This is a genomic window from Chitinophaga sp. CCNWYY40 (assembly GCF_037483205.1).
In the GTDB taxonomy this organism is placed as follows: domain Bacteria; phylum Bacteroidota; class Bacteroidia; order Chitinophagales; family Chitinophagaceae; genus Chitinophaga; species Chitinophaga ginsengisegetis.
Map to the genome: position 1 here is coordinate 1 of NZ_JBBHLF010000009.1, position 115343 is coordinate 115343.

General features: G+C 46.8%; 86 protein-coding genes (1 of these 86 running past the window's edge). 49 read left to right on the top strand and 37 right to left on the bottom strand.

What is annotated here, in order from left to right; genetic code table 11:
• Positions 1-350: 350 nt before the first annotated feature.
• The 9 genes from V7S65_RS29615 to V7S65_RS29655 all read right to left on the bottom strand — a co-directional run bounded on the left by V7S65_RS29615 (position 351) and on the right by V7S65_RS29655 (position 9478).
• The gene (locus V7S65_RS29615; protein ID WP_079472442.1) at positions 351-812 is read right to left on the bottom strand and encodes a heme-binding domain-containing protein; all 462 of its coding nucleotides are present in this window, start codon (positions 810-812) and stop codon (positions 351-353) included.
• A 3-nt stretch (positions 813-815) separates the two neighbouring features.
• Positions 816-1442, bottom strand: a complete 627-nt coding sequence (locus tag V7S65_RS29620; RefSeq protein ID WP_336389394.1) for a DUF3347 domain-containing protein — start codon at positions 1440-1442, stop codon at positions 816-818.
• Between the two features lie 17 nt (positions 1443-1459).
• Positions 1460-2002 carry a DUF3347 domain-containing protein gene (locus tag V7S65_RS29625; protein ID WP_336389393.1) on the bottom strand — a complete coding sequence of 181 codons (543 nt, stop codon included), beginning with the start codon at positions 2000-2002 and terminating at the stop codon, positions 1460-1462.
• 27 nt (positions 2003-2029) lie between these two features.
• Entirely contained in the window at positions 2030-3253 is a 1224-nt protein-coding gene (locus V7S65_RS29630) for an efflux RND transporter periplasmic adaptor subunit (RefSeq protein ID WP_336389392.1), read from the bottom strand.
• A 6-nt stretch (positions 3254-3259) separates the two neighbouring features.
• The gene (locus V7S65_RS29635) at positions 3260-4459 is read right to left on the bottom strand and encodes an efflux RND transporter periplasmic adaptor subunit (protein WP_336389391.1); all 1200 of its coding nucleotides are present in this window, start codon (positions 4457-4459) and stop codon (positions 3260-3262) included.
• Complete coding sequence (locus V7S65_RS29640; RefSeq protein ID WP_111580239.1) at positions 4437-5690, bottom strand: TolC family protein; 1254 nt, start codon at positions 5688-5690, stop codon at positions 4437-4439. Before V7S65_RS29640 ends, V7S65_RS29635 begins: the two co-directional genes overlap by 23 nt.
• Positions 5674-7608 (bottom strand): efflux RND transporter permease subunit, encoded by a 1935-nt coding sequence (locus V7S65_RS29645; protein ID WP_079472448.1) that lies wholly within the window; start codon positions 7606-7608, stop codon positions 5674-5676. The genes V7S65_RS29640 and V7S65_RS29645 overlap by 17 nt, the downstream gene beginning before the upstream one ends.
• 2 nt (positions 7609-7610) lie before the next feature.
• Positions 7611-8900, bottom strand: a complete 1290-nt coding sequence (locus V7S65_RS29650; protein WP_336389390.1) for an efflux RND transporter permease subunit — start codon at positions 8898-8900, stop codon at positions 7611-7613.
• 179 nt (positions 8901-9079) lie between these two features.
• Positions 9080-9478, bottom strand: coding sequence for an HYC_CC_PP family protein (locus tag V7S65_RS29655; protein ID WP_336389389.1), 399 nt, complete (start codon positions 9476-9478; stop codon positions 9080-9082).
• A 345-nt stretch (positions 9479-9823) separates the two neighbouring features.
• Between V7S65_RS29655 and V7S65_RS29660 the strand changes: the two genes are divergently transcribed.
• Positions 9824-10366 (top strand): hypothetical protein, encoded by a 543-nt coding sequence (locus V7S65_RS29660; protein WP_336389388.1) that lies wholly within the window; start codon positions 9824-9826, stop codon positions 10364-10366.
• Positions 10367-10480: 114 nt separating this feature from the next.
• On the opposite strand, the gene V7S65_RS29665 is transcribed toward V7S65_RS29660, so the two are convergent.
• The 4 genes from V7S65_RS29665 to V7S65_RS29680 form a co-directional block, all read right to left on the bottom strand.
• Positions 10481-11524, bottom strand: a complete 1044-nt coding sequence (locus V7S65_RS29665; protein ID WP_336389387.1) for a ferredoxin--NADP reductase — start codon at positions 11522-11524, stop codon at positions 10481-10483.
• Between the two features lie 18 nt (positions 11525-11542).
• Positions 11543-13810: a heavy metal translocating P-type ATPase gene (locus V7S65_RS29670; RefSeq protein WP_336389386.1), complete on the bottom strand. Its 2268-nt coding sequence runs from the start codon at positions 13808-13810 to the stop codon at positions 11543-11545.
• Positions 13811-13888: 78 nt separating this feature from the next.
• Positions 13889-14476, bottom strand: a complete 588-nt coding sequence (locus V7S65_RS29675) for an AraC family transcriptional regulator (protein ID WP_336389385.1) — start codon at positions 14474-14476, stop codon at positions 13889-13891.
• Positions 14477-14563: 87 nt separating this feature from the next.
• On the bottom strand, positions 14564-15775 hold the full coding sequence (locus tag V7S65_RS29680) for a hypothetical protein (RefSeq protein WP_336389384.1): 1212 nt from the start codon (positions 15773-15775) through the stop codon (positions 14564-14566).
• A gap of 132 nt (positions 15776-15907) precedes the next feature.
• On the opposite strand from V7S65_RS29680, the gene V7S65_RS29685 reads away from it, so the two are divergent.
• Positions 15908-16525, top strand: coding sequence for a class I SAM-dependent methyltransferase (locus tag V7S65_RS29685; RefSeq protein ID WP_336389383.1), 618 nt, complete (start codon positions 15908-15910; stop codon positions 16523-16525).
• On the opposite strand, the gene V7S65_RS29690 is transcribed toward V7S65_RS29685, so the two are convergent.
• A complete protein-coding gene (locus V7S65_RS29690) occupies positions 16522-17520 on the bottom strand; it encodes a GlxA family transcriptional regulator (protein ID WP_336389382.1) in 999 nt (332 codons plus the stop codon). The two genes, V7S65_RS29685 and V7S65_RS29690, sit on opposite strands and share 4 nt — an antisense overlap.
• A gap of 149 nt (positions 17521-17669) precedes the next feature.
• On the opposite strand from V7S65_RS29690, the gene V7S65_RS29695 reads away from it, so the two are divergent.
• Positions 17670-18050 carry a SnoaL-like domain-containing protein gene (locus V7S65_RS29695; protein WP_336389381.1) on the top strand — a complete coding sequence of 127 codons (381 nt, stop codon included), beginning with the start codon at positions 17670-17672 and terminating at the stop codon, positions 18048-18050.
• 11 nt (positions 18051-18061) lie between these two features.
• On the opposite strand, the gene V7S65_RS29700 is transcribed toward V7S65_RS29695, so the two are convergent.
• Positions 18062-18775: an EcsC family protein gene (locus V7S65_RS29700; protein ID WP_336389380.1), complete on the bottom strand. Its 714-nt coding sequence runs from the start codon at positions 18773-18775 to the stop codon at positions 18062-18064.
• A gap of 594 nt (positions 18776-19369) precedes the next feature.
• Between V7S65_RS29700 and V7S65_RS29705 the strand changes: the two genes are divergently transcribed.
• Positions 19370-19636 carry a hypothetical protein gene (locus V7S65_RS29705; protein ID WP_336389379.1) on the top strand — a complete coding sequence of 89 codons (267 nt, stop codon included), beginning with the start codon at positions 19370-19372 and terminating at the stop codon, positions 19634-19636.
• Positions 19637-19773: 137 nt separating this feature from the next.
• On the opposite strand, the gene V7S65_RS29710 is transcribed toward V7S65_RS29705, so the two are convergent.
• On the bottom strand, positions 19774-20820 hold the full coding sequence (locus V7S65_RS29710) for an NAD(P)-dependent alcohol dehydrogenase (RefSeq protein ID WP_079472462.1): 1047 nt from the start codon (positions 20818-20820) through the stop codon (positions 19774-19776).
• A 148-nt stretch (positions 20821-20968) separates the two neighbouring features.
• Between V7S65_RS29710 and budA the strand changes: the two genes are divergently transcribed.
• Positions 20969-21802, top strand: a complete 834-nt coding sequence (gene budA, locus V7S65_RS29715; RefSeq protein ID WP_336389378.1) for an acetolactate decarboxylase — start codon at positions 20969-20971, stop codon at positions 21800-21802.
• A gap of 6 nt (positions 21803-21808) precedes the next feature.
• Here budA and V7S65_RS29720 read toward each other — a convergent pair whose 3' ends face one another.
• Positions 21809-22657 carry a metallophosphoesterase gene (locus V7S65_RS29720; RefSeq protein WP_336389377.1) on the bottom strand — a complete coding sequence of 283 codons (849 nt, stop codon included), beginning with the start codon at positions 22655-22657 and terminating at the stop codon, positions 21809-21811.
• 161 nt (positions 22658-22818) lie between these two features.
• Between V7S65_RS29720 and V7S65_RS29725 the strand changes: the two genes are divergently transcribed.
• The 9 genes from V7S65_RS29725 (at position 22819) to V7S65_RS29765 (ending at position 40393) form a co-directional block, all read left to right on the top strand.
• Positions 22819-23385: a phage tail protein gene (locus V7S65_RS29725; protein ID WP_079472465.1), complete on the top strand. Its 567-nt coding sequence runs from the start codon at positions 22819-22821 to the stop codon at positions 23383-23385.
• A gap of 11 nt (positions 23386-23396) precedes the next feature.
• The gene (locus tag V7S65_RS29730) at positions 23397-23951 is read left to right on the top strand and encodes a phage tail protein (protein WP_336389376.1); all 555 of its coding nucleotides are present in this window, start codon (positions 23397-23399) and stop codon (positions 23949-23951) included.
• A gap of 29 nt (positions 23952-23980) precedes the next feature.
• A complete protein-coding gene (locus tag V7S65_RS29735) occupies positions 23981-24565 on the top strand; it encodes a phage tail protein (RefSeq protein WP_079472467.1) in 585 nt (194 codons plus the stop codon).
• 14 nt (positions 24566-24579) lie between these two features.
• Positions 24580-25722 carry an ABC transporter substrate-binding protein gene (locus V7S65_RS29740; protein ID WP_336389375.1) on the top strand — a complete coding sequence of 381 codons (1143 nt, stop codon included), beginning with the start codon at positions 24580-24582 and terminating at the stop codon, positions 25720-25722.
• Positions 25723-25813: 91 nt separating this feature from the next.
• Positions 25814-35569, top strand: a complete 9756-nt coding sequence (locus tag V7S65_RS29745) for an MBG domain-containing protein (RefSeq protein WP_336389374.1) — start codon at positions 25814-25816, stop codon at positions 35567-35569.
• Positions 35570-35579: 10 nt separating this feature from the next.
• Positions 35580-36497 carry a PorP/SprF family type IX secretion system membrane protein gene (locus tag V7S65_RS29750; RefSeq protein ID WP_159454471.1) on the top strand — a complete coding sequence of 306 codons (918 nt, stop codon included), beginning with the start codon at positions 35580-35582 and terminating at the stop codon, positions 36495-36497.
• 157 nt (positions 36498-36654) lie between these two features.
• On the top strand, positions 36655-37629 hold the full coding sequence (locus V7S65_RS29755; RefSeq protein WP_336389373.1) for a hypothetical protein: 975 nt from the start codon (positions 36655-36657) through the stop codon (positions 37627-37629).
• 95 nt (positions 37630-37724) lie between these two features.
• Complete coding sequence (locus V7S65_RS29760; protein ID WP_336389372.1) at positions 37725-39395, top strand: eCIS core domain-containing protein; 1671 nt, start codon at positions 37725-37727, stop codon at positions 39393-39395.
• Between the two features lie 152 nt (positions 39396-39547).
• A complete protein-coding gene (locus tag V7S65_RS29765; protein WP_111580220.1) occupies positions 39548-40393 on the top strand; it encodes an OmpA family protein in 846 nt (281 codons plus the stop codon).
• A gap of 81 nt (positions 40394-40474) precedes the next feature.
• Here the strand turns inward: V7S65_RS29765 and V7S65_RS29770 are convergent, their stop codons facing one another.
• The gene (locus tag V7S65_RS29770; RefSeq protein ID WP_336389371.1) at positions 40475-41803 is read right to left on the bottom strand and encodes a DUF3108 domain-containing protein; all 1329 of its coding nucleotides are present in this window, start codon (positions 41801-41803) and stop codon (positions 40475-40477) included.
• Positions 41804-42050: 247 nt separating this feature from the next.
• Positions 42051-42731: a hypothetical protein gene (locus V7S65_RS29775; protein ID WP_336389370.1), complete on the bottom strand. Its 681-nt coding sequence runs from the start codon at positions 42729-42731 to the stop codon at positions 42051-42053.
• Positions 42732-42900: 169 nt separating this feature from the next.
• Here V7S65_RS29775 and V7S65_RS29780 point away from each other — a divergent pair, with 169 nt between their 5' ends.
• From V7S65_RS29780 to V7S65_RS29795, 4 genes are all read left to right on the top strand, one after another.
• Complete coding sequence (locus V7S65_RS29780; RefSeq protein ID WP_336389369.1) at positions 42901-43455, top strand: sigma-70 family RNA polymerase sigma factor; 555 nt, start codon at positions 42901-42903, stop codon at positions 43453-43455.
• A 72-nt stretch (positions 43456-43527) separates the two neighbouring features.
• Positions 43528-44565 (top strand): FecR family protein, encoded by a 1038-nt coding sequence (locus V7S65_RS29785; protein ID WP_336389368.1) that lies wholly within the window; start codon positions 43528-43530, stop codon positions 44563-44565.
• Positions 44566-44652: 87 nt separating this feature from the next.
• Positions 44653-47811, top strand: coding sequence for a SusC/RagA family TonB-linked outer membrane protein (locus V7S65_RS29790; protein ID WP_336389367.1), 3159 nt, complete (start codon positions 44653-44655; stop codon positions 47809-47811).
• Between the two features lie 17 nt (positions 47812-47828).
• On the top strand, positions 47829-49430 hold the full coding sequence (locus tag V7S65_RS29795) for a RagB/SusD family nutrient uptake outer membrane protein (protein ID WP_336389366.1): 1602 nt from the start codon (positions 47829-47831) through the stop codon (positions 49428-49430).
• A gap of 113 nt (positions 49431-49543) precedes the next feature.
• Here V7S65_RS29795 and V7S65_RS29800 read toward each other — a convergent pair whose 3' ends face one another.
• Positions 49544-51919: an ABC transporter permease gene (locus tag V7S65_RS29800; RefSeq protein ID WP_336389365.1), complete on the bottom strand. Its 2376-nt coding sequence runs from the start codon at positions 51917-51919 to the stop codon at positions 49544-49546.
• 259 nt (positions 51920-52178) lie between these two features.
• On the opposite strand from V7S65_RS29800, the gene V7S65_RS29805 reads away from it, so the two are divergent.
• From V7S65_RS29805 to V7S65_RS29820, 4 genes are all read left to right on the top strand, one after another.
• Positions 52179-52739 carry an RNA polymerase sigma-70 factor gene (locus tag V7S65_RS29805; RefSeq protein WP_336389364.1) on the top strand — a complete coding sequence of 187 codons (561 nt, stop codon included), beginning with the start codon at positions 52179-52181 and terminating at the stop codon, positions 52737-52739.
• Between the two features lie 80 nt (positions 52740-52819).
• Positions 52820-53884: a FecR family protein gene (locus tag V7S65_RS29810; protein WP_111580213.1), complete on the top strand. Its 1065-nt coding sequence runs from the start codon at positions 52820-52822 to the stop codon at positions 53882-53884.
• A gap of 193 nt (positions 53885-54077) precedes the next feature.
• Positions 54078-57332, top strand: a complete 3255-nt coding sequence (locus V7S65_RS29815; RefSeq protein ID WP_336389363.1) for a SusC/RagA family TonB-linked outer membrane protein — start codon at positions 54078-54080, stop codon at positions 57330-57332.
• A 23-nt stretch (positions 57333-57355) separates the two neighbouring features.
• Positions 57356-58909 (top strand): RagB/SusD family nutrient uptake outer membrane protein, encoded by a 1554-nt coding sequence (locus V7S65_RS29820; RefSeq protein ID WP_336389362.1) that lies wholly within the window; start codon positions 57356-57358, stop codon positions 58907-58909.
• Between the two features lie 62 nt (positions 58910-58971).
• Here V7S65_RS29820 and dnaK read toward each other — a convergent pair whose 3' ends face one another.
• Entirely contained in the window at positions 58972-60861 is a 1890-nt protein-coding gene (dnaK, locus tag V7S65_RS29825) for a molecular chaperone DnaK (protein ID WP_336389361.1), read from the bottom strand.
• 258 nt (positions 60862-61119) lie between these two features.
• Here dnaK and V7S65_RS29830 point away from each other — a divergent pair, with 258 nt between their 5' ends.
• The 5 genes from V7S65_RS29830 to V7S65_RS29850 all read left to right on the top strand — a co-directional run bounded on the left by V7S65_RS29830 (position 61120) and on the right by V7S65_RS29850 (position 64827).
• Positions 61120-62079, top strand: a complete 960-nt coding sequence (locus tag V7S65_RS29830) for a Dyp-type peroxidase (protein ID WP_336389360.1) — start codon at positions 61120-61122, stop codon at positions 62077-62079.
• 32 nt (positions 62080-62111) lie between these two features.
• Complete coding sequence (locus V7S65_RS29835) at positions 62112-63032, top strand: DnaJ C-terminal domain-containing protein (RefSeq protein ID WP_079473081.1); 921 nt, start codon at positions 62112-62114, stop codon at positions 63030-63032.
• Positions 63033-63034: 2 nt separating this feature from the next.
• Positions 63035-63325 carry a chaperone modulator CbpM gene (locus tag V7S65_RS29840; protein WP_111580208.1) on the top strand — a complete coding sequence of 97 codons (291 nt, stop codon included), beginning with the start codon at positions 63035-63037 and terminating at the stop codon, positions 63323-63325.
• Between the two features lie 64 nt (positions 63326-63389).
• Positions 63390-64307 (top strand): bestrophin family protein, encoded by a 918-nt coding sequence (locus tag V7S65_RS29845; RefSeq protein WP_336389359.1) that lies wholly within the window; start codon positions 63390-63392, stop codon positions 64305-64307.
• Positions 64308-64494: 187 nt separating this feature from the next.
• Positions 64495-64827, top strand: a complete 333-nt coding sequence (locus tag V7S65_RS29850) for a YegP family protein (protein ID WP_111580206.1) — start codon at positions 64495-64497, stop codon at positions 64825-64827.
• A gap of 53 nt (positions 64828-64880) precedes the next feature.
• Here V7S65_RS29850 and V7S65_RS29855 read toward each other — a convergent pair whose 3' ends face one another.
• Positions 64881-65639 carry a DUF899 domain-containing protein gene (locus V7S65_RS29855; RefSeq protein ID WP_339546890.1) on the bottom strand — a complete coding sequence of 253 codons (759 nt, stop codon included), beginning with the start codon at positions 65637-65639 and terminating at the stop codon, positions 64881-64883.
• 5 nt (positions 65640-65644) lie between these two features.
• Positions 65645-67957: a hypothetical protein gene (locus V7S65_RS29860; RefSeq protein ID WP_336389357.1), complete on the bottom strand. Its 2313-nt coding sequence runs from the start codon at positions 67955-67957 to the stop codon at positions 65645-65647.
• 189 nt (positions 67958-68146) lie between these two features.
• Between V7S65_RS29860 and V7S65_RS29865 the strand changes: the two genes are divergently transcribed.
• Positions 68147-69040: an AraC family transcriptional regulator gene (locus V7S65_RS29865; protein ID WP_336389356.1), complete on the top strand. Its 894-nt coding sequence runs from the start codon at positions 68147-68149 to the stop codon at positions 69038-69040.
• Here V7S65_RS29865 and V7S65_RS29870 read toward each other — a convergent pair whose 3' ends face one another.
• The 7 genes from V7S65_RS29870 to V7S65_RS29900 all read right to left on the bottom strand — a co-directional run bounded on the left by V7S65_RS29870 (position 69041) and on the right by V7S65_RS29900 (position 80481).
• A complete protein-coding gene (locus tag V7S65_RS29870) occupies positions 69041-69475 on the bottom strand; it encodes an L-rhamnose mutarotase (RefSeq protein ID WP_336389355.1) in 435 nt (144 codons plus the stop codon).
• Positions 69476-69481: 6 nt separating this feature from the next.
• Positions 69482-71041 carry an SLC5 family protein gene (locus V7S65_RS29875; protein ID WP_111580202.1) on the bottom strand — a complete coding sequence of 520 codons (1560 nt, stop codon included), beginning with the start codon at positions 71039-71041 and terminating at the stop codon, positions 69482-69484.
• A gap of 16 nt (positions 71042-71057) precedes the next feature.
• Complete coding sequence (locus tag V7S65_RS29880) at positions 71058-72230, bottom strand: enolase C-terminal domain-like protein (protein ID WP_079473068.1); 1173 nt, start codon at positions 72228-72230, stop codon at positions 71058-71060.
• Between the two features lie 11 nt (positions 72231-72241).
• Complete coding sequence (locus V7S65_RS29885) at positions 72242-73123, bottom strand: aldo/keto reductase (RefSeq protein ID WP_336389354.1); 882 nt, start codon at positions 73121-73123, stop codon at positions 72242-72244.
• 40 nt (positions 73124-73163) lie between these two features.
• Positions 73164-75374, bottom strand: a complete 2211-nt coding sequence (locus V7S65_RS29890) for a hypothetical protein (RefSeq protein ID WP_336389353.1) — start codon at positions 75372-75374, stop codon at positions 73164-73166.
• A gap of 204 nt (positions 75375-75578) precedes the next feature.
• On the bottom strand, positions 75579-77321 hold the full coding sequence (locus V7S65_RS29895) for a RagB/SusD family nutrient uptake outer membrane protein (RefSeq protein ID WP_079473065.1): 1743 nt from the start codon (positions 77319-77321) through the stop codon (positions 75579-75581).
• Between the two features lie 31 nt (positions 77322-77352).
• Complete coding sequence (locus V7S65_RS29900; RefSeq protein WP_336389352.1) at positions 77353-80481, bottom strand: SusC/RagA family TonB-linked outer membrane protein; 3129 nt, start codon at positions 80479-80481, stop codon at positions 77353-77355.
• 631 nt (positions 80482-81112) lie between these two features.
• Here V7S65_RS29900 and V7S65_RS29905 point away from each other — a divergent pair.
• On the top strand, positions 81113-84739 hold the full coding sequence (locus V7S65_RS29905) for an HYR-like domain-containing protein (RefSeq protein ID WP_336389351.1): 3627 nt from the start codon (positions 81113-81115) through the stop codon (positions 84737-84739).
• 209 nt (positions 84740-84948) lie between these two features.
• The gene (locus tag V7S65_RS29910; RefSeq protein WP_336389350.1) at positions 84949-86490 is read left to right on the top strand and encodes a glycoside hydrolase family 43 protein; all 1542 of its coding nucleotides are present in this window, start codon (positions 84949-84951) and stop codon (positions 86488-86490) included.
• 75 nt (positions 86491-86565) lie between these two features.
• On the opposite strand, the gene V7S65_RS29915 is transcribed toward V7S65_RS29910, so the two are convergent.
• The 6 genes from V7S65_RS29915 to V7S65_RS29940 form a co-directional block, all read right to left on the bottom strand.
• Entirely contained in the window at positions 86566-87501 is a 936-nt protein-coding gene (locus V7S65_RS29915) for a 2-dehydro-3-deoxygalactonokinase (RefSeq protein WP_336389349.1), read from the bottom strand.
• A 15-nt stretch (positions 87502-87516) separates the two neighbouring features.
• A complete protein-coding gene (locus V7S65_RS29920; protein ID WP_336389348.1) occupies positions 87517-88821 on the bottom strand; it encodes an MFS transporter in 1305 nt (434 codons plus the stop codon).
• Between the two features lie 21 nt (positions 88822-88842).
• On the bottom strand, positions 88843-89991 hold the full coding sequence (gene dgoD / locus V7S65_RS29925) for a galactonate dehydratase (protein ID WP_336389347.1): 1149 nt from the start codon (positions 89989-89991) through the stop codon (positions 88843-88845).
• 18 nt (positions 89992-90009) lie between these two features.
• Entirely contained in the window at positions 90010-90633 is a 624-nt protein-coding gene (locus V7S65_RS29930) for a bifunctional 4-hydroxy-2-oxoglutarate aldolase/2-dehydro-3-deoxy-phosphogluconate aldolase (RefSeq protein ID WP_336389346.1), read from the bottom strand.
• Positions 90634-90832: 199 nt separating this feature from the next.
• Complete coding sequence (locus V7S65_RS29935; protein ID WP_336389345.1) at positions 90833-91192, bottom strand: nuclear transport factor 2 family protein; 360 nt, start codon at positions 91190-91192, stop codon at positions 90833-90835.
• 530 nt (positions 91193-91722) lie between these two features.
• Positions 91723-92412 (bottom strand): hypothetical protein, encoded by a 690-nt coding sequence (locus V7S65_RS29940; protein ID WP_336389344.1) that lies wholly within the window; start codon positions 92410-92412, stop codon positions 91723-91725.
• A gap of 120 nt (positions 92413-92532) precedes the next feature.
• Here V7S65_RS29940 and V7S65_RS29945 point away from each other — a divergent pair, with 120 nt between their 5' ends.
• The 19 genes from V7S65_RS29945 to V7S65_RS30035 all read left to right on the top strand — a co-directional run bounded on the left by V7S65_RS29945 (position 92533) and on the right by V7S65_RS30035 (position 114788).
• Complete coding sequence (locus tag V7S65_RS29945; RefSeq protein ID WP_133256259.1) at positions 92533-93603, top strand: tellurite resistance/C4-dicarboxylate transporter family protein; 1071 nt, start codon at positions 92533-92535, stop codon at positions 93601-93603.
• A gap of 167 nt (positions 93604-93770) precedes the next feature.
• Positions 93771-94241: a MarR family winged helix-turn-helix transcriptional regulator gene (locus tag V7S65_RS29950; RefSeq protein WP_111579852.1), complete on the top strand. Its 471-nt coding sequence runs from the start codon at positions 93771-93773 to the stop codon at positions 94239-94241.
• A gap of 1 nt (position 94242) precedes the next feature.
• A complete protein-coding gene (locus V7S65_RS29955; protein WP_336389343.1) occupies positions 94243-95439 on the top strand; it encodes an FAD-dependent monooxygenase in 1197 nt (398 codons plus the stop codon).
• A 292-nt stretch (positions 95440-95731) separates the two neighbouring features.
• Positions 95732-96796 carry a hypothetical protein gene (locus V7S65_RS29960; protein ID WP_336389342.1) on the top strand — a complete coding sequence of 355 codons (1065 nt, stop codon included), beginning with the start codon at positions 95732-95734 and terminating at the stop codon, positions 96794-96796.
• Positions 96797-96835: 39 nt separating this feature from the next.
• Positions 96836-99049, top strand: coding sequence for a molybdopterin oxidoreductase family protein (locus V7S65_RS29965; RefSeq protein WP_336389341.1), 2214 nt, complete (start codon positions 96836-96838; stop codon positions 99047-99049).
• 23 nt (positions 99050-99072) lie between these two features.
• Positions 99073-99642, top strand: coding sequence for a 4Fe-4S dicluster domain-containing protein (locus tag V7S65_RS29970; protein ID WP_111579860.1), 570 nt, complete (start codon positions 99073-99075; stop codon positions 99640-99642).
• Positions 99643-99652: 10 nt separating this feature from the next.
• Positions 99653-100180, top strand: a complete 528-nt coding sequence (locus tag V7S65_RS29975; RefSeq protein ID WP_111579848.1) for a Rieske (2Fe-2S) protein — start codon at positions 99653-99655, stop codon at positions 100178-100180.
• Between the two features lie 23 nt (positions 100181-100203).
• Positions 100204-100458 carry a DUF6755 family protein gene (locus tag V7S65_RS29980; protein ID WP_111579847.1) on the top strand — a complete coding sequence of 85 codons (255 nt, stop codon included), beginning with the start codon at positions 100204-100206 and terminating at the stop codon, positions 100456-100458.
• Positions 100459-100706: 248 nt separating this feature from the next.
• Positions 100707-101168 (top strand): MarR family winged helix-turn-helix transcriptional regulator, encoded by a 462-nt coding sequence (locus V7S65_RS29985; protein ID WP_111579845.1) that lies wholly within the window; start codon positions 100707-100709, stop codon positions 101166-101168.
• Positions 101169-101172: 4 nt separating this feature from the next.
• Positions 101173-101604, top strand: a complete 432-nt coding sequence (gene arr / locus V7S65_RS29990; protein ID WP_336389340.1) for an NAD(+)--rifampin ADP-ribosyltransferase — start codon at positions 101173-101175, stop codon at positions 101602-101604.
• A gap of 173 nt (positions 101605-101777) precedes the next feature.
• Positions 101778-102368 (top strand): RNA polymerase sigma factor, encoded by a 591-nt coding sequence (locus tag V7S65_RS29995; RefSeq protein WP_336389339.1) that lies wholly within the window; start codon positions 101778-101780, stop codon positions 102366-102368.
• 124 nt (positions 102369-102492) lie between these two features.
• Positions 102493-103530 carry a FecR family protein gene (locus V7S65_RS30000; protein ID WP_336389338.1) on the top strand — a complete coding sequence of 346 codons (1038 nt, stop codon included), beginning with the start codon at positions 102493-102495 and terminating at the stop codon, positions 103528-103530.
• A gap of 4 nt (positions 103531-103534) precedes the next feature.
• On the top strand, positions 103535-107107 hold the full coding sequence (locus V7S65_RS30005) for a SusC/RagA family TonB-linked outer membrane protein (RefSeq protein ID WP_336389337.1): 3573 nt from the start codon (positions 103535-103537) through the stop codon (positions 107105-107107).
• Between the two features lie 19 nt (positions 107108-107126).
• Positions 107127-108494, top strand: a complete 1368-nt coding sequence (locus tag V7S65_RS30010; RefSeq protein WP_336389336.1) for a RagB/SusD family nutrient uptake outer membrane protein — start codon at positions 107127-107129, stop codon at positions 108492-108494.
• Between the two features lie 10 nt (positions 108495-108504).
• Positions 108505-109977, top strand: coding sequence for a TlpA family protein disulfide reductase (locus V7S65_RS30015; RefSeq protein WP_336389335.1), 1473 nt, complete (start codon positions 108505-108507; stop codon positions 109975-109977).
• A 3-nt stretch (positions 109978-109980) separates the two neighbouring features.
• Positions 109981-111609: a S41 family peptidase gene (locus V7S65_RS30020; RefSeq protein WP_336389334.1), complete on the top strand. Its 1629-nt coding sequence runs from the start codon at positions 109981-109983 to the stop codon at positions 111607-111609.
• Between the two features lie 20 nt (positions 111610-111629).
• The gene (locus V7S65_RS30025) at positions 111630-112769 is read left to right on the top strand and encodes a TlpA disulfide reductase family protein (protein ID WP_336389333.1); all 1140 of its coding nucleotides are present in this window, start codon (positions 111630-111632) and stop codon (positions 112767-112769) included.
• 208 nt (positions 112770-112977) lie between these two features.
• Positions 112978-113841 carry an NmrA family NAD(P)-binding protein gene (locus V7S65_RS30030; RefSeq protein ID WP_079473045.1) on the top strand — a complete coding sequence of 288 codons (864 nt, stop codon included), beginning with the start codon at positions 112978-112980 and terminating at the stop codon, positions 113839-113841.
• Positions 113842-113846: 5 nt separating this feature from the next.
• Positions 113847-114788 (top strand): helix-turn-helix domain-containing protein, encoded by a 942-nt coding sequence (locus tag V7S65_RS30035; RefSeq protein ID WP_111579839.1) that lies wholly within the window; start codon positions 113847-113849, stop codon positions 114786-114788.
• 71 nt (positions 114789-114859) lie between these two features.
• On the opposite strand, the gene rluF is transcribed toward V7S65_RS30035, so the two are convergent.
• On the bottom strand, positions 114860-115343 hold the 3' portion of the coding sequence (rluF, locus tag V7S65_RS30040; RefSeq protein ID WP_111579838.1) for a 23S rRNA pseudouridine(2604) synthase RluF. Its footprint extends 257 nt past the window's final position; 484 of the gene's 741 nt are visible here — the last part of the coding sequence; its start codon lies off the right edge, out of view; the stop codon is at positions 114860-114862.

A 115343-nucleotide genomic window follows, 5' to 3' on the forward strand; every position in this document is an offset into this window, starting at 1 on the left:
TAGGACTAAAAACTTATATTGTAAACTTCAAACAGGATTATCTAACAAAAGTGTAAACCTATACCAGGACTAGACCGGGGGACCTGGTATAATAGATAGTGCATTGATAGTCCATGAGGAGTGCATGAGGAGTGCATGAGGAGTCCATGCGAACAGTATAGATAGTGCATGGATGATCCATGATATACGCAAGTCCGGGGCACCGGAGAAGCATCCGGGAGGCAGGGGGCCTTCAGTCGCAATTTTGTCCTGCCAATGCCTGATCCCTGGCAAAACACTTATGACTTTGCCCACTGACAGCTTATGCACCGGCTGACCTTCCAAATGCAATTACATTTTTACAAAACAATTTAGTGGTCCCCTGTATGCAGCTCAAGGGTACTGTCGATCCAGTTTGCAATCAATTCCTTTTGGCCGGTAGTTAGCCTGGCATCAGCATGTATAAGGGTATATGAACTTAACGGCATTTTACCGGCTGTTACCTGTTCTTTCATTCTCTTCATTTTATTACGCTGTCTTTTGGATGAATAGGCCCCATACTCATCAAAATTCAACTCCTTTTTCCCTTCCCTGATATGAGCAGCCATTAACCAGCCCACAGGCTGAATACCCGCATACCAGGGGTAGCGGGTATTATTACTATGACAATCATAACACGCCTGCTTCAATATCGTTTGTACATTCGCCGGAATGGTGTACAAACCGGTGATTTCATCCGGAGATTTCCTGCCACCGTTTTCATTTTTCTCCGGTTGAAAAAATTGTATCGCAACAATAATGATCAGTAATAAAAATAAAATGATCCTGGTCATACGCTATTGAATCATCTCTTTAACGGAACCGCAGGCTGGCATTTTACTACCCATATAAGGATTCTGTATGTCCTTTGTTTCGCTCAGCCACAGCGCTCCTTTGTTATCATTGTACATAGGGCAATAATCATGATACAAAGTTTGCTTCCCGCCAAATGCCTTTACCAGTGCATATACATCCTCACTCATCTGGGCAAAGTGTTCACGCTGATGTGCTATATTTCCCTCATTCCTGCCAATATGCTCCGCATGTTCTTTCAGATCATCTTCATTTTCATGATACACTTTCTGTTGTTCAGGCGTCATAGCGGCCTTATCTACTTTTTCCAATGCGATTTCCATTGCTTTACCACTGCCGGCAGCTTCAGCTGAATTATCGGCAGCAAGACTATTTTTAAGATGCAGATAATGTCCGAAAACAGGTGTCAGGGAGGCCATTACGTTTGCATCCACATTTGTAAACCGGGGCTTTACCTGCACAATTGAATGATCAGCGGGCGAACTTCCCTGTTTCATAACCATTGCAGCAGTATCATGCTGATGCGCTTCATGAGCGTTATTGTTGCTGTTATTACAGGCAGTAAAGGTAACGGTGGCTGCCACTAAAGCGCCGGTGATGATTGTTTTCATTTTATTTTTTTTAGATATTATTGAATTGTTTCTTTCACTTCGCCGCAGGTCAGCATCTGATCGCCGAAATAGGGATTCTGAATGGCTTTATCGCTGCTCAGCCAGTAAGCGCCTTTATCATTCATCGCCATCGGGCAGAAGTCGACATACAGCTGACCGCTACTCAACCCGGATTTCTTTGCGAGGGAAATAAAATCATTGCTTAACGCCGAAAACGCTATCCGTTGTGTTGCGATGTCTGCGGTAGCGGTGATTTTTGCAGCGCCGGCGCCTATTGCTTCACCACCTGTTATCTCGCTGGCGCCGGTTTCAATAGCGTTGCCGGCAAGGCGCGCTGCTTTCACATCTCCCTTAACCAGGGCAGCAGACAGCAGCACATAATGCTGATACACGGCATGCAGCTTATCATCTTTCAATTGTACAATCGCAGGGGAAGGTGCTATTGTTTCATGTTGACTGGTGGAGTCCTGTTCCTTAGTTACAGAATTGTTGTTGCCGCATGCGGCCAGGAAAATCAGCGCCGCCAGCGGAGCTACCGTAAATTTTACAAATTGTTTCATGGCTGTTTGTTTTTTATACAGATATTTTTAATGTCCCATACCAGGCATTCCCGCCATCGGGTCAGCGCCTTTTTTAAGGATATATTCGGAGTACAATAAATAAGCGCCGGTAATCACCACTGTATCTCCTGCTACCAGGCCATGCGTAATTTCCACGTCGTCGAAATTTTCCATACCGGTGCTTACCATGCGCGGTTCAAATTTTCCGCGGGTTTTCTGAATCCATACATGCGCGCCTTTACCATCGCGGATTACCGCATCTGCCGGCAGGCTTAACACGTTGCCTTTGCTGGTAACCGGTAATAAGATGTTTGCCTGTAAACCTGGCTGCCAGCGGTTATCCGGGTTGGGAACAGTACCCCGCACCTGCATCAGCTGACTGCCGCTTTGCAACGACGGATAGATAAACTGCACCGTCATTGTTTGTGGCTCATTTTCCCAGCCGGCAATGATCACCTTTACCGGTTGTCCTACCTGTACAGCAGCTGCTTCTGCGGGATACAGATCGGCTTCTACCCAAAGCTGGCTATATCCTTCCAGGCGCATCACTTCGCCGCCTTCGTTTACATACTGCCCTTCTGTGGCGGTAAGCCCGGATACCACCCCGCTAACTGTTGCCGGGTAAGTAACATAAGGGTTTACCTTCCTCGATTGTACCAGCCGGCTGATGTCACCAGCTGACTGATCATATAACACCAGCTTTTGCTTTGCAGCCTTTTCTATCTGCTGAAAACGCGCATCATCCGGGAACTGTGTTACCTGTGCTACCGCCAGCAGGTATTCCTGTTGAAGGCTCGCCAGCTGCTCTGAATATATTTTATATAAGGGCTGGCCCTTGCTTACCTTTACGCCCGTTTCCTTTACATACAATGCCTCAATACGGCCTGCTACCCTGCTGGAAATAACGGCCGACTTTTCAGGATCTGTTACCAGTCTGCCGTTCAGCTGCCTGAAGTTGGATAAAGCACCGGCGCCCACCACCATTGTCGTGATGTTGGCCAGCGCCATCTGGCTTTCACCCAGGGTAAGCGATGCTTCTTTATTATTTTTATCAAATGGTACCAGCTCCATACCGCAAACAGGACAGGTACCTGGCTTGTTCTGCACTATTTGCGGATGCATAGGGCAGGTATAGGTTTGCACCTTTTCCTCTCCTGCCTGTTTCTTACCTGCATCCTTACAGGCGGCCAGCAATACTACCGGCGCAAGTGAAACAAACGCCACTGCCTTTAAAAAACTTTTCCTTTCCATATTGCTTTAATGATCAGTTTTAATAAAACTCTCGCTGTCTACCAGGTAAGCTGCATTAGCGGCTACTTTCCAGTTACCGATGTCAGTGATTACCTGGATCATGTCTTTCGTTACCACACCCGTTTTCACGGTAACGGGAACATATACTTCCTTCTCCTTCCGGAAAACACCAGATTGATTACCCAAACGCCACACCGCCTGTTTTGGCAGCCACCATCCTTCGGTATAAACAACAGGAACATTTGCATATAGTAATTGTCCTACCCGGAAATCATTATTTTCCAGGTATACCCTTGCCAGCGTAAAGTTCACGCCATCGCGGAACACGGGCTCTATCAAACCAATACTTCCCGATTGCATGGCCGTATCATTATTGGCGGGAAAAAATAACAACCGCTGGCCGCGTTTGATCCTGACTGCCAGTGGCATCGGAAAAGCAAATTCGGCAACGAGGGCTTTGGCCTGGTAAATGGTAAAAAGCGACTGGCCCGCATTTACATACTGTCCTTCGCGTAACAGTACAGGAGCAGCTACCGGGGCCGCCGGAGCAGGCGCCGCTGTTGCCGTTGCTTCGCCACCCATACCGCCCATACCATCCGGGGAAGCAGCAGGCGAAGACGGCGCAGCCACCGGACCCGCAACCGTTTTTTCCAGTATATAACCATCGCTGTTACTGTAAACAGGAATACGATAAAAGATATTACCGGTTGTAAGCACCTCGTTAATTTGTGCCGGTTGCATACCCAGCAGTTGTAACCGCTGCTTTGCTCCCGCCAGCATCTCCCGGCTGTTATGTGCTACATAGAGTAACTCTCTTTGCGCCGCCGCCAGATCAGGAGAATATACCTCCATGATCAGCTGACCTTTCCGCACCGGCTGATAGTTATATTTTATCAGCAAGCGCTCTATCCGTCCGCCAACCCTGCTGGCTATACTGGTTTGGTTGCGGGTATCATACGTAATGACACCATTTACTTCCGACGCATAAATGCGGGTGCCTCCCTCCGGTTGAATAGCGGGGATAGCCGCAATTACCTGTGCATTCACCGGCTTTGTAAGCCGGGCAATGCTACTATCTATGGCCTGCTCATCATGCACAGCCTGCCTATTGTGAGCTGCTTTATCCGCTTTGCCTTTGCAGGCGGACAATCCGGCGGCCATTGCAAACACAGGGAAGAATATTTTAACGATATAACTGTTTCTCATAATCCACTATCATTTCATAGAGTTTTAATTTCTCATCCAGTACGTTCAACTGCATCATGGTGAGCGCTTCCCAGGAGTCGATCACGTTGGACAATGCCAGCTTGTTTTCCTGGTAATTCAGAAAGTTGGCATCCAGCGTTTGGCGCAGCGCAGGAATGATCTTTTCTTCCATTGCTTCCACGCGCTGCTGCATCGACTGTATTTCAAACTGCATACCATACAGCATTCCCTGTGTTTCCTGGAGCATTGCCGCCCGCTCCTTTTCCATCGCCTCCACATTATACTGCATGGCTTTTACACCTGATTTGTACATCCTGGACGACCACGGCGCTATCGGGATACTGATCATTCCCATCGCGCTGAAAGCCCTGGGCATCATGGCATCCAAAGGACGCATATGATCAAAGCGCACTTTGAAATCGGGTTTCTTCTCCCGCTTCATACTATTAATGTTCAGCTGCATGGAACGGATACTTTCATCCATCTTTACCACATCCTTCCTCGCGGAAGCAAGAGACGCCGTGTCGTAGGAAGCAGCCACTTCAAACACCGGCTGGTAAGTAGTGTCAATATCAAACGCCTGGTTGCCGGGCGCATTCATCAGGCTGTTGAGCCACGACCTTGCCTTGGCAATGGCGCCTTCCTGCATGCGGATCATGTTGTGATTATCCTCGATCTTTGCAGTGGCTTTAAACACCGCGCCGAGCTGCGACTGGTTATACGGATAGCGCACTTCCTCAATCTTTTTCATGGTCACCATGATCTTCTCATTTTCCTGCAATACCCCAATACGCTGTTTGGCAACAATCCAGTTAAAATAAAGACGTTTAGCCTGTGCCTTCAGATCATTCAGCGTAATATCCCTGGTGGCCAGTTCAATATTTCCCTGGGAGGCGATGTATTTTTTCTTTGCATTCAGTTTGGCGGGATTAGGAATATCCTGTTCAAGCTGCAGCATCAGGCTGCCTTTGTCCCTGTCGTCCATCACCTGCTGCCCCGGATAAGGCGTCATAAATGTTCCGACGCCTACCATCGGCGCCATCCAGGCCGTAGCTGCATCAGCGCTGTACTTATAACTTTCTGCTTTCAGACCGTATGACTGTAACAGGATATTGTGCTGATCCACCCTTTGCAGAATGGTATCCAGCCGCAATACAGGCGCCTGCTGCGCGGCCAGTGTTATGGGTGCGCAAAGCGCTGTTATCAGTATATATTTAATGATGTACTTCATGAATTTCTATTTTTCCGTACTTGCGTAATTCATATTCTTTCGACAATAAAAAGATCAGCGGTGTTACCAGCAGGATGTGTGTGGAAGAAGTAAGCACACCGCCAATCATCGGCAACACTATTGGCTTCATCACATCTGTACCTACACCGGAAGCCCAAAGAACGGGCACCAGTCCGAACAGCGATACGCATACCGTCATCAGCTTGGGCCGTAAACGTTTGGCGGCGCCGTGAATCACAGCCAGCCGCAGGTCTTCCGGGGTAATTGTTTCCGAAGAATTACCTTTCTCTTTCACCAGTTGCTGCATGGCGTCATTTAAATAAATAACCATTACAATCCCGGTTTCTACGGCAATACCAAACAAGGCAATGAAACCTACCGCCACTGCCACCGATAAATTCACGCCCCAGAAATAGATCATGTAGGCGCCGCCAATCAGGGCAAACGGCACGGTAATAAGACTAAGAAATGCTTCCCGGATAGAATTAAATGCGAAATACAGGGAAAAGAAAATGATCACTAATACAATGGGGGCAATCCACATCAATGTTTGCTGGCCACGGATCAGGTTTTCATACTGTCCGCTCCACTCCAGGTAATATCCCTGCGGCAGTAGGCCTTTGGCCTTACTCATCTTATCTATCGCCTCACTCACGGTACCTCCGAGATCACGGCCACGCACATTAAATAAAACAGCCCCGCGAAGCATGGCGTTTTCTGAAGAGATCATTGGCGGCCCATCCGCAAATTTCACATCTGCTACAGCGGATAAAGGCACTTCGCCAAAAGATGCGGACATGAGCGGGATGCGTTTAATCCGTTCAACGCTGTTACGATAGTCCTGTGCCAACCGCACGCTGATGGAAAACCGCTGCCGGCCTTCCACCGTATTACCTACGGGAGCGCCGCCCAGCGCAAATTCCACCGTTTGGTTCACCTCATCTACATTCAGTCCATAACGCGCCAGGTCCTGCCGGCGCACATCAATATCCAGGTACTTACCGCCGGTAACCGGTTCTACGTACAGGTCCATGATACCAGGCGTACCTTCCAGGGCCATCTTCACGCGTTCAGATACCACCGCAATACTATCCAGGTGCTGCCCATATACTTTCACGCCTACGTCTGTACGGATACCGGTAGCCAGCATGTTTATGCGGTTAATGATAGGTTGCGTCCAGCCATTCACCACACCGGGGATCTGTAACTTTGTATCCAGCTCATTGATGATGTCCTGCTTCGTTTTACCTTCCCGCCATTTCGCTTTTGGTTTCAGCATGATGATCGTTTCAATCATACTCATAGGAGAATTGTCGGTAGCCGTGCTGGCGCGTCCGGCCTTTCCTAAAACCTTGTCCACTTCCGGAACAGATTTAATGATCTTATCCTGCACCTGTAAAATGCGTTTCACTTCTCCGTTGGAAATATCCGGCAGTGTTACGGGCATAAACAAAATGCTTTGCTCATCCAGCGGTGGCATAAATTCGCTACCAAGACTTTTAAGCAGCGGGATAGTAATCACCAGCGCGATGATATTGATAGCGATGGTCGTTTTCCGCCACTTCAGCACTCCTTTTATGATGGGCTCATAAATTCTTTCCAACACCCGGTTTACCGGGTTATCATGATCCGGCCTGAATTTTCCTTTCATAAAGAAGGAGATCAGCACGGGCGCCAGTGTAATTACCAGCAGCGCATCCACGATCATGATAAAAGTTTTGGTATAAGCCAGCGGGTGAAACAGCTTACCCTCCTGCCCTGTTAGCATAAATACCGGCAGGAACGAAGTAATAATAATGATGGTCGCAAAAAATACCCCACGGGATACCTGCTTACTCGACTTCTCTATTATCTTTAACCGCTCTTCTTCAGATATCCATTGCGGTGATTTTTTAAATATATTCTTCAGCCAGTTCATAGTTACTTGGTTTTTTGTTCGCCCTGCCACTGCGCATACCGTTCTGCCAGGTGTTTATAGGCATTTTCACTCATGATAATTCCATTGTCTACAATAACCCCGATAGCCAGCGCAATACCTGTGAGCGACATGATGTTGGAAGAAATGCCAAAAGCATTCAGCAGGATAAAACTTGCGGCCAGGGTAACCGGGATCTGTATAATGATGCTAAGGGCGCTGCGCCAGTGAAAAAGGAAGATGATCACCACAACAGATACCACCGCCATTTCTTCAATAAGGGTATGTTTAATGGAATCCACGGATTCTTTGATGAGTGCTCCCCGGTCGTACACGATGTCAAACTTCACTCCATCGGGAAAGCCTTTGGCCACCTCCTGCATTTTTATCTTCACTTTATCAATCACCTCTGCAGCGTTTTCACCATAACGCATTACTACGATACCGCCTACACGCTCTCCTTGTCCGTCCTGGTCGAAGACGCCCAGCCTGGTTTCCCCGGTCATCTGAACAGCGGCAACATCTGATATCTTTACAGGAATACTGTTCTGCGTTTTAACGGGTATATTCTCTATTTCAGCCACTGACTTTAAGTAGCCGGATGTTTTAATGATATAGCCAATATCACTTAGCTCAAATTTGCGGCCGCCGGATTCATTGTTATTCGTACGAATGGCATTCATTACTTCTGCCACGGAGAGCTTATAATAAAGGAGCTTATTGGGATCTACGGTAACCTGGTACTGCTTCTGAAAACCGCCGAAAGAGGCAATTTCACTGACGCCTGCTACATTTTGCAGGGCGAATTTCACGTACCAGTCCTGCAATGCGCGTTGCTCACCCAGGTCCATACCCGGCGCATCCAATGTGTACCAGAGTATATGTCCCACGCCGGTACCATCGGGCCCCAGTTGTGGCGTTACGCCTGTTGGCAATGTCCTGGAAACGGTACTTAATCTTTCCAGTACTCTTTCCCTGGCCCAGTAAATATCTACGTCATCATTAAAAATGATATAGATAAAACTCATTCCAAACATAGACGTACCGCGTACATACTTAATTTTGGGAAGACCCTGCAGGTTAGTCACCAGCGGATAAGTGACCTGGTCTTCGATCAGCTGTGGTCCCCGGCCCATCCATTCCGTAAATACAATCACCTGGTTTTCGGATAAATCCGGGATGGCGTCAATAGGGTTCTTTTTCACGGCAAAAATGCCCCAGGCAAACATAGCCGCCGCCATTACCAGCACAATAAAGCGGTTGCGCAATGACCATTCTATAATACGATGTACCATATCTCTTTCTATAAATCTTTATGCAGTTACTTTCCCGGCAGGTATAAAACAGGCCGCTGCAATCGTATGGCAATGGCGCAATTCATAAACCGGTAAGTTTATTTCTCAATAAATTATGTGGTAAGATAAAGGCGTGTGAATGCTGTATGGTATTAGCATACGCCGGAGGAAGCGGGGTATCAGATCAGGAAGCTACAGTTAAATATATGCGTGGGTATTTTATTACTTCGCGGTGGCGCATGGGTAGCCGGATATTCTTCCGCTATGGACAGCACATGCACCGGGTGATGCTCAAAAAAAGACAGGGGAGCCACCAGCATAGCTACCTGGTTAAAATGAAAGGCATGTTCGGCGGCTTTCTGGTCCTTTTCCAGCTTTACCGTTTTGTGTTCATCCCTGCAACATTTTTTGGCGCATGCCTTACTATGACCAATACTACACTGGTTGCAGGGCTTCACTTCTCCATGCCATAACGCCACTTCTACCAGCTTTCCCATGCAGTAGTGCATGTGGAAAGTAGCGCCGGTAGATGAGCCGGCATACAGGAAAGCTAATATGAGTGCAAGCGCCTTTTTCATGCTGTAACAAAAGTAGCGGTAACCGCCCGGTTGATTGTTATATAATTTTGTGTTTGTTTTATATTTTAACCGGAAAGAAGTTTGCTCCGGGAGCGGCAACCTTTTTTTTGCAGTCCGTGATGATCTTAAGCAACGGGATTCTAAGGCCCAGCGGGCTATTTACAATAATTTACAAAGTTTACATTTTAATTTACAATCCTAATCCTTCAAGCGGAAAGGATTAAAGTAGTTTCGCTGTATCAAACTTTTATATGAAAAATAAAAGAGATGCCCTAAGCGGATATGATTTATCAGGAGATAGATTTATCAGGAGATAGATTTATGTTAATTAAAACTACAAAAATTATGAAAAAAGCTATTTATGCGCTGATCTTACCGCTGGTTGTGGTAGGCGGACTAGTATTTGCCAATCGCGAAATCAAAAATGAAAATTCTAAAAAACCAACCCCCAGGCCACCCTCTGCTGCAGAAATGAAAGCCGAATTGAGAAAATGGGAGGCTACCCCTGCTGGTATAATGTTCAAAAAATGGCAAACGTCTCCCGACGGTAAAAAAGTGCTTGCCGGCGCTGCTAAAATAGGGAAGCCTGTAAGTGCTTTTACCAATATGGAGGCTGTTGTAACCTCTCTTTCTCTTCCGCCAGGCTCACGATTAGGTTTTGGAGTGATGGTCAGGATTGACGGGGTCGATTATATTCTTAGTTTTGGGCCGAAACAGCCTGATGAATTTCAGCAATTGCTTAGCCTGAAAGTTAACGACAAAATAATTATAAGAAGCCATAATGTATCGTACGCCCCCAAGTATTCATATCCAATAGTATCGGGCGACTATATAGAACGGGATAGTAAAATAATTTATGAACGTCCTCCCAACAAAGGTGGTTGCTGAGTACTTCATCGGGCCTGAAGGTCTTCGCGGCCTTCAGGCTTTTTTTATTGACAGGCTGAATACAGCGGAAGCAGCAGCAGGGTATTGTTTCCGCGGTGTGAGGCGGTTTCCGCATTATCCTATCTCCACCGTCACATCACCTGTAAGAGGAAAGCTCTGGCAAAGAAGCACCATTCCCTCGTCCACCTCCTGTTGCCTGAGCGCATAATTACCAAGCATCTTCACCTTCCCGGCAGTAACCTTTGCAGCGCAAATACCGCAGGTACCTCCCTTGCAGGAATATGGCAGGGGAATCCTGTCTTCCAGCGCTGCTTCAAGGATCGTTTTACCGGCAGCCACCTCCAGCAGGTTACACTGTTCATAAAAATGCAGCAGTACTTCCTGTGCCGGTACTACTTCTTCCTCTTTAACGGGTTCCGGGGAAAACCACTCCATAAAAATATGCTCCGCCGGTACCTGCAACGCTTCCAGCATTTCATGCTGCATTTTCATTAAGCCTGTGGGTCCGCAGATAAAATAGTGAACCGCATCCAGAGGGTCGCCTACCGCCTGTTGAATAAGCTTCCGCGTTACCAGTTTACCCAGCCGGCCCTTAATAAAATCCGGGGAGGCCGCTTCTTCATAAACTGATATCACATGATGAACGTTGATCCGTTCCCGGTAGTGCTCCTGCCATAGCGCGATATCGTTTCTGAATATAATTTCATCCGGCGTGCGGCTGGCGTAAATGAGGGTAACACGGGTATCGGGAGACTGGCCGATCACGGATCTGGCAATGGCATACAAGGGCGTGATACCACTTCCACCCGCCAGCAGCACAAGATGCTTCGCCTGATGGGTATTGTGTGCAGGAGTAAATGAGCCATAGGGGCCGGATACAGACCAATGCGTGATGGCTGATGCCTTGTCGGCAATATAGTTGCTCATGATCCCCCCTGCTACTCTTTTTACCGTGATGGCAGGTTGTTTGTCCCTGCCATATACCGAGCTTAAAGAATAAGACCTTGTAACAGCGCCGCCATTGATCGTTAAAGTAATATTGATAAACTGTCCTGGCTTATATATAAACGGCTGGCCGCCGGTATCAAATTGTATGGTTACTGTTGATGCAGTTTCCCGGATAATACCGGCGGTGCGCCAGATCTGTACATTATTCATGTTTCCTGATGATTTATTTTAAAGACGCGCCGCTTTCAAACGCAAACTGTTACTCACTACACTTACAGAACTGAGGGCCATAGCCGCGCCTGCAATCATCGGGTCTAACAAAAATCCGTTGACCGGGAACAAAACACCGGCAGCAACCGGGATACCGATGATATTATAGATGAAGGCCCAGAAGAGGTTCTGTTTAATAGTGCTCACGGTTTTGCGCGACAGCTTCAGTGCTTTGGGAATACTGTTCAGATCAGAAGTGATCAGCGTCATTTTAGCCACATCCATCGCAATGTCCGAGCCTTTGCCCATTGCAATACTTACATCTGCCTGGGCCAGCGCCTGTGAGTCGTTGATACCATCGCCCACCATCGCTACTACTTTTCCGGATCGCTGCAGTTCTTTTACAAAGTCAGCTTTGTAGGAAGGAAGCACTTCTGCTTTATAATGTTTCAGTCCTACTTTCCTGGCTACAGCTGCGGCAGTGTGGGTGTTGTCGCCGGTAAGCATATATACTTCAATGCCGTCTTTTTGTAAGGAGGCTATGGCTTCCCTGGAGGTTTCCTTTATTTTATCGGCGATAGCGATTATCGCCAGCAGCTGCCTGCCTGCCGCAAAATAGATCACTGTTTTAGCATCTTCCTGCAATGCGGCGGCCTGTGCTGCCAGCTGTGGCTCAACAGCAATATGGTTTTCATCCATCAGCTTGCGGTTACCTACCAGGTAAACGGTTTGTTCAAAGGTTCCCTGCACCCCTTTACCGGTGAGGCTTTCAAAGCCTGATAACTGAACGGCCGTTGCACCGCCGTCTTTCAGATACGCTACCACGGCTTCTGCCAGCGGGTGTTCGGATTGCTGTTCAAGGGAATACAGTACTGAGCCGGATGTGGTATTGGCGGTTGTATGCCAGATGAGATCGGTTACCACCGGTTTACCTTCTGTGATGGTACCGGTTTTGTCGAGGATGATGGCGTTTACTTTATGCGCCAGCTCCAGGCTTTCCGCATCTTTGATAAGGATATTATTTTCCGCGCCTTTACCTACGCCTACCATGATGGCGGTGGGCGTTGCCAGTCCTAATGCACATGGGCAGGCGATCACCAATACTGTTACCGAAGTAAGCAGCGCATGGGTGAAAGCGTTATCACCGCCCAACACCATCCAGGAAACGAAGGTGAGGATAGCAATACCTATTACCACCGGTACAAAGATACCGGCGATCTTGTCTACCAGCTTCTGAACCGGCGCCTTGCTGCCCTGTGCTTCCTGCACCATTTTGATAATCTGCGCCAGGAGTGTGTCTGCGCCTACTTTCTCGGCCCGGAAGCGGAAGCTTCCTTTCTGGTTAATGGTACCTGCAAATACTGCGTCGCCGGTATGTTTAGCCACTGGTACCGGCTCACCGGTGATCATGCTTTCATCCACATAAGAGGCGCCATCTGCTAACTTTCCATCCACCGGGATTTTTTCGCCCGGCTTTACCAGCAGCAGGTCCTGCACTTTTACCTCAGAAACAGGAATTTCACGGGTGTTGCCGGATTCATCTACCAGCAGCACTGTTTTGGGTTGCAGGCCGATGAGTTTTTTTATAGCAGATGAGGTATTGGATTTAGCTTTTTCTTCCAGCAGTTTACCCAGCGAGATAAACGCTATCACCACAGCAGCGGCTTCAAAATATACATGCGCATGCAATCCGCGCTGATGCCAGAACTCAGGGTATATGGTATTGAAAGCACTGAACAACCAGGCGATACCGGTGCTCAACGCTACCAGTGTATCCATATTGGCTTTGCGGTGCCTGGCCTGTTTCCAGGCATTGATAAAGAAGTTCCGGCCCAGGAAAAATACCACCGGTGTGGCAAGCGCCATCATGATCCAGTTACCATACGGCATATCCATAAAGAACATCCCGATAATAACGATGGGAAGCGATAACACCGACGCCCAGATGGTGCGTTGCTTCACTTCCCGGTAGTGCCGCTGCTGCGCTTCTTCCTTTACTTCATCCTGGTTTTCCTTGTCAATCACCAGGTCGTATCCCACTGACCGGACGCTGCTTTGCAGCATGGCAGGGGTAACAGTGGCATGATCATATTGTACCCAGGCGGTTTGATTGGCGAAGTTAACGCCGGCATCCTGTACGCCAGGCACCGATTTCAGCATGGATTCCACGCTAACAGCGCATGCCGCACAGGTCATTTCCAATACGGGAAAGGTTTCTTTTGTAGTGCCGGCTTTGTGTTTCCTGGTGGCTGTTGATTCCTGTTGTAATGATATAGCTGATGACATATACTGCTGATTTTTTACAAAGCTACGCTGCGGTGTGGGCACGGGCGTTACACTATTCAAGGGGAATTGTATATAATTTTAAGACTGGTGACCGGGGTGATGGGTCAGGGCTTGCTTTGATTTCCTGATTTCTTTAAAATGAGAGGTATTGAGGCCGGTTTGATCTTTAAACTGCCGGGAAAGATGGGCGCCGCTGCTATAACCCAGTTTAAAAGCAATGTCCGACAGGGTTCCATCAGAATAAACCAGTAATTCCTTTACCTTCTCCACTCGATATTCTTTAATATATTTCTCCAGGGTAATTCCTTCTGCTTCTGAAAAAATATTGCTGATGACTGCATAATCCTTATTCAGCGTACGGGATACTATATCTGAAAACTTAAAATTATCCGGGAAATCATAAGATCCGCCATATACTTTATCTACCAGCGATTTAACGTCTCTTACCAGTTTGGTCTTTTTATCTTCCAGCAGGGTGAAACCCAGCGGGGCCAGTTTCTCCCGGATGGCGTCCATATCCGGTTCAGATAATGCAGACACGGTGGTAATTTGTCCCAGCGTAATACCGGTTACCGGTATCTGCAGCTCATGCAGCGCCTCTCTCACCGCGAGAATACACCTGTCGCAAACCATTCCTTTGATAAATATTTTATAGGCACTTAGCATATATCCGGTATTTGAGCTATGCGAAGTTCATCTATTCCATCAGCAATGGCATTATACAATTCAGGGGAATGTTTATATAATTATAATTTACTGTTTATAGATGTATTCCAGTGCTTCATCTTTATTATCAATAAAATTTAAAGAACTATAGGTAATTCCTTTATCAGGCATTAAGGCGCCTTTTTTTCCTTTCCAGTTTTCCCAATACCTTGTTGAATAACCGATCACGATTTTTGTATTTGGCAGTCTGAATCCGCGCACCTCTCCATAATGGTTGATGTTGCCGCTGGTCATTTGCCCAACCAGGATGGCATTGGTATATCTTTTAAATTCAATGGCATTCATTAAAGCGGAAGAAAAGGTTTGCTTCCCGATGAGCACATAAAAATGGTTCTTCTTATTTAAATAGCTATGTTTAATGCTGTCGATGAAAGGTTCCAGCACACCGGAATTACCGCCACTGTTATACCGGAGGTCAATAATAATTTTATCGGGATGCCAGCTGTTTATTTTTGAAAACAGTTCCTCATTAAACTGCGCGAATGGATGCTGCTCATCATCTATGCAATGAACAAAGTTGAAATAGACCGTTTTCTTTGTTGAGTCATACGCATACCAATAGTCTTTTTCGGGTTCCCTGTAGGGCAACATGGCGCCGTATTGGGGGGACAGTGTCAGATTCAGGCTGTCTTTATTAACGGCGTAAAGTGTTACCTGGCGGGTTTCTCCGTTGCGGCTTTGCAATGTAAATTCTGCGCTTTTATCTGAGTTTAGGACGCCCAGTCCTTTGAGAAAAGAAGGGTTATTCAGAAACTGTTGCTCATAGATCTCAAAATAGGATTGATTGTCGGCCTTAATTACTTCCTTAAACTTCCGGTTAATTTCATCGATGGGATGCCCGTTAATGGCGGTTAGTTTAGATAAGAGAGCAGATGATTGCTGAGGATCAATACCGGTAACAAATATGCCGTCGTCGAATGGGGTAAATTTTATGGGCAAAGCCAGCGTAAACTGAGGCTCAATCCGCGTATGCTCGTCGCCGATGGACACGTTTAACCTGAAAAGCTCCACCATGAAGGTTTCCTCATTCAGGGTGTCAATTTTTCCAGCTATCCGGGCAACTTTATTTTCAAATTCTGTTCTGGTGATTTTGTTATACAGATTTTTGTGCTTTACCGGGAGGGTATCCCTGTAGTACATTAAGTCTTCCAGCAGTTGTTTTTTTGACAGATTTTGTGAGAAGGCGTCCTTGGAAATTAAAATCAACAGGCCGGATATGAAGGCAAGGTACTTTTTCATTTAGTGCTTTTTTACGCAGGTATTTGACAATATACGTACAAAGGTTTGTGTTTATTATGCACGGCGGGCTTAAAATACAGGCATCTTGTCTTGTTCCTTAATTACTACATTTGTATTTAAACGATATCCGGCATGGAAGAAAATAAACAGCACTGGGAAAATGTTTACAACACCAAAACGCCTTCGGAAGTAAGCTGGACACAGGATGTACCACAAACTTCCCTCGATTTCATTCTCCCGGGAAACTTTCCGAAAACAGCGGCCATTATTGACATCGGCGGCGGCGACAGTAAACTGGCCGACTTCCTGCTGGAAGCAGGATTTACCAATATTACCGTGTTGGACATTTCGGCTAAGGCATTGGAAAGAGCGCAACAACGGCTGGGTGAAAAAGCGGGTCTTGTTAAATGGATCGCGCAGGATATTACCACCTTTCAGCCAACCACTACTTACGATATATGGCACGACCGGGCCACGTTTCATTTCCTCACTGCGCCGGAACAGATTGACCGGTACTTATATATCGCCCGGCAAAATATCAATGCCGGCGGCTATGCCATTATAGGCACCTTTTCTACTGATGGTCCCGAAAAATGCAGCGGTCTTCCTATAAAACAATATGATGAGGATACCCTGACAGACCGGCTCAGCAACGGCTTTGAGAAGATAAAATGTATCACTGAAAACCATGTAACGCCATTTAATACCACGCAACACTTCCTGTTTTGCTCATTTAAACGGATCCGCTAGGCCTTCAATTTCTGCCGCTCCGACAGCTTGCCATATTTCAGGTGATATTCTTTCGGGCTCATATCCACCTGCCGGCGGAAAACTTTCCGGAAGAAGCTGATATCTTCATAACCGCATTGCAGCGCCACGTTTTCAATACTCTCGCGGGTATTTTCCAACAGCTTTTTTGCTGCTTCAATACGCACCCGCTGCAGGTATTCCAGCGGGGTATTGCCCGTTGCCTGCCGGAAGCGGCGGATGAAATTCCGGACGCTCATGTGATGGTCGCCGGCCAGCTTTTCGAGGATGATTGCTTCCTGGTAGTTGGCCTCAATGAATTGCTGAATCTTTTTTATCGGGTCATCCACATGATCATGCTGGAAACGGAACACGGAAAAGGCCAGCTGTGAATCCTCATGTGTATTGATCATTAATATTTTTGACGCCATCACGGCTTCCTGGTGACCTATTAATTTTTCTACCAGGTAGATCATAAAGGTGGTGAAACTAAACGCGCCTCCGCAGGAATACACCGCCCCTTCGTCTACAATAATCTTATCGTCCTGCACGCTGATAGCCGGATAACGCTGCTGAAACCGGTCTGCGAACAACCAGTTGGTGGTAGCTTTTTTGCCGTCCAGCAAGCCTGTTTCTGCCAGCAGGAAAGCGCCCACGCAGATGCTTGCGAGGTCGGCGCCTTTGTGGCGTTGCTGCTTCAGCCATGCGATCAGCCGGCCTTCGCGGCTAATCACTTCATCGATCTTATCATAGCGCATGGCGGGAATAATAATTAGGCGGTACCGGTCGCGCGGAGTGAGCTGCTGCGCCTCGCTGCTTCCCATCGGCCTCCGGGTGAACTGCCCATCTGCTTCGGTAATAAAATCAATCCCGATATCTTCCTTTAACGGTGTACCGGTTACCAATGGGTACATCCGCTTAAGCCCGCCCCAGATATCAGCGGGGCCGGTCACGCATGTTGGAACGGCGTCTTTATAATCAAGAATAGCGATACGCAAGAGAATTCTTTTGCATTAAAGATATGGCAATATTGCCTTCTTTTTTGTCATTTCCGCCACTTACTTCCTCCCGGAAGGATGACTACTTTTATGATGTAATAAGCAACCGGTGATAGCCGGGTATACATCACCTGATAAATCTCAATATTATGACAACAACCATCAATACCACACTGACAACCCAGGAAGTAGCAACCCGGTTCAACGAGCTGGCCCAACAGGAAAAATGGTTTGAAATCCAGGACGAATTTTTTGCAGATAATGTAAGAAGCGTTGACCCGGCCCATTCGCCCTACTTTGGCTATGCAGAAGGCAAAGCGGCGGTTCACAAAAAAGGGAAGGACTTTGTATCAAAAATCCGGGAAGTTCACGGCGCTTCTACCACTCCACCCGTTGTTGGCGGCAATTATTTTTCCGTAGGCCGGTGTATGGATGTTACCGTAGAAGGATTCGGAAGAATACAACTCGATGAGATCATGTTATATGAAGTGAAAGACGGACAGATTATACTGGAGCAATTCTTCTATTAGAAAATATAATATCAGTCCAGTATCCGCATCCGGTAGGCATTCATAGCGGTAGTGCCGAGCTTTGTAACCAGGCGGTAATTGACCACTATGCCCACAGCCGCGCCCACTACGGGAAGCAGCTGCCCCATCTTGGCGAGGTCTATATGATCACGGTATTCAATCTGAAAACGCTGCCAGTCGAAACCGTGAATGTCTTCCGGCAACTGGCGGCTTTTCTCTTTCCAGTCCACAATATTCTCATACACATTGCGCCGGTGTTCCTGGCTGCTGAAAGCCAGCTGGAAAATATAGAGGATGTACAGCCGTTCCTTATAATCTTTTACATCAAAACCATAAAAGGTGGCAATGTCAAAAAGTAATTTCAGTTTCATGCCAAGCAGTATCGGGAAATCGGCAAGGCCCCATAAAAATCCGCCTGCGCCGGTAAGGCCGCCCTCAGCCGCGGCTGTTTTCCGGTAAAAGTCCACCCGGCGAAGCACCGCTTCTTCCATATCATACAACGAAGCAAAAACAGGCTGGTTGGGTACGGTGTACGTAGAGCCGAACAACACACCCCGCACCATTTGTTTAATGGTAACAGTAATAGCATCATGTATTTTCTGCGGAATAATGCGGTTAATACGGGACTGTACCGATCTGGACAACCGGTCTGCGAGGGAAGGCCGGCCCTGCATTTTATGCTGCCAGATCTCCAGTTCTGCTTTCATCCGTTGTTCATATAACATAACCGAAATTACAAAAAAGAAAACAGCCGGTAGTTACCCATTTTTCCTACTGTGGTCACAAAATAAATACAAATGATAATTTCGATCCTATAGAAATTAATTTGTACTGCTGGCATTATTCATTTAACCCTCAATATATACCCCATGTCGGAAACTATTTTGCGGGCATGGCGTCGAATATGATAGGCTTAACGAGGAATATGATGCATTCAGGGTTTGGAGCTTTTCAAGAGAGTCGGAATCAAATGGGAATGCCTTTTATTTTTAGGAGAATAGGTAACTTTATTTTTCAGAGTATTGGATCAATTGGTAATACATTAGTACCTTCAGGTGCGCCAAATACACACTCTTAGCCCAGTGTTTGCAGACGATCCGGCTTCTGAGGATTTACAAAATGCAGGATATGAAAGACCGTTAATAATCCCATAAACAGTTTCAAAGATGAATAGGTTATTTATATTATTTTTAGCGTCGATATTGATCACTAGTTGTAGCAACACTTATTATACGTTACCTAGTCCTGACGGGAAGTACTGTGTCACTTTTGAGGAAATTGAGTCTATCCAACCAGGTACCCGGTTTTTAAACCTGTATATGAACAATTCAAAAATGTCTCCCAATGCACCGCATATTAGGCTTAAATGGTCTAGTATGCATGGAATAGTAGTTAACTGGAAAAGTAGGCCAATTAAAATAAGGAGCCTTCTAATTCAGTCAAACTCTCTTGATAGTTCCCTTTATGATGTAAAGCTAAACATGAGTAAAGAGGAGGAAAAGGAATTTAAGTTACCCGGATCTGGCTGGAAAATATATGATTTTGTTGAGGCGAGAGATGGAGCTTATAAAAAATGTGCTAATTAGAATGTACTTATCAGAGGTTAGAAGGACTTCTTTATTACTAGATGCAGTCCCTTTCATTTTTATTCAATACCAAAATTAGTCTACGAAAAAGCGCGACACCGCCATAACAGCAGTGTCGCGCTTTCTTCGCAAACGTTTTACAACGTAGCCATATCAATCACAAACCTGTATCTCACATCTCCCCGCTCCATACGCTCATAGGCAGCATGGATATCTTTCATATCTATCAGCTCAATATCAGATACGATATTATGCTCTGCACAGAAATCCAGCATTTCCTGGGTTTCCGGCAAACCGCCGATAGAAGATCCTGCCACACTTTTGCGGCCATCGATGATTGCAAAAGGAGGTATTTTATTAGGGGAAGACGGAACGCCCACGCAGATATGCGTACCATCTGTCTTTAATAAAGACAGGTACAAACCGAAATCATGTTCCGCACTCACGGTATCCAGGATGAAGTCGAAAGAGCCTTTCACGGCTGCTACCTGATCAGCGTCGGAGGTTACCACAAAATGATGTGCGCCCAGCTTTGCCGCCGCTGCCGCTTTTGATGGGGAAGTACTTAATACCGTTACTTCTGCACCAAAAGCCACCCCGAATTTTACAGCCATGTGTCCTAAACCGCCCAGTCCGAGAACGGCCAGTTTATGACCCTTGCCTACTTTCCAGTGCCTTAACGGAGAATAGGTGGTAATACCGGCACACAGCAACGGCGCTGTTGCGGCCAGCGGTAATTTATCGGAGATATGCAATACGAAATCTTCTTTTACTACAATGGTATTGGAGTATCCACCGTAGGTAGGACTACCATCTCCATACTTATCCACGCTGTTATAAGTTAATACGGCGCCATTCTGGCAATATTGCTCCAGGCCGTGGTTACAGTTATCACAGGTGTGACAGGAATCCACCAGGCAGCCGGTACCTGCCAGGTCGCCCACCTTGAACTTTGTCACGTGCGATCCTACTTTTACAACACGTCCTACTATTTCATGCCCCGGCACCATAGGGAAAATGCCTGGAAACCACTCATTCCTTATCTGGTGCAGATCTGAGTGACACACACCACAAAATAAGATATCAAACTGTACATCATGAGGCCCAACTTCCCGGCGTTCAAAATTCCAGGGGCCAAGATCAGTGACAGGACTTTGCGCAGCATAACCTTTAGCTGTAATCATTATAAGAGAATTTTAATTGTGTAACCAGGCAAAATTAACGGGCAAATACCAGCTCCCACTTGTAGCCATCAAAGTAATAATTGTGGAAATCAAACAATTTGCCCCTAAAACAGTATTATCCTTAACTTGCAGGCTTATCACACATCCTATGGTTACTTTTCCAGCGCTTTTCCACCGCCTGTTCTTCCAACATAAAAAGAAGATGATCGCTTTTTTACTGGTATGGCCCGCCTTCGCAATGGCGCAGCAGCAACCGGCGGAATACCGTCACCTTTTCACGGCCGGGGTGGCCAGTGGCTTAATGGGCGGCCTGTACGACGGCTTCTATCCTATCGACTCCTTAAAAACAAAAGGGGATTTCGGATTGGGCGCCCCGGATAAACTCGACGGAGAACTGCTGGTATTGAACGGCAAAGTTTATCAAACACAATATACCGGGAAAACATTTGAGGTAGCGGACCAGCATCACCGCATTCCTTTCTGCATGGTTAACTTTTTCCGCGCCAATACCGTGATACATGTGCCAAACAGTATGGACAAAGCTACTTTTTATCATTATCTCGACAGTATCATGCCTAACGTGAACGGCATGTACGCGATTCATATCAAAGGTAAATTCAGGTATCTGAAAACAAGGGCTTTCCCTCCGGTGAATGAGCAACCTTATCCGCAGCTGGCGGGTATGCTCGACAAGCAGCATTTCTTCCAGTATAAAGAAAGCAACGGCGACCTGGTAGGATACCGTTTACCGGTATATATGGACAACACCAATATCTCTGGTTATCACTTTCATTATCTTTCAGATCAGAAAGATGCCGGCGGCCATATTGTTGACCTTATCACCGGTGATATCACCATCGAAATATCTTTGCTCGACAGCTACACCGTGCAGTTGCCAGCCACTCCGGCATTTAACCACTTCGATTTTAAAAAGGACCGGCAGGAAGATATCAAAAGTGTAGAAAGAGGGTCGGCGAAATAATCTTTATCACGACATCAGGTAACCAGGCTGAATACCGCAACCCTGGCGGTGTTCATTGAAAAGCATTTTCATCTTGCCGGTCATCATGCCGTTCCATCCGGCCTGGCTGAGGTATACCTCGTTGCCCGCCACGTTCCGGAATACAGCAGTAGTAGTGATCATCTTCTGCTGATGACCGCCTATTACAAAGTCGATATGCGTGGATTTAGTAGCCATATCACGGTTGTCTGCCGTTTCGCCGGGTTGCTGGAACCCGAGGTGTGAAAGACAGATCACTACATGGCAGTTATGTTCTTTTTTAAGCGTGGCGGCTACCGCATCGGCAGCTTCCACGGGAGGCAGGTAAGTAACGCCGGGAGTGCCTGTCAGTTGTGGCCCTACACCGGTGATGCCGATTTTTAACGATCCCGCATATACGATTTTGTGACGTACCACCTGGCGCGCCAGTGATTGATCGGTGAAACGATAGTTGCAATTCACCAGTGCAAATTGCATGTGCGGAATCAGTGCAGCCAGTGCGGCCTGTCCGTTGGCGAGTTCCCGGTTACCAATAGTGGCGGCATGATAGCCGGCGTTATTCATGGCCCTTATCATTTCCATACAGGCGTTCACGTTATCTGTTCCACAGGTAAAATCGCCGGCATCCACAAACACGCCCTGCTCCCCTTCCTGGCGGTGACCGGCCGGCTGACCATGCAGGTCATTCGTATGCCAGATCAGGAGTTCCCGGTTATTGCCGGGAAGATAAGTGGCGTTTTCTGAAGCGGAAGTCAGCGCTCTGAGGGGATTTTGCAACAGCAATAAGCCTGTTACCAGTGATGTATTCCGTAGAAAGGAACGGCGTTCTTTATTCATATTATAGGGATCTGGAAAAAAGTGATGTGAAGATAAACACTTCCGTTGATTTCTTGTTAAACCAAATAAATATTACTTTGAAAAAAAAATAAGCTATACTTTTATACCAGTTTTATCATAGATAACGTGATCCATTATCCCTTGCAATACCAAATACAACGATGGCGAATAACTCTACTCCCTACCTGTCAGAGATCTTTTTAGTGGCTTTTAATTTTGCGCCGCAAGGTTATGCCCTGTGTAACGGGCAATTGCTTCCCATTAACCAGAATCAGGCTTTATTTTCCCTGTTGGGCACTACTTACGGCGGTAACGGTCAAACTAATTTTGCATTACCCAACCTGAGGGGGCGTGTTCCTATGCACCAGGGCGGCGAATATATGCAGGGGAGTGTAACCGGCAGCGTTACTACTAAAATCACCACGGCTAATCTTCCGCTACATGAGCATAATATCACTGCCGTACTCCAAATGCCGGTGGGAGGTACAGCAAACACTGATTCTTCTGCCAATGCCTATCCTGCAGTTGCCTCCGGCGCTAAATACAGCAACAACGCGGATGAACAAATGGCAACCGTGCAGGGTCAGGACCTGGTAACGGATAGCGGGAACGGTGCGTTTGCTACGGAGGCCAATCCCTCTCCCAATAATCCCGTTAATAATATGATGCCTTATCTCACCATGAATTATATTATTGCCTTGACAGGCATATTTCCTTCAACTCTTTGATTTATATAGATATGTCTGCAACTGATCCTTTTGTTGGTGAAATCATTATGATCCCTTTCAATTTTGCACCCAAAAATTTTGCACTTTGTAACGGACAACTACTCCCCATATCCCAGAACACCGGTCTTTTCTCTATCCTGGGCACTTATTACGGAGGGGATGGCAAGGCCACTTTTGCCTTGCCTGACCTGCAGGGAAAAGTTCCCATCGGCACCGGACAGGGGAGCGGTTTGGCAGACCGGTTCCTGGGCGAGTCGGCTGGTATTGGATTAAATGCCCTGACCATCAACCAAATGCCTGTGCATACACATATGATCAAACGGCGCCCCATGTCTTTGCCCACAGGCGGGAATAACAACACCAACAATCCCATCAATAATTATCCCGGCATAGCCGCTTCCGGCCTTCCCTACAGTAAAACGGCGGGCACCGGAACAATGGCAAATGTGAGGTCAAGATTGAAAGCAACTGGCTCAGGAGGCAATGTACCGGTGAACAATTACCAACCAACCCTTACCATTATGTTTGCTATAGCAATGGCTGGAGTATTTCCTCCCCGCCAATAATAAACGATCACACTCAAACACCAATACAAATGCCTTTTGTAGGAGAAATAAGAATATTTGCAGGAAATTTTGCACCGGCGGGTTGGGCCATTTGCGACGGGCAATTACTTCCCATTTCAGAAAACGACACCCTGTTTCAACTGATTGGTACCACCTACGGAGGTGATGGCCAGTCTGTTTTTGCCGTGCCGGATCTGCGGGGCAGGGTGCCTTTACATATGGGTACTGATCCCGGTAGTGGCATAACCTACCAGATAGGCGAAAATGGAGGAACAGAAGAAGTGACGCTGAATTCAAACAATCTTCCACCGCATATACATTATATATCCGGACCGGTATTCCTGCCAGCTTTGGGAGAAAATCCCGCCAACACAACCAATCCACAGGACCGTTCCTTTGCTATCACCAATTCAGAAAAAGTTTACAGCACTGTTAAAAGCGATACCAGCAGGTTGGCGCCTTTACAGGTGCCGCACATGGGTTTGGCTCCTGACGGTGATTCGTTGATAATGAGCGTACAGCCAGTAGGCGGAAATGAAAACACAGACAACATGCAACCATACCTGGTTGTGAATTTTATTATTTCCCTGTATGGCGTATTTCCTACGCCATAATAAGGACCACTTATATGAAAATAGGAGCACTATTACCGAGATCTACCTTTCACCCGCTGTTGCAGCACGATTTTCTCCAGGGGATGGAAGCATACCTGCAATACCGCGGCGTATCCACAACATGGTTTACCGCCAATATCGGGTTTGGCACCAATCCTGAAATGGTACTGCAAGAGGCGGAAAAAATGCTGCTGGAGCATCATGCCGATGTATTGGTGGTATATGCAGATCAGCCGGCAGTAAGCAACATAGCAGCCCTTGCAAAACAGCTGAACCGCCTGGTATTACTGGTACACAACGGCGCAAAATATATGCACGAGTGGGAGCCTCACCCTGTGGTGCTGTCGCATACACTTAATAATACTATTCAATGCCGGCTTACCGGGATCCATGCTGCCACCCTCTCAAAAGAGGCAGCCGTATGCACCTCGTTTTACGACGGCGGTTATTCTCATAATCATGCGCTGGTGCAGTCGTACGCCGATAACGGCGGCAGTGTTGCCTACAACTTTGTAAGCCAGTATAAGGTGAGTGATTTTGATTCGGAGCCATTGCATCATTTCCTGCGGACTAACGCACACGTACAAACGTTGCTGGCGCTTTACAACGGCGACCTGGCGCATTGCTTTCTTCAGCAGCTGCAGACGTCGGATGTAACGGAAGGCTTACAGGTATTTGGCAGTCCCATGCTGCTGGATGAAACCTTAACAACTGTGCATGGTCAGCTGAAAATACCGTTCCAGGTAAGCGGATATGTGCCCTGGTTATCATCTCTCAAAAATAACGCTAATGAATTGCTGAAAACGCAGTTTAACGCTCACACCGGCCGCGAAGCCAATTTACCTGGTATGCACGGCTGGAACACCGGTATGATCCTGGAGCAGATTTATAATACAGCAGATACACACCGGTTCAGGGCACGGGAGATCCTGGCGGCACTCAGCGACGTAACACTGGATAGTCCGCGCGGTCCGCTACACATGGATGCAGCTACTCACCACATGATTGCTCCTGCATGGCTGGTGAAAACAAATGAGGCGTTTGAGCCGGAAGTAATTGGCGGCACAGATAATACCGCGCAGATCTGGCAGGACATTGTGCTTACGAAGATACACGGCGTGTCTTCCGGCTGGATCAACACTTACCTCTGTGCCTGAGAAAGATCAGGTGAGGTACTTCTGAATAATTTAACATCCTGAACAACAGGGTGCATGTCTATATATTTCTTATACCTAAGGCTCGCCTTCTATGAAGTTAATTTTACGTAGAACCCTGATATCCCTTTTATTACTCACAGGCATTGCCACCTGCGCGCAGGCGCAGGCTTTCGGCCCCGGCGATCTTGTTTTTACGGGCGTCAATATTTTTGATGACGACATTAGCGGCAGCGTACAGAATGATGCGTTTTCGTTTGTATTGCTCCGCGATTGCCCTAAAAATACGATCATTTATTTTACAGATCTCGGCTGGATGGGTAGCCGCTTTCAAACCATTTCCACCGACAGCTCCACCGGTCCGAAAACAGATGGGATTCTGCAATGGTCGCCCGGCGGCAACAACAAAATGGATGCAGGAACGCGGGTTACTATTTTCTGTAAATACAGCCCTACCGCATCTGCCGGCGTACTTACCCTCTCCACCCCTACCGCTAATACTGCGTTACAGGCTAATAAAGAATATATTAGTCTTGGCTTCGCCGGCGACCAGTTGTTTGCATTCACCGGCAACATCAATAATCCCACCATCATTGCCGGTATCAATGTAAACCGCAAAACCTGGGAGACATCTCTCGATGCCGAAGAATTCACTTCTTCCAAATCATTAAAACCAGCTACCACCAGCGTTCTTAGCTTCCCCAGCATAAATGCAGTGAATGCAAGGTATAACTGTATAACTACTATCGGCACTTCGGCCCGCCTGCGTAACCTTGTAGTGGATACCACCAACTGGACGAAGGACTATAGCTTAACAGTGCCGGCCCCAACGGCATTCAGTCTTGTATCCGCACCGCCCTGCTCTTTTACAGTTGTGAACCCGGATACCAGCGGTATTGTATATGTAAACAAACAGGTTTCCCAAAGCGGCGACGGAAGCAGCTGGGCCACTGCCCTGCAGGAATTAACCACTGCACTCAATGCTGCCGCAGACCCGTTGAATGGTATTACCACCATATGGGTGGCCCAAAATACTTATAAGCCTGATTACACAAGGAATACCAGTGCTACCTTTAATATCCCTTCCGGTGTGGCTGTTTATGGCGGCTTTGCAGGCACTGAAACTAAGCTTGCTGACCGGAATATTCCTGCTAACCCGGTAATCCTCAGCGGAGACGTTGATTTCAATGACGTGCTTACCAATACTATTACACTGAAGGCAACAGATATCCGGGGTAGCAACAGCACTCACCTGGTAACGGTGGCAGGTAACAGCGCCGAAAGTATACTGGATGGTATGATTATTACCGGCGGTGCGGGCAACGTATCGGGAGGTGGTGGTATTTACGCTCCCTTTTCCAATTTAACAATAAGGAATACACAATTTTATGGAAACAACACCACCCAGAATGGTGGCGCCATCTACCAGGTTGGTGGGAATATAAAACTGGTCAACTGCGTATTTTTTGGTAACAAGGCTACGCTGGATGGAACGGCTATAAGAACCACCGGTAATACTACGCTTACCAACGTTACAGTGGGTGGTAACTCCGGAGGAGGAGCTGCTATAAGCAGCACCGGAGGAATTTTCACTTCGTACAACAGCATTGTGGCGAAGAATACTCCCGGTAGTGGCAGCGACTATTCCGGTCCTCTCGCAAACATCCGGTACAGTATTTTGGGTAACCTGTACTATAGCGACGCAGCTACTGTACAACCTGTTCCCGATGTGGTGTTTAATGACCTCACCAACGGTAACCTGCGGTTAACGGCTGCCAACTTCGGCATCAACAAAGGCGATCCGCAAACCAATAATGCGGGTTATGCCGCACAGGCAGATACACTGGATCTCGACAGGAAAACACGTATCAGCAATAGCCTTATTGACCTGGGCGCCTATGAAATACAGGCCATACCGCAAACAATCACTTTCCCGGCCTTCCCTTCCACGCCTGTTATTACGTATGGAGATACAGATATTGATCCGAATGCGACGACTTCCGGAGATGGCACTATTACCTATACCTCCGGCAATACAGCCGTTGCAGACGTGGTGAACGGAAAAATTAAAACCACCGGCGCAGGTACCGCGGTGATCACAGCTCACGCAGGAGCTACCAATACCTATCTTCCTGCAAGTCCTGTATCACAAACTATTACCGTCGCTAAAAAAGCGTTGACTATAAAAGCAGCTGATGTGAGCCGGCCTTATAAAACGGCTAATCCCGCTGCCACGTTTACTTATACCGGGTTTGTTTATGCAGATGACGCCAGTGTTATCACCGGTACGGTAAATACCACCTTCGCAGCCAATCTAAACAGTCCGGTTGGCGCCTATGCGATTACAACAGATGTAAGTGCAGCCAGTGCAGCCAACTATAGTTTGTTGGCCGCAAATGGTACATTAACTATTACGCAGCAGCCGCAAACCATCACATTCCCGGCGATAACGGGCATTGTGTATGGCACCGCCCCGATTACATTACCGCTCAATACCGATGCAGGAAATGCAATTGTTTACACCGTGGTTTCAGGTCCGGCTACCGTTAGTGGTAACACACTTACGATCACCGGCGCTGGCGATGTAACCATCAACGCTGATCAGCCGGGAAGTACCAACTATGCCGCAGCGGCACAGGTAACACAAACATTTAATGTTGCCAAAGCAATACTAACGGTAACGGCTAATGATAAAAACAGGGCATACAAACAGGCTAATCCCACCCTGGAATATACGGTTACCGGCCTTGTGAACGGCGACAACGGCAGCGTGGTAAACGGTGATGCGGACATCAGCACCACAGCGGATATTGATAGTCACACCGGCAACTACCCTATTACTGTAAGCGCCGGCACACTCACTGCTGTCAACTACCAGTTCAGTTTCGCACCCGGTACACTTACCGTTACCAAAGCGTCGCAGGTAATCACCCTCACCGCATTAACGGACAAAACGTACGGTGACGCTCCTTTTGCATTGAACGCTACCAGCACCTCCGGCCTCACGGTGGACTTCAGTGTTGCCGGACCGGCTACGCTTAGCGGCAACACCGTTACCATTACGGGCACGGGAAATGTAACGGTCACGGCTACACAAAGCGGTGATACTAATTACGACGCAGCCACCATTGTATCCGGCGGATTTACTGTCCTGAAAAAATCATTATTTGTAACTGCGGATAACAAACAGCGGTTATATGGAGGAAATAACCCTGCATTAACCTATACTTATAGCGGTTTGGTGAATGGGGAAGATAACAGCGTGGTAACAGGCACTCCGCTGCTCAGTACTACGGCAGATGCCAGCAGTGTGCCGGGTGGTTACCCTATCCAGGTTACCAATGCTGCCTCGCTGAGTGCTGTTAACTACAATATCATTCCTGCCAGCGGAATACTGACGGTAACAATAGCGCCACAAACCATTACCTTCCCGGCTATCACCGGCAAAACATATGGCAGTGCACCGGTTACGCTCAATACCAACAGCGACGCAGGTTTGCCGATCACTTACAACGTGGTAAGCGGCCCGGCAACAGTCAATGGCAACATCCTTACATTCACAGGCGCTGGCGATGTAACCGTTTCCGCCGACCAGGGAGGTAACGGCAACTACTCTCCTGCTCCGCAATCAACACAAACATTCAACGTTGCCAAAGCAATACTAACGGTAACGGCTAATGATAAAAACAGGGCGTACAAACAAGCTAATCCAACACCGGATTATACCATTACCGGTTTTGTAAATGGTGAAAACAACAGCGTAGTCAATGGCGACGCCACTATTACCCACACCGCTGATATCAACAGCGTACCGGGTGTTTATCCGATTACGGTTACCGTTGGTGCATTATCAGCAGCTAATTACGACTTCAGCTTTGTGAATGGATCACTCACTATTACGCAGGCATCACAAACCATCACCTTCCCGGCTATCACCGGTAAAACATATGGTGATGCCGCCTTTACACTCAGCGCCAGTAGCGATGCAGGGTTAACAGTAGCCTATGCCGTTACTTCCGGGCCGGCTACCGTAAGCGGTAACACCGTCACCATCACCGGCGTGGGCAATGTAACCATCAGCGCCACACAGACAGGAGACGCCAACTATACCGCAGCAGCGGCGGCGAGCCAATCGTTCCAGGTAACCCCGGCCATACTGACGGTAACCGCGGATGATAAACAGAAAGTATATGGCGCTAATAATCCTGCGCTCACTTACACCATCAGTGGATTTGTGAATGGTGAAAACAGCAGCGTGATAAGCGGTACACCTGCGCTCAGCACCAGTGCCGATAACAGCAGCGTACCGGCTATATATCCTATTACAGTGGATGTAACACCATTGACCGCGGCGAACTATACTTTCGCTGCTGTTAGTGGCAACTTAACCGTTGGTCTGGCACCACAAACCATCACCTTCCCGGCCATCACCGGTAAAACATATGGCGACGCTGCCTTTGCGCTCAACGCCAGTAGCAGCAGTGCGTTAGCGGTGAGCTACAGCGTGGTAAGCGGGCCGGCCACTATCAACGGCAACACTGTTACCATTACCGGCGCGGGCAATGTGACCATTGCAGCCGATCAGGGCGGTAACGGCAACTACTCTCCTGCTCCGCAATCAACACAAACATTCAACGTTGCCAAAGCCATACTAACGGTAACGGCTAATGATAAAAACAGGGCGTACAAACAAGCTAATCCAACACCGGATTATACCATTACCGGTTTTGTAAATGGTGAAAACAACAGCGTAGTCAATGGCGACGCCACTATTACTCACACTGCTGATATCAATAGTGTGCCGGGCGTTTATCCGATTACAGTTACCGCTGGTACGTTAGCAGCAGCTAATTACGACTTCAGCTTTGTGAACGGATCACTCACTATTACGCAGGCATCACAAACCATCACCTTCCCGGCTATCACCGGTAAAACATATGGTGACGCCGCCTTTACACTCAGCGCCGGTAGCAACGCAGGGTTAACAGTAGCCTATGCCGTTACTTCCGGGCCGGCTACCGTAAACGGTAACATCGTCACCATCACCGGCGTGGGCAATGTAACCATCAACGCCACGCAGGCAGGAGACGCCAACTATACCGCAGCAGTGGCTGTGAGCCAATCGTTCCAGGTAACGCCGGCCACGCTGACGGTAACCGCGGATGATAAACAGAAAGTATATGGCGCTAATAATCCTGCGCTCACTTACACCATCAGTGGATTTGTGAATGGTGAAAACAGCAGCGTGATAAGCGGTACACCTGCGCTCAGCACCAGTGCCGATAACAGCAGCGTACCGGCTACATATCCTATTACAGTGGATGTAACACCATTGACCGCGGCGAACTATACTTTCGCTGCTGTTAGTGGCAACTTAACCGTTGGACTGGCGTCACAAACCATCACCTTCCCGGCCATTACCGGTAAAACATATGGCGACGCTGCCTTTGCGCTCAACGCCAGTAGCAGCAGTGCGTTAGCGGTGAGCTACAGCGTGGTAAGCGGACCAGCCACTATCAGCGGCAACACCGTTACCATTACCGGCGTGGGCAATGTGACCATTGCAGCCGATCAGGGCGGTAATGGCAACTACTCGCCTGCTACACAGGTAACACAAACCTTCAATGTTGCCAAAGCAATACTAACGGTAACGGCTAATGATAAAAACAGGGCATACAAACAAGCTAATCCAACACCGGATTATACCATTACCGGTTTTGTAAATGGTGAAACCATCAATGTAGTATCCGGCAACGCCATCATCGCGCACACCGCTGATATCAACAGTGTACCGGGTGTTTATCCGATTACGGTTACCGCTGGTGCATTATCAGCAGCTAATTACAACTTCAGCTTTGTGAATGGATCACTCACCATTACGCAGGCTTCTCAAACCATCACCTTCCCGGCTATCACTGGTAAAACATATGGTGATGCCGCCTTTACTCTCAATGCCGGTAGCGATGCAGGGTTAACAGTAGCCTATGCCGTTACTTCCGGGCCGGCTACCGTAAATGGTAACACCGTCACTATCACCGGCGTGGGCAATGTAACCATCAGCGCCACACAGGCAGGAGATGCTAATTATACCGCAGCAGCGGCGGTGAGCCAATCGTTCCAGGTAACGCCGGCCACGCTGATGGTAACCGCAGATGATAAACAGAAAGTATATGGCGCCAATAATCCTGCGCTCACTTACACTATCAGCGGGTTTGTGAATGGTGAAAACAATAGCGTGATAAGCGGTACACCGGGTCTTAGCACTACTGCAAATAACAGCAGCGCACCAGGCACCTATCCCATTGCAGTGGATATAACGCCATTGACCGCAACCAATTACATCTTCACCTCTGTCAACGGCATATTAACCGTTGCGCTCACATCGCAAACCATCACCTTCCCGGCCATCACTGGTAAAACATATGGCGATGCTCCCTTTGCGCTCAACGCCAGTAGCAGCAGTGCGTTAGCAGTGAGCTACAGCGTAATCAGTGGTCCGGCCACTATCAGCGGCAACACCGTTACCATCACGGGCACAGGCAATGTAACCATTGCAGCCGACCAGGCAGGCAACGGCAACTATTCACCGGCTGCACAAGTCACACAAACCTTCAATGTTGCCAAAGCAATACTAACGGTAACGGCTAATGATAAAAACAAGGCGTACAAACAAGCTAATCCAACACCGGATTACACCATTACCGGTTTTGTAAACAACGAAAACATCAATGTAGTATCCGGCAACGCCATCATCGCGCACACCGCTGATATCAACAGTGTACCGGGTGTTTATCCGATTACGGTTACCGCTGGTGCATTATCAGCAGCTAATTACGACTTCAGCTTTGTGAACGGATCACTCACTATTACGCAGGCATCACAAACCATCACCTTCCCGGCTATCACCGGTAAAACATATGGTGACGCCGCCTTTACGCTCAGCGGCAGTAGCGATGTAGGGTTAACAGTAGCCTATGCCGTTACTTCCGGGCCGGCTACCGTAAACGGTAATACCGTTACCATCACCGGCGTGGGCAATGTAACCATCAGCGCCACGCAGGCAGGAGATGCTAACTATACCGCAGCAGCGGCGGTGAGCCAATCGTTCCAGGTAACGCCGGCCACGCTGATGGTAACCGCAGATGATAAACAGAAAGTATATGGCGCTAATAATCCTGCGCTCACTTACACCATCAACGGGTTTGTGAATGGTGAAAACAGCAGCGTAGTTACTGGTGTTGCTGCTCTCAGCACTACTGCAAATAACAGCAGTGCACCAGGCACCTATCCCATTGCAGTGGATGTAGCGCCATTGACCGCAGCCAATTACATCTTCACTCCAGTCAACGGTATATTAACCGTTGCGCTCACATCGCAAACCATCACCTTCCCGGCCATCACCGGTAAAACATATGGCGACGCTGCCTTTACACTCAGCGCCGGTAGCAGCAGTGCGTTAGCGGTGAGCTACAGCGTGGTAAGCGGGCCGGCCACTATCAGCGGCAACACCGTTACCATCACCGGCACGGGCAACGTAACCATCGCAGCCGATCAGGGCGGTAACGGCAACTACTCGCCTGCTACACAGGTAACACAAACATTTAACGTTGCCAAAGCAATACTAACGGTAACGGCTAATGATAAAAACAAGGCGTACAAACAAGCTAATCCAACACCGGATTACACCATTACCGGTTTTGTAAACAACGAAACCATCAATGTAGTATCCGGCAACGCCATCATCGCGCACACTGCTGATGCCAACAGCGTACCGGGTGTTTATCCGATTACGGTTACCGCCGGTGCGTTAGCAGCAGCTAATTACAACTTCAGCTTTGTGAACGGATCACTTACTATTACGCAGGCTTCACAAACCATCACCTTCCCGGCTATCACCGGTAAAACATATGGTGACGCCGCCTTTACACTCGGCGCCAGTAGCGATGCAGGATTAACAGTAGCCTATACCGTTACTTCCGGACCGGCTACCGTAAACGGTAACACCGTTACTATCACCGGCGTGGGCAATGTAACCATCAGCGCCACACAGGCAGGAGACGCTAACTATACCGCAGCAGCGGTGGTGAGCCAATCGTTCCAGGTAACCCCGGCTACACTGACGGTAACCGCGGATGATAAACAGAAAGTATACGGCGCTAATAATCCTGCACTCACTTATACTATCAGCGGGTTTGTGAATGGTGAAAACAGCAGCGTGATTACTGGTGTTGCTGCTCTCAGTACTACTGCAAATAACAGCAGCGCACCAGGCACCTATCCCATTGCAGTGGATGTAACGCCATTGACCGCAACCAATTACATCTTCACTCCTGTCAACGGTATATTAACCGTTGCGCTCACATCGCAAACCATCACCTTCCCGGCCATCACCGGTAAAACATATGGCGACGCTGCCTTTGCGCTCAACGCCAGTAGCAGCAGTGCGTTAGCAATAAGCTACAGCGTGATCAGTGGTCCGGCCACTATCAGCGGCAACACCGTTACCATTACCGGCGCTGGCAATGTAACCATTGCAGCTGACCAGGCAGGCAACGGCAACTATTCACCGGCTGCACAAGTCACACAAACCTTCAATGTGGCCAAAGCAATGCTGAGTATTAAAGCCAAAGACGAAGTACGCACCTATACAGGTAACGGCTATACGGGTGGCAACGGTGTAGATTATACCGGGTTCGTGAATGGAGATGCCGCAACCAGTTTAACCGGTGCACTTGCCTACGCAGGTACGTCGCAGGGAGCCATAAATGCAGGCACTTATATCATTACGCCTTCTGGCTTAACCAGCAACAATTATAACATCTCCTTTACAGATGGTCAACTGACAATTGCAAAGGCACAGCAGCAAATTACCTTCACTACAACAGGTAATAAAAACCAGGGAGATCCTGATTTCATACTCACTGCCACTGCCAGCTCCGGACTGCCGGTTACGTTTACCAGCGACAATACCGCTTCCATCAGTATCAACGGCAATACGGCACACGTGGGAGCAGCAGGCACTGCCAACATCAGTGCTTCACAACCGGGTAACAGCAACTACGAACCGGCGCAAACGGTTACACAAACTATTGTCGTTACTGCATGGACGGCGCCGGTAATCACGGCCCAGGGCAGTACCACTTTCTGCGAATCCAATACGCTCACGTTACAATCCAGCAGCACAACCACCAATGAGTGGTACCGCAACGGCATCCAGATACCCGGAGCCACCGGCCAATCGCTGACCGTGAACGAAAGCGGCAGCTATACCGTAAAAGCGATTTACGATAACAATTTCGGCGTACTCTCCGCAGCAGTGATAGTAACTGTAAACCCATTACCTGTGGGTAATGTCCGGGCAAATGGAAACACTACAATCAGTAAGGGAGAAACGATCACACTCACGGCCTCCGGCGGCCATACCTACTTATGGACCCCGGCAACAGGACTGAATGATCCAACTACCGCTTCGCCCGTAGCCCGTCCGGCGGTTACCACCAACTACCAGGTAACCATCACCGGCAGCAGCGGTTGCAGCGTTACGAAGGATATCACGATCACTGTTAAAGAGGACTATAAACTGGAAGCCACCAATATCCTGACTCCTAACGGCGATGGTAAAAACGACCTGTGGGTGGTAAAGAATATCGATATGTACCCGCAAAATGAAGTAAAGATATTTGACCGTTCAGGACGCATGGTATTCCATCAGCGCGGCTATACCAACAACTGGAATGGTACCGTAAATGGTCAGCGACTGGCAGAAGGAACCTACTATTATATTATTGATCTGGGCGGTAACACGCCGAAGTTTAAAGGGTTTATCACAATTGTCAATGCAAATTACTAAGCAAACGACTATGAAAAAGTATGTGAGATATATCACGCTGCTGGGAGCTTTCGCTCTCAGCAGTCAATATGCAGGCGCACAAACTGCAGGCAATCCTACCATGATGTATGAGCCATTGGCGGCACAATACTTCCTGGATCAGTATATGGCCAATGCAGCAATGGCAGGTATCGACACCGGGTTACATGTGTACGCGGCCTACCAGCGGCAGTCGTCAGATATACCGGGGGCGCCGGTGGCCAAAGCCCTTACGGCCGACTATATGCTAGGAAAGCGCGTAGGCATTGGCATGAATATTTTTAACGATAAAGCCGGCTTGATCAACAGCACAAAAGTAGCCTTCACTTATGCTTACCACCTTCCATTGAGTTTAAGCGGCGCAGGGGTATTGCATTTTGGCCTGTCGGCCGCATTTATAAACCGCCGGTTGGATACCAAAGGGGTCAATGGCGATATAACCGACACCTACATCAACGCATTCAACAGAAGGGATAATTACTTTGAAGGCGACTTCGGCATGGCCTACACCCGCAAAGGGCTTACGGTGCAGGCATCTGTCCCAAACCTGGTTAGCTTTGTTAAAAACAAAGCCGAAGACGATGGAATAGATCGCGCCCTGTACTTCGCTGCAGCGGGATATAAATTTGAAATGGACGGGCAGCTGAATTCAATAGAACCTAAAGTGTGTATGCGTGGTGTGAAAGGGTATGATAATATTATTGATGCCGGCGCTAATTTCATCTTCTTACAACAACAACTGAATGCGTTTGCCATGTATCATTCTTCGAAGAGCTTTAGTGCCGGCGCAGGCGTAAACTACAGGTCCATAGCCGGATTCCAGCTGGTATACAACTCGCAGACGGCAGGTTTAAGCAACTACACCAATGGAACATTTGAAGTAAACCTGGTCATTCATCTTTTCAAATAAAATCTGTTATCATACTTTTTTAAAAGCCTTCGGTCAGGATGATCCGAAGGCTTTTTTTCATGCACCTACCTCTTCTCCGGTATATAAAAAATCGTATCTTCAGCCCTTAATTACGTACTGACGCACCCTAAACGGAACACCTGCAAAAAAGTAAAGCATGATCAGAAAAATTAAACCCCTGGCCAGCGCGCTGGCATTGTTGTTAACTTTTACCTCTACAGTTAAAGCCCAGTCCTCTCCTGCTATATTAGCGGTATATGACGACTATTCCGGTAAAGAACCTGGCCTTACTTATTGGAAAAATGGAAAAACAATCCGGCTAACGGATGGCAAAACGACCGCAGGAGCGGCTGCTATTGCAGTATCCGGCGATGATGATTATGTTGCCGGTCATGAATATAACACCGCCGGAGAGCCTGTTGCCACCTATTGGAAAAACGGGAAAGCAGTAACGCTCGCCAACGGGGAAACATTTTCCAAAGCTATTGGTATCGCTATATCCGGCCCGGATGTACATGTGATCGGCAGCCATGGCGGCGATGCAGTATACTGGAAAAACGGCGCCCCCACCTCGTTGGGTGCAGACGCTGAAATACATGCCATTGCGCTCAACGGCAGCGATGTTTATATAGCCGGTTACCAGCCAAATGATCAGGGCAACTATGTGGCCACCTGCTGGAAAAACGGCACCGCCATCCCACTGTCGGACGGGCAGAAGAGCGCGGAAGCCCATGCTGTTGCCATATCCGGCAACGACATTTATGTAGCAGGTTTTAAAATGGATGAAGATGGAAAGGAAGTGGCCATGTATTGGAAAAACGGTGAACCGGTGATACTTCCCGGTGGCTGCAGGGCCAATGCGATTGCGGTATCCGGCAATGATGTATACGTAACCGGGATCGACAGGAATGCGGAAGGCGCCAATATCATTGTTTACTGGAAAAACGGGAAAGCGGTGAGGCTCACCGATGGCAAAGAGGCCTCCGGCGCCGGCGCAAGCGTTATCACGGTTGCAGGAAACGACGTTTATATAGCTGGTTATCTTGATGGCAAAGCCACTTACTGGAAAAATGAGAAGCCGGTGGGTTTGAATGATATCATCGGGGGGATAACGGGGATGGTGGTTAGATAGCCATCATTTCAAAGCGGGCTTGTCATGATTTTACATCATTTTATAACCCAAATGATGTAAATTACAATATATGATATAATCCAATCCCTCATATTATGTCACATGAAAACCAGTATAGCGGGGTGATACATTCACCATCCACCGCTGCCGCGTACAACCATAGTATTTCAGGAATATCGAAGCCCGCTGTTCAGCCAGTTCAAAGAGTATCTGATGAAAAGGATCATGAAGAAGATCCGTTACAAATGCGTAATGGGCCTAAGCCATTTCAATTAAAGTCCAATAATACCGGTTTGCCTGATAACCTTAAATCCGGCATTGAAAACCTGTCGGGTTATTCAATGGATGATGTAAATGTACATTACAATTCAGGCAAGCCTTCACAACTACAGGCGCACGCTTTTGCCCAGGGAACGGATATACACCTGGCATCCGGCCAGGAAAAACACCTGCCGCATGAAGCCTGGCATGTTGTACAGCAGAAACAGGGACGGGTAACGCCCACCATGCAATTGAAGGGTAAGGTAAATATCAATAATGATTCAGGGCTGGAAAAAGAAGCGGATGAGATGGGACAAAAGGCGGTACAGTTATCGAAAGATCCTGCAACCGGGCCTTACAAGGCCTTCAAACAGCAGGCGGCTGCTTCGGTTGTACCTACGGCTCAACTGATGCAGATCAACGGCGTGGACCTCACTGAATCGTCGAAACTGGCAGACCTGAAGCTCGCCATAGGCTGGAGCCCGCACCTTGGAATAACCAAGCCGCTGAAAGACAACGAGAAAACGGAACTGCTAAGGCTGATCCGGCTGCTTAAAAGCGACGATAGCAGCGTGAGTGATATAGTTGAAGACCTGGAAAAAGAATCATCTGAAGAAGAGGAAGATGGAGGATATGGAGAAGGTTTTGGAGAGGAAGCAGGATTCGGAGAGGAAGATTTTAAAGGAGTGCAAAGCTTTTCGTTACCCGAGGTAAGCCAGCAGCCAAAACGCCGCCAGACTCCTGAAGAGTTTGGATGGGAAAACTTTCCTGAAACCTACAAGGGGCTGAAAAAACTCGGGGTGCATGAAACTGATTTCGCAAACCTGGAGAGCCTCGTGGCGAAGGGACCTGCAGTGGAAAAAGTGGATTCAGCTAACCATATCGGTAAAGGGCGCGGTTTTTATGTAACACCCGTAGGAAAAAAGAAACTGGCAACCGTTGTTGACGGTATTGTATATGGCGACAGTTTTGTTGCTATATATATCAAATCAAACATTGGAGCGGTAAGGTCACCTAACGAAGAAAGTAATCATACCGAGATCCTCGATAAGGAGCATGGGAATGAATTATGTTACTATATCATGTCCGGGGGTGGGGAAATTGTTATTCCGGAAAGATGCTTCCCTTATGTAAAAGCAGTATCGGTACTGGAGCAGCTACATCAAATCAGAGAGGAGAAGAAAAAGAAAACGGGGAAAAAGGAGAAAGAAAAAGAAGTAGATGAAGATCATGGCCGTGGCGAACATGAAGTTGGGTTGAACCCGGACCATCAGTTAGCGCTGGCCATTTACAATGACGAGGTGGACTTTGTACGGAGACTGAATAAATTATCAGATGATTACAACAGTGCCACATCCGTGAGTGTTAAAAAAAGAATTAGGCAAAGATGGATGTTCCTCGAAGCGAGATTATTTAACAGATGGCAGACGAATGGCCGTCAATATACACTCTGGTTAGATGTAAGGCCGATTGGCACCCATACTGATTTCCCACCGCATCCATAATGTGCCTTCTCCGGCTGCTGTTATTACCAGATCCGGGAAAGTAAATTATGCCATGAAGTGATAACAAAAAAACACTATTTTTACGAATAGGCGCCGTTGTTATCAACTACAGCGGGCTACTCAATATGTAAGTAGTCATCATCCTTTCAACTATGAAACATTCTTTCTTTTTTAACCTTCTGCTTATCACCTGCATTGGTGTGACCAGTAATATCTATGGACAAAAATGCCCGGGCCATCCCTTGTTCAGCAACATGTCCAATTTTGAAGTATCGGATTGCGTTAACCGGGAGTTCGACAAGCTGGAGTTTACGCTGAACGACAAATCCCCAAACGGTTATAGCGTTGTGGAAAAATCCGGAGAATTCCTGGAAGTATCCTTTCGCTGGCTGGGTGACTTTGAAAATCGACCCGCCCCCGTTCAGATCTATCAAAATTATAAGAATGCCATTGTAAAGGCAGGTGGTGAGCTACCGGATGCCTATAACAAAAACAGCACGCTGTATGGCAAAATCAAAAAGGGAAGCGACACATACTGGTTGCAGGTTTATACAGACGGCAGCGGCTATTATACGGTAACCAGTGTAAAAGAAGGCGCTATGCGCCAGGATGTGGAAGCCATCACCGCCGAGCAGATAAAAAAAGGAATGAAAGAAGAAGGGAAAATGGCCTTTTACGGTATTTATTTTGACACCGACAAGGCAACTATCAAACCTGAATCTACTCCCAGTTTGAAAGAAATAGCCAGCTTTTTAAAAGCGGATCCCTCTCAGAAAGTATTTATCGTTGGGCATACCGATAATACCGGGGATTTTCAGCATAACCTTACACTGTCAAAACAACGGGCAACCGCTATTGTAAATGAGTTGACCACCAAACATGGTGTGAGTGCCGGACAATTGACGGCGGAAGGGGTCGGCCCCTTATCACCCATAGGCTCTAATGCAACGGAAGCAGGTAAAGCCAGCAACAGAAGGGTAGAATTGGTACGCAGGTAAGCGCAGGATGATCCGACTATGAAGATAAAAAAGCAGCCGGAGGATTAACCTCCGGCTGCCTGAAAATTCATTCGGCAATAACTATAACGTCTTCTTCAGTTTCACTTCTACCGTCTCTCCTTCTTTTTCTATCTTCACTACCTTTTTAACAGTGGCTGAAGTGTTACCAACATAACTTCTGACAGTTGTATTCTCAGAGGTTCCCTGGTACAGGCCATTTACATAAGTATCCGTATAACCTACCACTTCAGTTCGCCTGGACGTATGTACATAACCAATTTCCGCAAAAATCAGGTAGTCGCCGGGCATCAGGTTTACAAATTCAAAATGGCCCTTGTCATCATATACAGTTGTTGTTTTGATACATTCCGCCGCTTCTTTCGGAAGTGGTACTGCCCTTCCCTTTTTCCTGGATGCTTCATTTAATTTTATCCATTCTTTAAAGAAATCGGTATAGGGGATCAAAACAATGGATGTACCTGCGCGGGCGTATTGTTTTTTATTTATATTAATCACTGCAATACCACTAAGCATTCCTTCATTTTCATTGTCTTTCGCATACACTTGTCCACTGATCACCGCACTGCCCGACTTTATCAGTTTCATGGTAGCCACTTTATCAAAAGTGCTCTTGAAAGGATTAAAATCTGTCTCTCTGTCAACCATCAGAATATGCTGGCCGGCATTGGAAAATATATCCACCTTCCATAACCTGCGGGTTTCTTTGTCGATGTAATACACGTACTTATCGTTGGTGGCCTGTTCAAAAACAGTCACCAGCCAAACCTTATGCGGACCTGTAAGACTACTGGTATACATACCGCTGGTTACTTCTTCAATAATCGCCTTTTTCAGATTAACGGTATTCTCCGGTCTGTAATCATACACCGGCATGCTGGCACTGTATCCGGAAGCAAGGGGAAGTAATCCAAGTAAATAGGGATAGCAATACCCATCAAAAAAAGTTTCGTTTACCGGTTCTTTGATAACACGTTTCTCCCCGCTTTGTTTGTCGTAATGGTACCCTGTAACTTCCTTTCCATAGTTGATCCTCAGGTCATACTTGTCGTTGAATGAAGACCTGTAAAGAGGCGTGAAAGTTTTCCCATCAGAAATAATGGTGTCAATCCGTGGGTCACTGGCACCAACCAGGTTTAATGTGGTAACGATAGACATCGTTTCTTTGTTCGCATTAATATCAATGATAAATGAACTGATCTCCGTCTCCCTGCCCCCATCTACAATATAGCAGCCCATTTCATACTTCCCGGTTTTGAGATATTTTGTTTCAAAAGGAATCTTTCCCGGCGTTAAGGCAACTTGTGCATTACACAAACCCGCTGTAATAAGAAGTATCAGCGTAAAAAAAATGCCCGGTACCCGGGAATACTTAAAAGGATGAATGATCATGTTGGGTTTAATATGCTTTGTTCAAAATAAAGGTAGCCGGTTCTGAAACGGTCTTTTGCCTTGTAATCTGCAATATACTTAGATTACCATCTTTCACCATCAAAAGTAAATGCTTTTCCGGCTCACTGATCTACTGGTAAGCAGGTATTTTTTCTACTGGTTTACAGGTATTTTTCTGAGTTCCTGCGTGATATGGGGGATGTTTTTATTTTTTCTGTTAAGAAGAATTTTGTACTTTTCCTGATCCTTATAAATCGGGTAACGCTACTCCATCACCAGGATAAAAGTTATTCTCTAAGAAAAAACAATATCTTCTCAGATCATATTCTGCATCCGAATTGAGGTAATCTATGTAAAGCTGTTCCCTTCCCCTGTTCATTTCTTTTAGGGCGGAGTCATTTAACTGGTATATTAAATCGGCCTTACCGGCCCACCAATTTTTACATTGACTATACGTCCAATATTTATTCCCGTTACAGGAATAGCTGTCGAACACCTCTACAGCCCCGGCATCGATAACGCACAACAATTCAGCATAACTTTGGGGTTGTTTAAAAACATACTCCTGGCAATTGGCGTCAAACAGTACATTAAAAGGCGCTTCTGTCTCCCCTGTACCACAACTATCAGACTCTCCGGTATAAAATGTTCCGGGGAAATTAAAAGGATGCTTTTGGGGCCAATGATCGTTATCCAGGCAATCCAGGCTTGACGCTGAAAATTCAAGTACTTTTAACAGCTCCCTGCGTATCATTTCATCTGCATCATGCCTGTAAAAAAAAGAGAAGAAATCCTTGCCATACCTCTCTTCCAACATGGGAACCTTATCATTTACTTCCTTTAAATGCTTCTTAATATATACTTCAATATTGAATTCAGTTCTTCCTCCAGCCTTTTTGAAAATGTTCCTTAAAAAGTTCATGATCATTTTAAATCTTTGATATTTACATTTCAAGATATCGATAATGCCGTTAACAATCGCTGAAAAAATTCTCCGTACAGAAGCCCCCTATTTCCTTCCTCCACCACCTCATTATCACCCCCTATAGGAATTCCCGCATTTATTTATTTAAATTGCCGGTGTAAAACGCCACGTTGTGAATACTATAGCTGCTTTGAAACAAGGTAACCTTTTGGTATTTAATGAAGTATACTATTCGTGCCACAAAAGGATCTACTATTTTATTCTCCGGAAAACAAAGTCTCCTTTCATCGCAGAGGAGGTGGCGCAGCTTACATTCATCAAGTTCTGGAACTACCGGGAAAGCCTGGCAGACGATCTCGACGTACAGCTCCAGCTGTTCCGGATTGCTCGTACCACCCTGATCGACTTTCTCCGGAAGGAAACCGTGTACAAAGAAAAGGTGGTCCACGTGATTGAGCAGTACACCCTGCCGGCAGATGACCTCTGGGGCCGGCTGGCCGAAAAAGAGCTGCAACATAAACTGGCCCACGCACTGGAAGAAATGCCGCCGATGCGCCGCAAAGTATTTGAAATGAGCCGATTTAAAGGTATGAGCCATCAGCAGATAGCGCATGAACTTTCCTTGTCGTCCAGAACTGTGGAGTCACATATCTTTCAGGCCATCAGGCAAATAAAACATTATCTCCGTCTGCTGCTTCCCCTCCTAGCCTGGCTTTTCCCGTTTTGAAAATATTTTTACGTTTCAACTAAGTAGTCTGTCTTTCACAAACGTATTACTTATCTATCAGCCGTACATAACATGATAAATGACGAATTACTGGCGCGGTTCTTTAGCAATCAATGCACACCGGAAGAAGCCCGTGAGGTAGCCACCTACCTGCAGGAACATCCGGATATGCTGGAGAAATACCTGCCGGAAGAAGAATTTCTGCAGATACAGGACGATGGCAATTTTCCGGAAACGGTTTCCCAACAGTGGCTGAAAAACATCCACCGCCAAACCGTATTTGCCAATAGCCGTACAAAATGGGCGAAACGACTGGCCATCGCGGCAGTAACCGCAGGCGTGCTGATAGGAGGAAGTTTGTTACTGGTAAACCGCGACCAGGAAAAGGAAACAGTTGTTGCGTCCGCAACAATCGCATCTATTCCGCCGGAACAACAGGAACGCAAAGAAAACACCAGCGGCAAAACCATCACTACCGTGCTGCCGGATGGATCAGTGGTACAGCTTTTCCCGGATGCCAGCATGGTGTATAATAAACAGTTCAGGGACAACAGGAATATATATCTTACAGGAGAGGCAGATTTTACTGTAGTAGCCGATAAACAACACCCCTTCGTGGTGTATAGCAGCGAACTGTATACTACCGTACTGGGTACCTTTTTTCATGTGAAAGCGATCCCCGGGGAAGATATGATTACCGTACGGCTGAACACCGGTAAGGTGTTGGTACAGGGAGCCCCCAACAATAAGAAGGTAGTACTTACACCAGGAAAAGAACTCCGGTACTACCGCAAAACAGGAAGATCCATCGTGGCAGATTTCAATACTACGGGCACGGGTATATTAGTAAAAGCAGGAAACAACAACACCGGGAATGCAAAGCCGGACTGGTATAAATTTAATAATCAACCAATGGCGCAGGTCCTCGATCAGCTGAGTAACTATTACGGTGTAGCCATCTATTATTATCCGTCGGATGTAACAGAGATCTACTTCGATGGTAAATTTGAAAAGACCGACTCGCTGGTGAAGATACTGACCGATTTAACGCTTCCCAATAATCTGAAGCTGATCAGAAACGATAGCGGATTTATTATTAAGAAGAAATAATTCAACAACTATAGTTCTATTCCACAAAAGGCGCAAAGGCGCCCGGGGCTTGCTATGCCCCGGATTTTTAAAAAACACGTCCCAGTTATGAAAATGTTTTATCGACCAAAATGGCATTTGCCCCTGCTGCTATGCATGCTGATAGCAGGCCTTTCCATGTCCTCTCAGGCGCAGGGTCGCCTGCAGGTAACCGGCACCGTGCGTACCGATCAGGGCGAACTCCTCCCCAATGCCTCCGTAGTGGCGCTGAATGAAAAAACAAAGTATTCTGCCGGCGTAGTTACCGACAGCAACGGCATATTCCGTTTCTCCGGACTGCCGCCTGAAGGCAAATATCTACTCAGCATTTCTTACATGGGCTTTGAAACACAGCAACTCAATAACGTCAGCCTCAAGCCTGGCGCCACACTCACTTTTTCCGTGCGCCTCGTGAAAACGGTAGCAGCCCTGAACGATATCATCGTTATCGGCTATGGCTCCGCCCGGAAAAAAGATGTGGTAGGCGCCTTCAACGTGGTAACGGTAAAAGAAGCAGGCGCTGTAAATGCTACCAACCCCTCACAGCTGCTTATCGGTAAAGCTGCCGGTGTACAGGTAGTGCAAAACAGCGGCGCTGCCGGTGCAGATGCCCAGATCATTATCCGCGGTACCGGTAGTTTCACCGACATCAATCCGCTGTACGTGGTTGATGGTATCCAGGGAACCAAAAACCTGTTCAATACGCTCAATCCGCAGGATATAGAAAGCATCACCATTCTGAAAGATGCGTCTTCTACTGCTATCTACGGCTCTGCAGCTGCCAACGGCGTGGTGATCATCACCACCAAAAAAGGAAAGCCCGGTCCGCCCCGTGTTAACTTTACTTCCCAATGGGGCATCGCTAAAGCATGGAAACAACTGGACCTTCTCAACGCAGTGCAGTACGTTGATGCGTTGAAAGATCTCGCCGCTACCAAAAATGCCGTACTGCCCGCGAAATTCAATACTCCGGCGGTATTACAGGACAGCACCAACTGGCAGGATGCCATTTTCCGCAACGCCCTTGTATCCGAACACGATCTGAACATCAGCGGCGGCGGTGAAAAAGTAAACTACTCTGTATCTGCCACCTATATCAATCAGCAGGCGATCATAACCAACGCTACCAACAAAAGATTCCAGGCACGCGTGGGGCTGGAAGAAATACTGGGACGCTTCCGGTTTACCCAGAACCTGATATTCAGACAATATGTGAGCAATGGCAACTATGCCAGCATTATCAATGCCATTCAGTACGCCCCGTATAAACCCGTGCTGGACGCATCTATACAGGGCGGTTATTCTATCATGTCAAACATCGACGACTACAGCAACGCCAGTAATCCGCTCCAGGATATTTCCATGAGAAGTCAAACGACTAAATCACTGGCCTTTTTCCCTCAGCTGTCGGGCGAAGTACGTATCATCGACGGACTGAAATTCCGCTCACAGTTTGCAGCAGAAGTGAACTCCAACCGGAACAACAGCTACCAGCAACAGTACCAGTCGTCCAACTTCCTGAACCAGGCCCGCCAGTCGATGCTGGGCTTTACAGAGAACTCCTATTACATGCTGGAAAACTATCTGTCGTACGACAAAATACTCGGCAAACACCAGCTCTTTTTAATAGCGGGACAAAGCTATATCGACCCGGGTATCACCAACGGCTCTACTATAAGAGGTACCGGTCAGCCCAATGATAATATCCCCAACGTAGGCGTAGCTTCTTCCCAGTCTGTTACCAACTCCTATTCCAACTATGCCCGTCCTTCCGTGATCTCTTATTACGGCCGGTTGAACTATACTTTTGATGATAAATATATCCTGACCACCAGCTACCGCAGGGATGGCGCCTCCAACTTCGGTATTAATAACCGTTATGGTAACTTCGCCGCAGCGGGCTTGTCGTGGCGCTTTTCAGAAGAAGGATTTATGAAGAAGGCATTCCCTGTATTGTCGGATGGTAAACTCAGCGCAAGCTGGGGACAAACCGGCAACAACAACATTCCTAACTTCCTGAATACCGCGAAAACGTACCAGGGTACACCCGGAGGTGCACTGGTATATTCCTTTGGCAGCACGGAAACATTTGTATCCGGCACCACTATCACCACTTTAAGTAACCCCGATTTAAAATGGGAACAAACCGCCCAGACAGATATCGGTATCGACCTGGCATTTTTAAATAACCGCCTCACCATCGAAGCCGATTGGTACAACAGGAAAAGTACCGGCCTGCTGGTTACTACCCTCCTGCCGGGAAGTATTGGCGTAAGCCCTACCGGCACGCAGCCGCGGAAAACAGTAAATGCTGCAGACGCGCAAAATAAAGGCTTTGAACTCACCATCGGTTACAGGGATAAGATCAATAGTAACTTCAGCTACAACATAAGCGTGAACGGATCCATCAACAGCAACGAGGTACTGTCATTAGGCGACCAGTTTTCCGCGCCTATCCAGGCAGGTGCTTTCACACCCGTACCAGCTACAACCTACACTGCTGCCGGCTATGCCATCGGTTCTTTTTATGGCTACCGTTTGGATCATGTGGCCCGGGATGCCGCGGAAATTACAGCGCTTGACCAGGAAGCCGCTAAAAAAACAGGCGTGGCAAACGCTAAATTCCAGGATGGTTTGTTACCGGGAGATTTTATTTATAAAGATATCAACGGCGATGGCGTAGTTAACGCGAAAGACCAGGAAATACTGGGCAACGCCATCCCGAAATATATTTACGGCATCAACGCCGGCGTAACGTATAAGAACTTCGACCTGAACGTGGTACTATCCGGTATCAGCGGATTAAAACTTCTGAACGGCTTAAAATTAAATACCAGCATTATGGCTACCGGTCATAACGCTTCTACTGACATACTCGACAGATGGCGCCAACCCGGTGATGTAGCGGCTTTACCAAGAATAGGCCAGAATGCTACGGGCAATGGAAACCTCCGTCCATCCGACTGGTGGCTGGAAGACGGCAGCTACCTGCGTTTGAGGAATATTACCATCGGTTACAATGCACCGGTGTCGATGTTAACCAACATCACCAAAGGCACTGTTAAATCGCTCCGCATTTACGTAGCAGCGCAAAACTTAGTCACCATCACTAATTACACCGGTTACGATCCGGAAATAGCAGGCGATTACCTGTTTGCGCGGGGTATTGATCAGGGACAGGTACCACAGCCAAAAACTTTCCTGGCAGGTATTCAACTAGGGTTTTAATTTTTAAAAAGTATTTTATGAAGAAGTATATATATCAATTGCTCCTGGTAGCCACACTGGTCGCCGTCGCACCCGGATGTAAAAAATCCCGTCTCGAGCTGGTGGATCAAAGCGCCTATGCGTACGATACTTATTTTACAAACATAGGTGCGCTCAACCAGGCTACTGTGGCCAGTTACGCCACGCTGCTGCATCCGGGGTTATGGGCACGGGAGTATTATTTTATTTTCGACCTGATGGGACACGATGCCAAACGTGCCAGCTTTTTGCAGGGCCCCGAACAGGAACTCGGTGATTACAGTTTTGGTTCCAACAACTCAAATCTCAGCGCATTATGGGGCTCCCTGTACCGCATGATATTCCGGACCAACCTCGTGATCGACCGTGCTGCAGCCTGGAATCCCACCGCTACCGCCGATCGCGCCAAACTGAACCAGTACCTCGCAGAGGTAAAGTTCCTGCGGGCGTATGCCTACTTTCACCTGGTAACATTATGGGGAGATGTGCCACTGTACACCGACTATCAGACCACACTTAATAACAACTATTTATCCCGCAGCCCTGCTGCCGATGTGTGGAAACAGATAGAAAAAGACCTCACAGAAGCCCAGGCTACTGCCGAACTGCCTGCCGTATATCCCACCGCAGAATTGGGCAGGGCTACCAAAGGCGCTGTCACAGCCCTTCTTGGCAAGGTATACCTCTACCAGAAAAAATGGGTACCTGCACAAACAGAATTCGAAAAACTGATGGGCGCCCCGTATGCGTATCAACTCGATCCTTCCTTTGATAATGTTTTCAGTACCACCAACCAGAACACGCCGGAAAGTATCTTCCAGATCATGAACCAGCAATGGACCGACTGGGGCATTGGTTCACCCTACTATATGTTTGGCAACGGTGCAGAACAGGTAGGCAAACAAACGCATTCCGGCCGTGCAATGGAATACGGCTGGAACGATTGGAAGAACGTGTACATCAGCAATGCAGCCGTAAAAGCATTCACCTATACCAACCCTGCTAACGGTCAGCTCTATACGGATCCACGCGCCAGATCCACCTTCTACGGCACTGCCGCCTCCGGCGGAGACACGCTGTACTGCCAGCAATGCGCTACCGGTGCAAAGGCATATCCCTTTGATCCAGCCGATCCCCAGGGCGATTATCGCTGGAAGAAATACGAATACTATAACCTCATGGAAAAATATGGCGATCCGAAAAGCCCGATCAACGGACAGGTGATCCGCCTGGCAGATGTAATGCTCATGCTGGCTGAAGCGCAGATCCAGCAAGGGAATACAGGCAATGCTCCCCTGGCGCTGATCGACAGTGTACGTTCCCGCTCGCACGCATTTTTATATACCACGCTGGGCGATAAAGAAAACGCCATGAAAATACTGATACGCGAACGCCAGCTGGAATTGTGCGGTGAGCAGTCCCGCTACTTCGATCTGCTGCGCTGGGGTATTATCAAACAAACCATCAACGCAGAAAAGGCCGCAGAACCCGGCACCGGCACACAACCGTTCCAGGACAAACACCTGCTGCTGCCTATTCCCGATGCAGAAAAAAATTACAATCCTAATGTAGCCAGGGCTGTCAACAATGGCTGGAATTAATCACATAAAAAACAGCCGGGATTAACGACCGTCAGGAAATACTAATAAAAAGCCCGGGGCAATGCTCCGGGCTTTTTATATGGGAATTCTTCTGCTGCAATTAAACAGGGAAACTATTCCTTTCTCAAACTTATCACCGGGTTTATTAACGCCGCTTTAATAGCCTGGTAACTTACTGTTGCAACGGCTATTACTACGGACAGGATACACGCAACTGCGAATACCCACCAGTGAATGGCAACACGATATTCATAATATTGCAGCCATTTATACATCGTCCAATATGATAATGGCGCCGCTATTACAAATGAAATAATAACCAGCTTTACAAAGTCTTTAGCCAATAAGGCAGTAATACCGGCCACTGAGGCGCCTAATACTTTCCGCACACCTACTTCCTTGATCCTGCTTTCTGCCATATATGTAGCAAGACCAAACAACCCCAGGCAGGAAATAAAAATGGTAAGCCCCGCAAATAAAGCGGCTAAAGTGCCCTGGCGTTGTTCATTCTCAAATTTCCGCGCGTAGGCTTCATCTATAAACTTATACTCAAACGGATAATCCGGGTTGTATTTTCTGAAAATAGATTCCATTTTTTCAAGGTTCTTCGCAGTAGCATAATCTCCGTTTAGTTTTATCTGCACCACTTTAAAAGTCATAAAGCTACTCTTCGCACCGCATATCAATATTGGCCTCGTCGGCTCATAAGGGCTGGTAAGAATAAAATCTTTAATGACTCCTACAATATGCCAGTCAACCCCAAGATCACTTACTACTTTACCAATCGGATCTTTAAACTTCATTACTTTCAGCGAGGATTCATTTACAATGAGCGCTGATGAATCAGTAGGGTATTTTTTCAGATCGAAATCACGGCCTTCAATAAACTGTAACCCTGCCGTAGCGCCCAAACCTTCATCCGCTAAATACCGGTCGAAAGATGTTTTATCATTCGGATCCTTCCCTTCCCACTTCTGTCCCCATCCATTACTCCACCTTTCAGTAAGCGGGGAGTTTGTTTTTGTAACTGATTTCGCAACACCGGATTCAAGCAATTCATTTTTTATCAGCGCGTAATTCTTTGATATATCACCTGTCATAAAATGATACACCAGATTATCTTTATTATATCCTGTTTCCCGCTCACGGGCATAGTCTATCTGCTGCTTTACAATAATAGTACAGATGATAAGAACAGTGGCAAATGTAAACTGCAGTACCACCAATACTTTTCTTGGCGTTACCAACGCATTTGCTTTTTTAAAGGTGCCTTTTAATACTTTAACAGGTTGGAAAGAGGAAAGAAAGAAGGCGGGATAGCTGCCGGCTAACAAACCGGTAAACAGGATAAACCCGATAAACGCCATCCAGGTATAGACATTGCTAAAATCGAGAAATAGTTTTTTATCCGTAAGCTGGTTATAGGCGGGCAAACTCAGCTGAACAATAAGGATCGCCACCATACCGGCCAGAAAGGCAATAAAAACGGACTCCCCGATAAACTGACTGATAAGTGAACTCTTCTGTGCCCCCACTACTTTTCTTATTCCAACTTCCTTCGCCCGCTTTTCACTTCTTGCGGTACTCAGGTTCATAAAGTTGATGCAGGCAATCAATAATATTAACCCGGCAATAATGCCGAATATTTTTACGAATGTACTACGGCCGCCGTTATCTTCCCCACCATTGGAGAAGCTTGAATATAAACGCCAGCGGTCAAGCGGGTAAATAAACATCTCCCATTTCATCGTTTTTGCCTCATCACTATAATGCTGCTTCAATTCTTTTATTTTAGCATCAGCGGAAGCATAGCTTACATTTGGTTTCAGCATTACATAAGTAGGGGTACTGTTATCGCTCCAGCCTAAATCCGTTCCTTCCCTGTATTTTAAAGATGACATGGGCAACAGGTATTCAAAATCAAATCTTGTATTGCCAGGTAAATCTTTTAAAATACCGGTAACCGTAAAATTATCTTTATTCTCAATTTTTATAATTTTCCCCATTGCATCTTCATTGCCGAATAAACTTTTAGCAGTTCTTTCAGTAAGCACTACCGAATGCACATCATTCAGCGCTGTAATGGGATTGCCTTTCAGCATCGGGAAGGTGAACATCTGGAGGAAACCGGTATCTGCCAGCATGCCCGACTTTATTAGTTTTTTATCGCCCACTGAAAGAAGACCACTACTGGGACCTACCCTTACCGCACGCTCTACTTCAGGCAGATCTTTTTCCACCGCGCGGGCCGTTAATGCCGATACGGTATTCCAGTATGAGAGCTTACCCTCAATGGGTACACGATTCCATACTTCGTATATCCTGTCCTTGTTGGCATGAAACCCGTCGTAGCTTCGTTCGTCCTGTATCCACAACAAAATAAGTATCGCGGCAGCCATGCCTACAGCAAGCCCCGTAATATTGATGGCTGAAAACCCTTTGTTACGCCACAGGTTGCGGCAAACGACCTTGAAGAAATTTCTGATCATAATAGATGGATGATTCCCGGACTGCAACGTACGGGATTTGCGGGAATGCTGCGCCAAGACAATGCCGGATACCTATTTAATTGATTTACAACAAAGTAGCTGTATCATAAATATGGTTTTGTTCATTTTCGATACAAAAATTGTCCGCTTTTGAACACAAAAGGCCGGGCTTCCCACTTATGATAATATAATATCAAAATCGGGTAATACTGCATAGTGTACCTATCCAAAGATAAGTTAACTTGGTTTGGTCATTATTATGAGCAGTCAAAACCACGATTATACTTCTTTTTGGACAACAGGGGATCTTTCATCGTTTAAAGAAATGATGAAAGCGTTCACTCCTTCCCTGAAGCATTTCGCCGGTAATATTGTAGGTAATGAGGCAGAAGCCGAAGAAATTGTGGCAGATGTATTTATCAAAATATGGCAACAACGGCTACAAGTCACCTCCCCTGACGATGTCCGGTATTATCTTTTTAAAGCCGTTAAAAACACCGCGCTCAATTACCTGAAAAGCAATGGCCGCCGCACTACGCACCATACCGCCTGGGAAATACAGGTAAACCGCGTTACTTCCAAAAACCCGGAAGACATCCTGATCAGCAAGGAACAGCTATCGCACATCAATGCCGCCATCAACTCCTTACCCCACCGCTGCCGCCAGATCTTCATCCTCGTAAAAGAAGAAGGGCTCACCTATGAACAGGTAGCCACGCTGCTGGACCTCTCCAAGGCTACTGTAAATGTACAAATGACCATCGCCCTCAAAAAAATATGGGCGGCACTGGGTTCCTCCATCCAATATTCCTACTCCTGACTTTTTTTTCGCCCACCTTAATTGTTTTTCTTTTTTGCGTTGTCTTAATAGTGAATCAACTGAAATCATACTTTCTGTAAATGACCAAACGATTATGGGAATTACTGGCGCTGCATTGGAGCGGCGAGATTTCCACGGAAGAAAAAACGGAACTGGACAAGCTCCTGCTGGAGCATCCGGGAGACTGGCTCAGGACGGGACAGCTGGAGCAGCTATCTTTTAAAAAGATACCGGCTGCTGAAGAAGAAGCGCATACCGATGCCCTGATAGACAAGGTGATGGGAACCATTACTGCGGAACCGTCTTTAACCGGGAAAAGCTCCCGGAAAAAGTTCCTGCACGCCTATAAATACCAGCTATCCGTAGCCATCGCCATGCTGGGTATAACGGCCATGCTCACCTTTGTGTACCTGTACCGGCAACATCCCGGGTATAAGATCGTATCCACCGATGCCGGTATGAAAACAAAGATCCGTTTATCTGATGGCAGCATTATCTGGCTCAATGCCGGCAGCACTTTAAGGTATCCGGAAAAACTGGATAAGGCTAAAAGAGAAGTATACCTGAGCGGGGAAGCATATTTTGATATCAAACAGGCGCCTAACCGGCCGTTTATCATCCATGCACAAAAAATGGATATACGGGTACTGGGCACCGCGTTTAATGTCCGCTCCTATAAAGATGAAGATTTTGAGGAAACCGCCGTGATTTCAGGAGCAGTGGAAGTAACGGCAACGGATGAACGTAAAGTGATGAAGGTGATGCCAAACCAGAAAGTAATTCTCCGGAAAACAATAAACGATCATACCGGAACAAACAACAGCATCGCCGGATCAGGTAATAAAGAACAAACAAAAATTGAACGTCAGCCACTGTCTGTCCTTTCATCAACAGATACCATTCATGTAATGGAAACTGCCTGGATGAACAATCAACTCATATTCCGCAATGAATCACTGCTGGCGCTTTCGCTGCGACTGGAACGCTGGTACGGAGTGAAAATCAACATCGAAAACCAACAACTGGCCACGTTAAGATTTTCCGGACGGGCAGATAATATTTCTATTGAAAAACTGCTGGAGGTACTCCAGAATATTCAACCATTCAATTATTCCATTCAGGATGATATAGTGACAATCAAGTAAACCAGAAGTTATGAAAAATAGTATCATGATCGGGGAGCGACCTCCCTAGCGGCATCGCTATGCCGGAATCTCCGTTATGGACCTCCACAGATTTTCAGATTTATTGATTTTATAAGCTCACTTCCAGGTTATGAAAATAGCATTGAAACAAACCACGTTCGCCTTACGTTGTAATAGACGAAAATTATTTCTCATGATCAAATTTACCGGAGTATTGTTCCTGCTGTTTTTCCAGGCCACTGCAGCAGGATTTTCGCAGAATACGATATCCGTGTCCTTCGTTAATGCAGATATCGAGAAAGTGTTCCGCTATCTCGAGAAAAAAACGACCTACACATTTTATTACAGCAATAACGAAACAGAGAAAACACCCAAACTCAGCCTCACCATGGAAAAGGCTGATATCCGGGAAGTACTGGATGCCGTAGCACTCAAAACCGGTCTTCATTATACTATCCTCGATAACAGCATGGTGGTATTTAAAAACGCCGGTGAACGGATTCAAACAAAAAAAATTACCGGGAAGGTAGTGGATGAAAAAGGCCAGCAACTTCCCAACATTACGGTGCAGGTAAAGGGTACCACCATCGGCACATTAACAACAGTAGACGGGTTGTTTACACTACAGGTGCCGGAAAATGCCGTCCTGGTAGTATCTGCCATCGGTTATCTCAAACAGGAAATACCTGTTGCCGGTCAATCTTCCTTCAACATCGTCCTCAAAGAAGATGTATCAGGATTAAATGAAGTAGTGGTAGTGGGTTACGGCACACAGGAAAAACATAAACTAACCAGTGCAGTAGCTACTATTTCCGGTGCAGAGCTGAACAAACGGGTAGCCACCAACCCCGTGTCCCTGCTACAGGGACAACTTCCGGGATTGCAGGTTACCCAGGGCTCCGGCGAACCGGGAAATGAAAACATCCAGTTACGCATCCGCGGCATCAGCACTTTTAGCGGCGCAGGTAATGACCCGCTCGTGGTAATAGATGGTTTACCGGGAAGCCTGAGCGTTTTAAATCCCAACGATATCGAATCTATTTCTGTATTGAAAGATGCCGCATCCGCAGCCATCTATGGCTCCCGCGGCGCCAATGGCGTAATTGTAGTGAAAACAAAAAAAGGACGCGCCGGTTTTTCTCTCACCTATGGATATAATCTCGGCGTTTCAAAAGCAGCCAAACTGCCGCAGACTATTTCCAACTCGGCAGAGTACATGCAGCTGTCCAACGAAGCCCGGACTAATTCAGGTCTTGCACCGCTTTATACCCAGCAGCAGATCGATCTGTACCAACAGGCTACCGACCGGGTGAAATACCCCAATCACAACTGGCTGGACGATATTTTCCGCACGGCTTACACCCAGAACCATTACCTGAATATGAGCGGCGGAAAAGAAGGTACTACGTACAGTCTTGGTTTAGGTATCAGCAACCAGCCAGGCGTGTTAATCGGCTTCGACTATAAAAAATATACCCTGGACCTGGGCCTCAGCTCCCGGATCAACAAAAGGGTGACCATTGGTACCAATGTGCAGATGCGGTACGCCGACAGGAAATATCCTGAAAACGGTGCAGGCGATATGTTCCTTTCTGCCCTGGCACAGTCGCCCCTCTACCCTGCCTCCAGCGATGGAAAATGGATCAAGAAAGCCTACTCCAATGAACTGGGTAATAAAAACCCTGTGGCCATCGTGGATGAAGATGTCCGGGTTAAAACAAACGACTATTACGCGCAGGGAAACCTCTCCCTCGATGTGGACATCGTGGATGGATTGAAATGGGAAAACAGGGCAGGCATGAACTACGACAACTACAAATACAATGACTTCAGGCCCGTTGTACCTACCTACTATTTCAGTGACATGAGCCCCGCCGGATTGCTCGACGACGGTACACCCGGGCTGACTGTGGGCAACACCGGCAACATCTACACCGTTTATTACAGCCAGTTTACCTACAAAAATAAATTCGGCGACCATAACCTCTCCGCGCTGGCAGGTTATCAGCAGGAACAAAATAAAGCCGATACCCTCAATGCCAGCCGCACACAGTTTCCAACCAACCTGCTGAGAGAACTGAATGCAGGTCCCACAGAAGGCCAGGCCAATAACGGAACGTCCGGTACCTGGGCTATCCGCTCGTTTTACGGTAATGCGAATTATGATTATAAAGATAAATACCTGCTCGGCGCCAGCGTAAGATACGACGGCACTTCGCGGCTGCCTTCAGATACCCGCTGGGGATTGTTCTATTCCTTTTCCGGCGCATGGCGCGCATCAGAAGAATCATTCCTGAAAAATGTTACCTGGATAAACGACCTGAAGCTACGCGCTTCCTGGGGCCAGCTGGGCAACCAGAACATCGGTACCTATCCGTATCAGTCCACGCTCGATAACAGACCTTATGCCTTTGGCTCCAATGTTTCTACCGGCTTTACCGGCAGCCAGATCATAGATCCCACTCTTACCTGGGAAACTACAAGGGTATTGGACCTCGGTCTTAATCTCACTGCATTTGATAACCGGCTTACCTTCACCGGCGACTGGTTCAATAAATATACCTTTGACATCCTCCGCAGCTCCCAGGTACCGCTGTGGCTGGGATTAGCAGCCCCTATTATCAATAACGGAGCCGTAAGAAACAAGGGATTTGAATTCAATGTACAATACAACGATAAGATCGGGAAAAACTTTACCTGGTATATTGGCGCCAATTTCCAACGCTACAAAAATATACTGGAAGAATTTGGCAAGCGTGAAATCAGCGGTACCACCATCCGGGAAGAAGGACATCCTTTGGATGAATACTACCTCTATCAGTGGGATGGCATTTTTCAGAGCACAGATGAAATTGCCAAATCGCCCAAACAACCTGTAGACGCCACTCCCGGCGATCTGAAAATAAAAGATGTGAATGGAGATGGGGTGATCGATGATAAAGACCGGACCTATACCAAAGGAAAATATCCCACTTTCCAGTATGCTTTTAATCTTGGTGCATCATGGAAAAACTTTGACCTGAGCGCACAATTCTATGCTTCACAGGGACAAAAGATCTATGTAAACGGATGGGGAATAGAACCTTTCCGGCAAGGCTCCGTACCTACTACAGACTGGCGCAACCGCTGGACACCGGAAAACCCCAGCACCACTATGCCAAAAATATATGTAGCCGATGGATACGCTCCCGTTCAGAACTATGCCTCCACTTACTTCCTGAAAGATGCCTCTTTCCTCCGGCTCAGGAATGTGCAGCTGGGCTACAACCTGCCGGCAGCCACTATTACCCGGGTAGGTATAAAATCGCTGCGGGTGTTCTTTACCGCTGAAAATGTATTCACCATCAGCAAATTCCCGGGACTTGATCCCGAACGCGTGGGAGACGGTAACTATGTTACCTATCCGCAAACCAAAACATACACTTTTGGCGCTATGGTTCAGTTTTAATTTCTTCTGTTAAAAGTTCAGTTATGAAAAAGATTCAGCAATTAATATTCACGATAACCGCTACGGCTTTTATATTGTGCAGCGGATGCAACAAAGATCTGCTGGATGTAACGCCTCCGGATAAACTGTCGTCTGCTTTTTTCTGGAAAACACCCGATGATGCGGACAAGGCCCTCACCGGCCTGTACAACTACCTCTACGCCGGCAGCGGTGGATATGCGACCTCACAGTTTACCGTTTTCGCGTGGGATAATTTCACGGACGACTCCTACGGTCAGTATAACTATGGCGGCGGTTTGAACGCCCTCACTTCGGGCATCACTCCACAGTCCGGCGATTTTGTATACTCCTACTACAGCAACTGCTACCAGGCCATCGCCGCGGCCAATTCTTTTCTTGCCAACGTAGATAAAGTACTCAGCGGCGATCAGCTAACAAAATATAAAGCAGAAGCATACTTCCTGCGGGCATTTCACTATTTCTGGCTGGCGCAGCTCTATGGCAATACCGTCATTTTTACGGATGATCCTTTCAAAGAAGATTATAAATCCACCCGGGCTAAATCCGACAGGGCCGAAGTATTGAAACTGGTACTGGCCGACCTCGATCTCGCCATCGCCTCCCTGCCCGATGCAGGTTATACAAATGGCCATGCCGTAAAAGCTACTGCCCAGGGATACAAAGTAAGAGTGCTCCTGTTTCAGAAACGCTACGCTGAAGCCGCCGCGCTGGCAAAGGAAATCATGACGGCCAACAAATTCAGTCTGTTTGCAAACTACGCCGCCAATTTTTATAAGCCTGATCAGAATAACAGCAAGGAAATCATGTTCTCTGTAAAATACCAGCGTCCCAATATCCTGCACCAGGATGTGGCCATTTCTGTAAATCTCCAGCGCTGGAAAGGAGAACAGGGTACGCAGGACCTGATCAACGAATACGAAGCCGCAGATGGCAAGGATACCGCTTCCTCAGCTGTATACGTAAAAGGGAAACCGTTTGAAAACCGCGATCCCCGCATGCGCCTCACCTTCTTCTTCCCCGGCGATACCAAAGCACAGGGATGGCCCTTTACCGGCGCCCTCTCCATAGCCACACCGGGAAAAGATAGCTGGACCGCTGGTTATTACGCCGTAAAAAAATGGCTGGATCCAAGTCTTACTGATCCCGACTACGGCACCATCGACGACAACGACTTTGTGCTGCTCCGCTATGCCGATATCCTGCTCATGTATGCAGAAGCGCAGAATGAAGCAACCGGGCCCGATGCCTCCGTATACGCCGCCATCAAGCTTGTCAGGAACCGGAGCAATATGCCCGACCTGCCTGCCGGACTATCCCAGGCCGAAATGCGCACCCGGATCCGGCATGAAAGAAGAGTGGAGTTTGCCCTGGAGGGCATCCGCTATTTTGATCTGAGAAGATGGGGCATTGCCGTTCAAAAACTGGATGGCTTCGTACCCAATCCACTGCAACCTACCATCAAAACTAAATACAAAGCCAATTATGAGTTCTGGCCTATTCCACAAACGGAGATAGACCGGAACGCGCCGGTACTGATCCAAAACGATGGATATTAAACCATCATAAAACAGCAAAGCCCTGGAGTAATTCCAGGGCTTTGCTGTTTTATGATAAGAAACTATCTCACTTCTTCAAAAGGCACGTCTGTAACATCTTCCGTTCCACCCGCCGGTTGCGCATGGGTTTGTGCGCTCTCATTAGCAGTCTGACCGGCTTTATACATATCTTCGCTGGCAGCCGTCCATGCCGTGTTCAGGTCGTTAATAGACCGGTCGATGCCCGGAATGTCCTGTTGTTCATGCGCATACTTTAATGCCGCTACGGCGCCGGTGATGGCCTCTTTCTTATCTGCCGGAATTTTGTCTCCATACTCCTTCAACTGCTTTTCTGTCTGGAAAATAAGACTATCGGCCTGGTTCATTTTTTCAACTTTCTCCCTGGCTATTTTATCGGCCGCTTCATTTGCCTTTGCATCGGCTCTCATTTTTTCCACTTCTTCCTTACTTAATCCACTGCCCGCTTCTATCCGTATCTTTTGTTCTTTGCCACTGCCTTTATCTTTAGCGGTTACGTTCAGAATACCATTTGCATCAATATCAAATGCCACTTCGATCTGGGGCATTCCTCTCGGAGCAGGCGGGATGCCATCCAGGTTAAAGATCCCTAAACTTTTATTGTCTTTTGCCAGCGGACGGTCGCCCTGCAATACATGCACCTGCACGCCGGGCTGGTTATCGGCAGCAGTTGAAAACACTTCCGATTTTTTTGCGGGAATGGTGGTATTGGAAGGGATCAGTGTGGTCATTACACCGCCCATTGTTTCAATCCCCAAAGAAAGCGGGGTAACGTCCAGTAGCAATACGTCCTTTACCTCACCGGTTAATACCGCTCCCTGGATCGCCGCCCCGATGGCTACTACTTCATCCGGGTTCACGCTTTTATTGGGCTTCCTGCCAAAGAATTTTTCGACGATCTCCTGCACCTTTGGAATGCGGGTACTACCGCCCACAAGGATCACTTCGTCAATATCAGCAGGTTTCAAACCGGCATCTTTCAAGGCTGTTTCGCAGGGTTTCAGGCAACGGCTGAAAAGGCTATCCGCCAGTTGCTCAAATTTTGCGCGGGTTAATTTCCTGACCAGGTGTTTGGGCACGCCATCCACAGCGGTAACATACGGCAGGTTGATCTCCGTTTCGGTGGCTGATGACAATTCCACCTTAGCCTTTTCTGCCGCTTCTTTCAGGCGTTGCAGCGCCATCGGGTCTTTCCGGAGATCGATGGATTCATCTTTCTTAAATTCATCTGCCAGCCAGTCTACAATAACTTTATCAAAATCATCTCCTCCCAGGTGGGTATCTCCATTGGTGGATTTTACTTCAAATACACCGTCGCCCAGTTCCAGGATGGAAATATCGAAGGTGCCGCCTCCGAGGTCAAACACTGCCACCTTATGATTTCTGTCGCCTTTATCCAGCCCGTAGGCCAACGCCGCAGCGGTAGGCTCATTTACAATACGCCGCACCTTTAATCCGGCTATTTCACCCGCTTCTTTAGTCGCCTGACGCTGCGCATCATTAAAATAAGCCGGTACCGTAATAACGGCTTCGCTTACCTCCTGGCCTAAGTGGTCTTCCGCTATCTTTTTCATTTTCTGGAGGATGATAGCAGAAATTTCCTGCGGGGTATACAAACGGCCGTCGATGTCAATACGAATGGTATCATTGTCGCCACGCACCACTTTGTAACTGACATGTGAAAGCTCGCTTTGTACTTCATCATACTTACGGCCCATAAAACGCTTTACGGAAATAATCGTGTTCCGGGGATTAGTGATCGCCTGCCTTTTAGCGGGATCTCCTGTTTTACGTTCCCCGTTTTTCAGAAATGCAACAACAGATGGGGTGGTACGGCGTCCCTCATCGTTGGCTAAAACCACCGGCTCGTTACCTTCCATTACGGCAACACAGCTGTTGGTGGTTCCCAGGTCAATCCCAATAATTTTACCCATAGCATTAAATTTTTCTTTTGAATAAAAAAAACAGCAACTGGTTATATACAGGAGAATAGCTGAAAATGCATTAAATTCCGTTACAATAATAAACAACTATCGGATGATGATTTGTTTAGAAAGCTGTTGAAAATGGTGAAAAAATTGACGAATATTATTCATCAAATCACCACGCAATAGTTGCTATCTGCAACATCTCCTAAATTTGAAAAGAAGTCAGTTAACATAATTTATTAAATTCCAATAGCCTAACTAAATATGAGCAGAGCAATACACCATGAATCGCAGAATGTTACCGATTACCCCAACAATAACACCATCTTCACTGTCTGGAAGTTTAAGGAGGGTGCAGAAATAAAACCTGTTTTTGAACAGCTTTGCGGCCTGATAGCCAATCTTAATCATACCTTTATTATAAGGGCACCCGGTGGACGCGCCACCTGCGTAATGGGGGTCGGATACGAAGCATGGCTGAAGCTATCCCTGCCCCGGCCCATCCCGAAAGAGCTGAGAAATTTTGAACCGGTGGCAGGCGCAAAACATACGGCAGTGGCCACTCCGGGAGATCTGCATTTTCATCTCCGGTCAACTGACATGTCTATTTGCTTTGACATGCTCACTGCTATAACAGCGGTGTTATCACCGGTGGCCGATTGTCTGGAAGAAGTACATGGCTTCAGGTATTGGGATGGCCGTTCTATTCTGGGCTTTGTGGATGGCACGGAAAACCCCATCGGTAACGAGCGGCAGCACTTTGCCCTGGTGGGTGACGAAGATCCGGTTTATAAAGGCGGAAGCTATCTTTTTGTGCAGAAATACCTGCATAATATGAACGGGTGGACAAAGCTCTCCACCGAAGACCAGGAGAAAGTAATTGGCCGTTATAAGATCAGCGATATAGAGATGCCCGACGAGGTAAAGCCCGATAATTCCCATAGCGCCTTAGCCAGCCTGGATGACGATAACGGGAATGAGCTGAAAATAGTAAGGGATAACATGCCCTTTGGCAACCCCGGCAAAAATGAAGTGGGCACCTACTTTATCGCATATGCAAACACATTCAGTACTACCTTTAAAATGCTGGAGCGAATGTTTATCGGCGTTCCGGCAGGCAATTACGACCGGATCCTCGATTTCAGTACGGCCCATACCGGCAGCCTCTTTTTTGCTCCGTCGATGGACATGCTGAAGCAGTATACCGCAGATGGCGCAGCATGATTTTATCTATCAATAAGTAATATTTAAACGGAATGGATTATATCGATTACTATAAGATTCTGGGCGTTCCCAAAGATGCTTCTGCAGAAGACATAAAAAAGGCATACCGGAAACTCGCGCGTAAACATCACCCGGATTTAAACCCGAATGATCCGCAGGCCGGGAAAACTTTTCAGCAGATCAATGAAGCGAATGAAGTATTAAGTGATCCTGAAAACAGAAAGAAGTATGATCAGTATGGCGCCGACTGGAAACATGCCGATCAGTTTGAAGAAGCGCGCCGGCAGCAGCAAGCCTCGGGAGGCGCCAGGGGCAACCCTTTTGGAGCCGGTGGCAGCGGCGGATACCAATCGTTCAATGAAGAAGACGGCGACTTTTCCGACTTCTTCAACTCCATGTTCGGCAACCGCGGAGCAGGTGGCCGGCAGGCCCGCTTTAAAGGACAGGATTACCGCGCATCCATGCAGGTGAATTTGTCGGATGCCTACAAAACCCACAAGCAAACATTTACGGTCAACGGAAAAAATATACGGATCACTATCCCCGCAGGGATCGAAGACGGACAGGAGATAAAAATTGCCGGCTTCGGCTCGCCAGGCGCAAACGGAGGTCCCAACGGCGATCTCTATATTACTTTTGCGATCCATAACGATACGGCTTTTGTGCGCAAGGGGAACGACCTCTACACCGATATCCCCCTGGACCTTTACAAAGCCCTCCTCGGCGGAGAGGAAACCATCGATACACTGGACGGAAAAGTAAAACTAAAGGTGGCCCCTGAAACGCAAAGCGGCACCCGCGTGCGTTTAAAAGGGAAAGGATTCCCGGTGTATAAACAGGAAGGAACATTCGGAGATCTCTACATCACCTACCAGGTACAAATTCCAAAGAACCTGACAGAAAGAGAAAAAGAATTATTTAAAGAACTTGCTGAAGAGCGCCAAAAAAGGTAGTTATGGACACTTCAAAAAATATATCTGTAGAGCAATGCTGCACTTATTATAAGATTGAAACAACCTTTGTTCAATCCTTAAACGATTATGGCCTGATAACGCTGACGCAAACAGAAGAGGAATATTTTATTGACTACGACCAATTGGCCGATCTTGAAAGATTCGTGCACCTGCACTACGACATGGACATCAACCTGGAAGGCATAGAAGCCATCACCCATTTATTAAACCGCGTCCATGATCTGCAGCATGAAGTAAAACAACTCCGGCGTGAATTGGGACATGGCAAATAAAACAATAAAGATCAGGATTTCTCCGGCTGAAATTCATTTTTAAAAGCCTGTATAAAAATAAAAAATGATCATAAGACAGCGCGCCAATTGGCTCAGAATGTTATTCATATGGGAAGGCTCTGTGCTCAAGAAAATCACTGTCCAGCTGTCAATTATTGCTGTATTCTCCCTGGTTATCCTTTATTTTGACGGAATAATATATTACCACAAGGTACATCTTAACCCGACCATCTTTACATTGATTGGCCTGGCCTTAGCCATTTTCATGGGATTTTGTAATACCGCCAGCTACGACCGGTACTGGGAAGGGCGCAAGCTGTGGGGTACATTACTGATAGAATGCAGGTCTTTAACACGCCAGGCATCCACATTAATTAACGCGCCCGATGAAAGTAAAATACCTTTCACCAAAATGCTGGCAGCCTTCTGCTGGTCGCTTAATTACCAGTTGAGAAACAAGTCCGGCACCGAACATCTTTCCCGCTTACTATCTGCCGAACAGGTAAATTATCTGAAAGACAAAAAACATCCTCCTGTTATTATCCTTGATTTCATCGGACAATGGATCAGCGAACAAAACAAACAGAAACATATTGATACTATTATGCTGGCTGCTATGGACAGTCATCTTAGCCAGTTGTCGCAGGTAATTGGCGGATGCGAAAGGATTTCCAATACACCGTTGCCATTTGCATATAGTGTGTTATTACATCGTACGGTTTACTTTTATTGCTTCTGGTTACCTTTTGGTTTGGTGGATAGTTTAGGCTGGATGATGCCTGTCATTGTGTTGCTGATCAGCTATACGTTTATAGCGTTGGATGCTATCATTTACGAAATAGGGGAACCGTTTGGAGAAGAAGAAAATGACCTGCCGTTAAATACTATCTGCCGGAACATTGAATACTCCATCTTTGAACAGGCGCAAATTCCGCAGGAGCTGCAGGAAAGTAAACCAGCCAGTACCTACGTGATAGACTAGGCTGGTTTTCCTTTATTTTTTTCTTTAGATGGATCATCCGGCACTTTTTCACCGGTTATTGCCAGTCACGGTGCAGGGTTATATAAAATTGAAGAAAAGCGTAAATAACGTTAGCCATTTCTTAAAATGCGGGATCGTTCATTTTGGGATTTATTAAGTAACTTCCGGCACACTAAAATAATCTCCTATGAGTAAATTTGTTGTCTCCAAAAGCAGCAACGGTGAATTCCGTTTTAAATTAAAAGCAGGTAATGGTGAAGTAATCCTTGCCAGCGAAGGTTATGCCGCCAGATCAGGTTGCGACAACGGCATCGAGTCTGTGAGAACCAATTCCCAGATCGATGAACGGTTCGACAAAAAGACTTCCACTAATGGAAAACATTACTTTAATCTCAAGGCCGCAAACGGACAAATCATTGGTACCAGTGAAATGTACGAAAGTACTTCCGGCCGCGATGGCGGCATTGCTTCCGTTAAGAACAATGCTCCAACCGCAACGGTGGAAGAACCTGCTGCTTAATAGTATTTACATGTAAGAGAGGGCTGGCTGGTGTGTGATCTGGCCGGCCTTTTTTAAGCACAGCAGCTCCCCGCTTTCTCCTTATCTCCATACTCATCATGGCGGCGGAACCACATCGTATTCCCGGTTTCATTACGGCCCAGCGGCGCACGGTCCAGCCACTGATACATCCCCCAAAGTCCGTCGAGTCCGCGCTCATAGGTGGAGTACGTGTGATAAACAACCCCGTCTTTCAGCACAAAGGCGCTCATGCCCGGCGCTTCACGGATATAGGTGGGCCAGTCTATGCCCACGGTGGCAGCGATCTTCTTTCCGGCCTCCGGTGCTTCCTGCAACGCCTCAATTTCATTGGCACGTGAGCTTACATTTCCTGTACGATAGTTATATGCCACCGCCCCTGAACGTTGCTCCTCCTCGGTGAATGAAACTTTGAAATCGTAGTTGAAATCACTTCCAAATGAAGAGGCCCAGGGGAAACTCCAGCCCATCCGTTGCTTGTATTCCTGCAGCTTTGCCAGCGGCGCCCGCGATACAGCTGCGAGCATCACGTCGTGGTGAGCCAGGTGAACCGCGAAACCGTTGAAATCGTCTGCTATCGACGAACAGGACGGACATCCCGCCTCGTACTCCGGCCCAAACATAAAATGATAAATGAGCAGCTGCGACCGCCCGCAAAAGAGGTCAGCAAGCGACGCCTTCCCTTTATCTGTATCAAATACGTACTCCTTGTCCACCCTCACCCAGGGCAACTGCTGACGCTGCCGCGCCACTTCGTCGCTATGCCGGGTAAGCTCCTTCTCTGCCTTCAGCACTGGACTCACCATCTAACCTCCCTCCCCGAAATACGCACCCTGGTTTTCCCTCCGGCCTTCACCGGTACTTTCAGCCAACGGAGAAAAGCAGTATAACCCAAAGGATGCTTAGCTTCCGCACTGGTTTCCGACATCACGGCCACACTGGCATCATACACCGTTGGATTGTATATCTCTATCACCAGTTCCTTATTATCTTTCTTAATGATTGTAGCCTCCACGTGGTCGAAAACATAGCATTTGGATTTGTCGCTGATCACATAAATACCTGGCAGTTCAAGTGCCATCAGCATGCCGTTGGTTTCTGTCCAGGAGTTACGGGTGTATATAAAGTTTCCAATGCTCTCCTTCCCTTCTGCATCGCTTGGCTGAATACGCTCCATAGAAGAGCCTATCAGATAATTGCTGGTAATATGTCCTGGCATGTTAACGGCCTCTGTGTGCGCATGCTGGATGTCCCTGATCAAATCAGCATACAATGAATTTCCGGTAGCCCTGAACAACTTGAAAAGATAGTCGCCGGAAGAAGTGCAGATACCAGGTGCTGCATGTTTGTTTTGTATGCTGGCCCAAACGGCTCCCGTCATATTGCATTGCAATTTCCCGATGGTGCTCGACGGAGGAAAAACCGGTGCGTAAGACAGTGTCCAGGTACCGCAAAGAGCGGCCTGTACTTCGGCCATCGACAACCACCTGCGATCGCCTGTATAATCATATAATGCCATTAAAGACTCCAGGAATCCAAAAGCTGATTCTGAATTGGCATCCTGCGAAATATCCCCGCAATCGCCGCCGGTAAGCCCCTGCCCGGCCACGTCGCGCCGGTAGTAATAATCCGCTGCGGCTGCTGCTGTTTTCATCCAGCCGGCCCTGTTAAAATAGTGGGCTGCCAGGGCCAGGCCCGCCGGGGCAATGGCGCCTGCAGTAGAGTTGAATACCGCAATCCTGCCCGTTTCCGGCGCTATATACTGGCCAAACTGACCATCCTTCTCCCAGGTTTTTACAAAAGCAGCAGCCAGTTTTATAGCTGCATCTTCCCAATCTTTGTTAATCATATCGGCATGCCCGCTTGCCCTGAACAACAACAGGTGCTTCATCAACCAAAACAAAGCGTCTCCGTTCTTTCTCACCATTGCCTGGATTTCCGGGAAATCGGGCGACATCTTCTCCCCGATAATTTCCCCGGTTGACTTTATGCCCCCATAAAAATAGCCGCTTTTACCCTGCAATCTGCGCACTACAAAATCAAGTTCCTCGCCTACCCTTTTGCGTTCCTTTTCATCGTTCAGCGACAACATCGGGTAGGTGTTAATCATACCGCTTACCCATCCCAGCTGGAAGTCGTTGTTGTTTTCCGGTTTATAATAATGACCAATCTGCTGTTGTGTAAAATTGCTGCTGCATATGCCTGTGCCCAGTTCCAGCAACTTGCTCATAGGTACCAGGTTCCGGGGAACAGAAGGACCGGAAATATCTTTCCGTACTTTAAAAAATTTTGTGAGCAAAGCCGGGATATCCGTTGCTTTAAACACATACAGCCGGAAGCGTAGTGATACTTCATCGCCGGCCTTCCAATCCGGCGCCTTGTCTCCGCTCAGATGGAAGTCGCCGAAGCCCGCAGCCAGTTTACGGATGGCGGGTGCTGAAATGTCAAAAGACAACTGATCTTTATGGGCATTCTCCGTAATAGTAACCCCGTTGTTTCCCCATTTTGTTTGTTGTTCTGTTAACAGGATAAAGCCCGTTTGTGTTGCCGGAGAAAAAAAGCAAACCGCGGGAGTAGCCATATTCCCTGTTTGTAACGCTACCAGGGAAGCCTTATCCTGTTCTACCGACAAACGGGGGTTATTTGAAATCGTTAGCGGAACCTGCGGATTGTAATACATATCACGCGGATAACCGGGATTATAACCGTCTCCTATGGAGCGATAGCGGTTGCCGTTATAAAGCGATGCCGGCACCAGCACATAATTGGCAGCACTCCAGTTACTAAAATCAAACTTCACTGCCACGGCGGTGGAAGTTGCCTGTCCCGCTGCCAGCCTGAAAGTAGCCTCCACATCTATCGCATCGCTGTGCCCTTTCACCGGATCGGCTTTCAGCACCAGCTTCCAGTTGCCCGGCAATTCGCCGGAGCGAAAAACATTTTCCGCCACCAGGTCGGTGCCCTTATATTGTCTTTGCAAAAAAGTAACGGATCCGCTTACCTGCTGCAGCATCCTGTTCAACTGCAGATCAGGGAGTTGGGAGAAAGATGTATTTGACGTGGCGACAGCTACCAGGAATAATAAGAAATACTTCGTTTTAATGCGATACATACCTGTTGTTTAATACGGCTGCACTAAATCCGGAAGGGATATCTGCCGCAGGCCATAAAGTTCTGATTCCCTTAAAAGGAACGCAACCCTTAATTTGACCATTATGGATACTATTTTTGCCGCATTAAACTTCCCGCGTATTTTATTATCTTTGAATCGCCTGTAACACACAACCAGACTTACAATCCGATGCAATACATATACGAGAATTTTACATTTCCGGCGGACCAGTCATTTACGGTAAGATCAGAGATTCTTGAAATAAAAAAATATACTGCCTTAAAATCGCATGTCAATTTTGAGATCGCGTTGCTGGAAAACTGTAGCGGTAAAAGATTTATCGGCGATCATATCGAGGATTTCGACGGACCGGAGCTGGTGTTGCTGGGCAGTTACCTGCCGCATTGCTGGCAGTATTACAAAGCCGCCGATCCGCTTATCCCTACCCAGGCGGTGGTCATTCATTTCTTTCCCGATTTCCTCGGAAAGGAACTGCTCGAAAAACCGGAAGCCAAACAATTGAATGTGCTTTTCGCCAAAGCGGCAAAAGGAGTGCTGTTTACCGGCAACACACTCCAGGACGCCAAAATGATTATGCACCAGATGCTTTATGTGTCGGGCTTAAGCAGGGTGGCGCTGATGATCCGGCTGCTGGATGTGCTCGCACAATCCGAATCATCAAGAGTATTATCATCGCCCTATTACAATACCGTTGAAAACTCCGGAGAAGCAAAAAAACTCAACAAGGTATTTGATTACATCTTTCAGCATTTCAGAGACGATATCCTGCTACAGGACGTAGCAGATCTTATTCCCATGTCGTCCGCAGCCTTCTGCCGCTTTTTCAAACGTAATACCAACCGTACATTGATCGATTTTGTAAAAGAAGTACGCATCGGGCATTCCGCCAAACTTTTACTGGAAGGACATCACAACGTAGCAGAAGCCTGTTATAACAGTGGCTATAATAATATCTCGAACTTTAATAAACACTTCAAAGAAATTAAAGGATTATCTCCCAGGGATTTCATCAGGCAATACGAAGACAAAGAGAAAAAGGGCGTGAGCACGCAAAGCCTGTAATCACTCTTTTATAAAGCGGTAAAAAGGTGTTGCCTCCACCCATTTTTCCTGCTGCCCCGCGCCGGGAACACCGGTTTGATAGCCATCCATTAAACGGTTCCACTCCGCGCAACGCTTATCATAAGATTCAGCCGTTTTTCCCATTTGCCCCAGATCCGCTCCGGCTGGTACGGTGATGGCCATTACCAACAGGTATTCATACCGGTAAAGCGTTATTTTCCGGTAACCCGCTTTCTTAAAACCGGCTTCCACTTCCGGCCATATATGCTGATGATAATCGAGATATTCTTTCAGCTTCTGCGGATCATGTACAATGTTCACTACAAAAACATGCTCCTGCAGCTTTTCTTCTTTTTGGGACGCATTACATGCAGTCAATATAATAACAACAGCCGGCAGTAATATCCTGCAAGTAGCGGACAATATTTTATTCATGATTCGTTAATTTAATACTATATAGATCGCTGCCATTATCAAAGCCAGCGCACCCCAGCCTGCCCATAACCACTTATCCATGCCCGATCCGGCCTTGTCCGGAAAAGTAAATGATACCCGGTCTTTTTCGGGCACTTTAAAAACCAGGGTTATCAGCACCATTAAAATTACCAGGGAAATAAAAATATAGATAGAAAGAAATAAAAAGTGTGGCCAGAATCCTTTATACGGATAGTTCAATACATAACAAACACCCATCACCAGGCAAAGAAAGCCGCCGCCAAACAACACTGTTTCTGCTGCTACCCGGTGCGTGCGTTTCCAGAATATGCCGCCTAAAAACACCACCGATAATGGTGGCGCCAGGATAGACACAAGCCCCTGCGTTAATTCAAACAGGCTTTTATCTGAGTAAGAAAACAATACGGCGATACCTCCTCCCAGGAAAGCGCCTACAGCAGTCATCCATCTCCCAACCTTTGTTTTATCCTTTGTTTCCAAAGATACAAACTGCGTCACCACATCCAATGTAAAAACAGTGCTGAAAGAGTTCAGACCCGAAGATACGGTATCGATCAGCGAGGCGACAAGCGCCGCTATACAGAGCCCGCGAAGCCCGTCGGGCATCAGGTTTTTGACGAGCGTAATGTAAGATTTATCCGGTGTGGTACTATCTCTGTATAAAAGAAAACAGATAATACCAGGCAACACAAAAATAAAAGGCGTGATCACTTTGAGCGCTGCCAGGAAAAGAATACCCCGTTGTCCCTCTTTTACAGTTTTTGCGGCCAACACCTTTTGTACAATCGTTTGATCTGCGCACCAGTAATAAACAGCTACCACCGGATAACCCGCCACAATAGCGAGCCATGAGTATTCAGGGTCAGACCTGGCGTGAAACAGCTTCCAATAGTCGGGAGGCACTCCTTTAGCCGCATCTGCCACATGACCAATTTTTCCTATAGCCAGTACCGTTAGTATCAGGGAAGAAGTAATAATGATCAGCGACTGGAAAACGCCGGTTCTCACCACTGCCTTTAAACCGCCGATAGCGGTATAACTGGTGGAAATGAGGGTTATCAGCACTACCGCTTCTATTAACGAACATTGGAAAATCTCTGAAATAACCAGTCCGCCTGCATACAATGCACTGCCAAGCCACACAAATAATATAGACATCAGGCTGTAAACAACCAGGAAATTATAAGACCTGCGGCCATAACGCAAAAGCAGAAACTGCGGAATAGTGCTGATCCCTGCTGAAAGATAACGTGGAATAAAAAATGCAGACAACAACATCAGGAATATCCAGGCCAGCCACTCGAAATTACCTCCTACCACACCCTGCGAAAAACCCAGGCTGGATAAGCCTATCAACATCATTGGGCCCACGTTGGCACTGAACATGGAAAAGCCGATCTGCCACCATTTCAAAGAACGCCTGCCCAGAAAAATATCTCCTCCCGATTGTACCCCGGAAGATTTAAGATAGAAACCAAAAGTGAATAGCGCAATTACATATACAACGAGGACCAGATAATCAATACCAGTTAAAGTTATCTTCACGGAAAAAGCTTAAGAATCACAAAGATACAACCGGCTTGTATTCCCTGACATTCTTTTTATTCCATACCCGTGTTTTGACTAGTTGACCGGTATCTTCACAATGATTCCAATTTATCCTGACAGGAAAACCGGGCAACTCCGGCAGCGTAAATTTCCCGTTGCCCCATGCCGGTTTTACATTGAAATAGGTTTCCAGTCCCGACATAATTGAATACAGGTACTCCACCTCACATTGTTCAGATGCGGTAGTCATCAGGGAAGCCGTGAACAATGAATATCCGCCGGATGAAAAATCTACCTGGTGTTTCGCTGCCAGATCCCTTACAGCCATCCATTCTTTCACACCGGCCAAATGCCCGGGTACCGGCTGCAAATGGGCTACGCCGATGTTTACCAGCGTAGGAAACACCCTCGCAGTACGTTCCGATTCTCCGAAAGCAATTTTCAATGGGGTTTGTTTGCACAGCGCTTCGATCTGATCAAAAGATGCCGAATGAGTAGGTTCCTCCAGCCAGGCCAGGTTTTCACCTGCTGTTTTATCAATAAACCGGAGCGCCTGTTTACAGCTCCAGATCTGGTTGGCATCCACGGCAAGCCTGATATTTTTTCCCAGGAGACTACGTACAAACTTTACACGCTTTATATCTTCTGTCATGTTCATCCCAAAATCCTTTCCCACCTTCATCTTATAACAATCTACACCCGCTGCGGTAAAATAAGCGATCTCTTTTTCCAGTTCCTCATAAGTATAGTTTGTACCACCTCCGCTGCCATAAACTTTTACCTCATTCCGGTCAGCGCCCATATATTTATGCAACGGAACGCCGAGCCGGCGGGTAGCCAGGTCGTGCAATGCCATATCTACCTGTCCCAACAGCGCAGATGCAGGGCCTCTGAAGCCCTCGTTGCGGATAGACCAGTACAACCTGGAATATAACTGGCTATAGGAAAGGTTTTGGGAATACAGCAAATGCGGCAACAGGCATGCTTCCAGGATATTGGTATAACTACTGTACACCGGTGCTTCACCAATATTGTTATTTTCATCTTCAATGGTGATCATGGACAGCCCAAAAGCAGGGAACGGTCCCATAGTGGCATCCTGAAACGGCGTAACCACCTGCACCGGCGCTAATTCCCTTATTTGTATACTCCGAATATTAAAGATCTCGTTGTCAATATTACACATCTTAACTTCTTTTACCCGTTACTGCAATTCAGGATTTCTGCCTGGATGATTTCCGGTAGTTTACCCTGATTAAAATTTTCAATGCTGGCCGTCAGCTCCGATATATTGGATGGCCCCAGTACAATATTAAAATCATAGGGTAAAGACAGTAGGAACCGGTGCGCCATAGCCGGTAAAGTGAGCCGGTGTTTTACCGCTATCTGCTCCAGGCGTACGGCCATCTCCAATGCATCCGCGGGCAGCCATTCCGGGCGCATTTGTTTAAACGATCCGATGCTTCTTCCCAGCAGTCCCATATTTAAAGGACTCGCCGCATAATATTGTATGTTACGGGATAAGCAATAAGGCAACGAATCCTGCAGGGCTGTTACATTTGAGGCATTAAGACGGTTAAACTCCATCACCACATCAAAAACGCCGGCATCCAGGTATCCTTTCAACCAGGAAGGCCAGTTCCCTCCCACGCCCAGGCGTTTCGCCAATCCTTGCTCCCTGAACTTTATTAGCGTATCAATGATCCGCTCTGCTTCCATTTCCGGAATGGCATGAGGATCGTGTAAAAACAGGATATCGAGAGAAGGAATACCAATGGTGCGGAGACTGTTCTCCAGGCTTTCTGCCATCGCCCTGTCGGTAAAATCGTAATAAGCTTCATCGGCAGCGTAAGATTTCAGTCGCCCTGCTTTGGAGCTGATAACGGGCACGCCTCCACGCCATTGCTGTAACGCCTGTCCCAGGTAGCTTTCAGCATCTCCATAAGCCGGCGCAGTATCTATGGCAGCTATACCCGATTCCAGTGCGGATAAAATTGTCAATACAGATTGATGCGGATCAACCTTCCCCCAAACACCGCCTAACCCGGCGGTACCAAGTACCAAACGTTCGCTGACCATAAACAAATGTGTAGTAGTACCAAACAAAAGTAAAATATTATCAACCTGCTTTGCTGCGTGTCAGTGTTTGCGGGCTCCCCAAAGCTCCGTCTGATGCTACTTTATAAAGCTTCCAGCTGTCATCATTCAGTTGCTCCAGGTGATACCTGTTCTTTTCTTCCTGCATTTCTTTTTTCAACGCATCTCCAAATGCACCGGCATTTTTTGCGTTTTCCCAGGTCCGGAAAGCTTTGAAGATAGCCTGCTTGTCGGTTCTTTTTTCCACGGCATCCTGGCTCAACCCCAGCATGTAGGTAGCATCCCAGGCAATGGATTTACACTGGAGATTCTCTATCACCTGTACGGTCCAGTCGCGCTGCAGATTTTGTATCCCAAAAGTAGATGGAAAATAACTTCCGTTGAAGGAATAACGTATGTCTTTCCCTTCAATACCCCACTTATTATTTACCGGATCAAACATATGGTTACCGCCTCCCACATTACATACACTCATATAGTGCCAGTTTCCTTCAAAAACGCAGGAGCCCATTACTCTCAGGTAAGGCACCCCCATTTTTTCAAGATGGCCAAACATGCCTCTCAGAAAGCGTTTGAAAGAGTATTGACCGTGCCCCTGATAGGTAAAGCTTTCGAAACCGTCAAAGTCGATATAGTTCATACCACCGTCGTGCAGCAGTTTGGCGTAATATTCAGCATAATCATCCTGCAGCGTAATATCCGGGATAAAGCCACCATAACAATTTACCTGGAGTTTCGCCAGTTGATCACCGGCATTATGTGCGGCGGCATTGGTTTTGAGGGCGCCACGCTCCACACCGGTAAGTGTATAGGGTTTTGTGGTGGTTACCCCTTTATACCTGATCAGCTCTTTCCCGATCTTTAATACATTCACCTTATTGTCGTCCCACCCGCCAAATTCGTTCAGGTAGCTGGTGTCTGCCACCTGTATCAAAGTATCATTTGCACCAATAGCTTTAGTGATACGGGTTTTTAACACGGTACACAAACCATCGTTGGGTACCGGGTGTACGTCGCTGCTGAATGGCTGAATAAATTCGGTTAACGTATGCAGGCCATAGGCAATTCCTTCTTTATTGGTTAAGGCTGTTAAGTCACTGATGGGGCGTTTTTGCTGATTGAGCGTCACTTTTTTATCTCCCCACCGGTTGGCCGGATTGGTATAATATTCTCCCAAACCTTCATCCTGAACAGCTTTCAGACCTAACTGGCCGGCGTATGATACCAGGCTGTCGTGCGGTCCTGACCAGGCTATATCCGTTTGATAATTGGATGGATCCTTTACCCATTTCCCATTCCGGGTAATATAGGGCAAGCCTTCATTTTTCACAACCCGTTCGATTGTCCGCAGCCCCAGCGAATCAGGGCAGGCATAAAAGGCGATGGCAGAGCCGATGTAGTCCACATCAACCGGCGTCAGCTCCATATGACGGGGCGATTTAACACCGGGAAAATCATTAAAATGCGGATAAAAAATAGTGTATGGTTTCTTCCTGTCGCGCGAATGCAATACGATAGAAGAACCGTAGTCCGGCTCCAGGCTGGCGCCGTTGCCATTCATGTACCGGTAATATTCCTCCGGATGCGAATAAAAGGCCACATCATTTATACCATCGCCACCGATACGGAAGCGTTGACCTTCTTTGAGATGAGCCGGCAGCGGGTACTTCACCGGATCGGGCGAATGGATAATATAGCAAGCCTGGTACATATCGCCATTACAGGGCGGGCCGCTGGTAGTATTGTCGTTAAGTGCCAGTATGCCAATGGCGAAATTATCACTTCTTACTACCGATAATATTTCGCCGATGGTTTTAGAGATATTGGTTTTGTAAGGTCCCCATATAACGTTGTCAACACCATTCCGCGGAAACAGCGACAGCAATTCAAAGCGCAGATAATCGTTTTTCTGCTCCACCGTTAACGTAGCAACCGAGCCGTTGGGGTAAGTCAGCTTTAACTGTTTGCCCTGTAGCTTCGCTTTTGCCGGGTATATATTTTCCCCTTCCTTTTCCAGCGTCAGCAATGGAGAGCTTAGTCCTTTGGGATTATATTCCGTGTTTGTTTGTTTATCCCTGATACTGGTAATAAACCCTTTTTCATTGATACCTACAGCTGAATACTTTGTTGTAAACGCCATGTGCTGAGCACCTGCATGCATGCTAAAAGTCAACAGTGTACCAATTATTATCCTGGCGGTTAAACACTTCCCGTTACGCTTATTTTTTCTCATTGTGTTGCTATTGATTGAGCCTTGAAGACTGCGCTGAAACAAGCGCGTTAGGTTGTACGATAGTAAAGCAAAATTACTATAAATCAATACATATAAACATCCGCTAATTTTGCAGTGGCCGATGTTTTTTTTGCCCGGGGAAAATGGGGAGGCCTGTAAAGCCTCCCTTTCCCTGGTTACCGGTCAAATCATTTACCTGAAAATTTATTGCAGGGGGTCAAAGTCGCCGCCCCAGTTATTATTTTGCTTTAACAAGGGGTTTCTGTCCAAAACTGCTTTAGGAATGCCATAAATGTAGTACTGATCTTTAATTGCTATATCAACAGCATCTGTTGGAATAACGGTAGTGGTAAACCTGTTCCATACAGTATTGATATCTGACATCGGACTTACATCCGGCTGACCAGCCTTCAGCAATACAGCTATTCCATGACGTTGGGTAAGCCCTCTCAGGTAACCAAACATTTTCCAGCGGCGCAGATCACTCATACGTTTTCCTTCAAAACAAAATTCAACAAAACGTTCTTTCTGATACGCCTTGCGTATATCTGGCTGCAACACCGCCGTAATACCATAGTTACCGGCAACACCTGGCTGAACACCTGCACGGGCCCTGATTTGTTTTAATACATCCAACGCTGCTGCTGTGTTACCTGTTTCATTGGCGCATTCTCCGTAATTCATCAATACTTCAGCATAGCGGATTTCAACCCAGTCAACACCCGCATTATAAACGCCTCCTTTATCAATGGTTTTATCAATTGCTTTTATGCGGTAAAAACTTGAGTTAGACCATAAAGGGTCCAGCGTAATGGAATTATGCACGCCTTCCAGTCCGGTGCTACCGTTATAATTTGTTATCGAGGTAAAATAGGTCCACAGGTACGTTTTGCTATCACGCATCCCTTTCAGGTATTGATTGGGTGATCCGTTATAATAGATGTTAGCATAGAACCGGTCGTCCCTGTTAAAAAACAGCGTATCGTAGCTTCTTGATTGTGATTCCCAGCTGGAGCCATCTTTCATAGGGAAAGTATTCACCAGTTCCAGTGAGGGCCGGTCATAGCCTACGTCATCTTTAGACCAGTCCAAAGGAATTAAGCCTCCCTGGAAATAAACCGCCTGTGGATAGTTATACCGGCGAACCATTACTACTTCTTTATTCAGCTCATCATCCCAGATTTTGCTGTAAGGGCTGTACAATCCTTTACCACGGGCATCCAGGAACTCTTTGGCGGCCTTAGTGGCATCGTAGGCTTTTTGCCAGGTGGCAATGCCTCCCAGACCATTAAACAACGGGCTGGCATAAAACAATAACACCCTTCCTTTAAAAGCCATCGCCACGCCTTTATCCACCCTGCCCATATCATCGTCCGTAAAAGCATCGGGCAATAATTTGGTGGCATCATCTATATCTTTTAAGATCTGCGTTACACATTCTGATGTTTTATTGCGGGGTTTCTGCAACGTTGTTAAATCTGTAGTAGGCTGCTGTGCTTCCAGGATAAGCGGCACACCGCCATAATTACTCACAAGATTATGATAAGCCCAGGCTCTCCAGAACAATGCCTGTCCCTTAATTTTATCTTTGTCCGCCTGGCTGAAGGTCGCTTTGTCGATATTCCCTAACAGGATATTAATGGTTCGTATATTGTTATACGTGCCAAAGTTGTTTTGTGAGTCGAACGTGGCTGTACCCCTGAACCATTCATTGGTTTGTTTCTGATAAGGTACGCCTTCGTCTGTATTGTTGCCGCCCCCGGATGTATTGCCCGGCATCAGCGATGAATAGATCTGGTTTAAATAGGCGGTGGCGATATTTACATCCGACCATACCTGGTCCGGGCCTACGGCGGAAAGGTTCGTTTTATCAAGTACTTTATTGCAACTCATCAGCAAAAAAGGAACGAAAAAGATGAGTGTTGCTATATTTAACTTATTCTTCATTTTCTTGTTTTTTTAATTTAAACACGCTTTTCTACAACCTTATGTCAATTCCTGCGGTAAAAGTTCTCATGGTTGGATAACTCATGAATTGAGACACTTCAGGATCATACAACTTAAATTTGGTGATATTAAACAGGTTTGATCCTGCCAGGAAAATCCTGGTATCTTTAATCGCCAGTTTATTCAATACGATATCGGGCAGTTTATAATTGATGTTCAGGTATTTCATCCGTAAAAAACCGCCGTTGTATACATTGAAGGTAGAAGTCCATGTATAGCCTGCTGAGTGCGGATCTCCCCACGGGTATATTTTAGGAGTAGAACCATTAGGGTTTTCTGTACTCCAGGAATCAGCATGGTATTGGGGAACTTTTCCGCCGCCGCCAAAATTCCGGCCCCAGGCGTCGTTGTAGCTTATTTTATATCCCGTGAGCCCGGAAAATAATGCATCTACTGTAAATCCTTTATACGATAAGGAGATGTTTAACCCGTAGGCCATAGGGGCATTATCTGCTCCAAAATATTTGCCCAGCACGGTTTGGTCGTAACTGTCTACTTTATTATCGGGCTTACCGTCAGGGCCACTCAAATCCGCCAGCAGCATATCTCCCAGCGCCGGTGCTACTCCATTGATAGTATAACCGGCCGGCAACTTATTTAAATCTTCCTGTGTGCGTATTACGCCCAGCGCCTGGTAGCCATATCCATATGCCAGCGTTTTCCCGATTGGGTTTGCATAGTCCTGGGTATTGGCGGCAACATCTTTCCTGATAGCTTTATTGGTAGCATAGGTGAATACACCTTTTACATTGTAGCTGAAGTTTTTGCCGATAGTATTGTTATAGCCAAGCTCTATTTCAATACCATTGGAACTAACTTTCCCGTAGTTTTCAGGTGGTAAGGATGCTCCAAACTCGTTGGGAATAGCCAGGATGCGGCTACCTAATATATCATAGGACTGACGTTTCCAGTAGTCGAAGCTGAGACGTACATTTTTAAAGACCGTTGCATCCACACCAACACCTGCGGAGTTTGACTTCTCCCAGGTTAAATTGCTGTTAGGCAATCCACCGTATGCAAGGCGTGATGCCGGGGTGCCGGAAGCGCCAAGAAAATAAGTACCTCCCTGGATAATATACTGCTCCATCCATCTCCATCTGCTGTTAGGATCGTCTTTATCCAGGATATCATTACCGGTGGTAGCATAGGATGCACGCAACTTTAAGAAATCAACCGCATGACCAATTACCGACGACTGGAAAAACCCTTCCCTTGAAATCACCCAACCTCCGGACACTGACGGGAACCAACCCCAGCGCTTATCCGGTGCGAAGTTGGTAGATCCGTCTCTCCTGACAGATGCGCTAAATAGATATTTGGCATCGTAGTCATAATTGATCCTTCCGATATAAGACAACCTTCCGATCTGGCCTTCGTTACCATTTGTTGACCAGTCCGCATTGTTGGCGCTGGTATATAAAAACTGGTCGGTGGCAACGAGCGGGAAATTATACCGGTACATGCTGAAAAAGTTCGTGTATCCCTCATACTGCTCATAAACAGCCAGGGCGCCAACCGTATGTTTTCCAAATGTACGGTCGTAGTTGATCTGTGCGTTTAGCTGGTAAGTATTGGATTTGTTGTATTCATTACCTAAATACTGGGTGCCGGGATCTCCGCTTAAAACACTACCTACCAACGTATCTGTATAGATCAAACCATTGGGGCCTGTTTTCTTAAAATTATACAGCTGTTGTTTTTTGGCAAAGGTTTTTATATAGCTATTGTCGAAGTTTTTGCTGTAAGTACCTTTTACACTCAATCCTTCCACCGCAGGTATTTTGTACTCAGCAGTAACCAACGCATCTATCTGTTGGTTGTTGTTACGCCAGTATCCGCCGTTTTTCATCATCTCTATTGGATTTCCCAACCAGCCGGGGTTGTTCGGTTTGCCGTCTATATACGGACTGGCAAATACATCCCAGTACAGTAGCTTACCCCAAAGATTATTCAGGTCATCGGAGCCATAATCATAGGTAAAGTTGAAACGGTTGCGGGTACCATAACTTGTTCCGAGGTTTAAGCCGAGTGTAAGATTTTTCACCAGGTTGGCCTGCACATTTCCACGCAGATTATATTTCTTATAAGATACCTGTGGCAGGAATCCATCTTCTTTAATATAAGAACCGCCTATATAAGCTCTTATCTTTTCATTACCTCCTGAAACGCTTAATGCGTAACGTTGGCTGGAAGGATTGGTGTAAGCGGCTTTGTAATAATTGTCGCCGCCAGGATTATTTTTAAGCACCCAGTTAATTTCTTCATCGCTTAATCCTCCGTTCACTGCTTTGCTTAAATTCAATCCATCTTTAACAGGCATATATTCCGGCAGTTTACCTACACGTTGCGTGTTGTAGGTGGCGTTAAAATTGATAACTGCCGTACCGCTCTTACCTGTTTTTGTTGTTACCAGGATGGCGCCGTTAGAAGAGCGGGAACCATAAATAGCTGCAGAGGAAGCATCTTTTAAAATGGTGATATCCGCTACTTCATTGGGATCCAGTGCATCGAAACTGGTTTTATCCCGTACAACGCCATCAATTACATACAGCGGTTCCACAGCACTGTTACTGAAGGAAGAAGTAGACCGTACTTTAACCTTAGAGCCAATACCGGGTGTACCCGTAGGTGAACTGATAAAAGTGCCCGACATGCGTCCTGCCAGTACATTTGATAAATTGGTAGCAGGAATAAGCTGTATGTCCTTTGCATTAATAGAGGAAACAGCAGAAGTCATTTTGGTACGTTTCTGTGTACCATACCCTACTACCACCACATCTGTCAGTTCTGTGGCAACGGGGTGTAAGGTAATGTTCAACTGTGAAGTACCGGAAACAGCAAACGCGGTACGAAAGCCGGTCATCGTAATTCTCAGACGGCTGCCGGGAGGCATGTTTAATTCAAAGCGGCCCTCCGGACCGGATACCGTTCCGTTTTTCAGATTCCCTTCCTGGCTGACAGTTGCGCCAGGCAACGGCGCTCCGGTAGAATCGGTGACAATACCTTTAACGCTAATCTTGCTTTGGGAATAAATACGCGTAGATTGCAGCAATATGCACAATAACGCAATCGCCCATAATAACGACTTAGTTTGGTTCATAAAAAAAATTGTACAGGTGGCAAATTTGTGGAATAGTAATTCATTGTTCGGTTGATGACATCTCTGGTCTACCTAAAGATCTTACAATCCTGCCCGGTGTACAACGCTTAAATTGACCATTACAAATGCTATTTTTGCAGGGACGATGTTCACGCAGACAGCACCCTGCCAGCGCAACACGACAAGAATAATCATTTATCTTTCAATATCTTATAATTATACCAGGGGTTAAAAAAGGAGGATTTACAGAAATTGACACCACTATGGTGTTGCCCCTTATACCTAAAAGGACATAGGAAGTACGTAAAATATTTTTTTATTCTTTAAAAATAATTAACCTTTGTATCAGCATTAAAAAATATCAACCAATTGGCTTTGCAAATAGTGTTTTGTTCAGAGAATAATTCGGACAAGTCTTCAAATTTTCTTCTTTCAGTTTTATTTTAGCGATATCCCTGATCTTCCTCTTTTAACTATATTCCTGGATCTCCCAACAATCAACGTATCAGGCAAATAATATGCGTGTGCAGCAATAGCAGACCTGTTCCCGCTGTTTAATCTGCCCCTGTAACTACGTGTACCTCACTACACGCAATCAACTTCTTTTTGTCCAACGCTAAAATTTGTGTTTATGAAAGTAGTAGATTTACCCTCAAACTTCCAACGTACACGATCCTTTTATTTTAAATTACCCACGCTTCTTCTTACCCTCATTCTCCTTATCATGGCGGGGTTTCGCGGTATGGCGCAATCAGCCAACTTAGACCAGGGCGCCAATGGTAAATCCACGGCGCCCACTTCTCCGGTTGACTGGATTAATGGTAACCTGAACAGCAACCAGGCACATTTTCTGGAGGGATATTCTGTTCCATACAGGGCCATACTGACGAACCTTGTTGTGAATAAGACATATACCCTCGTAGTTGGATTAGATATCATGAACGGAGGTAAACATGCACTGGATTATATTACGCAATTTCAGCGGCTGGAACCACATGGCGTATTCCTCCATACAACGGAAACGGTGAATCCAATATTAAACATTACCGGTTTCCCGGTAAGCTATTTTACATCTACAGATGTTGAACCCATTCCGGCTCCGTCCAGCGACGGATCGCCTGTTTCCGGGCAGCCCGCCACCAGCTTCAATGCGTTACCTGCCGCTGAGCGGGTAATGACCGGTTACAACGCAGACCTGACCAGTGTGGTGTATGCGTCCGAGGGTAGTCTTACTGCCTCCCAGTCGGAAACAGTAATCAACATCACCTTCAAGGCGTTAAAAGAAACAGTGGTACTCGCCTGGGGCGGACATATAGCCAGTATCATCGATTGGGGAAAAGATCCCGTTACCGGAGAAACCAACTCGGCTTCTTCTATCAACGGATCTCCCTATCATATGCGGCTAAAAAACTGGATCATCGATGGTAATGTAGTCAGCATTGGTAACCAGGACAGATCCCTGAAAACAGATGCTGTTTTTATTCCTCCCAAATGCACGGTTAGCGGCCCTGCTACAGGTTGTATAGAAACGTCTTCATTAAGCTACACCTCAACTGTAGACGATGCTGCCGGGCTTACCTATCTGTGGAGTATCATTGGTAGTAATACTGCCAATGCAAAGATCGTAAATAACACCCTTGCCAATATACAGGTAGTGCCGGTTGGTGCTGCATTTACAGCAGGCACGTTCAACCTTCAACTGATTGTTACCCGTGATGGACTTTCGGATACCTGCTACCTTGGTTCTCATATTAACCCGGGGCAGACGATCACCATCACAAAGGTAATGGCCAACGCAGGAGCCGACCAGTCTATCACCCATCTTGATACTGCTTACCTCAGCGCATCCGCCAATGGAGGTACTGCACCTTATACATTCAGCTGGAGCCCTGTTACAGGACTTTCAGATCCAAATATTTATAATCCTGAATTCATCCCAACAGGTACCGGAACATTCCAGTTTGTTGTAACAGCTACTGACAACAACGGCTGCTCCGGAAAAGATACGGTAGTGATTACGGTGATCCAACACCCTGTATCGCCCTGCGTAATTGACGGCCCTGATCCCGTTTGTCCGGGTTCAATCAATGTTTACAAAGGTCCGTTACCCTCCGAGGTGGGCTCCTATAGCTGGAGTATTACCGGCGATGGCAGCATCACAGGCGCCATCAATAAAGATACCGTAACCGTACTGGCAGGAAGCACCTGTGGCTCCTATAAGCTGCAACTCATTACCACTACGCCTGATGGTAAGGTAACAAATACCTGTGAGCGGATCTTGTATGTAAAAGATACGATCGCACCGGTTCTTTCCGGCACCGCCCCCGATGCCTCCATTACCTGCTCAAAAGACCTTCCGGCGGCACCCGCAATCACGGCTTCCGATAATTGCCTCGCCGACGTGAAAGTACAGATGAGCCAGGAAACAACCGACAGCACCTGTGTGAACAAATTTACAGTAGTACGCAAATGGTGGGCTGCAGATGCCTGTGGTAATACCTCCGACACCATTAAGCAAACCATTACCGTTAATGATAACGTTAAACCGGTTATCAGTGCAGATTTTGATAAAGAGGTAAACCTGGAATGCTTAAAAGACATCCCTGTATTGCCTTCACCGACCGCTACAGATAACTGCGACGCCACACTTACACCGGTATATAGTGAAACCGGCAGTGGTACCGCATGCGACTCTACGATTATCCGCACCTGGATATTTGCAGATGTTTGCGGCAACAGCGATTCTGTTAAACAAACCATCCATATTAAAGACAATACTGCACCGGTTCTTTCCGGCACCGTTACCGACCTTCAGTTAAGTTGCGCCAAAGATATACCTGGTCCGCAATCAATAACAGCCAGTGATAACTGCAGCCATGCAACGGTATACTCCTCTGCTGTAATAACAGACAGCACCTGTGTAAACAAATTTACACTGGTACGTAAATGGTGGGCAGCAGACGCCTGTGGTAATACATCAGATACCCTTAAACAAACCATTGTAGTAAATGACAACATTGCTCCTGTGGTGATATCCAAAGGGAATGATAAACTGGTAAATTGCGGCGCTGCCGTCACTTTTGACACGCCAACATTTACTGACAACTGCGGCAATACATTCAGCGTAACTACCAGCGACAGAAGAGAAGGAACCAGTTGTCCGTTCAAATATATCAGACGCTGGACTGCCACCGACACCTGTGGTAACTCCACCTATGTAGAGCAGGGCATTACCGTAAGCTGCTGCGTGAGCTATTGTACTTATACCCAGGGATTCTATGGCAATAAAGGCGGCCTGGGATGCACGCCGGGAGGAAGATCTTTTACTGCGCAACAAATGATGACAAGTGTAACCGATGCACAGCCAGGCGATTCTGCCATCTTCGGACTGAAATCGACAGGTAAGTTCTTCACCCTTTTCCTGAGTGATGTTACCAATAATAGCATATTTAATATGCTGCCCGGCGGCGGTACCCCTGTTGCGTTGAAAGGATATGCCACCTACAGCAAAACAGCTACCTGGTCAAATGTTCCGGTATCAACCGCAAAGGCAACGCTGGGTAAAATCAACAATGTTCTTCTGGCACAAACAATGGCACTGTTCTTCAATATGGGCGTTACACCTACATTGCCAGGACTCACTATTGACGGGGACACCCTGTTCACCGCCCAACTCACTACCTGTGGCAGCAGCACCCCAGTATCCAAAATAGATACATTCAGGTTGCCTTCCAGCGTAGTAAACTACCTGTCGTCTACCGGGCAGTCTACTGTTCAGGGATTATTTACGCTTGCCAACAAATACCTGGGAGGTCAAACTGTCAGCGGAGTGAGTATTTCCGATGTAAATGCGGCAATAAATGCCATCAACAATGGATTTGATAAATGCGCCGTATTGATAGGATGGGGTAAATCAGTGGCGCCTGTCACCAATGTTACCAATATATCATACAGCAATGCTGACCAGGCAATCCTCAGTAAGGAGCCGGCTCCGCAGAAGTTAACAGTTACCGTATTCCCGAATCCGTATTCAGAGGTGATCACGTTCCGCTATGTAGCACCTGAAACAGGTAAAGCGCAACTGATCCTTTATGATATACAGGGACACCAGGTAGATGTTATCTACAGAGGAGTAGTTAGTAAGGGTAGCACACAGCAGATAGAATATCATGTAGCAGATAATTCCAGAATATTACTCATCTATAAATTAATAGTAGGGCAATCTTCCGCCAGCGGAAAAATTGTACCTGTAAAATAATTTTGCTTGTTGTTGTTTGATCTGTTGAGAACAAGAGGGCCCGGGTTAATATCCGGGTCTTCTTTATTTTCAGCCAAAATGATGATAGCCCCGGTTGTCTGAATCGCATCTTGTAATATTGTTGTGAAATCTATTATCTTGCCGGTATCCGCCTACAGCTGTCAGCAGAAAGACGACATATTATTAGAAAAAACGAAATACAGTGATCAATGAAAAGAACGTTAGCATTATTTACGCTCCTGTTGAGCGTCTCCACTATTTTCTCACAAACTACCAAAAGCTGGACGCCCGATTTGGGCAACGGATATTTTAAAAATCCCCTCATGTGGGGCGACTGGCCAGATCCGGACATTATCCGGGTAGACGATAAATTCTATTTTATTTCCACCAGCATGCATTATGTACCGGGCTGCCCTATTGCTGTTTCCCGCGACCTGGTAAATTGGGAGATGGCAGGCTATGCAGTTTCAAGGTATGAGGAAGATCCCCGTTATGATATGAAAGGGGGAGATATGTACCTGAGCGGTTCCTGGGCCGCCACCATCCGCTATCACGACAGCACCTTTTATGTGGGATTCTGCACACCCAGGATGGAATCAAAAGAAGGACATTTTTCCATTTGTACCGCCAAAAATATAAATGGCCCGTGGACAAGAACAATATTCAATGAGTACCTATATGATCCGGGACTCTTTTTTGATGATAACGGCAAGGTATATGTTGCGCATGGACAGCAAACGCTTTATATCACCGAATTAAACAGCGATGCGAAGTCTGTAAAAGTTCCCCGGAAGAAGATTTACGACAATCCCGGCTTTCCTTATCTTGAAGGATCACATCTTTACAAAATCAATAATAAATACTATATACTCGGCTCTACCGGCGGCACACGGGGCCGCGAGGTTTGTTTGCGTTCAGATAGTATCTATGGTCCTTATGAATCGAAAGTAGTGATGCAGGATGATCATACCTATCCCGGCAATGGCTTGCATCAGGGCGGTATGGTACAGTTGAAAGACGGCTCGTGGTGGTTTATTATTATGCAGGACCGCGGCCCTATAGGCCGTGTGCCTAATCTCGAACCTGTTACCTGGATTGATGGCTGGCCCATACTGGGTAAAAACGGGATAGGCGTGGATACCTTCCCTAAACCTGTGACCGGAGTAACCTCCCCTATTACTGTTCCTGCCAGCTCCGATGAATTCAACTCGCCCGAACTCGCATTACAATGGCAATGGAACCATAATCCCGATAACAGCAAATGGTCGTTGCGTGAACGGCCGGGGTATCTTCGTTTAAAGGCAGGTAATGCTTCCACACTATTTCATGCCATCAATACTTTGAGTCAGCGGGTAGAAGGTCCGTTTTCAGAAGGCACCGCAGAAATAGATATCAGTGGAATGAAAGATAATGACATAGCAGGTTTGGGTATATTCCAGGTTCCTTATGCGTATGTGGCAGTCCGGCAAACCGGTGGCAGAAAGGAAATTATAATGGCTAAAAATGACAGCGTTGCAGCAGTTGTTAATTTAAAGCGTAATAAAATCTGGTTTAAAACCAGTGTAAGGGAGAAAGACTTTACTGCAACTTTTTCCTATAGTACAAACGGCAAAGATTTTCTTCCTATTGGAAACGAATTGAAAATGGCCCTGGGGCTGGACTGGACAGCCAACCGGTTTGCATTATTTAATTTTAATACCGGCGCATCTGCGGCAGGTGGCCATGTAGATATTAATTGGTTCCGGCGGTAACTTAGGATAGTATAAAAAGAGAAGACCTGCATAATGCAGGTCTTCTCTTTTTATACTATCCATATTCTTACAACATTATCCTCTCCGCTGCAAACTTAAAACAACCTCCTGTTGCCCCCGTACCAGCGCCTCATCTGCATCTATAACCGCTGCCACATGAATGTTCAATGCCTCGCACGCCAGGGTATAAAGCGGCGCATGCTGTGGCCCCGCCACAAGATATACGGAGTTATTAGCTGGTACTGCTTTCAGTTCTGCACCTATGAGCAGGCCACTTAAATAAAAGCGGTTATGTCCGGCAGGGATTTTTTTCAGCAACTGGTTGGTGCGTACCATAAAGGCTGCATGCAGCAGGTTATCCGATTGTCCCGCGTGAACGCCTTCTGTATAGCAGGCGCGGGACGCCGGGTCATCCAGTGTTCCGCCATTACTTACCGATGTGGCCAGGATACTGTGAGTGGATAGCAGCTCAAAAAATTCACCGGTCATGAACGTTTGAAAACGAACTGCCTGATGACGGTTTACTATCACGTGTTTGGGATGAGTGCCTGGTATCAGCAGCCATTGTTCCTGTGTTGTATTTGGTAACATTGCTACGCAGCCTGCAACTTTTGTTTCTTCGCCACGCATCACATCGTGCCCGTTGCACGCGCCGGAAATAATAATGAACCGGTTGAAGGTATGTACGGCCAGATCTGCTCCGCTCAGGCTAAACGGCAACTCCCTGTAGGGCAGCTCCACCATGCCAATGCTGGAAGATGCCATACCGGACAATACTACCGGCACGTCTTGCAGTGAAATACCTGTTCTCCCGGCCAGTATATCAATCTGCCGGTTGATGACCGAAGCAAAAAAGTCTTCGCGGGGCAGGGATGTTTGTTGCCATTGCTGATAAGTGGCAGCAATACCTGCACCTGATTTTTCTTCTGCTATGATGCTCAGACTGCCGGCTTCTACCAGTCGTAGCCGGAAGGAGCTGGTACCCCAGTCGCAGCTTAAAAAATAATTCATCTGTTATTGTTTAAACTATTCATTCTCTTCTTCTATTTTTATCCGTTCCACATTTCCTACCAGGAAAATATACGAGCATGCACCCAGCAAGCCGAGTACGGCCACAAAAACCAATGCCGGTGCAAAGCTGCCACCACTTGCCAGGAAACCTATTACAATAGGCACAATAATGCCCGCCAGCTGACCGATAAAATTAAACACACCACCTGTAAGATTGATGAGATGTTTGGGCGCCAGTGTAGAAACAAATATCCAGGTGATGGAAGCAAAGCCTACCCCAAAAAATGAAAGGGACATAAAGAAGATGATGAGGCCGGGCATGTTTACATAGTTCGCACCTAGTATAAAGGCGGATAACAGCAAACCTATGATGATAGGCAGCTTGCGCGCCTTTGCAGCAGATACCCCTTTTTTTACCAGGTAGTCAGATAAAAAGCCGGAACACAATATGCCTGTAAATGCCGCCACGTAAGGCACAGAAACCCAGTAGCCTGATTTGATGAAGTTCAGGCCACGATAGTCTGCCAGGTACTTCGGGAACCAGGTGAGGAAGAACCAGAGTGTAGAGTTTACTGCAAACTGACCGATATAAATTCCCCATAGCTTACGATAGGAAAGCACGATTTTCAGGTCCGCCCACCGGAAGGCCGTTTTCTTTTCGGATTGCTGCTTGTCCAGCAATCCGCCGCCGCGCTCAATATGTTGCAGCTCCGCAGCATTGACTGCCTTGTGTTTGAGCGGGTCCCGGTAAAGCAGGTACCATATGATGCCCCAAACAATACCAATGAGACCAGTCACCACGAAGAGTCCTCTCCAACCCACTTCAAGCTGGATTATCGACAGCACCGGCATCAGGAAGGCCAGCCCCAGGAACTGGCCGGAAGTATACACGGCAATAGCGGAAGCCCGCTCATTGTCAGGGAACCAATTACTCACCACCCGGTTGTTGATGGAAAAAGCCGGTGCTTCAAACATACCGGTGGTCATGCGAAGACCAAACAGGGAGGCAAAGCCTTTTGCAAATCCCTGCATCACGGTAGCCAGCGACCAACCAATGAGGCAGATCGCATACAGGATGTGTGGACTGAAACGGTTCACCAGTATACCGCCCGGTATCTGGAAAACCAGGTAGGTCCAGCTGAACGCGGAAAAAACCAGGCCCAGTTGTACCGGTGTAAGTCCGAATTCCTTGTCTATTTCAGAAGCGGCTACCGCCAGGTTGCTTCTGTCCATGTAGTTGATCACAACATTCACAAATATCAGGAACAGTACCTGGTAACGTATTTTCGACGGCTTCGCGTCAGGATGGAATGCTTTCATGTAGTTTTTGCAGATCTGTGTTTACCATTCCGCTACACTGCCGTCGGTATGCCGCCATACGGGGTTGCGCCAGTTATGTCCTTCTGCCGCCATTTTTCTTACATGCGCTTCGTTGATCTCTATACCCAAACCAGGTTTGGAAGGTATCTCCACATAGCCCTCACTGTATTGGAACACGGTTTTATCCACCAGGTAGTCCAGCAGGTCACTGCCCTGGTTATAGTGAATGCCCAGGCTTTGTTCCTGTATAAAAGCATTGTGACAGGTAGCGTCTACCTGCAGGCAGGCGGCCAGCGCAATGGGCCCCAGCGGACAATGCGGCGCGGCTGCCACATCAAAAGCCTCCGCCATAGAAATGATTTTTTTGCATTCGGTGATGCCGCCCGCGTGGGAAACATCCGGCTGAATAATGTCTACATAGCCATCCTTCAGCAGCATTTTGAATTGCCATTTGGAAAACATGCGCTCACCGGTGGCGATGGGGATGGCCACATGTTGTGCAATTTCGCGCAGGTCTTCATTATTTTCCGGCAGTACCGGTTCTTCGATAAACATGGGGCGGAAAGGCTCCATTTCTTTGGCCAGTATTTTGGCCATAGGCTTGTGTACCCGGCCGTGAAAGTCTATGCCGATACCTATTCCCGGCCCTACGGTTTCCCGCACGGTGGCAATGCGTTTAATGGCTGCGTCTATTTTTTCATAACTGTCTATGTACTGCAATTCTTCCGTGGCATTCATCTTTACGGCCAGGAAGCCTTGTTCTGCCATTTTACGGGCGGCCTCTCCCACTTCTGCAGGACGGTCGCCCCCAATCCAGGAGTAGACCTTCATTTTATCGCGTGCTTTGCCGCCCAGTAACTGGTAGACGGGCGCGTTGTAATATTTCCCTTTGATGTCCCACAGCGCCTGATCAATGCCGGCAATAGCGCTCATCAGGATGGGACCACCGCGGTAAAAGCCGGCGCGGTACATCACGTTCCAGTGGTCTTCAATATTCATGGGGTCTTTACCCAACAGGTATTCCATCAACTCGTCCACCGCGGTTTTAACGGTAGCGGCTTTCCCTTCTATCACCGGTTCGCCCCAGCCAATAATGCCTTCGTCCGTTTCTATTTTCAGGAACAGCCAGCGTGGCGGCACCTGGAATAGTTCATAGCTTTTTATTTTCATAACGATGTATTACTTTTTTCAGGATTGAATGGCGCGGATGAACTGTTGCGCCTTTATGGCAAGTTGCTGCAGGTATTCCGGTGTAACGGCGGTGTTGGCATTCACCAGGGCGCTGCCAATACCAAAGCCGGCAGCACCGGCCTTCTGGAAATCTTTGATATTCTCAGGTGTAATACCGCCCGTAGGCAACAGGTGCATTTTGGGCAGTGGTGCTGAAATGTCTTTGATATAAGCGGCAGAAGTAGCCGGGAAAACCTTGATCATGTCTGCCCCTTGTTTATAGGCAGCGTAAACTTCTGTTGCCGTGTAAGCGCCGGGGATACTCACCACGCCCAGTTCCCTCGCTGTTTTGATCACTTCAGGCTCCAGTATGGGAGAAAGTATGAAACGTGCTCCTGCCGCAACTGCTTCCCTGGTTGTAGCGGCGTCCAGTACAGTGCCCGCACCGATGATCATTTTGTCGCCCATTTTCGCGGACACCTCTTTGATAACGGCCAGCGGTTCGCTTGAATTCATCGTCACTTCCAGCAGGCGGATCCCGCCGGCATATATGGCTTCTGCCACCCGCAGCACATCTGCCGGCTCTACACCGCGGATGATGGCAATAATCTTATGTTCGAGTATTTGAGAGAGTGTAGACATGGAATTTACGCGTATGATTGAATACCGGAAAGATAAAAATAAATAAGCGTATTTTCAACATTTATTACATTCCGGGGCACGGGAACGCCCAAACGTAATATCACTTCTATAAATGAGTACTTTAACGCCGGTCAGAAATACCAGCTACTGCAACTTAACGTGGGTATCACCTTAACCTGGCTGGTTAACCTCTGATCTGTTACATGAAGAACTGTTCTGAAATAATTTTACCATCTTTCACGTGATATACGCAAAGCTCATTCATCTTTGTACGATCCCTGCCAATCAGTTTTATATCCATTGTGAGTGTGAAAGCAATAACATTTCCCGCGATCAGTGGCGGCGAAACAACAGTACCATACCTGGCTTCCACCATAGCGCTGAACTTCTTATCTTTCTCAATTAAAGCCTCCAACCCCCTGGTTTCTTTTTCAAAGCCCGGGATAGCATATGGCTCTATGCTGACTGCATCATCCGCATACAGTTCATTTTGTGCCACATCAAATTTTTCTTCCCGGCAAAGCCCGGCCAAACGTGCCGCAATTTGTTCTACTGTCATGAAATAAGGTTTTTGTTGATGAAAATAAAAATACATCTTGTTTATGCATAACTAAAATATTTCTATGGCTATGCCTGTTAAGTTTCTCCATCTGATCATACAGGATTGCACTTCGATATACGACACGAAATTACTCCCTGGCGGAACTACGGAAAAACAAATCCGCCGCTTTTGCCGCTTTTTGCCGGATTATGTCGGTAAAATATCCCCAAAAGAGTGATATTTTACATCGACGACATTCAAAATATCTTTAGAAAGAGACAAGATTTTTCCAGGATCCAACCAATAATTTGGAATCCTAAGTGTATGGGGAGTGTATGGGGAGTGTATGGGGAGTGTATTGTGAGTGTATGGGGAGTGTATGGAGAGTGTATAGGGACTGTATGGAGAGTGTATAGGGACTGTATGGAGACTGTATAGGGAATACGACACATACACGAGTCCTAAGTAACTGAGAAGTAACTGAGAAGTATCCAATATCTATTATAGCACCTTTTGAAGGTCCAACAAGATCTGGCGATGCCCTCATTTTATTCATTACTGAGCCTGACTACGTATTTTTTCAACTCATCACCGGTTTCAGCTTCAGCCAATATAAGGTATTCATCAAGCAGTGCCGGATCTTTTACATATTCGTCAATGGCCTGCAGGCACCCAATTTTATGATATTGCTCCTCAACTGTTTCCCACGATTGCTTCAATAACACCCTTATAGCCGGATAACCCAGTTTTGCCAGCGCCAGCAAGGATAGCCGGCGGGTATATTCATCATTGCTATGGTAAAGGTCTAAAAGTATGTGCTCTATTTCGGGTGTCAGGGTATCGAATTTCTTTTCGAAACAGGCTGCAAACTGATACTTTGCATCATTATACTCAGCCTGGGATAGTTTAGACACCGCCCTGGCAAGAATCATAAAATCACCGGCCGACAGATCACCGATGTTTGACAGTGCCGGCGCATGGGATAACCACGCAATCATTCTCCCGATATCCCAATGCCGGGCAATAAGGTAAAGCAGATGAGCCAGGTCTTCATCATCCAGCTGATTGATTTGTTTGGCAGCAAGCAGGGTTGAAAAATACGCTTCTATCCGTTTCCACTCCGGGTAACTGGCATCATCAATTTGCAGATCATGGATCTCTTGTGGAGAATAGTTTTCCGACAGCCATTTTTTGAATGAGCTTACAAAATTTTTAAGTATGGTTTTATGATCTGTCATGTTAACAATTGAGAAACGGTGAAAAATTTAGTTCTTTCTCTCCTTATATTCAAAAAATAAAATAGTCAGGTGAAAAGATTATTCTGCGCAGTAAATCTTAAATTACATAAAACCCTGATCATGCTTAAAGCTGGACTCGCACATCCTGGTCAACCGGTTAACACCACTTCACTGGAAAATTTCTTCCCTGGTTATTTTGCGCTGATAATGGCTACTGGTATTGTTTCCATAGGAATGTTCCTCTGGTCTTATACCCGGATGGCCGGCATTTTCCTCGGTTTAAATGTATTTTTTTACCTCCTGTTATGGATCATCCTTATTCTCCGGATTATAAAATTCCCGGTAGTGGTTTGGAACGATCTTCATCATTCGGCCAGGGGCGTTACCTTCCTCACGCTGGTGGCGGGTAACAATGTGCTGGGCAGCCAGGTGGCGCTTATCACCGGCCGCATGGATATTGCGCTGATATTATGGATAGTGGGGTTTGTACTCTGGATACTGTTGTTGTATACTTTCTTCCTTGTAAATATTATGAAGGAGCCCAAACCTTCCCTGGAGCAGAGTATCAATGGCGCCTGGCTGTTGATTGTTGTATCTACAGAGTCGGTGGCTGTTTTGGGCGCCATCATTGCCAACAGCAGCGCGCTTCATTGGCTCATTGCATTTATTTCACTATGTACCTATATGATAGGTGGCATGTTTTACTTTGTGCTTATCGGGCTAATCCTTTATCGCTGGCTGTTTTTCAGCATGAAAGCAGAAACCCTTACACCACCCTACTGGATCAATATGGGTGCGGTGGCCATCATTACACTGGCCGGCTCCCGCCTTGTTATGTATGCGCATACACACCAAACACTCAGTGAGTGGGCCGGCTTCGTACAGGCGTTCACGATGTTTTTCTGGGCTTTCGCCAGCTGGTGGATCCCCTTACTATTCATCATGTTTTTCTACCGGCACTTTATTGCCGGCGTGCAACTCAGGTATGATCCGCAGTATTGGTCGATGGTTTTCCCACTGGGCATGTACGGCGTATGTACCTATACGTATGCGGGCATCACCGGTTTCAGTTTCCTGAAACCTGTTTCCGCTTTATTTGTTACAATAGCTTTAGGCACGTGGGTGATCGTGATGATTGGTTTATTTATTGATTTCTTTCATTTAAAAAACTATGATAAAAAGTCGCAGTAAGCAAAACGGTTAAGTCCGTTCATCCCCTATCCCCCCTAAGTTGCTCCCCGGCTTATTTTCCATAAGATTACGGCAATATCCTCCCAACCCCTTTTCTAAAAAAAACGCAAAAGCATTTGGAATATTACTTGCAAACCATTTATCTTTGCATACAAGATACTTGGCACATGAGTAAAAAACAACCAGACGACCTGCTTAACAAGTTCGGAGCTACAAGCCGGCTGTATTCCGACGCTTCCATTTTTATGCACGAAGCTATTGCACGAAAGGCGGGACTTTCAGCCACTGACCACAAGTACTTAGGTTTCATTGTTCAACATGGCTCAATGACAGCAGGTGAACTGGCAAAATATACGGGCCTGACCACAGGCACAGTTACAGGGCTGATAGACAGATTTGAAAAGAAAAAATTTGTATCCAGGGAGTTTGACAAAACAGATAGGCGTAAAGTTATTATCGTTCCCAATATACCGGTAATTATGAAAGAACTGGGTGGCATATTTAACGAAATAGAAACCAAAATGACCGCCCTTTTTAACTCCTTCAATAAAAAAGAATTGGCACTGATTGAAAATTATATGCAGTCAGCCATTAAAATCATGCAGGAAATAACTCAAAAATTAAACACCCCTAAATAAAATGGAATTACAATCAAATAATAAAGTAATAATAATAGGCGGTGGCATTGCCGGTTCATCAATGGCTTTATTTCTTAAAAAGATAGGAATAGCGTCCGCAATTTTTGAAGCCAACGAAACAACATTTTCAAACGGTGCAGGATTAAACCTTGCACCCAATGGAGTATCTGTATTAGCCGAATTAGGCTTAGCTGCCAAAGCGATTGAAAGCGGGAGTATTGCGGTAGATGGAATATTTAAAAACGCTAAAGGAAAGAAACTGGCAAAAGTAGGGTTTTCCAATGCAGCAAAGTATAAATATCCAAGTGTGAATATTAAAAGAGCAACGCTCGCTGATATGATGCACGATGAGTTGGTGAAACAAAACATACCGGTTTACTTCAGCAAAAAACTACAAAGTATTTCACAAACCGAAAATGAAGTAACAGCAACATTTGAAGATGGCAGTCAGGCTACAGGAAGGATTCTTATTGGAGCGGATGGCGTAAGAAGTATTGTTAGAAATTATGTATTAGACACGCCTATGAAGCCCGGTTTTACAGGTGTTGTTGGCGGCGGTGGCTTTGTAGATAAAAATAAAATTCAAAACTTAACGCCGTCAGATAGCAACAATATAAATTTTATTTATGGTAAAAATGGATTCATTGGCTACACAGGGGTGAATAAAAATGAGTTAATGTGGTGGACAAACATCATGGTAGCTAATCCATACACCAGGGAAGAACAAATAAATTTTAACAAAGAAGCCGAAAGAAAAAGTTTGCTGAATCAATACGCGGCTTACAGTTCCCCGGTTACCGACATCATCAATAATTCTTCAGATTTTATCCGGCTCAATGTTTTTGATATTCAATTTTTACCCAGGTGGTTTAAGAAAAACTGTATACTCATTGGAGATGCGGCACATGCCGTAAGCCCAAATTCAGGACAAGGAGCTTCAATGGCTTTAGAGGACGCCATGCTTTTAGCAAAACTCATCCGTGATGGGAAGGAGTTGGATACTGCCTTCTCAACCTTTGAAAAAATGCGCAGACCACGCGTTGAAAAAATTGTGCTGGAAGGAAGAAAAAGAGGAAGCGACAAAGTAATTGTAAGCGCATTTCAGCAAAAAATAAGAGAACTTATGATTAGAATATTTGTAAACGCATTTGCCGAAAAAAGCAATCACTGGTTATTTGATTATAAAATAGAATGGTAACTAAAAAACAAGCTGCGGGTTTTCTTTTTATATCGCCGTTTCCCCTCATTGGGAGCTAATATTCATAGTTATTTTACAAAAAAAGTAAAGTAATAATATACTTCACCCAATTATTTACTAAATTAGCTTTAATGATTTACAAGGTAGTCAGGTGAAAACAAGTGTAACAGGCATCCTTACTAAATCGTTGCAAACTACTCTTCATAAGCCACGTTGGGCTTAATTAATCTTTTCAGCAAAAAAACACAAGAGATATAACCTTATTTTATTTCAGATACCCAAAATTATACCCATGCGGTATTCTCTCAATAAAAAAGCGGCCATTATTTCGGTTATTGCTACCCTCATTTGCGTAGTGGTTTCTTTTTATGGTTCCAGGAAGCTGCAAAATTTTGACCCTGCCTTAATTGCTTATTTGTTCGGAACCCTCTTTGCATTGTTCGGAGGTATTTACCGTTATTGCGTATGGCTGCAAAGACCTCCTACCTGGATGTATTTCAAACGCACCTGGCAGCTGGTCTTCTCCGGAAAAATCTTTAGTCATATTTTTTCCCTGCTGTGGGATTCCATAAAAAATCTCCTGTTTCAGTCCTTTATCTATCCAAGAGGTAAAAAACGCTGGATAGCACATTTTATGCTGGCGTCCGGCTGCCTGGCGGCATTCGCCATTACCATTCCGCTCACGCTTGGCTGGATCAACTTCACGCTGGACCCCGCATCTGCATTGGATCCGGGAGCAACTAAATTATATGCTGCCAACTTCTTCGGCTTTAAAGTAATGGACTTTAAACTTGGGTCGGTGATGGCGTTTTTAATTTTTCATGCTTTAACCTGGTGCTCCTGGTTTGTTATAGCAGGCGCTGTAATTTTTTTAGTAAGAAGATTAACCAATGCGGGCCTGATCGCATCTCAGACCTTTGAAGGCGACCTCCTCCCCCTGATCCTCCTGATCATTATTTCGGTAACGGGGCTTGGACTGAATTTCAGTTACGCCTTTATGAAAGGTATTGCATATGATTTTATGTCGGTAACACACGCCATTTCCGTCATCCTTTTCCTGGTGTGGATTCCATTCGGGAAATTCTTTCATATTATCCAGCGCCCTGCCCAGATAGGAGCGCATATTTATAAACGGGAAGGCGAAAAAAGAGGCATGGCGGTTTGCCCGCATACCGGCAAAGCATTTACCACCCAATTACACGTAGACGACCTGAAGACCGTTACCAAACAAGTGGGGTTCGACTTCACCCTGGAAGACGGCACCTCTCACCTCGATTACAGCCCGGAAGGAAAACGCTCCTTGCTGGCAAAGGCACACCTGAAAGCCCGCCAGGAAGGCGGTACGCTGTTTGGATAAACGCGAAGAAGCATCACCCGAAAATAAAATACGATCAGCATGGCCAGATTACCCGTATCCACTGAAAAAATTATTCAGCATTTTGGTCCTCATCTCAACTTTGCTCCACAGGAGGGATACACCGGCAGAGACGAGCCCGATGCCACTGTTAAAACCCATTGCTGTTTCTGCGGCATGCAATGCGGTATTCAGCTGCTGGTAAAAAATAACAAAGTGGTGGGGTTTGAACCCTGGATGGAATTTCCTTTCAACGAAGGACGGCTTTGCCCGAAAGGCGTACAACGATACCTGCAGGATAATCATCCCGACCGGTTGATGGAACCACTGGAACGTGTGGAAGGAGAAGGCTTTAAGCCGGTTTCCTGGGATCATGCCCTCAGCCGCGTTACTACAGCTATCAGGCAAATACAGGCTGATCACGGCAAAGATGCTTTTGCTGTTTTATCCGGCGTGTCACTCACCAACGAAAAAAGCTACCTGATGGGAAAGTTTGCCCGCGTAGCCATAAAAACCGCCAACCTCGACTATAACGGCCGGCTATGTATGGTAAGCGCAGGCGCCGGGAACAAAAAAGCTTTCGGACTCGATCGCGCCTCCAACAGCTATGCCGACCTGGAACATGCAGAGGTGATTATTGTAACCGGCGCCAATGTCAGCGAAACCTTCCCTACCCTCACCTACTGGCTGTGGCGGGCAAGAGATAATGGCGCAAAACTCATCGTCATAGACCCACGGGTTATTCCACTGGCCAGAACGGCAGACATACACCTGGCGATAAAACCAGGAACGGATTCTGCCCTGTATGGAGCCATGCTTAAATACCTCGCAGACCATGATATGCTGGATCATAATTTTATTGATCAGCATACTACCGGGTTCCGGGAAACTATTGCAGCAGTGCAGGACTATACCCTTGAATGGGCCGAAACGATTACCGGTATTGAAAAGGAAAAAATACAAATGGCTGCGGAACTATGGGGCAAAGCCAGTACAAGCTTTCTTCTCCATGCACGCGGCATTGAACATCATTCCAAAGGCGTGGATAATGTACTGGGCTGTATCAACCTGGTATTGGCTACCGGCCGCATTGGCCGGCCCTATTGCGGCTACGGCACTATTACCGGCCAGGGCAACGGACAGGGAGGCCGGGAACATGGCCATAAATGCGACCAGTTGCCGGGCAACCGGGACATTACCAACCCGGAACACCGGAAATACATTGCCGGCGTATGGAATATTCCGGAAACGGAGCTTCCCGGAAAAGGACTCACCGCCTGGGAACTGATAGAAGCCATACACCGCGGCGAAGTGAAAGGATTGTTGTCCATCTGCTTTAACCCGCTGGTATCTTTACCAAATAATAACTATGTAAGAGAAGCCCTCGAAAAACTGGAGTTCTATGTTTGTATCGATTTCTTTTTAAACGAAACCGCCAGGCACGCGGATATAGTATTGGCAGGATCCCTGCACGAAGAAGAAGAAGGTACTGTTACTACTGCAGAAGGCCGCGTTGTTCGTATACGCCAGGCCGTTACCCCTCCGGGAAATGCCCGTACAGATACTTCCATTATCCTGGAACTGGCAGCCAGGCTGGGAGAAGCCGAAAGATTTAACTACGCCAACTCAGAAGCCATTTTTAATGAACTGCGCATTGCCTCCAAAGGCGGCACAGCCGATTATTATGGTATCACTTATAAAAAGGTGGAAGATAATATGGGCGTCTTCTGGCCCTGCCCTTCTGAAGATCATCCTGGCACGCCACGACTGTGGGAAGATAAAAAATTTGCCACCCCGGATGGTAAAGCACATTTTAATCCCGCACCCTTCCGGGAACCATCGGAGGTTACGGACAACGACTACCCCGTAGTACTTACCACCGGCCGCGTAGTGTCTCAATATCTCAGTGGCACACAAACCAGGCGGATCGGCAAACTGGTAGGTCTTATACCGGAGCCGCTGCTTGAAATACATCCTGAACTGGCACAACGTTATAATATCCGGCAACGCGAAACGGTAAGGGTTACCACCAGGCGCGGTACCGCCGATTTCCCGGCAAATATTGTGGAAACGATACGGAAAGACACCGTATTCATCCCCTATCACTGGCCTGGCAAAAAATCAGCCAACCAGCTGACCATCGGCACACTGGACCCGGTATCAAAGATCCCGGAATTCAAAGTATGCGCCTGCCAGCTGGAGCCGTTGGGCGTTTTCACCCAGCCCGGCGAAACACGCGCATTTGACAGTATCTGATTCACATAAAATAGCTGAACCTGATGGAAGTTACCGCCTACAAAACCGAGATGGAATTTTTCGTGGACATGCAACGCTGCATTGGCTGCAAAGCCTGTGAAATGGCCTGCGCGGAATGCGAAACCAATGGCCACGAAAGCATGATCCATGTAAACTATGTGGAACGCGCCGTTACCATCCAAACCACCGTACAGGTGTGCATGCACTGTGATGACCCGGTATGTGCTAAAGTTTGTCCTGCTGACGCTATTTCGAAAGATGACTTTGGCGTAGTGCACAGCGCCAATACCGCGCGATGCATAGGCTGCTCCAATTGTGTGATGGCCTGTCCCTTTGGCGTACCGATCAAAGAAGAGAAATACGACATGATGATGAAATGCAACATGTGCTACGACCGGACCAGCGCCGGCAAAAAGCCCATGTGCGCCACCGTTTGCCCCAGCCAGGCTTTGTTTTATGGCACCAGGGAAGAAATCAGCCGGATGCGCCCGAACAGCACCCCTGTAAATAAATTCATTTTCGGAGAACAGGAGGTTACAACGAAAGTAAACATCATGATGCCCAAAGGAAGCACCTTTCTGAAAATCCATTAAACTGAATAGTATGTCCGATAACACCGCAAAAGCTCCTCATTGGAAAGAGGATTTTCCGATAGAAAGAACCGAAGCCACCAAGGTAAGCCGGCGGGATTTCGCCCGTTTCCTTTGCCTGGTTTCCGGCGGTCTTGCAGCGGGCAGCGCCTATGTAGCTGTTAAAGCGAATTTCTTTCCACCCGGAGAAGTAACAGGAGAACATTTTGTTTGTAAAGCTGCCAGCGTCCCCGTAGGAGGCACCCGCTCCTTTGTTATTGAAGGAAGCAATATCCCGTATATTCTTATACGCCTGGAGAATGGCAACTGGAGGGCATATGAACAAAAATGCACCCATCTTTCCTGCGCCGTATATTACAAGCCCAACTCCGGGCAGGTGGTATGCCCCTGTCATGAAGGCTTCTTTGACGCCATGACAGGTGAAGTGCTGGCAGGGCCACCACCCAGGCCACTACCTTCGCTGGAAGTATTACTAAAAGGAGATGATGTGTATGTGAAAGCCGGGAATACAAACGGTGCTAAAAATACAGCTGCCATTTAAGAATCTTTCTAACAACATTAAAAATGAGCAATTTTAAAGATGCACAAAATAAAGCGCACCCCAATAAAACAAATACGCTCATATCTGCGCTGATCATTATTCTTATCCTGAATATCGGCATCCAGATATGGCTGCTCTATACTGGTCTTAACAATGCACTCGGTGAAAACAGGGATATCGCCCTGCCGGCATTCCTGGCCTCGCTGTTTTTATTCCTGATAGGTTTTTGCTGGTTATACTTTTTACCTATGGGTTACCGGAAAAATGATCAGAAATAGATAACGCGTTATAAATAGAATTCCATTGCGCGTTGTGAGAGTCAGGCTATTTTTTAAAAGCTGAATTTTCCCTCTTCGCTCAAACCGCCGTTGCCCACAATCTCTTCCGGGCTTTCCAATGTCCAGTAACATTCGACCGGTCTATGCCAACCCGTGCAAATCCTGGCCAGATAAAATTTCAGTTTTATTTTGACGACTAAGCATTTATTATTTATCTTTACAATTAAGATAATTAATAATCAAGATACATGCCAGCTAAAGAAGAAATCAGGAAACTAAGGAAGCTAAGTCAGCAATTTGCCTATACTTCCATCCAAATGCACGAAGCCATTGGCAGAAAAGCAGGCATGTCCGGCACAGACCATAAATATTTGGGATTTTTACTGCAGCAGGGGCAAATGACAGCCGGAGAGTTTTCTAATATAACGGGCCTGACCACCGGCGCGGTTACGAGCTTAATAGACCGTTTTGAGAAGCAAAAACTGGTAAAACGACAAGCTGATAAAGCAGACCGCAGAAAAGTTATCATCGTACCGGATACAGAAAAGATAACGGCGCTGTTCAAACCCCTTTATGGAGATTTTCAAAGCAACACCGAAAAACTGTTTGGTACATTTTCATCAGCAGAATTAAAAGTTTTGGAGAAGTATTTCTCGGAAGCAATGGAAATAATGGACCGTAAAATACAAACGATAAATCAAAAACAATAACGCAATGAGTACAACCGACACCCAGGCACCTATTCTGAATCCTTTTTCTCAAACCTTCTTTCATGGCACCAAAGCGGATTTAAAAATCGGGGATCTTATAGAAACCGGTTTTAACTCAAATTTTGTGGACAGGCAATTAAAACACATTTACCTCTCCGCCACCCTGAACGCGGCTACCTGGGGCGCTGAACTGGCCGCGGGAGACGGACGGGAAAGAATATACCTGGTAGAAGCAACAGGCCCGCTGGAAGATGACCCCAACGTAACCGATAAAAAATTCCCGGGCAATCCTACAATGTCCTACCGCTCCACACATCCATTTAAGGTAGTTGGAGAGGTTACGGTATGGCAAAAACATTCACCGGAGCAAATCAAAGCGATGAAAGATGGGCTGGAAATGATGAAACAGCAAGGGATTATGGTGATAGAGGAGTAAATAACCGGAGCAGCGCGTCAGCGCTTTTAAATTATATGGTAATCCCGCCGGACTTCCTGCTGGTGGGTATCAAAGACTTATATGAGATTTTGAATTAACACTCCCCCACGGTTTGAAATGTAAAACATTTTTAGCACCTTCGCACATAAGCCAAACTGAATCGTGCAGGATTTATGACCGATGACAAAGATATATGGGATGGTTTTCGTTCAGGAGATGAATCTTCCCTGCAAATTATCTTTGACAGATATTATACCCCGTTATTCAATTATGGTCACAAGTTTACGCAGGATGACCACATCATAGAAGATGCCTTGCAGGACTTATTCGTTAAGCTCTGGAAACAACGGGAATCCATTAATGCCACCGAATCAGTTAAAAACTATTTATATAAGTCGTTCCGTAGAGTACTGCTGCGCATGCTGGACGTACAGCAGCGCAAATACAGTTTCCTGGTCCTGGATCAGTGGATGGACGCGGATCAGGAGCTGGCTTACGACCAAACAATGATCAGCCGCGAAAGGCTGGAGAGCATACGCACCAACCTGGGTCGTGCATTGGAAAAAATGACGCCACGACAAAGAGAAATTATCCACCTCCGGTATTACGAGGAAATGGAATATGAAGAAATTGCTGCCCTGATGCAGATTTCCGTTTCCAGTACCTATAAATTGGTATACAAAGCAATAGATGTACTACGGACTTATCTGTCCAAAACTGATCTCCTTATTTTGACTGCTGTTATATCCTTGAAAAAAATCTAAGATCGCCCTGTTTTTTAAAGTCGTAATTAGAAATTATTCATTTTATCGTCCTTTAAATAAAATTATTATTTATTTAATACAGGAAGGGATAAAATCTTAAAGGGTCGTGTATATATAATCAGGCATGGAACATCAGCACAGCGATTACAATCATTACACCACTACGTCTTTTTTTAAAGATGAGCAGTTCATTCAGCATGTGTTGAAAGCGGATGATCTGTCTACGGCTTATTGGGAGCGTATTTCCGGTGAATACCCGGACAAAAGGGCTGCAATGGAAGAAGCCCGTGCCTGGATACTGCTCATCAACAAACAAAAGCCGTATCAACCAGCCACCGGCAAGTTGCAGCTTTGGGACAAAATTACCAACCAGATAGCAGCTGATGAACAAAGGCAGCAACGGGTGTACCGGCCGCTGAAAATTGCTTCCAGGTGGATAGGCGCTGCTGCAGCAGCCCTGATACTATTAGTCGCCTTACGGGAATGGTCCTCATTGGGAGAAAAGAAATTCAGTACCACTTTTGGTAAACGGGAACAGGTAGTATTACCGGATGAAACGGTTGTTACCTTAAACGGCAACTCAGCCATCCATTATGCACGCACCTGGAAATCAGAAAAGCCAAGAGAGATATGGATGCAGGGGGAAGCATTCTTCGAGGTAAAACATGTAGCCTTGAAGAACCGCCTGCAACAATCAGACTCTTTCCTGGTACATGTGAGCAACCTGGAATTAAAAGTATTAGGTACGAAATTTAATGTCCGCAACCGTCGCAGCATCACTGAAATCTCCCTGCTGGAAGGTAGTCTGCGAATTGAAAAAAACGGCACCGGAGCCTTTGTCCAAATGCTCAAACCGGGAGACGCCTTCATGTATGACAGCAGCAAACAGGTATTGACCGCCATGAACAGGAAACCACAGGCCAACAAGGCATGGACCAACAACGAAATGGACCTGGATGGTTACACACTTTCTGAAATACTGAATGTGCTGGAAGATACCTATGGTTATGAGATCAGCTTACAAGCGCCGGAACTGGCTCAGAAAAAACTTTCGGGAACTGTGCCCGCTGCCAATGCCGACGACATCCTTTTTGTTATCAGAAAGGTGTTTAATCTTAAAATCGATCAAAAAGCAAATCATTTAATTATCAGCCAAAATTAGGAGAATGAATAAACGAATGTTATTTGTCATGTGTTTCCTGCTGGGAACACTGCCAGGAAGTTTATTTGCCCAGCAACAAGTGAAATTAAAAGCTGCTTTAGAGGAAGTAAAGGCCGTTTACGGTACTAAATTTTCATACGAAGCCCATCTGCTGGACAACATTTATGTCAATTTTAAAAGTCCGCTGACGAAGAAAGAACCGGTAGAAAGTGTCCTGAAAGATTTACTCTACAAAAAAGGATTCATCTTCCTTTACGTACAGGAAAACTACTACACCATCATCAGGGATACCCGGCCCGATAAAGGAGAAGAGGCGCGGGAAGCAGCAGGCAGCGTTGCACCTGCCACTGCGTCCGATGATTATGTACAAACAATCACCGGTGTAGTCACGGATAAAGATGGTCACCCGCTGGTAGGTGTTACCGTGATCCCGGAAGGCTTTGCCATCCGGTTCGGTTCCATCACCAGCAGTGATGGCCGCTATACCCTTCGTTTGAAAGAGAAAACAAACGCTGTCATCTTCACCTTCGTGGGCATGAACCCGTTGAAAGTAGACGTGGACGGCAAAACCGTGATCAACGCCAGACTGGAAACAGATGTACGTCAACTCCAGGAAGTAAGTGTGGTGTCTACCGGTTACCAATCTATACCTAAAGAACGCGCTACCGGCTCCTTCAGCCAGATTACCGCGAAAGAAATCAGAAGCGTACCTGCCGTTAACCTGATGGAACGCCTGGAAGGGGTAACACCCGGCGTACGCTTCGACGTAAGAAACAACCAGATTACCATACGCGGCGTCAACACCCTTAATGGCAGTGGAAGCCCGCTGATCGTGGTAGATGGATTCCCTGCGCTTGACCAGGAACTGTCCAACCGGCTCAATAATAACGCCAGCGGCGGCGCCATACTGAGCAGGTATAACCCGGAAGATATTGAATCCATTACCGTACTGAAAGATGCTGCCGCCACCTCTATCTGGGGCGCCAAAGCAGCTAACGGTGTGATTGTGATCACCACTAAAAAAGGAAAAAAGAATTCCTCTTCCCTGAACTTCAGCACAAACCTGAGCGTTTCCAACCCCGCCAATATGAAAAATCTGAACCGCATGAGCAGTGCAGAATATATTGACCTGGAAAAAGAAATGAAAGGCCTGGGTTTCTTCAGCGATCCCGCCCAATGGGATAACAGCTGGATGACGTTCAACCAGAACAGGCCCGTAAGTGAAGCCCTGGAATGGATGTTCAAGGTAGACCGCGGCACCGCTACCGCTGCGCAACGCGATTCAGCCCTCACCGCGCTCGGCAATATGGATAACCGCGGCCAGATCCGCGACCTGCTGCTGCAACGCGCGGTTTCACAACAATACAATCTCTCCTTCTCCGGTGGCGGACAAAACAGCACCTACTACGTGTCTACCAACTATACCCGCGACTTGCCGGTATTTAAAGGTAATAAAGGTGAAAACTACTTTGTTACAGCCAACATGAGTAACGAACTGTTTAATGACCGTGTAACAGTAAACACCGGTATCAATTATAACTATACCAACAGCCTGGCCAACACCGCTGCGCTGAATGCAATCGGTGAAAGCCACCAGGGTCTCCGCCCTTACGAAATGCTCGCGGATGCCGCCGGCAACCCAATTGCCCGGTCTATCGATTTCCGCGATGAAGTGGCCGCCGACTTCCTCAACAAAGGCTACCTGCCCTGGACCTACAGCCCCCTGCAGGAACTGAACTACGGCAATACTACCGACAAGGAAAACCGTATCCGCCTGAATGCAGATATCAATACAAAAATTACCGACTGGGTGAATGTAAGTGTGGCCGGCTCCCTGCAACGTAACAACGGGGAAGATGTATATCTCTCTAACCTGAACAGCTACGAAACAAGAACGCTTGTAAACACCGGTACTACTGTTGGCGCCAATGGCCGCCTGGTATATGGCGTACCATACGGCGGTAAAATGATCAGTCATAACCGTACGGAAACCAGCTATGGATTACGCGGACAGGTAAACGTAAATAAATCCTGGGGCACTCTTTTCAGTCTTAATGCACTGGCAGGTACTGAAATCCGGGAAAACCAGGCTACCAGCTACCAGCAAACCAGGTTTGGATTTGATGAAGACACCTACTCTTCCGCTTCCTGGAATCCAACCACTTCCTATATGACAGTGATGGGCTGGAGCACCAGCCTGGGATACAGTGATGGTACCATTCTCCGGTCTATCAACAGGTTTTTGTCGTACTACGGTAACGGCGCCTTATCCATCCTCAACAACCGCTATGTGGTATCGGGAAGCGTAAGATTTGATGATTACACCCTTGCCGGCGCCTCCCGCAGTCAGCGCGCCAAACCGCTATGGTCTGCCGGTGTGAAATGGGATATTACATCAGAAGACTTTATGAAAGATGTAAGCTGGATCAACAAACTCGGACTTCGTCTTACTTACGGAACAGGCGGATCTGTTCCCACCAGTGCCAGCAATGCGGCCATCCTTTCATTAAACGGCCTGGACCCCATCACCCGCGAACCTTTTGGCAGTGTAATATCCCCCGCCAATAACCAGATCAGCTGGGAGCTTACCCGTACCACCAACCTGGGGCTTGACTTCAGCGTATTAAACAGCCGCCTGAACGTGAGCCTGGATGCTTACCGCAAGCGCACTACTGATCTGCTCTGGACATTCCCGATCAACAGTACCTATGGCTGGTCCTCACTCGCCTATAATGCCGCCAGCATGACCGGTCACGGTTTTGACGTAGGCATCCGGGGAGAAATCATCCGGGGACATAAATTCGGATGGGCATCTACCTTTAACTTCTCTTATAATACCAACAAGGTAACTGATTCCCGCTTCACCAAACCTACCAGCAGCCTGGCAGTAAATGGCGGTACCCCTATTGTGGACATGCCGAATGATTATGTATATGCTTACCGTTGGGCCGGACTGGACAACAAAGGCCGCTCCCAACTGTATGATAAAAATGGAAAGATCATTTCAGCAGATGCGGGCAACAACACCATCACCCAGGAAGACCTGGTGTACATGGGCCGTACCACACCTCCTTACTTTGGTGGCTTCTTCAATGATTTCAACTATAAGTCATTCACTTTCGGTGTGCGTATTACCTATGAAATGGGCCACGTATTTCGCCGTCTTTCTATCGAGAATTATCCGGACTACGCCACCAACAATTACTACGGCGTGATAGGCACCCAGAAGGACCTTGCACTGCGCTGGCGTAAACCCGGCGACGAACAGTTTACCAATGTTCCGGGTCTTCCCAATGTAACTACCAACAGCAGTAACCGTTACAAAATGTCTGATCTGCTGGTAGAAAGCGCCAGCCATATCCGCCTGCAACAAATCAATATCGGTTACCAGGTGCCATCAGCAGCACTCTCCCGCCTGATGGTAAAATCGGTAGGGGTCAACTTCTCGGTTAGAAACCTGGGTATCATCTGGCGTGAAAACAAATCAGGACTGGATCCCAGCTATGTGATGAGGAACAACTATTCCAACCTTCCTCCATCACCCAGTTATTTCATGAGTTTGAACGCTTCTTTCTAACACAGAAAAAATGACCAAGATGAAAATGAAATTTGTTTATATATCGCTGCTGGCTTTTTCAATGGGTGCTGTTTCCTGCCGCAAATATGTGGAAGTAGAACAACCCAACCAACGCCAGTTTAAATACACAGCAGATTTTGAAAAACTGCTGAACAATGTGGATGTAATGGAAAAATCGGCCAGCATGCCGATTCTTTCCAGCGACGACATTAACCTCGAAAGCAATACCAGCATGCAGAATCTCCTGACCAACGAATTAGGAAACATGTATACCTGGGCCGACACTTATTATACTTCCGATCAAAGCGACGCCGGCTGGGATGCACTCTATAATCTGGTGTACGTATGCAACCAGGTCACTTCTTTCGTCATGGAAAGTGAAAACGGCACCACGTTGCAAAAGCAGCGTATTTATGCAGAAGCACAGGTACAACGCGCCACCACCTATCTCACGCTGGTGAACATCTACTCCCGCGTGTATAACAGCAGCAGCGCCGCTTCTGACATGGGAGTACCGCTGTTACTGTCGCCTGATCTTTTTGTAAGCTTACAACGCCCATCCGTACAGGCCGTGTATGATCAGATCATCAAAGACCTGACCGCCGCTATTCCTGTGCTGCCGGACGTAACCACTAATAACCTGCATCCCAATAAAGCGGCCGGTTACGCAGTACTCGCAAGAACGTATCTCTACATGCAACGCTATCCGGAAGCAGCAGAAAATGCAGCGAAGTCGCTCTCCTACCAGTCAACCCTGCTCAACCTGGGCGACTATGCAGATGGCACCAAAGCATACCCGAGAAGACTCGAGAATCCCGAAGTACTCATGTCGAAAGAGGCCACCAGGCCGGGCTATCTTAATCTGCCGCTCAGCAGCAAGCTGGTGAACCTGTTTGATACCCGTGATGTACGGTACTCCCTGTTTACCCGTAATGGCAGCACCTTCCAGCCAGCCTTCACCGGACGCGGTTCTTACCGTGATATGGTATTCCAGTACGATAACATCGCCGTTGGCGTATCGGTACCGGAAATGATGCTCACACAGGCAGAAGGTCTCGCAAGAGCGGGTAACACAAACGATGCCATGACCCTGGTCAATTCCCTGCGTCAGCATCGCTTCAAAGCCGCAGATTATACCGCACTCACCGCTGCCGATGCGCCCGCCGCATTACGTATAGTCCTCGACGAAAGAAGAAGGGAACTGTTTGGTACCGGTCTTCGCTGGTTTGATCAGCGCCGGTTAAGCAGGGAACCAGCTTTGGCGGAAACCGTTACACGCGATTTCAAAGGCACCACTTATACACTCACTGCCGGCGACCGTTACGTGTATCCTATCCCTCCAAAAAATATTGAATTGAATCCTGAATTAACGCAGAACCCAAGATAAAACTAAGGATATGAGAAGAACAATAGGTTTAATCGGATGTGGTCTTTTACTCGGTACTGCCACCGTATTTGCCCAGCAGATTAACAAGGAGCAATACAGGGACGCAGCCCCCAAAGACCTCATCAAACAAACGGCGCTCAACGAGCAACAGCTGAGTACCATTCAGCGTTATTTCGAGTTTGAGCTGAAAGACACAAAAAGAGGACAGGAACTACAGGAACTGCTGCTTCAGAAATATCCCAAAGGAGCCACCGCCCGCCTTGCGGCCTTTCATAAAGCTTCCAGTGCGAAAACAATGGAAGCCTTAATCGCGCAATCCGAAGATTTTCTGAAAGCATTTCCATATGACGAGTGGCACAAAGAGCCAATTGGACAAGAGTTTATTTACTATACCACTTATCGTACATTAGGCAGTTCCTATTTCGATACCAAACAGTTTGATAAATTCCTGGAATTATCATCTCCCCTGAACTTCAAAACAGAAAATGAGCTGTATCGCTGGAATGTGATGCGGGCCACTGTTTTCAAAATCGTGGGCACTGATACCCTCTTCAACATCTCCACCCGGATGATCAATGAACTGGTGAAGAAAGTGAACGATGGGTCTTATGAGGAGCAAGGTGTTTTCAATAAAGAAACCGCCGCCGCCAATGCCGCCGAACAACTCGATAATGAACTCACCAACCATATTACCCTGCTGCATAGCATGAAAAAATATGCGGAATCAAAAAAATACTTCCCGCATCTTTCTGCAAAGGGAGCCTATGGCAAGGCTGAACTGAATGTGCTCCACCTGGACATCCTGCAGCAAACCGGCGATCAGCAAGCCATTCAGCCATTCCTTGAAAACTGTGTAAGAGCCAATGCCATGACAGCCCCCATGTTCGACAAGCTGAAGGAAATATATACCGCCAAAAACAAAGATGGCAAATATGATCAATACCTCGAAAGCCTGAAATCCGTGAAGGATCAGGAAACACTCATCGCCGAAGTAAAAGCCGGCATGACCAATAAAGAATATGTGCCTTTTGCCATGCAGGACCCGGAAGGAAAAACGGTAAGATCCAGCGAATGGGGCAACAGAATTGTGGTCCTGGACTTTTGGGCAACCTGGTGCAAACCCTGTATCAGCGCGTTTCCCGGCATGCAGATGCTGGTAGATAAATACAGCAACGACCCACAGGTTGCTATTTACATGGTAGGCACTATGCAGTACGATAACTACAAAGAAAAATCAGAAGGGTATATCAAACAACAAGGCTTCCGTTTCCATTTACTGCATGATAACATCGACAAAGCAACCGGTCACCAGGATGCTGTTTTCAGAACTTTTGTACCCTTCTTCAACTCTTCCGGTATCCCGAGAAAAGTAATCCTGAAAGATGGGGTCATGCGCTATACCGCAGAAGGCTATTCCGGTAGCCCGAGTAAACTGGTAGATGAACTGACCTATGCGATCGAACTTTTAAAAGCAGAAAAATAATTTATGTTGCTAAAAAGATATTCCCTGATTACGATGGGTTTGATGGGGCTTTCATTCAGTTTGAAAGCACAGGTAAATCCGAAAGAAAAGCTCTGGCAAACGTTAAAAACTATCCAGGGCAACTACGTGGATTCGCTCACAGATGAAACATTGGTGAATGCAGCCATTGCCGGTATGATGCGTGAGCTGGATCCCCACTCCCGCTATTTCTCCGGCGTTGAATCTGCACAGATGCAGGAAGCGATGAAAGGTAAATTTGCGGGCATAGGAATCCAATTCCTGGTGGAGAAAGACACCGCTTATATCACCCAGGTTATTAGCGGTGGTCCGGCTGAAAAAGCAGGACTACAGGCCGGCGACAGGATCATCTCTATAGATAACATACCCGTTACCGGCACTACCAACTTTGAGGTGATGAAAAAAATACGGGGAGAAAAAGGTAAACCACTGACACTGGTAGTACGCCGTAGAAACAACCCGGCAGATATTACCAAAGAGATCGTCCGTGACGTGGTAGCCGACAGGTCTGTAAGAGCCGCCTATATGGTCAACGACAGCATCGGATACATTTCCTTACGCATCTTCAGTGAAACCACCCGTAATGAAATAGATAAGGCCATCACCGATTTGCAGGCAAAAGGGATGAAAAGCCTGATCCTGGATCTTCAGGGGAATGGCGGCGGATATGTAGAAGCAGCAATCGGCGTGGCAGATGAATTTCTCCCAAAAGACAAACTGGTATTTTACAGCGTTGGCAGGGACAAAGGCAAGGACTATTATTATACCGGCGGCTTCGGCAGATTCATGGAAGGCCGGCTGGTAGTGCTGATCGACCAGTATACCGCCTCCGCCAGTGAAATACTCACCGGCGCCCTGCAGGATTGGGATCGCGCCGCCATTGTTGGCAGAAGAAGTTTTGGTAAAGGACTGATGCAGCGTCCGGTGCCCGTATTCGACGGCTCCGTGCTGGAACTGACCGGCGCCCGGTACTACACGCCTTCCGGCAGGTCTATTCAAAAGCCCTACCACGGCTCCTCCTATAGCGACAATGTATACACCCGGTTGGCCAGCGGTGAACTCACCAATGAAAAGGTAATTCACTTCCCGGACTCTTTAAAATTCACTACGCTGACGGGTAAACGAACTGTTTACGGCGGTGGCGGTATTATGCCGGACCGTTTCATCCCGCTGGATACCGTTGAATACAACGGCTGGCTGCAGGATGTAGCAGATCATCAGCTCACAGGCAAAATCACTTTCGATTATCTCGATACCAACCGCGCAAAGCTGCTGGCCGATTACAAAGATTTCAAGGCATTCAATCAGCAATATAACGTTCCGGATTACCTGGTACAGGAAGTGGTTGGCTCCGCGCAAGCGGCAGGACTTCCATTGCTGCCGGGCAGTAAAGACAGGATCCTCCCCCTGCTTTCTCTCGAAATAAAAGGACAGCTGGCCGCGCAGCTGTTCGCCGGCAACGACTACTACCTGCAGGTATTAAACACCGACAACGGCAGCTTTAAAGAAGCAATGCGCCTGCTGGAACAGCCCGCGCTGATGAACAATTTGCTGAAACCCGCCCCGGTAGCAAAAGAGAAAGTAAAGGAAGCACGGAAAGCAAAGAAAAAGTAATCATCTTCAAAAATCATAACATGAATCTGAATAAGTTGATAATGGTAGCGGGTATGTGCACTCCACTGGCAACAGTAGCACAACAGTCTTATACCATTAAAGGTAGCGTGAGTAATATCAAGGAACCCGTAAAAGTGTTTCTGACCTATAAAGTAGATGGTGAACGCCTCATGGACTCCACCATCATGAAAGGTGGCAGATTCACTTTCAAAGGCAGTGTACATGCACCTAAAGAAGCTCACCTGGTGGTGAAACACAACAATCTTCCTCCCGACCCGACCACCCGTCCGGTAGAAGATATTCTTGCCTTCCTGATTGAAGACAAAACCATCACCATCGCAGCAAAGGACTCGATCAAAAATGCAGTTATTACCGGCAGCGTGACCAACGACGACAACACAAAAGTGAATGCCATGCTGAAGCCCATCTATGATCAGTACGAAAAACTGAATGAGGAGTTTAAGTCGAAGCCACTCGAACAGCAAAAGGATACCGCTTACCTGAACAGTCTCGACAGAAGAGCCAATATCATCAAAGACGAGATCATCGCCGCCAAGATGAAGTATGTAAAAGCCAATCACAACAAGTACATGGCACTGATGGCTTTCAACTCTACCCTGCCGCCTGAATTTGATGCGATTGCAGCAGAAAAGGAATTTAACCAGTTTGATGAATTATTGCGCCAGTCGGATCTGGGTAAGGAGCTGGGAACGCGCATTGCAAAAGTGAAGAAAACACAGGAAGGCGCTGCGGCTCCCGACTTCACACAACTGGATGCCAGCGGTAAGCCGGTGAAACTTTCTGACTTCAGAGGTAAATATGTACTGCTCGACTTCTGGGCCTCCTGGTGTGGTCCCTGCAGAAGAGAGAATCCAAATGTGGTAAAAGCCTACAATAATTTTAAAGACAAAGGCTTTACTGTACTGGGTGTATCGCTGGATAAGCCGGATGACAGGGAAAAATGGCTGGCAGCCATTGAAAAAGATGGTTTACAGTGGACACAGGTAACTGATCTGAAAGCATGGGATAATGAAGCAGCCAAGCTGTACGAAGTAAACGCTATTCCAATGAATTTCCTCATCGATCCAAACGGAAAAATCATCGGTAAATATCTCCGTGGCGAAGCTTTAGAGGATGCGTTGAAGAAAGTAATGCCGTAAATACGTTTTTATTCCAATCATTAGATAATGGTTTGTTGTTTCCTCCAGCTGATGGAAATGACTATACGCGTACCGGGATTGTATCCTGGTGCGCGTTGCCATTATAGGCGGCTTCGTAGTCAAATTACATTTTCATACAATCTTCTGAGATTTGAACACTTTTCCTCCGGTATCCCGGTGGACCTTTGAGTACATTAAACTACTGAAAATGAAAATCGTACTTACAGGTTCCCTCGGGAATATCAGTAAACCACTCACTGAAATATTGGTGAAGGCAGGACATCAGATCACACTCATCAGTACAGATCCCAATAAACAGGCCCGGATACAGGCTATGGGCGCCCAACCCGCTATTGGCAGCATTCAGGATCTCCCTTTCCTCATTAAAACCTTTACAGGAGCTGATATTGTTTATTGTATGAACCCGCTGAACTTCACGATGCGGGACCTGGATGCCTGGGATAGCAACTTGGATAATTATATCCGGGCTATCAGGCAAACCGGGGTAAAGCGTGTGATTGTGCTGTCGGGATGGATAGCACACCTGCTGAATTCCGTCCGGCCGGAGAAAAAGTTTGAGGCACTTCAGGATGTGTCTATTACCTTTGTGCGACCGGGACCTTTTTACAGCAATTTCTATCACCTTAAAGATATGATCCGCCAACAGCGTATGATTGTATCCAATTATGGCGACGAGGATATGGTGGCTTTTGTAGCTCCTGAAGATATTGCTGCTGCTATCGTGGAAGAGATCAATACCCCGGCGGTGGCAGGTACGAAGGTGACCTATGTAGCCAGCGAGGAACTTACCTGTAACCAGGCGGCACAAATTATAGGAGAAGCGATTGGAATACCAGACCTGCAATGGAAAGCAATTCCCGGAGAACAGGTAAAACAAGGACTCGAAGCTACCGGCGTATCGCCTGAAGTTGCCGGATTACTGGTAGAAATGCAGGCAAATATGCATAATGGAAAAGCGCAGCAGGACTACTACCTTAACAGACCTGTTTTAGGGAAACGAAAACTGCGGGATTTTGCCAGGGAGTACGCTACCTGGTACCATCAAAACTAAATATTATGGCAGGAAACCTTCCTCTGAAAATAAAAAGCATCCATGAACTATTGCAACTGAAAGGTTTGCCTGATACAAGACATCCGCTTATCAGTGTAGTCAATATTGCCGAACTAAAGCAGCTGCCTAAGTATGTAAATATAGTGGCGACCACTAATTTCTATTTTATAGGCATGAGCAAATACACGCAGTATTGTTTGAAAATGAAGTATGGGCAACAAGAGTATGATTTTGATAAAGGCGTGATGAATTTTATAGCACCAGGACAGGTATTTAATTTTATTGCCGATCAGGTGGAAGAAATAAACCGGTCCGGATGGTTGCTGCTGCTCCATCCGGATTTTCTCTGGAACCATCCCCTTGCGTTGAAGATAAGGCAATACGAATTCTTTGATTACGCAGTAAATGAAGCCCTGTTCCTGTCTGATTATGAAGAGCAGACAATTAGCGGGTTGTTCAGGAACATTGAACAGGAATACAGTACAAACATTGATAAATTCAGCCAGGGGATTATTATTTCCCTCATTGAAACCCTGCTGAAATATTCAGAGCGCTTTTACCAGCGGCAGTTTATTACCCGTAACGTTACCCACCACGGTATTGTGAGCCAGCTGGAAGCATTGCTGGAAAAGGCTTTTTCCAAAGAAGCACTGGAAGAGAACGGGGTGCCAACGGTAAAGGATATATCCGGGCAGTTGAATATTTCGCCTAATTATCTGAGCGGTTTGCTCAAAACACTTACAGGCAATAGTACCCAACAACACATACAGGAGAAGATCATAGAAAAGGCGAAGGAAAAACTCACTATGACAGATTTATCCGTAAATGAAATAGCTTTTGAACTGGGTTTTGAATATCCGCAGTCTTTTTCCAAATTGTTCAGGACTAAAACAAATATCTCACCGCTGGAATTCAGAAAGTCCAGCAGGTTTATTGAACTTCATTAGAAGAGGTAGAACAGTGGAGAGGTACCACGGATATAAAACCCGTGCCCGGAGGCTATAAAAAGAAAAACCAATCACTCATCCATCCCATCCGCATCATTGCCCGCGGTCTTCTTACTATTCGCCACCAATGCATTCAAACTATTCACCTCCTCTTTTGTAAAATACCGCCAGCTTCCCTGTGCCAGGTCTTTCAGCGTCATATTCATAATGCGTGTCCGTTTCAGCGCCACTACCTCATAGCCCAGTGCTTCGCACATCCGGCGTATCTGCCGGTTGAGTCCCTGCGTTAAGATGATCCGGAAACGGTTGGCGCCTTCCTGCTGTACAAAGCATTTCTGCGTCATTACGCCGAGGATGCGCACACCGTTGCGCATATTTTTGAGGAACTCGATGTCTATGGGTTTGTCGACGGTAACAATATATTCTTTCTCGTGCTGATTACCGGCTCTCAGGATTTTATTTACGATGTCGCCATCGTTGGTGAGGAATATCAGTCCTTCGGAACGCTTATCCAGCCGGCCTATCGGGAATATGCGGGAGGGAAAGTTCACGTAG

What these genes read in the sequence shown, in the direction of transcription:
- V7S65_RS29615 (WP_079472442.1), bottom strand. Translation starts at nt 812, where the DNA reads ATGACCAGGATCATTTTATTTTTATTACTGATCATTATTGTTGCGATA.
- V7S65_RS29620 (WP_336389394.1), bottom strand. Translation starts at nt 1,442, where the DNA reads ATGAAAACAATCATCACCGGCGCTTTAGTGGCAGCCACCGTTACCTTT.
- V7S65_RS29625 (WP_336389393.1), bottom strand. Translation starts at nt 2,002, where the DNA reads ATGAAACAATTTGTAAAATTTACGGTAGCTCCGCTGGCGGCGCTGATT.
- V7S65_RS29630 (WP_336389392.1), bottom strand. Translation starts at nt 3,253, where the DNA reads ATGGAAAGGAAAAGTTTTTTAAAGGCAGTGGCGTTTGTTTCACTTGCG.
- V7S65_RS29635 (WP_336389391.1), bottom strand. Translation starts at nt 4,459, where the DNA reads ATGAGAAACAGTTATATCGTTAAAATATTCTTCCCTGTGTTTGCAATG.
- V7S65_RS29640 (WP_111580239.1), bottom strand. Translation starts at nt 5,690, where the DNA reads ATGAAGTACATCATTAAATATATACTGATAACAGCGCTTTGCGCACCC.
- V7S65_RS29645 (WP_079472448.1), bottom strand. Translation starts at nt 7,608, where the DNA reads ATGAACTGGCTGAAGAATATATTTAAAAAATCACCGCAATGGATATCT.
- V7S65_RS29650 (WP_336389390.1), bottom strand. Translation starts at nt 8,900, where the DNA reads ATGGTACATCGTATTATAGAATGGTCATTGCGCAACCGCTTTATTGTG.
- V7S65_RS29655 (WP_336389389.1), bottom strand. Translation starts at nt 9,478, where the DNA reads ATGAAAAAGGCGCTTGCACTCATATTAGCTTTCCTGTATGCCGGCTCA.
- V7S65_RS29660 (WP_336389388.1), top strand. Translation starts at nt 9,824, where the DNA reads ATGAAAAAAGCTATTTATGCGCTGATCTTACCGCTGGTTGTGGTAGGC.
- V7S65_RS29665 (WP_336389387.1), bottom strand. Translation starts at nt 11,524, where the DNA reads ATGAATAATGTACAGATCTGGCGCACCGCCGGTATTATCCGGGAAACT.
- V7S65_RS29670 (WP_336389386.1), bottom strand. Translation starts at nt 13,810, where the DNA reads ATGTCATCAGCTATATCATTACAACAGGAATCAACAGCCACCAGGAAA.
- V7S65_RS29675 (WP_336389385.1), bottom strand. Translation starts at nt 14,476, where the DNA reads ATGCTAAGTGCCTATAAAATATTTATCAAAGGAATGGTTTGCGACAGG.
- V7S65_RS29680 (WP_336389384.1), bottom strand. Translation starts at nt 15,775, where the DNA reads ATGAAAAAGTACCTTGCCTTCATATCCGGCCTGTTGATTTTAATTTCC.
- V7S65_RS29685 (WP_336389383.1), top strand. Translation starts at nt 15,908, where the DNA reads ATGGAAGAAAATAAACAGCACTGGGAAAATGTTTACAACACCAAAACG.
- V7S65_RS29695 (WP_336389381.1), top strand. Translation starts at nt 17,670, where the DNA reads ATGACAACAACCATCAATACCACACTGACAACCCAGGAAGTAGCAACC.
- V7S65_RS29700 (WP_336389380.1), bottom strand. Translation starts at nt 18,775, where the DNA reads ATGTTATATGAACAACGGATGAAAGCAGAACTGGAGATCTGGCAGCAT.
- V7S65_RS29705 (WP_336389379.1), top strand. Translation starts at nt 19,370, where the DNA reads ATGAACAATTCAAAAATGTCTCCCAATGCACCGCATATTAGGCTTAAA.
- V7S65_RS29710 (WP_079472462.1), bottom strand. Translation starts at nt 20,820, where the DNA reads ATGATTACAGCTAAAGGTTATGCTGCGCAAAGTCCTGTCACTGATCTT.
- budA (WP_336389378.1), top strand. Translation starts at nt 20,969, where the DNA reads ATGGTTACTTTTCCAGCGCTTTTCCACCGCCTGTTCTTCCAACATAAA.
- V7S65_RS29720 (WP_336389377.1), bottom strand. Translation starts at nt 22,657, where the DNA reads ATGAATAAAGAACGCCGTTCCTTTCTACGGAATACATCACTGGTAACA.
- V7S65_RS29725 (WP_079472465.1), top strand. Translation starts at nt 22,819, where the DNA reads ATGGCGAATAACTCTACTCCCTACCTGTCAGAGATCTTTTTAGTGGCT.
- V7S65_RS29730 (WP_336389376.1), top strand. Translation starts at nt 23,397, where the DNA reads ATGTCTGCAACTGATCCTTTTGTTGGTGAAATCATTATGATCCCTTTC.
- V7S65_RS29735 (WP_079472467.1), top strand. Translation starts at nt 23,981, where the DNA reads ATGCCTTTTGTAGGAGAAATAAGAATATTTGCAGGAAATTTTGCACCG.
- V7S65_RS29740 (WP_336389375.1), top strand. Translation starts at nt 24,580, where the DNA reads ATGAAAATAGGAGCACTATTACCGAGATCTACCTTTCACCCGCTGTTG.
- V7S65_RS29745 (WP_336389374.1), top strand. Translation starts at nt 25,814, where the DNA reads ATGAAGTTAATTTTACGTAGAACCCTGATATCCCTTTTATTACTCACA.
- V7S65_RS29750 (WP_159454471.1), top strand. Translation starts at nt 35,580, where the DNA reads ATGAAAAAGTATGTGAGATATATCACGCTGCTGGGAGCTTTCGCTCTC.
- V7S65_RS29755 (WP_336389373.1), top strand. Translation starts at nt 36,655, where the DNA reads ATGATCAGAAAAATTAAACCCCTGGCCAGCGCGCTGGCATTGTTGTTA.
- V7S65_RS29760 (WP_336389372.1), top strand. Translation starts at nt 37,725, where the DNA reads ATGTCACATGAAAACCAGTATAGCGGGGTGATACATTCACCATCCACC.
- V7S65_RS29765 (WP_111580220.1), top strand. Translation starts at nt 39,548, where the DNA reads ATGAAACATTCTTTCTTTTTTAACCTTCTGCTTATCACCTGCATTGGT.
- V7S65_RS29770 (WP_336389371.1), bottom strand. Translation starts at nt 41,803, where the DNA reads ATGATCATTCATCCTTTTAAGTATTCCCGGGTACCGGGCATTTTTTTT.
- V7S65_RS29775 (WP_336389370.1), bottom strand. Translation starts at nt 42,731, where the DNA reads ATGATCATGAACTTTTTAAGGAACATTTTCAAAAAGGCTGGAGGAAGA.
- V7S65_RS29785 (WP_336389368.1), top strand. Translation starts at nt 43,528, where the DNA reads ATGATAAATGACGAATTACTGGCGCGGTTCTTTAGCAATCAATGCACA.
- V7S65_RS29790 (WP_336389367.1), top strand. Translation starts at nt 44,653, where the DNA reads ATGAAAATGTTTTATCGACCAAAATGGCATTTGCCCCTGCTGCTATGC.
- V7S65_RS29795 (WP_336389366.1), top strand. Translation starts at nt 47,829, where the DNA reads ATGAAGAAGTATATATATCAATTGCTCCTGGTAGCCACACTGGTCGCC.
- V7S65_RS29800 (WP_336389365.1), bottom strand. Translation starts at nt 51,919, where the DNA reads ATGATCAGAAATTTCTTCAAGGTCGTTTGCCGCAACCTGTGGCGTAAC.
- V7S65_RS29805 (WP_336389364.1), top strand. Translation starts at nt 52,179, where the DNA reads ATGAGCAGTCAAAACCACGATTATACTTCTTTTTGGACAACAGGGGAT.
- V7S65_RS29810 (WP_111580213.1), top strand. Translation starts at nt 52,820, where the DNA reads ATGACCAAACGATTATGGGAATTACTGGCGCTGCATTGGAGCGGCGAG.
- V7S65_RS29815 (WP_336389363.1), top strand. Translation starts at nt 54,078, where the DNA reads ATGATCAAATTTACCGGAGTATTGTTCCTGCTGTTTTTCCAGGCCACT.
- V7S65_RS29820 (WP_336389362.1), top strand. Translation starts at nt 57,356, where the DNA reads ATGAAAAAGATTCAGCAATTAATATTCACGATAACCGCTACGGCTTTT.
- dnaK (WP_336389361.1), bottom strand. Translation starts at nt 60,861, where the DNA reads ATGGGTAAAATTATTGGGATTGACCTGGGAACCACCAACAGCTGTGTT.
- V7S65_RS29830 (WP_336389360.1), top strand. Translation starts at nt 61,120, where the DNA reads ATGAGCAGAGCAATACACCATGAATCGCAGAATGTTACCGATTACCCC.
- V7S65_RS29835 (WP_079473081.1), top strand. Translation starts at nt 62,112, where the DNA reads ATGGATTATATCGATTACTATAAGATTCTGGGCGTTCCCAAAGATGCT.
- V7S65_RS29840 (WP_111580208.1), top strand. Translation starts at nt 63,035, where the DNA reads ATGGACACTTCAAAAAATATATCTGTAGAGCAATGCTGCACTTATTAT.
- V7S65_RS29845 (WP_336389359.1), top strand. Translation starts at nt 63,390, where the DNA reads ATGATCATAAGACAGCGCGCCAATTGGCTCAGAATGTTATTCATATGG.
- V7S65_RS29850 (WP_111580206.1), top strand. Translation starts at nt 64,495, where the DNA reads ATGAGTAAATTTGTTGTCTCCAAAAGCAGCAACGGTGAATTCCGTTTT.
- V7S65_RS29860 (WP_336389357.1), bottom strand. Translation starts at nt 67,957, where the DNA reads ATGTATCGCATTAAAACGAAGTATTTCTTATTATTCCTGGTAGCTGTC.
- V7S65_RS29865 (WP_336389356.1), top strand. Translation starts at nt 68,147, where the DNA reads ATGCAATACATATACGAGAATTTTACATTTCCGGCGGACCAGTCATTT.
- V7S65_RS29870 (WP_336389355.1), bottom strand. Translation starts at nt 69,475, where the DNA reads ATGAATAAAATATTGTCCGCTACTTGCAGGATATTACTGCCGGCTGTT.
- V7S65_RS29880 (WP_079473068.1), bottom strand. Translation starts at nt 72,230, where the DNA reads ATGTGTAATATTGACAACGAGATCTTTAATATTCGGAGTATACAAATA.
- V7S65_RS29885 (WP_336389354.1), bottom strand. Translation starts at nt 73,123, where the DNA reads ATGGTCAGCGAACGTTTGGTACTTGGTACCGCCGGGTTAGGCGGTGTT.
- V7S65_RS29890 (WP_336389353.1), bottom strand. Translation starts at nt 75,374, where the DNA reads ATGAGAAAAAATAAGCGTAACGGGAAGTGTTTAACCGCCAGGATAATA.
- V7S65_RS29895 (WP_079473065.1), bottom strand. Translation starts at nt 77,321, where the DNA reads ATGAAGAATAAGTTAAATATAGCAACACTCATCTTTTTCGTTCCTTTT.
- V7S65_RS29900 (WP_336389352.1), bottom strand. Translation starts at nt 80,481, where the DNA reads ATGAACCAAACTAAGTCGTTATTATGGGCGATTGCGTTATTGTGCATA.
- V7S65_RS29905 (WP_336389351.1), top strand. Translation starts at nt 81,113, where the DNA reads ATGAAAGTAGTAGATTTACCCTCAAACTTCCAACGTACACGATCCTTT.
- V7S65_RS29910 (WP_336389350.1), top strand. Translation starts at nt 84,949, where the DNA reads ATGAAAAGAACGTTAGCATTATTTACGCTCCTGTTGAGCGTCTCCACT.
- V7S65_RS29915 (WP_336389349.1), bottom strand. Translation starts at nt 87,501, where the DNA reads ATGAATTATTTTTTAAGCTGCGACTGGGGTACCAGCTCCTTCCGGCTA.
- V7S65_RS29920 (WP_336389348.1), bottom strand. Translation starts at nt 88,821, where the DNA reads ATGAAAGCATTCCATCCTGACGCGAAGCCGTCGAAAATACGTTACCAG.
- dgoD (WP_336389347.1), bottom strand. Translation starts at nt 89,991, where the DNA reads ATGAAAATAAAAAGCTATGAACTATTCCAGGTGCCGCCACGCTGGCTG.
- V7S65_RS29930 (WP_336389346.1), bottom strand. Translation starts at nt 90,633, where the DNA reads ATGTCTACACTCTCTCAAATACTCGAACATAAGATTATTGCCATCATC.
- V7S65_RS29935 (WP_336389345.1), bottom strand. Translation starts at nt 91,192, where the DNA reads ATGACAGTAGAACAAATTGCGGCACGTTTGGCCGGGCTTTGCCGGGAA.
- V7S65_RS29940 (WP_336389344.1), bottom strand. Translation starts at nt 92,412, where the DNA reads ATGACAGATCATAAAACCATACTTAAAAATTTTGTAAGCTCATTCAAA.
- V7S65_RS29945 (WP_133256259.1), top strand. Translation starts at nt 92,533, where the DNA reads ATGCTTAAAGCTGGACTCGCACATCCTGGTCAACCGGTTAACACCACT.
- V7S65_RS29950 (WP_111579852.1), top strand. Translation starts at nt 93,771, where the DNA reads ATGAGTAAAAAACAACCAGACGACCTGCTTAACAAGTTCGGAGCTACA.
- V7S65_RS29955 (WP_336389343.1), top strand. Translation starts at nt 94,243, where the DNA reads ATGGAATTACAATCAAATAATAAAGTAATAATAATAGGCGGTGGCATT.
- V7S65_RS29960 (WP_336389342.1), top strand. Translation starts at nt 95,732, where the DNA reads ATGCGGTATTCTCTCAATAAAAAAGCGGCCATTATTTCGGTTATTGCT.
- V7S65_RS29965 (WP_336389341.1), top strand. Translation starts at nt 96,836, where the DNA reads ATGGCCAGATTACCCGTATCCACTGAAAAAATTATTCAGCATTTTGGT.
- V7S65_RS29970 (WP_111579860.1), top strand. Translation starts at nt 99,073, where the DNA reads ATGGAAGTTACCGCCTACAAAACCGAGATGGAATTTTTCGTGGACATG.
- V7S65_RS29975 (WP_111579848.1), top strand. Translation starts at nt 99,653, where the DNA reads ATGTCCGATAACACCGCAAAAGCTCCTCATTGGAAAGAGGATTTTCCG.
- V7S65_RS29980 (WP_111579847.1), top strand. Translation starts at nt 100,204, where the DNA reads ATGAGCAATTTTAAAGATGCACAAAATAAAGCGCACCCCAATAAAACA.
- V7S65_RS29985 (WP_111579845.1), top strand. Translation starts at nt 100,707, where the DNA reads ATGCCAGCTAAAGAAGAAATCAGGAAACTAAGGAAGCTAAGTCAGCAA.
- arr (WP_336389340.1), top strand. Translation starts at nt 101,173, where the DNA reads ATGAGTACAACCGACACCCAGGCACCTATTCTGAATCCTTTTTCTCAA.
- V7S65_RS29995 (WP_336389339.1), top strand. Translation starts at nt 101,778, where the DNA reads ATGACCGATGACAAAGATATATGGGATGGTTTTCGTTCAGGAGATGAA.
- V7S65_RS30000 (WP_336389338.1), top strand. Translation starts at nt 102,493, where the DNA reads ATGGAACATCAGCACAGCGATTACAATCATTACACCACTACGTCTTTT.
- V7S65_RS30005 (WP_336389337.1), top strand. Translation starts at nt 103,535, where the DNA reads ATGAATAAACGAATGTTATTTGTCATGTGTTTCCTGCTGGGAACACTG.
- V7S65_RS30010 (WP_336389336.1), top strand. Translation starts at nt 107,127, where the DNA reads ATGAAAATGAAATTTGTTTATATATCGCTGCTGGCTTTTTCAATGGGT.
- V7S65_RS30015 (WP_336389335.1), top strand. Translation starts at nt 108,505, where the DNA reads ATGAGAAGAACAATAGGTTTAATCGGATGTGGTCTTTTACTCGGTACT.
- V7S65_RS30020 (WP_336389334.1), top strand. Translation starts at nt 109,981, where the DNA reads ATGTTGCTAAAAAGATATTCCCTGATTACGATGGGTTTGATGGGGCTT.
- V7S65_RS30025 (WP_336389333.1), top strand. Translation starts at nt 111,630, where the DNA reads ATGAATCTGAATAAGTTGATAATGGTAGCGGGTATGTGCACTCCACTG.
- V7S65_RS30030 (WP_079473045.1), top strand. Translation starts at nt 112,978, where the DNA reads ATGAAAATCGTACTTACAGGTTCCCTCGGGAATATCAGTAAACCACTC.
- V7S65_RS30035 (WP_111579839.1), top strand. Translation starts at nt 113,847, where the DNA reads ATGGCAGGAAACCTTCCTCTGAAAATAAAAAGCATCCATGAACTATTG.